General features: G+C 48.5%; 94 protein-coding genes and 5 tRNA genes (1 of these 99 cut by a window edge). 61 read left to right on the top strand and 38 right to left on the bottom strand.

The features are described 5' to 3' along the window. Positions 1-153: 153 nt before the first annotated feature. Together ACO6UY_RS01065 and ACO6UY_RS01060 are read right to left on the bottom strand one after the other, a co-directional pair. Positions 154-852: a hypothetical protein gene (locus ACO6UY_RS01065; protein ID WP_422488816.1), complete on the bottom strand. Its 699-nt coding sequence runs from the start codon at positions 850-852 to the stop codon at positions 154-156. Positions 853-1,277: 425 nt separating this feature from the next. Then, positions 1,278-1,976: a hypothetical protein gene (locus ACO6UY_RS01060; RefSeq protein ID WP_422488815.1), complete on the bottom strand. Its 699-nt coding sequence runs from the start codon at positions 1,974-1,976 to the stop codon at positions 1,278-1,280. A 163-nt stretch (positions 1,977-2,139) separates the two neighbouring features. Here ACO6UY_RS01060 and ACO6UY_RS01055 point away from each other — a divergent pair, with 163 nt between their 5' ends. Beyond that, entirely contained in the window at positions 2,140-2,433 is a 294-nt protein-coding gene (locus ACO6UY_RS01055; protein ID WP_422488813.1) for a hypothetical protein, read from the top strand. A 19-nt stretch (positions 2,434-2,452) separates the two neighbouring features. Here the strand turns inward: ACO6UY_RS01055 and ACO6UY_RS01050 are convergent, their stop codons facing one another. Then, complete coding sequence (locus ACO6UY_RS01050) at positions 2,453-3,172, bottom strand: hypothetical protein (protein ID WP_422488812.1); 720 nt, start codon at positions 3,170-3,172, stop codon at positions 2,453-2,455. Positions 3,173-3,350: 178 nt separating this feature from the next. Then, on the bottom strand, positions 3,351-4,154 hold the full coding sequence (locus ACO6UY_RS01045; RefSeq protein WP_422445130.1) for a 5'-3' exonuclease H3TH domain-containing protein: 804 nt from the start codon (positions 4,152-4,154) through the stop codon (positions 3,351-3,353). 154 nt (positions 4,155-4,308) lie between these two features. On the opposite strand from ACO6UY_RS01045, the gene ACO6UY_RS01040 reads away from it, so the two are divergent. Genes ACO6UY_RS01040 through ACO6UY_RS01025 form a run of 4 tightly spaced genes read left to right on the top strand, consistent with a single transcriptional unit; the run spans position 4,309 to position 9,507 of the window. Continuing rightward, on the top strand, positions 4,309-5,517 hold the full coding sequence (locus ACO6UY_RS01040; protein WP_422445128.1) for an O-succinylhomoserine sulfhydrylase: 1,209 nt from the start codon (positions 4,309-4,311) through the stop codon (positions 5,515-5,517). 57 nt (positions 5,518-5,574) lie between these two features. Further along, complete coding sequence (locus ACO6UY_RS01035; RefSeq protein ID WP_422460114.1) at positions 5,575-6,477, top strand: AAA family ATPase; 903 nt, start codon at positions 5,575-5,577, stop codon at positions 6,475-6,477. A gap of 11 nt (positions 6,478-6,488) precedes the next feature. After that, on the top strand, positions 6,489-7,481 hold the full coding sequence (locus ACO6UY_RS01030; protein ID WP_422460112.1) for a DUF58 domain-containing protein: 993 nt from the start codon (positions 6,489-6,491) through the stop codon (positions 7,479-7,481). Beyond that, positions 7,474-9,507 carry a transglutaminase TgpA family protein gene (locus tag ACO6UY_RS01025; protein ID WP_422445122.1) on the top strand — a complete coding sequence of 678 codons (2,034 nt, stop codon included), beginning with the start codon at positions 7,474-7,476 and terminating at the stop codon, positions 9,505-9,507. Before ACO6UY_RS01030 ends, ACO6UY_RS01025 begins: the two co-directional genes overlap by 8 nt. A gap of 1 nt (position 9,508) precedes the next feature. Here ACO6UY_RS01025 and ACO6UY_RS01020 read toward each other — a convergent pair whose 3' ends face one another. The 3 genes from ACO6UY_RS01020 to ppnN form a co-directional block, all read right to left on the bottom strand. Beyond that, entirely contained in the window at positions 9,509-9,997 is a 489-nt protein-coding gene (locus ACO6UY_RS01020; protein ID WP_422488810.1) for a YiiD C-terminal domain-containing protein, read from the bottom strand. A gap of 96 nt (positions 9,998-10,093) precedes the next feature. Further along, on the bottom strand, positions 10,094-12,685 hold the full coding sequence (acnB, locus tag ACO6UY_RS01015) for a bifunctional aconitate hydratase 2/2-methylisocitrate dehydratase (protein WP_422446135.1): 2,592 nt from the start codon (positions 12,683-12,685) through the stop codon (positions 10,094-10,096). A 265-nt stretch (positions 12,686-12,950) separates the two neighbouring features. Next, a complete protein-coding gene (gene ppnN, locus ACO6UY_RS01010) occupies positions 12,951-14,327 on the bottom strand; it encodes a nucleotide 5'-monophosphate nucleosidase PpnN (protein ID WP_422445118.1) in 1,377 nt (458 codons plus the stop codon). A 373-nt stretch (positions 14,328-14,700) separates the two neighbouring features. On the opposite strand from ppnN, the gene yfcD reads away from it, so the two are divergent. Both yfcD and ACO6UY_RS01000 read left to right on the top strand, forming a co-directional pair. After that, positions 14,701-15,228, top strand: a complete 528-nt coding sequence (gene yfcD, locus ACO6UY_RS01005; RefSeq protein ID WP_101748594.1) for an NUDIX hydrolase YfcD — start codon at positions 14,701-14,703, stop codon at positions 15,226-15,228. Between the two features lie 35 nt (positions 15,229-15,263). Further along, on the top strand, positions 15,264-15,878 hold the full coding sequence (locus ACO6UY_RS01000) for a riboflavin synthase subunit alpha (RefSeq protein WP_422445116.1): 615 nt from the start codon (positions 15,264-15,266) through the stop codon (positions 15,876-15,878). Between the two features lie 304 nt (positions 15,879-16,182). On the opposite strand, the gene lon is transcribed toward ACO6UY_RS01000, so the two are convergent. Then, positions 16,183-18,609, bottom strand: a complete 2,427-nt coding sequence (gene lon, locus ACO6UY_RS00995; RefSeq protein ID WP_422460106.1) for an endopeptidase La — start codon at positions 18,607-18,609, stop codon at positions 16,183-16,185. A gap of 488 nt (positions 18,610-19,097) precedes the next feature. Here lon and ACO6UY_RS00990 point away from each other — a divergent pair, with 488 nt between their 5' ends. The 3 genes from ACO6UY_RS00990 (at position 19,098) to rarD (ending at position 21,201) form a co-directional block, all read left to right on the top strand. Further along, the gene (locus ACO6UY_RS00990) at positions 19,098-19,703 is read left to right on the top strand and encodes a chalcone isomerase family protein (RefSeq protein WP_422445112.1); all 606 of its coding nucleotides are present in this window, start codon (positions 19,098-19,100) and stop codon (positions 19,701-19,703) included. Positions 19,704-19,855: 152 nt separating this feature from the next. Further along, on the top strand, positions 19,856-20,140 hold the full coding sequence (locus ACO6UY_RS00985; protein ID WP_269674461.1) for a ComEA family DNA-binding protein: 285 nt from the start codon (positions 19,856-19,858) through the stop codon (positions 20,138-20,140). A 146-nt stretch (positions 20,141-20,286) separates the two neighbouring features. Next, positions 20,287-21,201 (top strand): EamA family transporter RarD, encoded by a 915-nt coding sequence (rarD, locus tag ACO6UY_RS00980; RefSeq protein WP_422460104.1) that lies wholly within the window; start codon positions 20,287-20,289, stop codon positions 21,199-21,201. 7 nt (positions 21,202-21,208) lie between these two features. Here rarD and ACO6UY_RS00975 read toward each other — a convergent pair whose 3' ends face one another. Further along, positions 21,209-21,424 (bottom strand): hypothetical protein, encoded by a 216-nt coding sequence (locus ACO6UY_RS00975; RefSeq protein ID WP_146000056.1) that lies wholly within the window; start codon positions 21,422-21,424, stop codon positions 21,209-21,211. A gap of 479 nt (positions 21,425-21,903) precedes the next feature. Between ACO6UY_RS00975 and ACO6UY_RS00970 the strand changes: the two genes are divergently transcribed. Then, on the top strand, positions 21,904-23,994 hold the full coding sequence (locus tag ACO6UY_RS00970) for a Sip1-related alpha-galactosidase (protein ID WP_422460101.1): 2,091 nt from the start codon (positions 21,904-21,906) through the stop codon (positions 23,992-23,994). Between the two features lie 54 nt (positions 23,995-24,048). Here the strand turns inward: ACO6UY_RS00970 and folD are convergent, their stop codons facing one another. Beyond that, a complete protein-coding gene (gene folD / locus ACO6UY_RS00965) occupies positions 24,049-24,903 on the bottom strand; it encodes a bifunctional methylenetetrahydrofolate dehydrogenase/methenyltetrahydrofolate cyclohydrolase FolD (protein ID WP_422445105.1) in 855 nt (284 codons plus the stop codon). A gap of 340 nt (positions 24,904-25,243) precedes the next feature. Here folD and ACO6UY_RS00960 point away from each other — a divergent pair. The 7 genes from ACO6UY_RS00960 to clpX all read left to right on the top strand — a co-directional run bounded on the left by ACO6UY_RS00960 (position 25,244) and on the right by clpX (position 30,010). Continuing rightward, positions 25,244-25,320 (top strand) — tRNA-Pro (locus tag ACO6UY_RS00960). A gap of 17 nt (positions 25,321-25,337) precedes the next feature. After that, a tRNA-Arg gene (locus ACO6UY_RS00955) sits at positions 25,338-25,414 on the top strand. A gap of 76 nt (positions 25,415-25,490) precedes the next feature. Beyond that, a tRNA-His gene (locus ACO6UY_RS00950) sits at positions 25,491-25,566 on the top strand. A gap of 74 nt (positions 25,567-25,640) precedes the next feature. Further along, a tRNA-Leu gene (locus tag ACO6UY_RS00945) sits at positions 25,641-25,725 on the top strand. A 393-nt stretch (positions 25,726-26,118) separates the two neighbouring features. Beyond that, entirely contained in the window at positions 26,119-27,462 is a 1,344-nt protein-coding gene (tig, locus tag ACO6UY_RS00940) for a trigger factor (RefSeq protein ID WP_422445103.1), read from the top strand. 192 nt (positions 27,463-27,654) lie between these two features. Beyond that, positions 27,655-28,305 (top strand): ATP-dependent Clp endopeptidase proteolytic subunit ClpP, encoded by a 651-nt coding sequence (gene clpP, locus ACO6UY_RS00935; protein WP_101747729.1) that lies wholly within the window; start codon positions 27,655-27,657, stop codon positions 28,303-28,305. A gap of 406 nt (positions 28,306-28,711) precedes the next feature. Beyond that, a complete protein-coding gene (gene clpX / locus ACO6UY_RS00930) occupies positions 28,712-30,010 on the top strand; it encodes an ATP-dependent Clp protease ATP-binding subunit ClpX (protein ID WP_422445101.1) in 1,299 nt (432 codons plus the stop codon). 333 nt (positions 30,011-30,343) lie between these two features. Here clpX and ACO6UY_RS00925 read toward each other — a convergent pair. Then, a tRNA-Pro gene (locus ACO6UY_RS00925) sits at positions 30,344-30,420 on the bottom strand. Between the two features lie 245 nt (positions 30,421-30,665). On the opposite strand from ACO6UY_RS00925, the gene ACO6UY_RS00920 reads away from it, so the two are divergent. The 3 genes from ACO6UY_RS00920 to ACO6UY_RS00910 all read left to right on the top strand — a co-directional run bounded on the left by ACO6UY_RS00920 (position 30,666) and on the right by ACO6UY_RS00910 (position 33,782). Next, positions 30,666-31,274 (top strand): peptidylprolyl isomerase, encoded by a 609-nt coding sequence (locus ACO6UY_RS00920; RefSeq protein WP_422488809.1) that lies wholly within the window; start codon positions 30,666-30,668, stop codon positions 31,272-31,274. 5 nt (positions 31,275-31,279) lie between these two features. After that, entirely contained in the window at positions 31,280-33,466 is a 2,187-nt protein-coding gene (locus ACO6UY_RS00915) for a tRNA(Met) cytidine acetyltransferase TmcA (RefSeq protein WP_422467013.1), read from the top strand. Between the two features lie 73 nt (positions 33,467-33,539). Continuing rightward, positions 33,540-33,782 (top strand): GrxA family glutaredoxin, encoded by a 243-nt coding sequence (locus tag ACO6UY_RS00910; protein WP_422445095.1) that lies wholly within the window; start codon positions 33,540-33,542, stop codon positions 33,780-33,782. Between the two features lie 174 nt (positions 33,783-33,956). On the opposite strand, the gene ACO6UY_RS00905 is transcribed toward ACO6UY_RS00910, so the two are convergent. The 4 genes from ACO6UY_RS00905 to ACO6UY_RS00890 all read right to left on the bottom strand — a co-directional run bounded on the left by ACO6UY_RS00905 (position 33,957) and on the right by ACO6UY_RS00890 (position 37,678). Then, positions 33,957-34,853, bottom strand: a complete 897-nt coding sequence (locus ACO6UY_RS00905; protein WP_422460098.1) for a DNA replication terminus site-binding protein — start codon at positions 34,851-34,853, stop codon at positions 33,957-33,959. 28 nt (positions 34,854-34,881) lie between these two features. Next, positions 34,882-35,529, bottom strand: a complete 648-nt coding sequence (pdxH, locus tag ACO6UY_RS00900; RefSeq protein ID WP_101745930.1) for a pyridoxamine 5'-phosphate oxidase — start codon at positions 35,527-35,529, stop codon at positions 34,882-34,884. A 76-nt stretch (positions 35,530-35,605) separates the two neighbouring features. Further along, positions 35,606-36,163 (bottom strand): hypothetical protein, encoded by a 558-nt coding sequence (locus ACO6UY_RS00895; RefSeq protein WP_422460096.1) that lies wholly within the window; start codon positions 36,161-36,163, stop codon positions 35,606-35,608. 114 nt (positions 36,164-36,277) lie between these two features. Then, positions 36,278-37,678 (bottom strand): inosine/guanosine kinase, encoded by a 1,401-nt coding sequence (locus ACO6UY_RS00890; protein WP_422445089.1) that lies wholly within the window; start codon positions 37,676-37,678, stop codon positions 36,278-36,280. 330 nt (positions 37,679-38,008) lie between these two features. Here ACO6UY_RS00890 and ACO6UY_RS00885 point away from each other — a divergent pair, with 330 nt between their 5' ends. The 3 genes from ACO6UY_RS00885 to ACO6UY_RS00875 all read left to right on the top strand — a co-directional run bounded on the left by ACO6UY_RS00885 (position 38,009) and on the right by ACO6UY_RS00875 (position 46,474). After that, positions 38,009-40,828, top strand: a complete 2,820-nt coding sequence (locus ACO6UY_RS00885) for an insulinase family protein (RefSeq protein ID WP_422488807.1) — start codon at positions 38,009-38,011, stop codon at positions 40,826-40,828. 119 nt (positions 40,829-40,947) lie between these two features. Further along, on the top strand, positions 40,948-42,045 hold the full coding sequence (locus tag ACO6UY_RS00880; RefSeq protein ID WP_422445085.1) for an enoyl-CoA hydratase/isomerase family protein: 1,098 nt from the start codon (positions 40,948-40,950) through the stop codon (positions 42,043-42,045). A gap of 397 nt (positions 42,046-42,442) precedes the next feature. Then, positions 42,443-46,474, top strand: coding sequence for a PEP/pyruvate-binding domain-containing protein (locus tag ACO6UY_RS00875; RefSeq protein WP_422488806.1), 4,032 nt, complete (start codon positions 42,443-42,445; stop codon positions 46,472-46,474). Here ACO6UY_RS00875 and ACO6UY_RS00870 read toward each other — a convergent pair. Beyond that, entirely contained in the window at positions 46,356-47,024 is a 669-nt protein-coding gene (locus ACO6UY_RS00870) for a deoxynucleoside kinase (protein ID WP_422465902.1), read from the bottom strand. The genes ACO6UY_RS00875 and ACO6UY_RS00870 overlap by 119 nt on opposite strands. Positions 47,025-47,356: 332 nt before the next feature. Between ACO6UY_RS00870 and ACO6UY_RS00865 the strand changes: the two genes are divergently transcribed. Together ACO6UY_RS00865 and ACO6UY_RS00860 are read left to right on the top strand one after the other, a co-directional pair. Beyond that, the gene (locus ACO6UY_RS00865) at positions 47,357-48,223 is read left to right on the top strand and encodes a carbohydrate porin (protein WP_422488804.1); all 867 of its coding nucleotides are present in this window, start codon (positions 47,357-47,359) and stop codon (positions 48,221-48,223) included. Between the two features lie 1,074 nt (positions 48,224-49,297). After that, on the top strand, positions 49,298-50,269 hold the full coding sequence (locus tag ACO6UY_RS00860; protein ID WP_422459036.1) for a hypothetical protein: 972 nt from the start codon (positions 49,298-49,300) through the stop codon (positions 50,267-50,269). A 256-nt stretch (positions 50,270-50,525) separates the two neighbouring features. Here ACO6UY_RS00860 and ACO6UY_RS00855 read toward each other — a convergent pair whose 3' ends face one another. Beyond that, complete coding sequence (locus ACO6UY_RS00855) at positions 50,526-51,506, bottom strand: hypothetical protein (protein WP_422488802.1); 981 nt, start codon at positions 51,504-51,506, stop codon at positions 50,526-50,528. Between the two features lie 293 nt (positions 51,507-51,799). On the opposite strand from ACO6UY_RS00855, the gene ACO6UY_RS00850 reads away from it, so the two are divergent. From ACO6UY_RS00850 to ACO6UY_RS00840, 3 genes are all read left to right on the top strand, one after another. Then, positions 51,800-54,331 carry a DnaA ATPase domain-containing protein gene (locus ACO6UY_RS00850; protein ID WP_422488800.1) on the top strand — a complete coding sequence of 844 codons (2,532 nt, stop codon included), beginning with the start codon at positions 51,800-51,802 and terminating at the stop codon, positions 54,329-54,331. A gap of 157 nt (positions 54,332-54,488) precedes the next feature. Continuing rightward, positions 54,489-56,540, top strand: coding sequence for a hypothetical protein (locus ACO6UY_RS00845; protein ID WP_422488799.1), 2,052 nt, complete (start codon positions 54,489-54,491; stop codon positions 56,538-56,540). Positions 56,541-56,676: 136 nt separating this feature from the next. Then, complete coding sequence (locus ACO6UY_RS00840) at positions 56,677-58,071, top strand: NAD(P)/FAD-dependent oxidoreductase (protein WP_422488797.1); 1,395 nt, start codon at positions 56,677-56,679, stop codon at positions 58,069-58,071. A 148-nt stretch (positions 58,072-58,219) separates the two neighbouring features. On the opposite strand, the gene ACO6UY_RS00835 is transcribed toward ACO6UY_RS00840, so the two are convergent. Both ACO6UY_RS00835 and ACO6UY_RS00830 read right to left on the bottom strand, forming a co-directional pair. Then, positions 58,220-58,531, bottom strand: a complete 312-nt coding sequence (locus ACO6UY_RS00835) for a TusE/DsrC/DsvC family sulfur relay protein (protein WP_101745945.1) — start codon at positions 58,529-58,531, stop codon at positions 58,220-58,222. Between the two features lie 83 nt (positions 58,532-58,614). Next, on the bottom strand, positions 58,615-59,211 hold the full coding sequence (locus ACO6UY_RS00830; RefSeq protein ID WP_422459042.1) for an HNH endonuclease: 597 nt from the start codon (positions 59,209-59,211) through the stop codon (positions 58,615-58,617). Positions 59,212-59,641: 430 nt separating this feature from the next. On the opposite strand from ACO6UY_RS00830, the gene ACO6UY_RS00825 reads away from it, so the two are divergent. The 3 genes from ACO6UY_RS00825 (at position 59,642) to ACO6UY_RS00815 (ending at position 61,549) form a co-directional block, all read left to right on the top strand. Next, positions 59,642-60,097 carry a DUF3429 family protein gene (locus ACO6UY_RS00825; protein WP_422445067.1) on the top strand — a complete coding sequence of 152 codons (456 nt, stop codon included), beginning with the start codon at positions 59,642-59,644 and terminating at the stop codon, positions 60,095-60,097. A 34-nt stretch (positions 60,098-60,131) separates the two neighbouring features. Next, on the top strand, positions 60,132-60,386 hold the full coding sequence (locus tag ACO6UY_RS00820) for a DUF3081 family protein (RefSeq protein WP_163372621.1): 255 nt from the start codon (positions 60,132-60,134) through the stop codon (positions 60,384-60,386). Between the two features lie 110 nt (positions 60,387-60,496). Beyond that, on the top strand, positions 60,497-61,549 hold the full coding sequence (locus tag ACO6UY_RS00815; protein WP_422445065.1) for an aldo/keto reductase: 1,053 nt from the start codon (positions 60,497-60,499) through the stop codon (positions 61,547-61,549). Positions 61,550-62,165: 616 nt separating this feature from the next. On the opposite strand, the gene ACO6UY_RS00810 is transcribed toward ACO6UY_RS00815, so the two are convergent. The 5 genes from ACO6UY_RS00810 to ACO6UY_RS00790 form a co-directional block, all read right to left on the bottom strand. After that, complete coding sequence (locus ACO6UY_RS00810) at positions 62,166-63,188, bottom strand: ETS domain-containing protein (protein ID WP_422488795.1); 1,023 nt, start codon at positions 63,186-63,188, stop codon at positions 62,166-62,168. Between the two features lie 148 nt (positions 63,189-63,336). Further along, on the bottom strand, positions 63,337-64,008 hold the full coding sequence (locus tag ACO6UY_RS00805) for a hypothetical protein (protein WP_422465912.1): 672 nt from the start codon (positions 64,006-64,008) through the stop codon (positions 63,337-63,339). A gap of 346 nt (positions 64,009-64,354) precedes the next feature. Beyond that, positions 64,355-64,924, bottom strand: coding sequence for a hypothetical protein (locus ACO6UY_RS00800; protein WP_422445059.1), 570 nt, complete (start codon positions 64,922-64,924; stop codon positions 64,355-64,357). Positions 64,925-65,067: 143 nt separating this feature from the next. Continuing rightward, complete coding sequence (gene phnP / locus ACO6UY_RS00795; RefSeq protein WP_422445057.1) at positions 65,068-65,820, bottom strand: phosphonate metabolism protein PhnP; 753 nt, start codon at positions 65,818-65,820, stop codon at positions 65,068-65,070. 20 nt (positions 65,821-65,840) lie between these two features. Then, positions 65,841-66,383 (bottom strand): Lrp/AsnC family transcriptional regulator, encoded by a 543-nt coding sequence (locus tag ACO6UY_RS00790; protein ID WP_422459048.1) that lies wholly within the window; start codon positions 66,381-66,383, stop codon positions 65,841-65,843. A 257-nt stretch (positions 66,384-66,640) separates the two neighbouring features. Here ACO6UY_RS00790 and hppD point away from each other — a divergent pair, with 257 nt between their 5' ends. From hppD to ACO6UY_RS00765, 5 genes are all read left to right on the top strand, one after another. Then, positions 66,641-67,720, top strand: coding sequence for a 4-hydroxyphenylpyruvate dioxygenase (gene hppD / locus ACO6UY_RS00785; protein WP_422445053.1), 1,080 nt, complete (start codon positions 66,641-66,643; stop codon positions 67,718-67,720). 141 nt (positions 67,721-67,861) lie between these two features. Then, on the top strand, positions 67,862-68,662 hold the full coding sequence (gene phhA / locus ACO6UY_RS00780; RefSeq protein WP_422445051.1) for a phenylalanine 4-monooxygenase: 801 nt from the start codon (positions 67,862-67,864) through the stop codon (positions 68,660-68,662). Between the two features lie 518 nt (positions 68,663-69,180). After that, complete coding sequence (locus tag ACO6UY_RS00775) at positions 69,181-70,038, top strand: alpha/beta fold hydrolase (protein ID WP_422445049.1); 858 nt, start codon at positions 69,181-69,183, stop codon at positions 70,036-70,038. Between the two features lie 41 nt (positions 70,039-70,079). Further along, positions 70,080-70,997 (top strand): DUF4892 domain-containing protein, encoded by a 918-nt coding sequence (locus ACO6UY_RS00770; protein ID WP_422445047.1) that lies wholly within the window; start codon positions 70,080-70,082, stop codon positions 70,995-70,997. A 207-nt stretch (positions 70,998-71,204) separates the two neighbouring features. Next, positions 71,205-71,747 carry a hypothetical protein gene (locus tag ACO6UY_RS00765; protein WP_422459052.1) on the top strand — a complete coding sequence of 181 codons (543 nt, stop codon included), beginning with the start codon at positions 71,205-71,207 and terminating at the stop codon, positions 71,745-71,747. Positions 71,748-72,059: 312 nt separating this feature from the next. Here ACO6UY_RS00765 and ACO6UY_RS00760 read toward each other — a convergent pair whose 3' ends face one another. Next, on the bottom strand, positions 72,060-72,299 hold the full coding sequence (locus ACO6UY_RS00760; RefSeq protein WP_163372612.1) for a YecH family metal-binding protein: 240 nt from the start codon (positions 72,297-72,299) through the stop codon (positions 72,060-72,062). Positions 72,300-72,497: 198 nt separating this feature from the next. Between ACO6UY_RS00760 and ACO6UY_RS00755 the strand changes: the two genes are divergently transcribed. After that, positions 72,498-73,553: an ADP-ribosylglycohydrolase family protein gene (locus tag ACO6UY_RS00755; RefSeq protein ID WP_422445043.1), complete on the top strand. Its 1,056-nt coding sequence runs from the start codon at positions 72,498-72,500 to the stop codon at positions 73,551-73,553. Positions 73,554-73,674: 121 nt separating this feature from the next. On the opposite strand, the gene ACO6UY_RS00750 is transcribed toward ACO6UY_RS00755, so the two are convergent. Continuing rightward, complete coding sequence (locus ACO6UY_RS00750) at positions 73,675-74,340, bottom strand: potassium channel family protein (protein ID WP_422445041.1); 666 nt, start codon at positions 74,338-74,340, stop codon at positions 73,675-73,677. Positions 74,341-74,556: 216 nt separating this feature from the next. Here ACO6UY_RS00750 and ACO6UY_RS00745 point away from each other — a divergent pair, with 216 nt between their 5' ends. The 7 genes from ACO6UY_RS00745 (at position 74,557) to ACO6UY_RS00715 (ending at position 85,960) form a co-directional block, all read left to right on the top strand. Further along, positions 74,557-76,980 carry a DNA translocase FtsK gene (locus tag ACO6UY_RS00745; protein ID WP_422459054.1) on the top strand — a complete coding sequence of 808 codons (2,424 nt, stop codon included), beginning with the start codon at positions 74,557-74,559 and terminating at the stop codon, positions 76,978-76,980. Positions 76,981-77,003: 23 nt separating this feature from the next. Beyond that, entirely contained in the window at positions 77,004-77,723 is a 720-nt protein-coding gene (gene lolA, locus ACO6UY_RS00740; protein ID WP_422465916.1) for an outer membrane lipoprotein chaperone LolA, read from the top strand. After that, a complete protein-coding gene (locus tag ACO6UY_RS00735) occupies positions 77,720-79,045 on the top strand; it encodes a replication-associated recombination protein A (protein ID WP_422488793.1) in 1,326 nt (441 codons plus the stop codon). The genes lolA and ACO6UY_RS00735 overlap by 4 nt, the downstream gene beginning before the upstream one ends. Positions 79,046-79,206: 161 nt before the next feature. Beyond that, entirely contained in the window at positions 79,207-79,608 is a 402-nt protein-coding gene (gene crcB / locus ACO6UY_RS00730; protein WP_422445033.1) for a fluoride efflux transporter CrcB, read from the top strand. A 148-nt stretch (positions 79,609-79,756) separates the two neighbouring features. Further along, positions 79,757-81,043, top strand: coding sequence for a serine--tRNA ligase (gene serS / locus ACO6UY_RS00725; protein WP_422445031.1), 1,287 nt, complete (start codon positions 79,757-79,759; stop codon positions 81,041-81,043). 112 nt (positions 81,044-81,155) lie between these two features. Next, on the top strand, positions 81,156-83,603 hold the full coding sequence (locus tag ACO6UY_RS00720) for a hypothetical protein (protein ID WP_422465919.1): 2,448 nt from the start codon (positions 81,156-81,158) through the stop codon (positions 83,601-83,603). Between the two features lie 248 nt (positions 83,604-83,851). Next, positions 83,852-85,960, top strand: coding sequence for a hypothetical protein (locus ACO6UY_RS00715; RefSeq protein WP_422488791.1), 2,109 nt, complete (start codon positions 83,852-83,854; stop codon positions 85,958-85,960). 146 nt (positions 85,961-86,106) lie between these two features. On the opposite strand, the gene ACO6UY_RS00710 is transcribed toward ACO6UY_RS00715, so the two are convergent. Further along, entirely contained in the window at positions 86,107-87,486 is a 1,380-nt protein-coding gene (locus ACO6UY_RS00710; protein WP_422445025.1) for an MATE family efflux transporter, read from the bottom strand. Between the two features lie 396 nt (positions 87,487-87,882). Here ACO6UY_RS00710 and cysG point away from each other — a divergent pair, with 396 nt between their 5' ends. Continuing rightward, complete coding sequence (cysG, locus tag ACO6UY_RS00705) at positions 87,883-89,256, top strand: siroheme synthase CysG (RefSeq protein ID WP_422446133.1); 1,374 nt, start codon at positions 87,883-87,885, stop codon at positions 89,254-89,256. Here cysG and ACO6UY_RS00700 read toward each other — a convergent pair. Together ACO6UY_RS00700 and ACO6UY_RS00695 are read right to left on the bottom strand one after the other, a co-directional pair. After that, entirely contained in the window at positions 89,242-90,633 is a 1,392-nt protein-coding gene (locus tag ACO6UY_RS00700) for a hypothetical protein (protein WP_422445023.1), read from the bottom strand. The genes cysG and ACO6UY_RS00700 overlap by 15 nt on opposite strands. Positions 90,634-90,677: 44 nt before the next feature. Beyond that, on the bottom strand, positions 90,678-91,493 hold the full coding sequence (locus tag ACO6UY_RS00695; RefSeq protein ID WP_422459070.1) for a hypothetical protein: 816 nt from the start codon (positions 91,491-91,493) through the stop codon (positions 90,678-90,680). Between the two features lie 172 nt (positions 91,494-91,665). Between ACO6UY_RS00695 and nfuA the strand changes: the two genes are divergently transcribed. The 3 genes from nfuA to ACO6UY_RS00680 all read left to right on the top strand — a co-directional run bounded on the left by nfuA (position 91,666) and on the right by ACO6UY_RS00680 (position 93,380). Beyond that, positions 91,666-92,247 carry a Fe-S biogenesis protein NfuA gene (gene nfuA / locus ACO6UY_RS00690; protein WP_422459072.1) on the top strand — a complete coding sequence of 194 codons (582 nt, stop codon included), beginning with the start codon at positions 91,666-91,668 and terminating at the stop codon, positions 92,245-92,247. A gap of 90 nt (positions 92,248-92,337) precedes the next feature. Beyond that, positions 92,338-92,826 carry a transcription elongation factor GreB gene (greB, locus tag ACO6UY_RS00685; protein WP_101747351.1) on the top strand — a complete coding sequence of 163 codons (489 nt, stop codon included), beginning with the start codon at positions 92,338-92,340 and terminating at the stop codon, positions 92,824-92,826. Positions 92,827-92,984: 158 nt separating this feature from the next. Next, positions 92,985-93,380: a hypothetical protein gene (locus ACO6UY_RS00680; RefSeq protein ID WP_422445017.1), complete on the top strand. Its 396-nt coding sequence runs from the start codon at positions 92,985-92,987 to the stop codon at positions 93,378-93,380. Positions 93,381-93,396: 16 nt separating this feature from the next. Here ACO6UY_RS00680 and ACO6UY_RS00675 read toward each other — a convergent pair whose 3' ends face one another. Both ACO6UY_RS00675 and ACO6UY_RS00670 read right to left on the bottom strand, forming a co-directional pair. Continuing rightward, on the bottom strand, positions 93,397-94,467 hold the full coding sequence (locus ACO6UY_RS00675) for a 3-deoxy-7-phosphoheptulonate synthase (protein WP_422445015.1): 1,071 nt from the start codon (positions 94,465-94,467) through the stop codon (positions 93,397-93,399). Between the two features lie 208 nt (positions 94,468-94,675). Then, positions 94,676-95,446 carry a sulfite exporter TauE/SafE family protein gene (locus tag ACO6UY_RS00670; protein ID WP_422445013.1) on the bottom strand — a complete coding sequence of 257 codons (771 nt, stop codon included), beginning with the start codon at positions 95,444-95,446 and terminating at the stop codon, positions 94,676-94,678. Between the two features lie 213 nt (positions 95,447-95,659). Between ACO6UY_RS00670 and cysB the strand changes: the two genes are divergently transcribed. After that, positions 95,660-96,634 carry an HTH-type transcriptional regulator CysB gene (gene cysB, locus ACO6UY_RS00665; protein WP_101747347.1) on the top strand — a complete coding sequence of 325 codons (975 nt, stop codon included), beginning with the start codon at positions 95,660-95,662 and terminating at the stop codon, positions 96,632-96,634. A 21-nt stretch (positions 96,635-96,655) separates the two neighbouring features. Here the strand turns inward: cysB and ACO6UY_RS00660 are convergent, their stop codons facing one another. Continuing rightward, positions 96,656-96,964 (bottom strand): hypothetical protein, encoded by a 309-nt coding sequence (locus tag ACO6UY_RS00660; RefSeq protein ID WP_422488790.1) that lies wholly within the window; start codon positions 96,962-96,964, stop codon positions 96,656-96,658. A 138-nt stretch (positions 96,965-97,102) separates the two neighbouring features. Between ACO6UY_RS00660 and thrH the strand changes: the two genes are divergently transcribed. Beyond that, positions 97,103-97,705: a bifunctional phosphoserine phosphatase/homoserine phosphotransferase ThrH gene (gene thrH, locus ACO6UY_RS00655; protein ID WP_269674403.1), complete on the top strand. Its 603-nt coding sequence runs from the start codon at positions 97,103-97,105 to the stop codon at positions 97,703-97,705. Between the two features lie 63 nt (positions 97,706-97,768). Here the strand turns inward: thrH and ACO6UY_RS00650 are convergent, their stop codons facing one another. Next, the gene (locus ACO6UY_RS00650; RefSeq protein WP_422459076.1) at positions 97,769-97,978 is read right to left on the bottom strand and encodes a hypothetical protein; all 210 of its coding nucleotides are present in this window, start codon (positions 97,976-97,978) and stop codon (positions 97,769-97,771) included. Between the two features lie 85 nt (positions 97,979-98,063). On the opposite strand from ACO6UY_RS00650, the gene ACO6UY_RS00645 reads away from it, so the two are divergent. Further along, positions 98,064-98,222, top strand: a complete 159-nt coding sequence (locus ACO6UY_RS00645) for an IS66 family transposase (RefSeq protein WP_422446131.1) — start codon at positions 98,064-98,066, stop codon at positions 98,220-98,222. A gap of 75 nt (positions 98,223-98,297) precedes the next feature. Here the strand turns inward: ACO6UY_RS00645 and ACO6UY_RS00640 are convergent, their stop codons facing one another. After that, positions 98,298-99,833, bottom strand: a complete 1,536-nt coding sequence (locus ACO6UY_RS00640; RefSeq protein ID WP_422488789.1) for a hypothetical protein — start codon at positions 99,831-99,833, stop codon at positions 98,298-98,300. 550 nt (positions 99,834-100,383) lie between these two features. Between ACO6UY_RS00640 and ACO6UY_RS00635 the strand changes: the two genes are divergently transcribed. Continuing rightward, positions 100,384-102,408 (top strand): 3'-5' exonuclease, encoded by a 2,025-nt coding sequence (locus ACO6UY_RS00635; RefSeq protein ID WP_422445004.1) that lies wholly within the window; start codon positions 100,384-100,386, stop codon positions 102,406-102,408. Here the strand turns inward: ACO6UY_RS00635 and ACO6UY_RS00630 are convergent. Beyond that, positions 102,405-102,716: a hypothetical protein gene (locus tag ACO6UY_RS00630; protein ID WP_422445002.1), complete on the bottom strand. Its 312-nt coding sequence runs from the start codon at positions 102,714-102,716 to the stop codon at positions 102,405-102,407. The two genes, ACO6UY_RS00635 and ACO6UY_RS00630, sit on opposite strands and share 4 nt — an antisense overlap. Before the next feature lie 149 nt (positions 102,717-102,865). On the opposite strand from ACO6UY_RS00630, the gene ACO6UY_RS00625 reads away from it, so the two are divergent. The 3 genes from ACO6UY_RS00625 to tnpC are packed head-to-tail and all read left to right on the top strand — an operon-like array spanning position 102,866 to position 104,468. Beyond that, complete coding sequence (locus tag ACO6UY_RS00625) at positions 102,866-103,138, top strand: hypothetical protein (protein ID WP_422445000.1); 273 nt, start codon at positions 102,866-102,868, stop codon at positions 103,136-103,138. 16 nt (positions 103,139-103,154) lie between these two features. Next, the gene (locus tag ACO6UY_RS00620) at positions 103,155-103,523 is read left to right on the top strand and encodes a hypothetical protein (protein ID WP_422444998.1); all 369 of its coding nucleotides are present in this window, start codon (positions 103,155-103,157) and stop codon (positions 103,521-103,523) included. Between the two features lie 12 nt (positions 103,524-103,535). Continuing rightward, positions 103,536-104,468: an IS66 family transposase gene (tnpC, locus tag ACO6UY_RS00615; RefSeq protein WP_422446129.1), complete on the top strand. Its 933-nt coding sequence runs from the start codon at positions 103,536-103,538 to the stop codon at positions 104,466-104,468. 74 nt (positions 104,469-104,542) lie between these two features. On the opposite strand, the gene ACO6UY_RS00610 is transcribed toward tnpC, so the two are convergent. Beyond that, positions 104,543-104,731, bottom strand: coding sequence for a hypothetical protein (locus ACO6UY_RS00610; RefSeq protein ID WP_422444996.1), 189 nt, complete (start codon positions 104,729-104,731; stop codon positions 104,543-104,545). Between ACO6UY_RS00610 and ACO6UY_RS00605 the strand changes: the two genes are divergently transcribed. Beyond that, positions 104,726-105,553: a hypothetical protein gene (locus tag ACO6UY_RS00605; protein WP_422444994.1), complete on the top strand. Its 828-nt coding sequence runs from the start codon at positions 104,726-104,728 to the stop codon at positions 105,551-105,553. The genes ACO6UY_RS00610 and ACO6UY_RS00605 overlap by 6 nt on opposite strands. Positions 105,554-105,561: 8 nt before the next feature. On the opposite strand, the gene pabB is transcribed toward ACO6UY_RS00605, so the two are convergent. Beyond that, positions 105,562-106,962: an aminodeoxychorismate synthase component I gene (pabB, locus tag ACO6UY_RS00600; protein ID WP_422444992.1), complete on the bottom strand. Its 1,401-nt coding sequence runs from the start codon at positions 106,960-106,962 to the stop codon at positions 105,562-105,564. A 1,240-nt stretch (positions 106,963-108,202) separates the two neighbouring features. Between pabB and ACO6UY_RS00595 the strand changes: the two genes are divergently transcribed. The 4 genes from ACO6UY_RS00595 to prpF all read left to right on the top strand — a co-directional run bounded on the left by ACO6UY_RS00595 (position 108,203) and on the right by prpF (position 114,172). Next, positions 108,203-109,042 carry an isocitrate lyase/PEP mutase family protein gene (locus tag ACO6UY_RS00595; protein WP_422444988.1) on the top strand — a complete coding sequence of 280 codons (840 nt, stop codon included), beginning with the start codon at positions 108,203-108,205 and terminating at the stop codon, positions 109,040-109,042. A 28-nt stretch (positions 109,043-109,070) separates the two neighbouring features. Next, positions 109,071-110,237, top strand: coding sequence for a bifunctional 2-methylcitrate synthase/citrate synthase (gene prpC, locus ACO6UY_RS00590; RefSeq protein WP_422444986.1), 1,167 nt, complete (start codon positions 109,071-109,073; stop codon positions 110,235-110,237). Between the two features lie 95 nt (positions 110,238-110,332). Beyond that, positions 110,333-112,936, top strand: coding sequence for a Fe/S-dependent 2-methylisocitrate dehydratase AcnD (gene acnD / locus ACO6UY_RS00585; RefSeq protein ID WP_422459084.1), 2,604 nt, complete (start codon positions 110,333-110,335; stop codon positions 112,934-112,936). Between the two features lie 66 nt (positions 112,937-113,002). After that, positions 113,003-114,172 carry a 2-methylaconitate cis-trans isomerase PrpF gene (gene prpF, locus ACO6UY_RS00580; protein ID WP_422488787.1) on the top strand — a complete coding sequence of 390 codons (1,170 nt, stop codon included), beginning with the start codon at positions 113,003-113,005 and terminating at the stop codon, positions 114,170-114,172. A 205-nt stretch (positions 114,173-114,377) separates the two neighbouring features. Here the strand turns inward: prpF and ACO6UY_RS00575 are convergent, their stop codons facing one another. Continuing rightward, positions 114,378-115,343, bottom strand: partial view of a hypothetical protein gene (locus ACO6UY_RS00575; protein WP_422488785.1) — the final stretch only. 981 nt of this gene lie beyond the right edge of the window; only the last 966 of its 1,947 coding nucleotides appear in the window; the start codon falls outside the window, past its right edge — the gene reads right to left on this strand; it ends in the stop codon at positions 114,378-114,380.

The raw sequence follows: 115,343 nt of genomic DNA, 5'->3' as shown, positions 1-115,343 counted from the left end.
CGCTACGCTTCAGGCTTTTTCTCTTCGGTGATGCAATGTTCTTTACAGCTTATCGACATGAGGATGTTAATGTTTGCCTCTGATTTTTCGGTTGGAAACCGAACCCGCCGGATTCGGCACACTGGCTGCTTTGGCAACCAGGGCATACGGGTATTAGCGGATTCTATAAATGGCGTTGCCCGAACCAAGGTGTTGACAATAACGATCAGTTGAATCAAGTCTATTTAAAATATTATTGTAGCTATAGAATAATGGAGAATGATTGGTACATAGTTCTGATTTACCATTGTCGCAGCTAAGAGGTGTAATCTTACCGTTACTGACAATGTAGTCTCGTCCGAGAAACCCGGTCTTCCAATATGGGGTGGGTGCGTCACAACATATCGTTTTAATCCGGTGATTTTCTGAACAAGTAGCGTTTATTGCATAATAAGTGCAATCGTGCCTCCTGCAGAGGGCGTTCAATTTTTCCTCATCATATGATCTAAAAAAGCTCGGGGCTTGAGTGGTCGAGGTTTGAGTGGTCGAGGCTTGAGTGGTCGAGGTTTGAGTGGTCGAGGCTTGAGTGGTCGAGGCATTGGTGGCCAGGGCTTTGGCGGTTACATTTCGGGAAGACAACGCTGATGCAACAGGTGCTGCTGCGCCCAACAGGGTTAAGCCATAAATGCCAGCAGACGCAACCCCAACTACCCCAATGATTGCAGTTGCTGTCAGAAAAGGGTGACGGACAATCCATTTAAACGCCCGGGTCCCACAACTTCGATCATCCTGCCTTACACCCGATTCAGTATCGTTTTGTGGAGCTTGTGCGTAATTATGAAGCTCGAAATTTGAACAACTTGCTGGATCCATAATAACACTCCTGATTTAAAAATTTGGTAGATGGCGTCATGTGCATTTGTAGATCCGTGGTTCAGTAAAAAGTTCATGTAGAAGCGGCATTTGGCCGGGTACTGTTGGTAATCCTTCATCCAGCAAGAGGCTGTCCAAGAAAAGCGCCCGTAGCGAGGACGACAGAAAACTGAGGATAAAAATTCGATTTGTCAAGTGAATGGCGGAGCTATTTGCCGAACATAAAAAGATGCTGAGTCGAGCATCGGCCACTTGCTGCAGCCAGCGGGCTTTTCGTCTTTTGACCTGCGCACAGCAACAGTGGTGGCCTCCAGCACGGCCTGTCTTTTTTCTTTTCGCTGATGCACTGCCCTTTGCAGCACATCGACATGGGGGTGTTAATGTTTGCCTCTGATTTTTCGGCTGGCAACCAAGGCATACGGGTGTTAGGGGATTCTGTAAATAGCTTTACCCCACCCTTTGGATTGACAAAAGTCCTTCATTGAATGAAAGACACTGTTACCACCACTCAATAAAAAAGATTTATTGGTACATGCTTGTGATTTTGTTCTGCAATTGACGGGTTCTCCGTTTGGCCGACTCATCCAATATGAGGAGTTGAGGGATCCTAGACAACATGCCGGGTTAACCTGGGGATTTCCTGTGCATTCAGCGCTTTTTGCATTAAAAGTGCAGATAGCCTTGCATTCGTTCAAGAATTTCTCACCTTCTGATCTAAAGGTCGGGGCTTTGGTGGTCAGGGCTTCGGTGGTCGGGGCTTTGGTGGTCAGGGCTTCGGTGGTCAGGGCTTCGGTGGTCGGGGCTTTGGTGGTTGAGATATTGGTGGTTGAGATATTGGTGGTTGAGATATTGGTGGCCAGGGTTTCGGTGGTTACATTTCGGGAAGACAACGCCGTTGCAACAGGTGCTGCTGCACCCAACAGGGTTAAGCCATAAATGCCAGCAGACGCAGCCCCAAGCAACCCTATGGTTGCAGCTGCTGCCAGAAAAGGGTGACTGACAATCCATTTAAACGCCCTGGTCCCACAATTTCGACCATCCTGCTTTACACCCGATTCAGTATCGTTTGGTGGGGCTTGTGCGTAATTATGAAACTCAATATTTGAAAAACTTGCTCGATCCATAATAACACTCTTAATTTAAAACTTTGGTAGCTGGCATCACGCATATTTGTAGATCCGTGGACCAGTAAAAAGTTCACGTAGAAGCGACATATGGCCGTTTACTGTTGGTAATCCTTCATCTAAGTAGTGAAAATCATGAAAGCCCGCAGAACCATTAGGCTCAATGGCTATAAAAAAATACCCTTACAGAGCAAAATACAAATCCAGTGTTTTATATAAAAAAGATGCTGAGTCGGGCATCGGCCACTTGCTGCAGCCAGCGGGCTTTTCGTCTTTTGACGTGAGTACAGTGATGGTGGCCTCCAGCACGGGCCTGTCTTTTTTCTTTTCACTTTTAGCGGGTTCGGGGCAGCCTCGCCAAGGGCGTGTGGAAAAATCGAAGTTGGGGATGATAATTTTTACCTATGTTTTTGGCTGGAAAACGAACTTGCCGGATTCGGCACGGTGGTTGCCCTGACAATCAGGGCGTACGGGTATCAGGGGATTCTGTAAATAGCTTTACCCCATCCTTTGGATTGGCAAAGTTCATCTACTGAATTATAGGTAAATCCACTACCATTTTTGTAAACACGCTCTGCGCCAATGGCTAATGAAGAATTATTGGTACATTGTGATGATGATGAGGCGCATTTCAAATGTGTAACGGTAGGGTAATTCCAATCGACGGTTTCTCCGTTATTCCAGCTCGCCCAATATGGGTTGAATGTGTAACAACATATCGGTCTAACCCGGCGATTTTCTGTGCATTCAGCGCTTTTTGCATAAAAAGTGCAGTTGGGAGCCTTGCAAAGGGAGTTCAAGTCTTTCTCATCTTCTGATCCAAAGATCGGGGCTCCGGTGGTCGGGGCTTCGGTGGTCGAGGCTTCGGTGGTCGAGGCTTCGGTGGTCGAGGCTTCGGTTGTCGGGGTTTTGGTGGTCGAGGTATTGGTTGCCAGGTCTTTGGCGGTTACATTTCGGGCAGACAATGCCGTTGCCACAGGCGCTGCTGCACCCAACAGCGTTAAGCCATAAATGCCAGCAGACACGGCCCCAAGCAACCCTACGGTTGCAACTGCTGTCAGAAAAGGGTGACGGACAATCCATTTAAACGCCCTGGTCCCACAACTTCGATCATCCTGCCTCACAACCGATTCAGAATTGTTTTGTGGAGCCTGTCGGTAACTCCGAAGCTCAATGCATGAACCTGCTCGATCCATAATAACACTCCTGACTTTAAACTTTGGTAGATGCGACATGCTATAGATCAGCAGACTTGTAGATCGGTAAAAAGTTCATGTAGAAGCGATATTATGACCGGTTACTGCCGGTAACCCTTCGTCTCTCAAATTTCGTTTTTCCGGGCTTCGTGACAGCGTCGGGTCCCGGTGTGGTCGCCTAACCCTGAGTTGTCTCCTGGTATCGAAGGTCTTTTAAGCTCAACCCTAACGCCACATCATGCTGTAACGTTGCCAAACGTACCGATAGCTCGGCTTGTTCTCTTTGCTCCAATACCTTTTTCAGCGCACCTTTCACCTTTTCCCCATGTGCCACTTCAGGCTCGAATATCCCATGCAAACTGCCAAACCGGCTAAGTAGCTCAGTCGCGCCTTTCTTTCCTACGCCTTCAACACCGGGAACATCGCCAACACCCGCCATACCCCAGTAGTCCAGTAACTTTTCAGGGGGCATTCCATACTCTGTGCACACAGAGGCACTGTCAAAATTCACTTTCTGGAAATGATCCCGCTGTATGACCAGGGGCGAATGCAACAGCTGCCGGTATGTCTTATCCGTTGACAGAATCACCGTGTTGACATTGACGGCAATGGCCTTGTGGGTAATGGCACCAATCACGTCGTCAGCTTCTATGCCGTTACGACGAAATGTCATTAATCCCATCTCGCGGAAAGCACTATTAAATTCAACCAGTCTCTGTCGTAAGACTATCGGCATCGGCTTGCGCTGTGCTTTATATCCTGGCAGAAGCTGGTGTCGCCAGGTAGGAGGGTCGCCATCAAAGACCATCAGAATATGGGTTGGGTTACACTCTTTGATGGCTCTTTGCACGGATGCCAGTGTTGCAGATAATGCCCCATCCACCTGTTGGTTGTCATCGGCCCGGGGCTCCCTTGAGGGAATGGCCGCATGGATGCGACGTATCAGGTTCAGAGCATCAATCAGAAGCAGTGTTGGTGCCATATTGTCGGTTGATTCCAGCGGTGAGTATTTCCGTTTGACAATGATAACGGAAATTTGCTCAAAGCAGGCTGTGGATTTGTTCTGTGTTCTGGTATGTTAACGGACTGGCAAAGGTATAAATTACAAAAAAATACGCGGTAATTCAGGAAGTTCCATGAATGATCATGATTTGACTGAGACTTTGGCATTTGCAACTCAGTCCATCCGGGCAGGTTCGTTTCGCAGTGATCAGCGTGAGCACAGTGAAGCCATTTATCTGAGTTCAAGTTTTGTTTATGACAGTGCTGCCCATGCTCAGGCAGTTTTTGCCGGGGATGAACCGGGTAACGTCTATTCCCGTTATACCAACCCTTCAGTCCAGATGCTGGAAGCGCGCATGGCGGTGCTGGAAGGCAGTGAGATTAAAGACGACATTACCGCCTGTGCCACGGCTTCTGGTATGGCCGCTATCCTTGGCACCTGTATGTCGCTGCTGAAAAGTGGTGATCATGTCGTTTGTTCCCGCAATGTATTTGGCACAACATTCACTGTCTTTGCCCGGTATTTTGCTAAGTTCGGTGTGCAAACCACATTTGTTGATCTGGTGGACTATCAACGGTGGCAAGAGGCGATGACACCACAAACCCGTCTTCTATTTCTGGAAACCCCTTCTAATCCATTGAGTGATGTGGCTGATCTTGAACGGCTGGCGGATATTGCTCACAGTCACGACGCCTTGCTTATGGTGGATAACTGCTTCTGTACTCCGGCCCTGCAACGTCCACTCTCTTTTGGTGCGGATCTGGTGGTGCATTCGGCCACAAAATACATTGATGGTCAGGGACGTTGCCTTGGAGGCATGGTGGTTGGCAGAAAACAGCTCGTGGATGAAGTCCACTTATGGCAGCGGTCTGCGGGTGCAACCATGAGTCCGTTCAATGCCTGGGTGTTTTATAAAGGGTTGGAGACGCTCTCTGTGCGTATGGACGCGCACTGTCGAAACGCTTCGGAATTGGCACTCTGGCTTAGTCAGCATCCGGCTGTGGAACGCGTTCATTATTCCGGGTTGAACTCCCATCCGGGCCATGAGCTGGCGAAAAAACAGCAGCAGGGTTTTGGTGGCGTGTTGGCCTTTGAAGTGAGCGGTGGTCGGGAGTCCGCCTGGAAAGTGATTGACAGTGTTCAGATTATGTCCCGTACTGCCAATTTGGGGGATACCCGGACCACCATCACCCATCCGGCAACAACAACACATTGTCGTTTATCCGATGAAGACAAAATAAAGTCAGGCATTACAGAAAGTCTGGTTCGTATTGCCGTTGGTCTTGAGAATATTGATGACCTGAAAGCCGATCTGGAAAAGGGACTCAGGCAGTTGTTGTAAGCCCAGTGCTGCCCGGGGATGGCGCTTTTAATAAGAACAAAGCTGGAATCATGATTTATGAACTCAACGCTGCAGAACTCTCTGGACGCGCTGTCTGGTGTTATTCGGGGTAAAGACCGGGAACTTCGGTTGGCATTGTGCTGTATGTTAGCCCGGGGCCATCTGTTAATCGAAGATCTGCCTGGTATGGGGAAAACAGCACTGGCACTGTCACTCGCCCGATTGCTGGGGTTGGAATATCAACGAATCCAGTTTACCAGTGACCTGTTGCCGGCCGATATTCTGGGCGTTTCCATTTTTGATCGGGCATCATCTGAATTCCAGTTCAAGCCGGGTCCTGTGTTTTCCCAGCTGCTGCTGGCGGATGAAATTAACCGCGCTTCACCGCGAACCCAGAGTGCACTTCTGGAAGCCATGGAAGAACGACAGGTGACCATAGAAGGGCAGGGCAGATCGCTGCCTGAGCCGTTTGTGGTGATTGCCACCCAGAATCCGTTGACACAACAGGGAACATTTCCACTGCCAGAATCGCAGATGGACCGCTTTTTGATGTGTATTCCCATGGGATACCCGGATACCGACTCAGAAAAAGCCATTCTCCGGGGTGAGGCCGGGCGATTTCTGGTCAGCCAGCTGGGGCAGTCAGTGACACCAGAGGCGTTTCTGTTGATGCAGCAGGAAGTCGATAACGTCCACGCCAGTGATCTCTTGCTGGATTATGTGCTGCGATTACTGAAGGCCACCCGTGAAGAGGGTTATTTTGCCGTTGGTTTATCCCCAAGGGCGGGTTTGGCATTGTTACAGGCAGCCAGGGCCTGGGCCTATATAGACGGCAGGGACTACCTGATTCCGGAAGATATTCAGGCCGTGTTTGTCCCGGTTGCCACGCACCGGCTGACCATGCAGAAACAGGGTATATCGCCCGGTGAACTCCTTGCCCGTATTAATGCCATGGCTTGAGTGGTTCATCAATGAAAGACTCACTTGTTACTGCATCCCGGCGTCGGCTGAACCAGCGTTTTCAGCAGTGGGCTGATCAGCGCACACCCAGAGCAACTCGAATTCAGCTTAACCAGCGTCGTATTTATATTGTACCGACAGGCTCGGGATTTTTCTGGCTTTCCCTGGTGCTGGTGATTTTTCTGGTGGCGGTTAATTACCGTAATTCACTGGCTTATGGTCTCTGCTTCTTTATGCTGAGCCTGTTTTTATTAGCCATTATTCATACGTGGCGTAATCTGGCCGGCATTACCCTGGTGGCCAAGAGGGCAGAAGCCGGATTTGCCGGTGAGCGGATACCGGTTTCGATAGAATGTCTCAGTGAACGGCGGCCGCGTTATTCTATTGCTATTGGCTGGCCCGATACCGAATCCGTTGTCGTGAGTTTTGACAGCGATCGTGAGCAGGGCTTGCTTGCTCAGGCTGGATTGCGGGGATGGTTCCGGCCCGGGCGACTGCGTATAGAAAGTATTTACCCTTTGGAATTATGTCGGGCATGGAGCTGGGTTCGTCTGGATTTTCACTCGCTGGTTTATCCGGCTCCGGATGATCGATACCCGTTACCGGAGAATGAGACCACAGACGATGGTGAGCGGTCATTGACGACATCAGGTTCTGAAGAGTTTGCCGGATTCAGAACTTATCAGCAGACAGATACCCCTTCCCATGTCTTCTGGAAAGGCTATGCCCGAACAGAAGAGCTGTTGACCAAGCAGTTTGATCAGCCATCAGGCCGTGAACTCTGGTTTTCCCTGGATCAGGTGCCGGAAGGAGATCTTGAGCAAAAGCTTTCGGTTCTGACCGCCTGGTGTTTGCAGTGTGATAAGCAACAATATGCCTATGGTCTGGCACTGGCAGGGCAGCAACTGGCACCATCAACCGGTGAGGTACATTTAAAGCAGTGCCTGGAGATGCTGGCGTTGTATGAGCTGGATCAGGGTATGGCTGGAGGAATAAATGGATAGCCCGGCTGTTTCCCGTTATGCCACGCTCTGGCTTCTGGTGGCACAGGTTATGGTGGCATTGCCGGTGCTTGAGGTCCTGCCCATTGCGGTGCTTCCTCTACTGGTGCTTACCCTGATGTGGCGTGCACTGATCTGGTTTGGCAGGGGCTCCTGGCCATCAGATCTGTTAAGACGTCTTTTGGTTGCCCTTTCCCTGGTCATCATCATTACGTCCTCGGGTTGGCAGTTTTCACTGGAATTGGCTGTGACCTTCCTGGTGACGGGTTACGCGTTGAAAATGCTGGAGATGAAGATCCGCAGAGATGCGTTGGTGATCGCCTATATCGGCTTTTTTGTGGTGGGGGCCGGGGTGATTTATTCCCAGTCCCTGATGCAGGCGCTATACCAGTTATTGTGCCTGGGTGTGTTAGTCGCAGCGATTCATGCGATGTATTTGCCAACATCCAGTGCTTCCGCCAGTTTCTCCATAAAAGGCAGTCTTCGTTTTTCCGGCCTTATTCTGCTGCAAGCCCTGCCTTTAACGTTGGCTCTGTTTATTTTTGTTCCCCGTCTTGGTCCATTATGGGCAGTGCCCTGGCCTGAAGGAGAAGCTAAAACCGGGCTGTCTGACGCGATGCAGCCAGGTGATGTGGCAAGACTCAGCCAGTCTTATGAGTTGGCTTTTCGGGCTCAGTTTACGGGTTCTGTACCACCGGCCGGGGAACGTTATTGGAGAACGCTGGTTCTTGATCAGTACGATGGTGAGCGGTGGTGGCAAAGTGACCTGATACGTTTATTAAATCAGTTCCCGGGAGAAATCGATGATGAGCGAGACTGGCGGGGTAGATTGCCAGTGAATGATGGCTGGTGGCAGGTTCAGCCAGGGCAGTATAACTATGAGGTGTTATTGGAGCCCAATGGTCGACAGTGGCTTCCCGTTCTCGGGATGGCTGCAGTAGCGGTTCCGGAAACAACAGTTTTGAGAACCTTACGACTGGAAGCAGATAAGCCTGTTTTTGAACGACGCTTGTATCAGCCTGCGCAACAGAGCGTGGTTGCGAAGACGATGACTATGCCTTCCTGGTTACTGGCTCTTAATAAGTCTTTGCCTGACAATGGTAACGCCCAGAGTCGTATGTTGGCGCAACAGTTGTTTGCCCAGTCTGGCCGGGATCCGGTTACCATGGGACGACGGGTAATGGACTATTTCAATCAGGAGCCTTTTTACTACACACTGTCGCCACCGTTGATGGAGCAGAATGAGGTCGATCAATTCCTGTTTGTCCATCGCAGAGGGTTTTGCGAGCACTATGCCAGCAGCTTTGTGTTTATGATGCGCTCGGTGGGGATACCAGCACGCATCGTGACCGGTTATCTCGGAGGGGAGTACTTACCCGAAGAAAAGGTGGTCAGAGTACTTCAGCGAGATGCCCACGCCTGGGCGGAGATTTGGGTTGAAGGGCAGGGGTGGATTCGATTTGACCCCACCGCAGCGGTAGCACCGGAACGTATTGAGCTTGGCATTGATGACATGATTGATCAGGGTGGATTGTTGCAGGGGCAGATTCCTCTGGCTTATCGTTTGGGTCAAACCGGCTTTTTCAAGTCGGTTCGACAGGGTTGGGAGCGACTTGAGTACCGCTGGCAGAAGTCTGTGGTGCAGTACCAGCAGGAAAAGCAGCAGTCTTTTATGAAGGAGTTGTTTGGTACTTCGTCTTTTTACTGGCAGCAGGTCGGTGTGCTCGGTGCATTATTAGCGCTGTTTCTGCTGCTTTTTGGGGTCTTTGCTCTCTTTCAAAGGCCTGCGCTCAATCCTTATCAAAAGCTCTGGTTACGACTGGAACGCAAGCTGGTTGCCAGGGGTTTTGAACGCCAGACAGGGGAAGGGCCTAAAGATTTCGCATTGCGAGTAAACGCTGAAAATGACGCGTTGGGTGCGCAACTATTATCGATTGTGGATCTCTATATTCAGTCGGCCTACTCGGGACGGGTGAAATTGGATAAACCGTTGCTTGATCAGTTGAGCAAGATGATCAAGCAACTGTAAGTTACTCAGGCATCGCCACATAAATGCCTTTGTAGGTTGCGATGTTTATGGATGACTGCTCTTCTTTCTCTGTTGAATATAATTCAACCGTTAATTCCAGTTTGGCATTGCGGCGCTCATTCAAACGATCAAAAAACCTGTCGGGAACCACGGCACTGCAATGGGCTGATATGCGGCCTTTGCCGGGAGCATGGTAAGTCAGTTGGGAATCGGCAATAACGGCAGCGCAGTCCTTTACACGTGTTCTGGCGTGAAGGGTGGTAAACAGCCAGCCACAGATGGTGGCCAGCGCGGCAATACTACCACCAAAAGCGGTTCCTTTATCGTTGATATTGGGTGCCAGTGGGCAGCTGATTACTAATTCTCCATCCTTGAACTGATCAAAACTGACTTCCATATTATTCAGTAGCGGGATGTTGTCTTTTATCCACGCGATCAGTTCTGGTGTGAAATGGGATTCTGGTGTTGCCGTGTCCATATTGCAGGCCATCACTCATCTGGTATCTAAATAACTATGATAAAAATAAAAAGCCCCTGATAACAGGGGCTTTTGCGTCGATTAACGCAGCAATGTATCAGCTGGGTATCAGCTGGCTTTAGCGATGATATCGTCAGCAGCCTTCTGATAAGACTCTACCTGGTCAAAGTTGAGGTAGCGATAGACGTCACCCGCCATGGCATCCAGGTTGCTGGCGTATGCCATATACTCTGCCACGGTTGGTATTTTGCCAAGAATGGCACCGACAGATGCCAGCTCAGCAGAACAGAGGTATACATTAGCGCCATCCCCCAGACGGTTGGGGAAGTTACGGGTAGAGGTAGAGAGTACTGTTGCGCCTGGCTCTACACGTGCCTGGTTACCCATGCAGAGTGAGCAGCCGGGGATTTCGGTCCGCACACCGTTGTCGTTGTAAATGTTGTAATAGCCTTCTTCTTCCAGCTGTGCCTTGTCCATTTTGGTGGGAGGCGACATCCAGAAGCGGGTCTTCAGTGGATCATGGTTCTGTTCCAGCAGTTTTCCGGCAGCACGGAAGTGACCGATATTGGTCATACAGGAGCCCAGGAACACTTCATCGACCTTGTCACCGGCAACATCCGACAGTGTACGGGCATCGTCCGGGTCGTTTGGTGCACAGAGAATGGGTTCCTTGATGTCTGCCAGATCGATTTCGATTACCTCAGCGTATTCGGCATCGGCATCCGCACGCATCATGGTTGGGTTGGCCAGCCACTCTTCCATCTTACGGGCACGACGTTCCAGAGTGCGGGCATCGCCATAACCTTCACTGATCATCCAGCGCAGCATGGTGATGTTGGACTTCAGATATTCAGTGATGGACTCTTCAGACAGGGTGATGGTACAGCCGGCAGCAGAGCGCTCAGCAGAAGCATCGGAGAGCTCAAAAGCCTGTTCAACGGTGAGGTTTTCCAAGCCTTCAATTTCCAGTACGCGGCCGGAGAAGGCATTTTTCTTGCCTTTCTTCTCGACGGTCAAAAGGCCTTGCTTGATGCCATAGAGTGGAATGGCGTGCACCAGATCACGCAGGGTAATGCCCGGTTGCATTTCACCTTTGAAGCGAACCAGAACAGACTCAGGCATATCCAATGGCATAACACCGGTTGCCGCCGCAAATGCCACAAGGCCTGAACCTGCTGGGAAAGAGATGCCCAGCGGGAAACGGGTGTGGGAGTCACCACCGGTACCCACGGTATCTGGCAGCAACATGCGGTTCAGCCAGCTATGGATGATGCCGTCACCAGGGCGCAGGGCGACACCGCCCCGGTTCATAATGAAGTCCGGCAGAGTGTGATGAGTTTCCACGTCTACTGGTTTTGGATAGGCGGCAGTGTGGCAGAAAGACTGCATAACCAGGTCAGAAGAGAAGCCCAGACAGGCCAGGTCTTTCAATTCATCACGGGTCATTGGTCCGGTGGTGTCCTGGGAGCCGACAGTGGTCATTTTGGGCTCACAGTACTGGCCAGGGCGGACGCCGGGCACACCGCAGGCTTTGCCGACCATTTTCTGGGCCAGCGTGAAACCATGGGTTGATTCTTTAGGGGGCTGCGGGCGGCGGAATATGTCGGAATGGCCCAGATCCAGTGCCTCACGGGCTTTGTCCGTCAGTCCACGGCCAATGATCAGGTTGATACGGCCACCGGCCTGTACTTCGTCAAGAATAACGTCGGATTTGAAGGTGAACTCAGACAGAACTTCCCCGGACTCAGAGAGAATCTTGCCATCGTATGGGCGAATTTCGATAACATCACCCATGTTTAACTTATCCACCGGGGCTTCAAACACCAGGGCACCGGCATCTTCCATGGTGTTGAAGAAAATAGGGGCTACCTTGCTGCCTATACAGATACCGCCAGCACGCTTGTTGGGCACACCGGGGATATCATCACCAAAGAACCAGAGCACCGAGTTGGTGGCAGACTTACGGGAAGAGCCGGTACCGACAACGTCACCCACGAAAGCAACCGGCAGGCCTTTGCTCTTGATGGCTTCAATTTGCTCAAGCGGGCCGGTGACGCCATGCTCTTCAGGTTCCAGACCATCGCGGGTCATCTTGTAGGCAGCACGAGCGTGCAGTGGAATATCCGGGCGAGACCAGGCATCAGGGGCAGGGGACAGATCATCGGTATTGGTTTCACCGGTCACCTTGAATACCGCAACCTTGATGCTTTCAGGCACGGCATCACGCCCGGTGAACCATTCTGCTTCAGCCCAGGATTTCAGAACGGCCTGGGCATTGGCATTGCCATCTTTGGCTTTTTCTTCCACATCGTGGAAAGAGTCGAACACCAGCAGGGTTTTTTTCAGCTGCTCAGCGGCAAGTTCACCCAGCTCGGTGCTGTCCAGAAGGGCTATCAGGGTTTCGATATTGTAACCACCCAGCATCATGCCCAGCAGCTCAACGGCTTTCTTGCTGTCAACCAGTGGGGATTCAGCTTCGCCCTTGACGAGGGCGGAGAGGAATCCGGCTTTTACATAGGCAGCTTCGTCAACACCGGGGGGAATACGATTTTCAAGGAGGTCCAGAATATATTGTTCTTCACCGGCTGGTGGATTTTTCAGCAGTTCAATCAGGCCTGACACCTGTTCTGCATTCAGCGGCTTAGGTGGGACACCTTCTTGGCCACGCTCTTCGACGTGTTTTCTGTAGGCTTCTAACACGAGTTCTACCCTCATCATCTGTGGCAGGCTCTTGGGCGATCCTTCGACAAACCTTTATGATCTTATGGGTCCGTCAGACGTTCCAAGGAAATCTTTACCAGTAGCACTGGTGGCGCGGGCAGTATAGCGAAAGGTGCTTTTCAAGTTAAGTAAAGACCGTAATAGCCACTATTTTTTCTGTGAATGGCTGTTTCAGTATTTGTGATTTACGCAGGCAGCATCTGAAGAAGCCGAAGCGGCCTCTTCAGGTGGAATTGACAAAAAGTCAGGATTCAATGATTTCGTAGCAGGGTTGGTAGTGGCTTCCGGGCAGTTTCATCCGGTGCTGATCAACAAACGATTGCAGAAGGGTGTCCATCTGTTGCATCAGGCCCGGTTCACCACTGAGCTTATAAGGGCCATGCTCACGGATCAGGTTAACACCGTCTTCCTTGATATTCCCGGCAACAATGCCCGACATAACACGACGGAGGTTGGCTGCCAGCTGGTGGGCCGAGAGATTGCTGTGCAGTTCCTGGCTGGCCATGTTTTCATGGGTGGGCTCGAAAGGCTGCTGGAACTCCTGGTCAATCTTTAGCAGCCAGTTAAAGTAGTAGGCATCCCCATGTCGACGACGGAAGCGGGTTACTTTTTCCAGGCCACGGGCCATGATTGTGGCAACCCTGGCTGGATCATTGACGATGATCTGGTACTTTTCCTGCGCCTCTTTGCCCAGTGTATTGCCAATGAAGTTGTCAATCTGTTCAAAGTAAGCTTCTGACCCGGCGGGCCCTGTCAGGATCATGGTCAGGGGAATGTCTGTATTGTCCGGGTGCAGGAGAATACCGATCAGGTAAAGAATCTCTTCACAGGTTCCCGGTCCACCCGGAAATACAATGATGCCATGCCCCAGACGGACAAAGGCTTCCAGACGTTTTTCGATATCGGGCAGGATAACCAGCTCATTGACAATCGGGTTAGGAGACTCGGCAGCAATAATGCCAGGCTCGGTCAGCCCAATAAAACGACCATGACTGATCCGCTGCTTGGCATGGCCAATGTAGGCACCTTTCATCGGCCCTTTCATCGCACCGGGGCCGCAGCCGGTACAGATATTCATTCTTCTGAGGCCCAGTTGATAACCGACCAGTTTCGTGTATTCATATTCATCACGGCCAATGGAGTGTCCACCCCAGCAGACCACGATATTGGGCGTCTGTTTGGTGATAAAGGCGTTGGCATTTCTGAGCACCTCAAACACCAGGTGTGTGATGTCGGATGAACTTCCGTGATCGAAACGCTTGTCGCTGGTGATCAGGGACGAAACATAGAGAATATCCCTGAGTACGGAAAACAGGTTTTCCCTGACACCCCGGATCAGTTTTTTATCAACAAATGCAGACGCCGGTGCATTGATCAGTTCTAGTTTCAGTCCACGGTGTTCCTGAACAATGCGGATATCAAATTCGGAGTAGGTTTGTAACAGCTCTTCTGCGCTGTCACCTTCCATCTCATCACTTAACACAGCCAGGGCGCACTGGCGGAACAGGCGATGCAGGCCAGCTTTGGTATTATCCTGAAGAATATTGACTTCCCGGCTGGACAGTACTCGCATGGAGCCAACCGGGTTAACAATGGCGGAGACTACATTAGGTTTACTCATTATGCCCCCTTAAAGGATGGTGTTCGGTGTCAGACAGCATTTTTTAGGTGGTTATGGCAGTAATGGATGCTGGTCAGGACAAAATTATATTTAACTAACTATCGGATCCTGTGGGTTGAAATCGAGTGAAAATTACAGTTTTTACTGATTGGGAAAATTAAAATTCCTATTGCCCTAAGCAAATTATACCGGTTTTGGTCGCTAATGATCAGTCTTGACGAAATGATACCGCTTTGACAGATTGGCAGAGATGCCACAAACGCCTTTGCCTTTTTGTTGAATGTTGACTGGTATTTTCTGTTTTCGATTACCAATAGCTTGATATAAGATGTTGCCACAATAATAAATGAATGACAGATAAGAGGAGATCTCGATGCCTGGCCAGCAAGAGGTGGAAGCGTCTGTGGAAAGTGTGGTGGTGGTTGATGACCATAATTTTGTTCTCGGGTCCGTTCCCAGGGGGAAGATGCGAGAAGAAGCACTCTGCCACAGGGCAACCTATATTTTTGTCTTCAATTCAGCAGGGCAGCTGTATGTTCAGGAGAGGACCCTGAATAAGGATATTTATCCGGGCTACTTTGATCCCGCTACAGGGGGCGTGGTTACCGAAGGGGAAAGCTACGATCAGGCGGCTGAACGGGAGCTGGCTGAGGAGCTTGGTATCGAGAATGTGCCCATCACTTCGCATTTTCACTTTTTTTTCCATAATGATGATTGTCAGGTCTGGGGCAGGGTCTACAGCTGTTATTATGATGGTCCTTTGACCCTCCAGGAAGAAGAGGTTGCCAGTGTGGTGCTGGAATCACCGGACGAGGTGCTGGCGAACCACAACCACCGAAATTATACGCCAGACAGTCTGGTTGCTCTTGAGAGACTGGTTCACTGTCTCAAAACATTCTGATGTAGGCCAACGTGTTTGGCGACGATAGGTAGTGTATGTTTACAGGTATTGTGAAGGGATTTTTTCCGGTTGGTCGAATTGAAAAATTCAACGAACTGAATCGTATTACTGTGCTGTTGCCGTCCACATTGCTGGAAGGCTTGGAAACCGGAGCCAGTATTGCAGTGAATGGATGCTGTTTGACAGTTACTGCTTTTGACCGGGAAAGTGCCACTTTCGATGTGATGAAAGAGACCCTGAGGGTTACTAACCTGGGGGCGTTGGGAGAAGGTGATAAAGTCAATATTGAAAGAGCTGCACGCTTTGGTGACGAAATTGGCGGGCATCTTCTCTCTGGTCATATTCACGATACGGTTGAGATTTGTGACATTAAGCAGGAAGAAAACAATGTGACAGTATTCTTTCAATTTGCTTCTGAATGGCAAGACTATATTCTGCCTAAAGGCTATGTGTCTCTGAATGGCTGTAGTTTGACTATTGGTGAGAAGGTTGAGGGAGGGCGCTTTTGTATCCATCTTATTCCGGAAACCTTAAGAATGACGTCATTTGGTACAGCGGAAGTTGGCGATAGAGTTAACCTGGAAATAGACAGCCAGACTCAGGCGATTGTCACTACGGTGAAAAGTTATCTGGAATCAACCAGGTTATGATATGTGTGGTGATATAGTTCTCTGAACCTTTTTATGCTTTCGCAGGGTTGCAAATTCTTGAGCTACAACCCTGTGTCGTTCCGGTATCTGTTTCCTCATTGTTTTTCTGCTATTTTAAAAAACTTTAATATGCTTATTACGTCTTATATATCATTTGAAAAATTTTGCCGCACGGCCCACAATAAAAGTGCTCACTAGCGTGTCCAAACGGGATTAGATCCCGCTGCTATTGTAAGAGTGATTAAGAAAGCGCCACCTGATCGGGTGGCGTTTTTTATTTACAGCAGAGTACGGTTGGCTCTACTTACTTTTTTCCTTTGCTTTTGCTGACCGCTGGAAATGCAATTCTATAGACGTCCTCGTATTGGCTGGCAAAATGCACAGAGATGCCTTCACGGATGTAATCCGGTAGCTCATCAAAGTCTCTGCGGTTATCTTCCGGAAGAACCAGGTTCATAATTCCCTGCCGTCGGGCAGCAATTACCTTTTCTCTGATACCGCCCACAGCCAATACTTTGCCTGTCAGGGTCAGCTCTCCGGTCATCGCCAGATTTTTCAGGGGTTTAATGCCTTTGGCCAGAGAGATTAAAGCGGTTGTCATGGTGACACCGGCACTGGGGCCATCTTTCGGGGTGGCACCTTCCGGAACATGGAGGTGTATAAATGCAGTTTTCAGAAAGTCTTCCTGAATACCCAGCTTTTTGGCGTGACTGGTAGTATAGCTGTAGGAGATTTCAGCCGACTCTTTCATCACCTCACCCAGCTTGCCAGTCAGTTTAAAACCGGCTCTTTGCTGATGTATCAGGCAGGCTTCAACAGGGAGTGTGGCACCCCCCATTGCGGTCCAGGCAAGACCGGTAACTATGCCAAGACCTTCCATGGTTTTTTCTTTACGAAAGTAGGGGGCTCCGAGAAAGTCTTCCAGATTTTTAGCCGAAACCGTCAGCTTGTGTTCATCATTTTCCAGGAATTTGACGACAACTTTGCGAATGATTTTTTGCAATAATTTCTCAAAGTGACGAACCCCTGCTTCCCGGGCATAACCATCAATAATTTTACGGAAGGTTGTATCTGAGATTCTAAGCTGGCTCTTTTTCAGTCCTGCTTTGTTCAGTTGTTTGGGCCATAAGTGATTCTTGGCAATCGCTACCTTCTCTTCGGTGATATAGCCGGACAGCCTGATTACATCCATTCGATCAAGCAGTGGTCCCGGGATAGTATCCAACTGATTGGCTGTGCAAATGAACAGGACTTTTGACAGATCAATTCTCATGTCCAGATAGTGGTCAAGAAACTCGCTGTTCTGCTCAGGATCCAATACCTCCAGCAGTGCCGATGCGGGATCACCACGGAAGGACGCACCAATTTTATCAATCTCATCAAGCATGATGACCGGATTGGAGACTTCTACTTCCTTCAGTGCCTGAATCAGCTTTCCGGGCATCGCTCCAATATAAGTACGACGATGTCCTTTAATCTCAGCTTCATCTCTCATGCCGCCCAAACTGAAACGGTAAAATTTTCGGTCCAGAGCTTTGGCGACGGACTTGCCAATAGAGGTTTTGCCCACACCCGGAGGGCCTACCAGCAACATAATGGAGCCGGATACTTCTTTCCGGTAAGCACCCACTGCCAGAAACTCAACAATGCGCTCTTTAACATCCTCAAGACCATCATGGTCGGAACTGAGTACGTTTCTTGCGTGATGAAGATCGAGGTTATCTTCAGAGTACAGGCCAAAAGGGACAGATGTCGCCCAATCGAGATAATTTCTGCAAACAGCGTATTCCGGGGAGCCGGTTTCCAGAATAGACAGCTTTTTCAGCTCATCATCGATTTTGCTCCTGGCACTTTCAGGGACGATCAGCTTTGCCAGTCTCTGCTCGAACTGTTCAATCTCAGCAGTTCGGTCATCTTTCGATATGCCCAGCTCTTTTTGAATGACTTTAAGCTGTTCCTTCAAGAAGAACTCGCGCTGATGATTACTGATTTTCCGGTTAACTTCCGCATTGATTTCACTCTGAAGGCGGGCGACCTCCTGCTCTTTGCGAATCAACACCAGTACCTTTTCCATCCTGCGTTGAACAGGGATGGTTTCCAGTACTTCCTGCAGCTCCTGTCCGGGAGCGGTGGTAATAGCCGCTGCAAAATCTGCCAGGGGGGAGGGGTCTTTGGGACTGAAGCGGTTCAGATAATTTTTCAGCTCCTCGCTGTACAGAGGATTCAGCGGGATAAGCTCTTTGATCGCCTGGATCAGTGCCAGTGCATAGGCTTTTACTTCATCACTGTCGTCTTCAGGGGTATCGATATAGTCGACCTGAACCAGGTAAGGAGGCCGGCGACGTAACCATTGTCGTATTCTGAAACGTTGCATTCCCAGGGCAATAAACTGAACCTGGTCATTGTCTGACACAATATTATGGATTTTGACAACGCAACCTACCTGGGGAAAATCTTCCGGCGCAACGTCTATGCCGGGCATTCGGCCAACAAAGCTGAGACCAACCGCTTTATGAGGGCTCTGGCCAACACGTTGCAGTGTTTCTCCCCACTCCTCATTGCTGAATACTAACGGTTGTACCTGTGCAGGAAAGAAAGGGCGGTTCGAAACGGGGATTAGATAGAGTTTGTCTGGTAGTGACTGGTGTGGAAGTACAAGTCCGGTACTGGTTTTTTGACTGTCTTCGTCCCCATCGAGCACTTCGGGGTTGTTTGGATCCTGATCTGTCATAGTCTGTCTGCAAAAGCTGGTTTAACAGGAAAGTCTGGTTGATATTCTGTTGCAAAGGTATGGTGTAGCGGGCTTTAAGGAAGCTTGGGCTAACCCATTACTCAGTGCTTCAACCTTGTGTTCTGGATAGTCTATTTTGAGGCTTATCCAGTAATTTCAATAGTCAGTGCACTTAAGTATGGTTTAGATAGTCAGGATTGGTAACGGGAATATTGGGCTGCTGACCAGTGGTAATGGAGAGGGTTTTATCCACTGCTCATGAAAGTTATGGCTGATGAAATGGTGACAATTTAATGACGGCAATCAGCCTCTGGAGTGACAATACAGGTAAAGATCATGGCAGCTTAAACCCTGTGCATAGTATGATTGCCTGACCTGCTGCGCTGGCGGCCAGGCTATGAAATGTCGAAGTGGTTACAGCTCAGTAGGCTGGAAGCTGCCAATTAAGTGGGATAGTATTTCCTGACAATAATAATAAGGTGTGTAGTATGCAAAACTATGACTCTTTTTATCGTATTCCTCTTTTAACTGCCTTGCTTATGTTGCTGTCATTGCCTGTTAATGCACTTGTCATTAATAAGTACGACCTGCCAGACACTATTGCGGCGGAGGGTGATAAGCCAGAGCTTAAATTGCAGGGTGCGGCAGTCAGGTCATGGTATCTGATGGTTAAAGGGTATATCGGTGCTCTTTATCTGGAAGAGCCGACCAGTAGCCCTGAAGAGATTTATGCCTCTGACACGCATCAACGAATGGCATTTGTTATGCTGGTGTCAAAAATGAGCGCCCGACGGATAGCCAATGCCTTTTATGAATCCATCCAATTGAACAGCCCACCCGATGAGCAGGAAGCGGTGAAAGAGGACCTTGAGAAAATCTTTACACTGGTTGATGGCTCAATGAAAAAAGGTGAACAGGCTGTGTTTGAGTACCTTCCGGGTAAAGGGTTGCGGATTGAAATTGCCGGTGATGAGAAAGGTATCGTTCCTGCCAGTAAAGAGTTGTTCAATCTGTTCCTGCGAGTGTGGATTGGTGAGACACCACCCAGTAAGCCTTTTAAAGAGCAGGTTTTGGGGGTTGCTCCGGCTGCGTGATAATTTGATCCGCTTATCTGCCCGGGATTTTTTGTCTTGCAGTTATCCCAGGCATTGCCTTGAATGTTCTTAAGGATGGTTTATTCAACAAAGCTGTTTTATAGACAATCTATCAATAGCGGATTAGTTATCAATTTTAAGGAGTCATTGATATGGATATCAAAACCCTCGTCTTTTTAGGTGCATCTTTTTTCAGTATCTCTGTCTTTGGGGCTGACCAGAAAGCCCGGTCTGGTGATCAGAAAGTTAATGTGAATCAGGCAAACATGGAGCAGCTGGACAAAGGACTTCTCGGGGTTGGACCCCGCATCGCAATGGAAATTGTCAAGCATCGTGATCAGCATGGCCCTTATCAGAGCTTTGATGATTTGGATAAGGTTAAATATGTTGGCAGCAGAATGCTGGATAAAAATAAAAATCGTATAGTTTTTGACTGATCTGTCTCGCCAGGAGCCTGGATGAGTTCAGGCTTCTTCAGTTAATGTTTTATCTAGGGTTTCGTTGTTTCTACAATGCAAAATCTGAATGGGCTGTTATTTTTCCTGGCATCCCGAGGATGCTATGGGTCTGATGTGGGGGATTTGTGAGAGACGCAGGAGTACAGTCTGGCCTGACGTTTGCCGTCGGGGCATTTGCTTTGTGGGGGCTGATCCCCATCTATTTCAAGATTGTTGAACAGGTGTCTCCTTTGGAGGTGCTTGCTCATCGGGTTTTCTGGTCATCACTTTTGCTGGTTTGCTTTTTATCTTTTCGCCGTAAACTGAAAAGGATCCTTGAGATAATAAAGTCACCCCGGATACTGGGGTGGTTGGTTTTGTCGTCGCTGTTTATTGCTGGAAACTGGCTCTGTTTTATCTGGGGAGTGACCAATGACAGGATTCTGGAAACCAGCCTCGGTTATTACATCAACCCGCTGATCAGCGTTTTTTTTGGCTACTGTTTTCTGGGGGAACGTCTGACCCGATACCAGATGCTGGCGGTGTTTATAGCAGCAGCGGCGGTATCAATTCAGATGTTTTTGCTGGGTAAACTGCCCTGGGTCGCTTTTGTACTGGCCTTGTGTTTCGGGTTCTATGGCTTGATCCGGAAAAGGATTAATGTCGATGCGACCTCTGGACTGGCTATTGAGACATTGCTGTTGATGCCTCCCGCCGCTTTCTATTTCCTGTGGTTGATGGGTAATGATTTGCATGCTTTTCGCTTTTCTGATCCGGATACCAGTCTTCTCCTTGCCCTGTCCGGGTTTGTGACCACCATACCTCTGGTGTTGTTCAATATGGCGGCTCAAAAGTTGCCGTTGACTGTGTTGGGAATCATGCAGTATCTGGCACCATCCATTTCATTTCTGGTGGGTGTGACAATTTATAATGAGCCGCTGGGTGTGGTGCAGATGGCTACTTTCGCTTTGATATGGCTCGCACTGGTCATTTTTACGCTGGATGGCCTGTTTCGACATAAGCGACAGCGTGAACGATTGGAAGTCCCTCACGCTGAGTAGGTCTGGTTTACTGTCTGTCAGGGGTGTCTTTTTCTTTACTTTTCTTGATAGAGGTTTTTGAGCGGGCTTTCCTGACTGGGAGTGATAAAGCCTGCTCTCTGGGCAGCACCCGGTAAATCTGTCGGTAGTACTCTTTTTCAAGGTCGCCAGGGGTTTCGGGAAGGGGCACCATACCCATCTGTCTGAGATAGGCTTCCATGCTACTGAGTGATGGTTTGTTCATTGAAGAGTCCTGGATGATTCTGACAAAAGTAACGAAGACAAAAGATGTCGGCAGCAGGGCTTATTCCATTAAACCGGGTGCTGACATGGAACGCTAAATGGTATGCATACTGCATGCCATTTTTTTGACGGCGTGGTTTTCTACTTTGTTCCACATGCCTGATGTAGTGTACTTTCGCTGTTTGTGCTTCAGTTGTTCAGGGTTGAATGACTTAGGCGCTCTTCGCTCTAAAGCTCTGTTTGTGATTTTTGGCGTGTGTTGTTGGTAAAAGGTGTTACCTTTCCGTTGGTTTTCCTTGCGTGGGTAACATTTTCAGCGGTTTTCATCTTGCAAAATTTCCGTGCTAATCAGCTTATCGGGCTGTCGTTTTATATCACGGATAAGCAATTTATTAGATTTTCACTGCCGTATATCCGATTTTGAGAAATACTGTAGGCAAAGGATGACATTGTTCTTTCCAAGATGCAGTTGAGGCAGTTATGTATTCTCTTCGTGAAAAAGACCAGCTGGTAAATCTGTGTTATGACCAGGCAGCAGTATGTCAGGGGATCACTGTTTATGTCCGTTTGGATAATGGTGAGGAATATGCTCTGCCATGGTCAGAGCAGTCGGGGATATTTGTTCACGATGACTGGCTGTCTGTCAGGTTGTCTCTGGAGACCAAAGGAAGACAGCTGTTGTTATCTCTGAATGCTGAGATTAGCAAGGGAGTTAGTTGGCCGGGGCGCAGTTGGCATCCCCGTTGCGCCGTCAGAATCAATATCGCCTCTCTGGGTGATATTTCCGGTTTGTGTGCCCATTATCTTTATAACAGTTGGTGGACGCGGCCGCATTTTGATTGCGCCCTTAACAATCTGCCAGAGAAAACACAGTCTTTGCTGTACGGTCTGGGGGAAGAGTATCACCATCTGTTGGCCGTATGTGATGAGCAGGTTCGCTGTGAATTTCAGGGTGGGGACGTCGCTGGCATTGAGTTGGTGGCGGGTCCTTCAAAGTCGGGTGTTAGAGATTTTTCGGGCCTGATTGCCATTTATGGTGTCAGTACAGATCCATTTTCACTGATCAATAACAATGTGCAGTTGGGGCGTCACCATCTATCGTACTATTCCAGACCAAGAGAGCAGCGTACCTTGCCTGAGGTGTTTAACTATCTCGGCTGGTGCAGTTGGGATGCCTGTTATCTTGATGTGACTGAGGAGGCTGTTGCTGCAAAAGCTCAGGAGTTTTACTCCAAAAGGGTTCCGGTAAAATGGATGCTGGTGGATGATGGCTGGTCGGAAGAGAAAGATCGTCGGCTGTTGTCCTGGAAGGAAGATCGGAAGAAGTTTCCGGCTGGACTTACCGGTTTAAAGCAGACTCTTCAGGATGACTACGGTATTCCCTGGATGGGGGTGTGGCATGCTCTGACCGGGCAGTGGGAAGGGATCGATGCCGAAGCCAGCTTTCCTGTCCCTTTGGATGAACTGGATTCATCAAGAAGGTTACCCCCAACCTCAGAAGGGGATGCATTTCGCTTCTGGCACGGCTGGCACGACTATCTGGCCCGGCAGGGCGTTGATTTCATTAAAGTCGATGTTCAGAGCAATCTTGCCAACCACTATAGATACCGGGATTTTCCCGGAAGAGTATCCCGGGTAGCGCATCAGGCCCTTGAAGCGTCAACGGGGCTGCATTTTAACGGACAACTGATCAACTGCATGGGGATGGCCAGCGATCAGCTGTGGAACCGACCGTCATCAGCTCTTGCGCGTAATAGTGATGATTTTTTCCCAAAGAAAAGCGGTAATCTCCAGGAGCATGCACTGCAGAATGCCTATAACGCGGTGTTTCATGATGCCTTTTTTATAGGTGACTGGGATATGTGGTGGACCATTCACGAAGACTCTGATGCCCATGCGCTGCTCAGGGCGGTGAGTGGCGGACCCATTTATACCAGCGATCCGGTTGGGCAGACTGATGCAGAGCAACTGATGAAGCTGGTGTTTAATAATGGTCGGGTGGTTCGCTGTGACCAGCAGGGAAAGGTGGCTCGGGAACAGCTATTTGAAAACCCTCTCTATTCCGGGAAGTTACTCAAAGTGACCAATCGGATTGGGGCAGTGGGAGTCCTTGCCTTATTCAATATTGCCGAAGATCACCAACCGATTACTGAGCGTATCACTGCGTCACCCCTGGAAAATGACAGTGGTGAATGGTTGGTATACTGGCCGACCCGACGGCAATGTTTCAGCCATTCTGAGCTGCCGGAAATACGGCTTGGGCAGAATGGGGCAGATCTGCTGCTGTTTTATCCTGAAGAGTCATTGGTCTGTCTTGGGCTGGAAGATAAGATTCTGCCAGCCTGTGCCATAGTTGATCAGGTGGTGTGCTGGAAAGATAGCGGTGTTCGCCTTGAAAGCCGACTCAGGCAGGGAGGCAGGCTGTTAATTTACAGTGAGCACCCGATTCTGGAGGTTCGAATCAACGGGCAGGATTATGAGTGGGAGGAGTCGGGTAATATGTACCTTATTGATTGCTCTGAGTGGGAAGATGAAATCTTTCTGGAATGTCTGGCCAGTCTGAAGTCCTAAGATGGATCCGGCAGTGAAGCTGCCGGTCTTAATCTTGAACGCTCTTTTCTCGGCTCAGTAATGCAGATGATCTGCTGCATACAGTGTGTTTTCCAAGAGTGTCGCCACGGTCATCGGGCCAACACCGCCGGGAACCGGGGTAATCCATGAGGCTCTTTCTCTGGCAACATCAAACTCCACATCACCCACCAGTCGGCCATCATCCATACGGTTGATGCCAATATCAATCACCACGGCACCGGGCTTTACCCAGGCACCTTTAACCAGTCCGGGCTTGCCTGCGCCAACCACCAGAATGTCTGCCCGGGCTACTTCAGCGGCCAGGTCCTCGGTAAAGCGATGCGTGGTGGTTGTAGTGCAGCCGGCCAGTAACAGTTCCATGGTCATTGGTCGACCGACAATATTGGAGGCACCGACAATAACGGCGTTCTTGCCACGAATGGGCTGGCCTGTGCTTTCCAGCAGTGTCATCACACCTTTTGGTGTGCAGGGGCGCAACAGTGGAATGCGCTGAACCAGCCTGCCAATGTTGTAAGGATGAAAGCCATCGACGTCTTTATCCGGACGGATGCGTTCAATCACCAGTTCGCAGTTGATGTGTTCAGGCAGGGGTAATTGTACAAGAATACCATCAATGGCCGGATCATCATTGAGGCTGTCAATTAACTCCAGCAGATACTGTTCGCTGGTGGAGGCTGGCAGGTCGTGGGATATGGATTTGAAACCCACCCTTTCACAGTCCTGTCTTTTCTTGCCGACATAAACCTTGGAAGCCGGGTCATCACCAATCAGAATAACCGCCAGCCCCGGAGCCCTGAGACCCTGTGAAGTTCTTTTTTTCACCTGTTCGGCGATGGCGTCGGTCAGTTGCAGGGCAATGGCTTTGCCATCAATAATTTTTGCTGTCATATGTGCTGAAGCCTGTTGCTGACAATATTGGTTGATTGGCGAATATTGAAAATGACCGTTAGTTTAACAGTGCTCAGGCTCTGTTGACACAACAGCCTGCTGATAAAGCCACTGGTTCAACCTATATGAAGTCTGTTCGATATAAAGGGTGAGCATGGTGGTTTTTTTTTCAGACAGATTGGTATGGTCATTCAGACGAAGAAGTTTCCTGCATTATCTGAACTGCTATGTGGATCAAAAAATGCATATGGCAATTGACGAGCGCCATGCTTGTGAGTAGTATTCGTCGCCGTTGACCAGCGGAACTTTTCGGGATTTCCTGAAAGTAGCTGGAAAATTTCGGGGTATAGCGCAGTCTGGTAGCGCGCCTGCTTTGGGAGCAGGATGTCGGGAGTTCGAATCTCTCTACCCCGACCAGTCAGAAAGATGATTAAGCGCCCGTAGCTCAGTTGGATAGAGCATCCGCCTTCTAAGCGGATGGTCGCAGGTTCGAATCCTGCCGGGTGCGCCATTTTTCAGATGGCCATTTATCCTGCCTTATGCTTGATTCTTTGGTTCAATTTGAATAGTCTTTCGGTCAGTTACTGGTGGGCGTAGCTCAGTTGGCAGAGCTCCGGATTGTGATTCCGGCGGTCGAGGGTTCGAGCCCCTTCGCCCACCCCAGGTTAACGGTTGTCCGGGTGTTTTGGATGGCCTGAAAAATACAGTGTTTTGCGTGCTTCGTGGAAACATTGTGAGCGGAAGTGGTGAAATTGGTAGACACGCTGGATTTAGGTTCCAGTGCCGCAAGGTGTGAGAGTTCGAGTCTCTCCTTCCGCACCAGTCATTAACGGGGATAAGTATGCTTATCCCCGTTTTTGTATGTTTCATCCAAAGAAACTGCCCTGATGGGGGGTGTATGGACCCACTAGTCCTTAGCTTCGGGGAAACGTATATGAATAGTGCAGATAGGAAAAGCTGAGCCAGGGCTGCTGTGTTTTGGGTCTTTTAAATACGCTTTTCAGGTAAAGTCTGCTTTGTTCGTTGGTTTTTACCGTTGAGAAGTGAGAGTGGTGCAAATCCTGTAGGGAACGGGAATGTTTTAATAAAAAGTGTTCCTTTACCTTGCCCGGATCCAGTGTGACAGAACGTGTTTGTGCATTTTCCGGAAGCATTTGCTAGTCTATTCGCCTTTTGGCCCATTGTTTACACAGGTTTTGGTGTTGAGGAACAAAAATGCAAGTCTCCCTTGAAATGACTTCCGGTATTGAGCGCAAGCTGACTATCACTATCCCGTTTGCTGATATTGATGGTGAAGTGAATAAGCGTCTGCAGGACCTGTCCCGACGTGTTCGTCTGGATGGCTTCCGCCCCGGCAAGGTTCCAATGAAAGTGGTCAAGCGTCGTTACGGTGCCGGTGCCAGACAGGAAGTGCTCGGCGAGATGATGCAGTCTTCCTTCATTGAGGCTATTCAGGAGCAGGATCTGAACCCTGCCGGTGCACCATCTGTTGAAGCCCTGTCTGATAACGACGAAGGATTTACCTTTGTTGCTACCTTTGAAGTCTACCCTGAAATTGCTCTGAATGATTTCAGCGGCATTGTTGTTGAGCGTCCGATTGCTGAGGTTCAGGAGTCTGATGTAGACGAAATGATCGAAACCCTGCGCAAGCAGAGCACAACGTTTGCTGACGTTGAGCGTGCTGCTGAACTGGGCGACCGCATTACCTTTGACTATGTTGGCACCAAAGACGGAGAAGCTTTCGAAGGTGGCAGCGCAGAGAACTCAACTCTGGAGCTGGGCTCTGGCCGCATGATTCCGGGCTTTGAAGATGGCCTGGTGGGAGTGTCTGCCGGTGAAGAGAAAGTGCTGTCCCTGACTTTCCCTGAAGATTATCAGGCGAAAGATCTGGCAGGTCAGTCTGTTGAGTTTGCCTGCAAGGTCCACAAGGTGGCTGCACCCGCACTGCCTGAACTGAATGACGAGTTTTTTGCTCGCTTTGGCGTAAGCGAAGGTGGTCTGGAAGGTTTCCGTACGGAAGTGTCCAGAAATATGGAGCGTGAACTGCGTCAGGCAGTTAAAAACAAAGTCAAGAATCAGGTAATGGATGGCCTGTTGAAGATTCATGAGGTGGAAGTGCCTTCTGCCCTGACTTCTCAGGAAATCGACCGTATGCGCGAACAGGCGGTACAGCAGTTCGGCGGCATGAAAGGTGGTTTTGATCCAAAGCAGCTGCCAGCAGAGCTGTTTGAAGCTGATGCCAAAAAGCGTGTTGCCCTGGGTCTGTTGATTGGTGAAGTGGTTAAGCAGCGTGAAGTCAAGGTTGATGATGAGCGTGTGCGTGCCATGATTGAAGAGATGGCTTCCGCTTACCAGGAGCCTCAGCAGGTTATCGACTGGTACTACAGCAACGATGAGCAGCTGTCTCAGATCAAGTATGTTGTTCTGGAAGAGCAGGTAGTAGATACTATTCTGGAAGCGGCCCAGGTTTCAGAGCTGGCATGCAGCTATCAGGACGCGATCAAGCCTGCTGAGCGTGCAGCTGAAACTGAAGAGGCAGAGCAGGAAGAGTCCGCCTGATACCGCTTGTAGAAGAGCATTTTATGAAGAGCGAGGGGAGTTGCTGGCTGATTGGCCAGTTCCCCTGACAAGCAGCTAAGGTTTTACCGGCTCTGGTCGTTTTAATCTGGTATGCAAGCGACTAATCTTTCAGTTTATATGACTGACAGGTCAGTCGCTTTTCTTCGACTTGGCAAGGAGTTAAGACAGGATATGTCCAATCTGATAGACCCGCACGCCGTTGCGATCACCAACTCAGGACTGGTACCTATTGTTGTTGAACAATCAGCCAGAGGTGAGCGCTCTTACGATATCTATTCCCGCCTCCTTAAAGAGCGAGTGATCTTCCTGGTGGGCCAGGTTGAAGATCACATGGCAAATCTGGTGGTTGCTCAGCTGCTGTTCCTTGAATCGGAAAATCCGGACAAGGATATTCACCTGTACATCAATTCACCGGGCGGATCGGTAACTGCCGGGATGTCTATTTATGACACCATGCAGTTTATCAAGCCGGATGTTTCCACCATGTGTATTGGTCAGGCTGCGAGCATGGGCGCTTTGTTGCTGGCTGGTGGTGCTGCAGGTAAACGTTATTGTCTGCCACACTCCAGGGTAATGATTCACCAGCCGCTGGGAGGATTCCAGGGCCAGGCGTCAGATATCGAAATTCATGCCCGTGAGATTCTGAGCATCCGCAGTAAGCTGAACCATGTTCTGGCTCACCATACCGGCCAGCCTCTTGAAGTCATTGAGCGTGATACTGACCGTGATAACTTTATGAATGGCGATGAGGCAGTTGAGTATGGCCTGATCGACCAGGTCATGAATCGTCGTGGTGAAGACGGCAATAAAGACAAAAAATAAGCTGGGCGATTGAGCTGATGGCTCTTTTGTGAACTCCGGCGATATGCTCCGCAATCAATGAAAATAGCCTCTCTAAAGTGTGCTATTTTCATTATTTATAGCGCATGCAGGTTGATTTTTATCCAAAGTCGTTGAACACTAACTCATTGGATGGGTTCTCTTGGTATGGAGGGCTCTATCAGAATAGCTTTCCAGAAACATGCATGGTCCCGGATGGTCAGGGCATGAATTCTGGTATCAAGCGGATCAAGCACTTGAAAACATGCCCCGATGACTGCATCTTATCAGGCATGTAATTGTGAATCATGAAATGGGCTTTGATCAGTTTGACTGACAGGTCTTTTTTCATTGTCTATTTTCACTGGAGAGTGCAGGGCAGGCATTGTCCGTATAACAGGGTAATCGAATGACCGACGAAACAAGCGGCAAGGGTGAAGACAGCAAGTTGTTGTACTGCTCTTTCTGCGGAAAGAGTCAGCATGAAGTGCGCAAGCTGATTGCCGGCCCTTCCGTATTCATATGTGATGAATGTGTTGATCTATGCAACGACATCATCCGTGAAGAAATTCAGGACAGCAGTGGCGAAGAGTCTTCAGATAAGCTGCCAATCCCTCGCGAGATCAAGGAAACTCTCGACGAGTACGTAATTGGCCAGCCCCGGGCCAAGAAAGTCTTATCCGTAGCGGTGTACAACCACTATAAGCGTCTGCGTTTTGGCGATGCCAAGGGCGACAAAAAGAAAGATGAAGTCGAGCTGGGTAAAAGTAATATCCTGCTGATTGGTCCCACCGGAAGTGGCAAGACGCTGCTTGCTGAAACGCTGGCGCGTATGCTCAACGTACCATTCACCATTGCTGACGCCACGACCCTGACGGAAGCAGGTTATGTTGGCGAAGACGTTGAAAATATCATTCAGAAACTGCTGCAGAAGTGCGATTATGATGTAGAAAAAGCTCAGATGGGTATTGTCTACATTGATGAAATTGACAAGATTTCCCGTAAGTCTGATAACCCGTCCATTACCCGTGACGTTTCTGGTGAGGGTGTTCAGCAGGCGCTGCTCAAGTTGATTGAGGGTACGGTTGCATCGGTACCGCCTCAGGGTGGGCGCAAGCATCCGCAGCAGGAGTTTCTGCAGGTTGATACTTCCAATATTCTCTTTATCTGTGGCGGTGCTTTCGCCGGTTTGGATAAAGTAATTCGTGGTCGTACTGACAAGTCTGGTATTGGCTTCTCGGCGCAAGTCAGTAGCAAGGATGATAAAAAGGATCTGGGTGAAACCTTTAAGGAAGTTGAGCCGGAAGATCTGGTGAAATTCGGCCTTATCCCAGAGTTTGTTGGCCGTCTGCCTGTTATTGCAACGCTTGAAGAGCTGGATGAAGAGGCGCTGGTGCGTATCCTTGTTGAGCCCAAGAATGCACTGACCAAGCAGTACAGCAAGCTCTTCGATATGGAAGAGGTGGAAGTCGATTTCCGACAGGAAGCTCTGCGTGCGGTTGCCAAAAAAGCCATGGAGCGCAAAACCGGAGCTCGTGGCTTGCGCTCGATACTGGAGGCGGTTCTGCTTGACTCAATGTATGAAATTCCTTCCGACAAGAGCATTTCCAAGGTGGTGATTGATGCTTCGGTTATCAATGGTGACTCTGAGCCGCTGTTGATTTACGAAAATTCTGAAACACCGAAGGCAGCACTTTCCGATAAGTGATTTGCTATTGCTTGTAATAAAAAACCTTCCTGGCACAAATGCCACTCGTTGTTAGGCGAGTGGCATTACTCAAACTCTACCGCTTCTCTCTTCGATTGATTAAGCACGACCAATCCAAGTCTATTAAATCCTTTTATTCAAAGTGCAGCATGATCGATTGGGGTGTTCGTTTCATCCTTCAGGTTGATCCTGAAGATTTATTTGATGAAGAACTTTGATGGTATAGAAAGGGTAGAAACCGGATTTTCTGATTTAAGTTTGCTTGTTGGCTAATCGTGAAAACTGATGGAATAGGTTTTCAAAGAGGGTTAGAAAATTGAGGTAAAAAATGTCTGGTCGGAGCGAGAGGATTTGAACCTCCGACCCCCACAACCCCATTGTGGTGCGCTACCAGGCTGCGCTACGCTCCGACACAAGAAGGGTGAAATGCCCCTTCAGGCGCAGGGTATATTACCCTAAAAAACACTATTTGCAAGCCCTCGCGCATTTCTTTTGCTTTTTTCTCTGTCGAAAATACTATGATGCTGAATAGGCTTTTTTTCTTCCTTCAGAGTCTTTACTGTCTATCCGTTTGTATTGCATAAAGTGGTTTTAACTTTTTCTGCTTTGGAGAGAATAGATGCGTTTGATGCGAAACTGGCTGTTGGGAAGCACCATGCTTTTTCTGACTACCCTGGCGTATGGTGCAGCGACAGAGTCAGCTGAAGCCGCAGAGAAGAAGGTCGAAGCGTTTCAGGTGGTTCTGGAAACCAGCAAAGGAGATATTGTTTTGATGTTGGCACCCGAAGAGGCTCCTGTCACCGTCAACAACTTTATCGAGTATGTTGAAAGTGGCTTCTACAACGGCCTGGTATTCCACCGGGTGATTAATAACTTCATGATTCAGGGGGGAGGCTTTGCCGCAGATATGAGTCAGCGGGCCACCCGCGCTCCGATCAAAAATGAGTCTCTGCTGAATCAGCGTCTGGAAAACAGTCGTGGCTCTATTGCCATGGCCAGAACCCAGATCGCTGATAGTGCGACCTCCCAGTTTTTCATTAATCTCAAAGACAATGAATTTCTCAATGGTAAGCCTTATAAGCCGGGTTATGCCGTTTTTGGCCATGTCATCAAAGGCATGGATGTGGTAGACAGTATTGCCAGAGTGAAGACGGGTTATCGTGGCCCACACGGTGATGTACCCGTTGACTCCGTTATTATCAACAAAGCGTATGTTGTGAAAGAGGATGGCATGTCGGTGAAAACCGGGTCTGAGGCTTCCTGATATCCATGAGTAAACAGACCATTTCTACCGCTGGTGAACTTGTTCTATCACTAAAATCAGCCGCCAGGTTGTTCGGGCACCGGCGTTTGCTTGTATGTGCAGGCGATGCGGACTGGTGTAAGGATCAAGTGGTGGAGATGGTTCCAGCCCTGGCGGAGTCTGTTCTTCTGATTGGAGCAGGTTTCCCAGAGCTTGCAGCCTCAAATTCAGAAGTTATTGCGGCAAAACAGTGTCTGTCCCGGTTAGGCAGGGAGCATCAGAACATTATCTTTAATGCCCATGCAGGCTTTGATGTCGATGCGTTTGGTGCCATTAGTGGAACCTTAAGTGCCGGTGGCATTCTGGTACTGTTAATACCGCCATTGGACCGATGGCAATTTTTCCACGACCCTGAACATCGCCGGATGCAGGTTTACCCTCAACAATTTGAGGATATCTCCGGACGATATTTGCAGCGCTTGTCGCAAATGATTAAAGCCTCCAATCAGTTATCTCTCTTGACTCAGGGAGGGGGATTACGGATTCAGGAGGCTGAAAATCCTGATAAAAAAACACCGGGTGACAAGGACGAGACGGTCACCGCCCCCTGTAAAACCCGCTCACAAATGCGGGCGGTTCGGGGAATACACAAGGTGTTTCGTGGGCACCGCCGTCGCCCGCTGGTTCTGACGGCCGATCGGGGCAGAGGTAAAAGTGCAGCTCTGGGCATCGCAGCAGCACAGTTGTTGCTGGAAGGTGTTGAGCAGATAATCATAACCGCACCCTCAAGAGGTACCGCAGAGGTATTCTTTCACCATGCCGGGAAAGTGCTGGGTGAGGCTCATGCCGGTCTTTCAGGCAGACTTCAGTTTATCCCTCCGGACGATCTGGTTCAGACACTGCCCGCAACCCAGTTATTGCTGGTTGATGAGGCCGCTGCCATTCCCACGCCCTTGCTGGAAAAAATGCTGACTCACTACAGTCGGATTGTCTATGCTACAACCATTCACGGTTACGAAGGAACCGGACGGGGTTTTGCCATACGCTTCAGGAAAGTTCTGGATAGCAAAACACCACAGTGGCACGAGCTGAGAATGGCCGAGCCGATTCGCTGGCAGCTGGATGATCCCCTGGAAGAGTTTGTCTTCAGGGCGCTGCTGCTCAATGCAGTGCCCGCTGCCATTGATAAGCCGGACAGTATCCATTCGCAGCAGTGCACTTTCAGGCAAATATCATCTGAAGAATTACTGCTCAATGAAGACTTGTTAACTCAGCTGTTTGGTTTGCTGGTTCTCGCTCATTATCAGACCCGGCCATTTGACCTTCGCCATCTGCTGGATGGTGGGAACATGGAGGTCTACGGTCTTTTTGATCGACGGCAACGGTTGATCGCCGTGCTTCTGGCAGCCAGAGAAGGGGGGATTGACCCGGCACTGGCCGATGATATCTGGCTGGGCAGGCGCAGGGTTCGCGGGCATTTGCTGCCGCAATCGCTGAGTAATCACCTGGGCTTACCGGAAGCTATCTTCCTGAAAGGACTCCGGGTCATCAGAATAGCGGTTCATCCTGATTGCCAGAGAACAGGGCTGGGCAAAATGCTGCTGGATAAACTCCAACAGGATGCTGCAAACAAGCATATTGATTACCTGGGCACCCTGTTTGGTGCCACCGATGACCTTCTGAAGTTCTGGGGCGACTCTTGCTATGTGCCCGTGCGGGTTGGTTTGTCCAGAGACGCCGCCAGTGGTACCCATTCTGCCATGATGCTCAAGCCATTATCGCGCACAGCGCAACGCCTGGTTGATCAGGCCCATAAGAAATGCCTTGCTCAGCTGCGGTGGTTATTGATGGATGAACTTAAAGGGCTTGATTTTGAGGTGGTTGCCACCATCTTTGCCATGATGGCACCGATAATCAGGGGCAGTGATGAATATGCTTTGTCCGGCGATAATCAGCGTGAGCTGGTTTCCTTTACAGAGGGGCAGAGACAATATGAGAATTGCATTGATGTCATCAAAAGAGTGACCTTTCGAATACTTGGGGCGGGTGATATAGATGCTGCGGATGCAAGGCTGCTGGTCACTCGAGTGATCCAGAATCAACCTTGGCATCAGGTGGTTGCAGCCTGCAATTTTTCCGGAGAAAAGCAGGCTCGGCAACGTTTGAGAGAGGTGATTTCTGTGCACAGCAGGCTGCATTTATCAGCCGAATAGCATTTATAGTGCCTGCTTCAATACTTATCTGCACCAGCTGGTGCTTTCCTATGAACCTGATGGAGCATAAATAATGGATCGGTTTACTGTGTTTGGGCGTCCTGGCTGTGGATTCTGTGTACGAGCCAAACAGCTGCTGGAGATGAAAGGTTTGCCTTTCAAATACGTTGATATCTACGAAGAGGGGATCAGTAAGGCTGACCTGTCCAAGACCGTCGGCAAGGAAGTGGAAACGGTACCCCAGATTTTTCATGGTCAGGAGTACGTTGGCGGTTATACGGACCTGGAAGCTTATCTCAGGGAACAAGATGGCTAGGAGCCTGTCGGACTTAAGCGTCCGTCTAGGCGACCCCGTAGCGAGGATTGCGAGAAATTGAGGATAAAAATTTCTGCTTCTGAGGAGAATAGCGGGGCTATTTGACGAAGAAGCAGGAATTTTTAGACCAATTTATCGCAACCGCAGTAGGACAGTCTTAAGTCCGACAGGCTCCTAAGCATAACGGTAAATTCTTGAATGAGGATTGTCGTTAATTTTAACCAGACGGGCATCACTGCGTTGCAGTCTTTCCTGTCTGGCAGACGGGTCATAGGGGCGAATCCGGTTAAACTCTGGTAACGGCTCTCCCGGCTTCAGCTGAATGAACAGGGGGAGGGGCGAGTTAATCTGTGCCGGATACTGTTTTTTCAGTGCCGGATCCGCCTGCCTGAGCGCCTGAATATCCTTTGACCAGGTAATATTAGCCCTCAGGTGGGGAGCCAGTATACGCTTGATCACCACCACTTCTTTGGCGGGCATTTTTTCCAGTAGGCCAATGTCTTCATTAACGGCGACGGAGGCTATGTATTTCTTTCTGAAATGGACAATCGCTTCTTCGGCGGTCAGCCTGACCGTGCCACTGTGACTTGCAGCCCAACTGAAACCAACCCGCCTCGGGGCCTCTGGAAAGAGCTTGAGTTGCCGGTAACATTGCACAAAGTGCAGGTGTTTGACCTGCAGCCCTCCCAGTAAACCATCCCGCAAATCATCGGATGCCTGTTCAATGGCCTCGATGCTGTCGCCAAACAGCTTGCGAAAGTCGGCAATCGCCGTTTTAAACTGATCACGACAGAGGTTCAGTTCTTCGCCCAGTTGTAAGGTCTGCTCAGAAACGCCGACCAGTCCGGTTAAGCGGGCGGTCTCCTGCTTGTTCTGCTCTTCGATATAGGTCAGTCGGGTGGCAATACCCGCTGCCAGAGCACGCTGGTTTGTGGATTCGGACTCCGTCTCCATGGTCCAGATGGGTAAGCCATGGTCTGATTCAATGGCTTCCCGGAATAAGCGATTCAGTTCAACCAGTTGAATAAGCGCATCCCTTACGGCGATTCGTGCAGCGGTTTCTTTACTCATAACGTGCCCATAAAATACTGACGGAGGTTTAGGGAGAAAGGCGGTCGACTTGCCAGTCACAGCCCTTCTCTGCGGACAACCGGGTGTATTGAAAGCGATCGTGCAGGCGGTTTGGGCGACCTTGCCAGAATTCCATATTCTCAGGCACGACGCGATAGCCACCCCAGAAATCGGGCAGAGGCACTTTTCCTTCCCTGAATTTGCGTTTCATCTCTTCCAGTTTCAATTCCAGAACCTTACGTCCGGTAATGACCGAGCTTTGCTGTGATACCCAGGCACCGAGCTGACTGCCATGAGGGCGGCTGGTAAAGTAACGCAGTGATTCAGCCGTGGAAATTTTTTCTGCCTTGCCCTGGATGACCACCTGTCGTTCAAGGGCTACCCAGGGAAACATAATGGCAACGTGGGGATTGCTGGTAATATCCCTGGCTTTATTACTGCTGTAGTTGGTGAAAAAGACAAAGCCGGACTGGTCGAAATACTTGAGGAGTACCGTTCTCAGGGATGGCATGCCTGATGCGGAAACGGTGGCAAGGCTCATGGCATTGGGTTCGGCCAGCTGAGCGTGCTGAGCCTGCTTGAACCAGAGCTCAAACTGGTCAAAGGGGCTGGTTTTCAGGTTGTCCCGACTGAGCCCGGCCTGAGTGTACTCTTCTCTTAAATGGCTGATATCCATGGCGGCACTGTACTGTTAAATGATTTTTTATTTTAACCGCGTCACAGCATTCTTTACAGTGTTCCTGGATTCTCTGCTACTCCCCGGGGTTTATATTGAAATGCCGGTCACTGGCTTTTATGAATTCAAGTAACCGTTGCTCAAACCCGTCACTATATTTGCCAATCGTCAGGGAGTTCAGCGGATAGCCACACACGGTGGATGATATTCGGGTGTTTTCTGAAAAACAAAAGCACTTTTTACCCAGTGTCAGAGCGGTTGCCAGTTCGAAGCCCGCACCTGTGGAGGGGTAAGTCAAATCCCAGAGGCAGAATCGGGCGTTTCTCAAACTGTCCAGTCCCCAGTAGTAGCAGGCCAGCTCTTTATGCAGCTCATTGGGATCAGACGCACGAAAAGGGTATAGCTTATTGACCTGTTCTTCGGTACTGAGCTTGAGAAACTTTTCAGGGATATTGGTTATGGACGCTGCTGATCGACTGTGCAGCTTGTCATCCAGAACAACATCGGCATGGCAATGATAACCATAGTTTTTGAGCAACTCACAGATATGTATCGCACGGTCAATAATTTCCCGGGCCTGAGTTTTTGACCGACTGGTTACACTGGCACCATAAAAGACGACACAATCCTTCATTGCGGTTTCTCTGGCATAAGGTGATCGAACAACTATAGCAGCTGACAGTTGACAGCCGGGTAGAATAACGATGCCGTTGATCCTGGCATCGTTAAAAAGGGATGATATCGACGTTTATTGGTCCCAGTAACTGTCTTCCAGGCTCATCTCCCGTTCCGGCAATGCCCTGGACAGGCGGGGAGAGCTTTGTGCCAGCACTTCAAAACTGACCCGGTTGGCGTACTTGCAAACCTGGGCAAAGGATGAGTAGGTAACCCAGGGCTTATTGTGTTTGCTTGAGGTTGGTAATACCTGGCGGTGATAGTAGTTGGCAGCCATATCGTGAATAAGTGCTGCCAATGCACCGTCGCCTGCACCGTTGGTGTTTTTTATGTTTTTGGGGCCGCCAAGATAGGGGCTGATGTGTGAGTATACTTTCAGTGGTTCTTCACAGTGAGCGCGCAGCAGAGGGCGGCTGAACTCATACCTGTTAAAATCACTGATCGCTCCGGAACGGATAGGGTTGTCAGTTTCCCTGGCCAGCGCTTTTTCAGTATAACCACTTAAATAAAGACCTTCGGCACCAGCCGTCAGTAACACCATATCAACCCATTGCAGCATATGCGCAGAAGATGACAGCGGGTCCGGCTCTCCAGTCAATTCCTCGGCTTCTTCTTCGTTCATGGCGGCAATGGTGACATATTCGTTAAGAAACTCGATCAGTGGTTGCTTGATGGCATTGACCAGTCCACGGGTGCCCAGTGTCAAAATGACCGGAACTTGATGTTTTTTTGCCAGCTGTGCTGCTTTTACCATGGCGTGATAAATTGGCAGATCAGGATTTGCCAGCGTATAAGCGCTTAGCGCCAGGCCTGAAGATTCGGCGATGATTGTTTCATCGATAAACTCGGGGCTGAGCTGGTTCATAAAACCGGGACTGATACCGAAGGTACGCTCACCATCTTCCGTAATCAGCGCAAAGCAACGGCCAATAGGGCCATCAACCGGCTGAAGCCAGGTAAGATCGACTTTACTGCTGGTATTACAGAGGTAGCGATACGCGTAGTCACCCACCTGGATGTTCTTACTCATAACGCCAAATTGAACGGAGCGATCATCTGCCAGCACGGAATAATTATGAAGCGTGTTACCGATGGTGCCGCCGGCAAACTGGTCTTCAATAAGCTGCTGCTCGTTCAGAAAACAGTACAGACGATTGGCCTGGTCGTTATCTATCCATTGAGAGGCACCTTTATCGAGGCCATAATCCCGTAGTACTGAGTCATCGACTCGGGCAGTAATATCCACCAGGTTCTGATCAATACCACAGATATAGGTGTTGGCCTGGCCAAACACTGAGCTTTCCATATCAAAGCGATTGTGGGTATTGACCGGGAAGTAATGCTTGATCTTTCGTCGGCCGGGGAATTTCATGAAAGCAAAAAAATGAAGTATCAGGAAGGGATGCAGATTATTCATGAAAAACCGATGGAAAACCAGTGCATTGCTGTTGTAGTCCACACGAAGATGCGCCATGCTGACATTTAGTGCATTGATTCAGTGATGCTAGGAGCCTGTCGGACTTAAGACTGTCCTACTGCGGTTGCGATAAATTGGTCTAAAAATTCCTGCTTCTTCGTCAAATAGCCCCGCTATTCTCCTCAGAAGCAGAAATTTTTATCCTCAATTTCTCGCAATCCTCGCTACGGACGCTTAAGTCCGACAGGCTCCTGGAAAACGCAGGTGGCTGGTGATTTGCCAGCAAGCCGAATAAAACAGGATAGATCAAAAGATTGTATGATGTTCCGGACAGTGAAAGCTGATATGTTAAAAAAACTGGTGTCAATGGTTGCAGGAGTACTAACCATGGTTTCAATAGCAGGTTGTTCAATGACGACGGAGAGAGAAGCCCTTGTGACCCCGGGAGACGTAATAAAAAGCCCTGCTGATGACCGGCATTATCGCTATATCACTTTGGATAATGGTCTCAAGGTGCTGCTGATCTCAGACCCGGATACCGACAAGTCGGCAGCTGCGGTGGATGTGAATGTTGGTAGTTACCAGGACCCCGACGACCGTCTTGGGCTTGCCCACTTCCTCGAACACATGCTGTTTATGGGGACGGAAAAGTACCCGGACGTAGACAGTTACTCTGAATTTATCCGTGCCAATGGTGGCAGCAGTAATGCCTATACGACGGATGTACGAACCAATTACTACTTTGATATTAACAGCGACCAGCTGCAGCCAGCGCTGGATCGCCTTGCCCAGTTTTTTATCGCGCCCAGGCTGGATCCGAACTATGTAGAGCGGGAAAAAAATGCGGTCGATGCAGAGTATCGCCTGCACGCCAGAGAGGATGGCTGGCGTCTCTTTATGGCGCTCAATGCCACGTCAAACCCGGAGCACCCGAAGAGCCGGTTTAATATCGGCAGCCTTGAGACGCTGCATGATCGTGACGGGCAGCTCTGGCAGTCGTTAAAGGATTTTCATGACAGGTACTATGTTGCTGCCAATATGGGTGTGGTTGTTTATGGCAAAGAGCCACTGGACAGGCTTGAGCAGTGGGTGAATACCTCTTTTTCGATGGTTCCCCCGGGCGCAAAACCCGATTTGATTATTGGTAAACAGCCGTATACCCGGAATGAATTGCAGGCCCGTATCAATATTGTGCCATTAAAAGATACCCGGGTTCTGTCACTGGGTTTTCCCATGCCCAGTACACAGCCTTTTTACCATATCAAGCCTCTGGGCTATCTTGCCCGAATCATTGGTTACGAAGGCAAAGGCAGTTTGCACAGTTTGTTGAAAGAACGTGGCCTGATTGTTTCACTGGCAGCCTACAGCAGTGACCTGCCCAATGAGTACAGTGAGTTTACCGTTCGCATGGAGTTGACGCCTGAAGGGCTGGCCCGGGTGGATGAGATTACGGCCATGGTATTTGACTATCTTGATCTGATTCGCAGGGAAGGTCTTGAGCCATGGCTCTATGAGGAGAGCAAACAAATTGCAGAGCTGGCCTTTCGTTATCAGGAAGACCGTAACCCGCAGCAGACTGCCTCAGGGCTGGCGGCCAGAATGCACTATCTGCCACCGGAGCATCTGCTGGAAGCAAATTATCTTTATGACTCCTACGACCCTGAGCTGATCTCGGGTTATCTGGCCAGAATGACCCCGGAAAATCTACGTCAGGTGGTCATTGCCCAGAACCTGTCCACGGATCAGGTTGAGCCGTATTTTGAGACGCAATACAGCATTCAGCCCCTTGCCGATGAGCTGGTCACACGGCTGAAGACGCCCATTGCCCGACAGTCATTGACTATTCCTGAACCGAACCCGTTTATCGCCAGTACCTTTGAACTGCATGACAGCGGCCAGGTCACTGAACCATCGGTTATTCTTGAACAGCCGGGATTACGGGTATGGAGCCTGACCGATACCAGTTTCAATATGCCCCGTGGCAATGTACGGGTGATGATCTCTACACCGGCTGCTTCAGCGACACCTGACGATAATGTATTGATCCAGATATACAAGTCGCTGCTGTCAAGAAGCCTCAATGAATATGGCTATCCGGCCAGGGAGGCGGGTCTCAATTACAGCATCACGGCCGGACGACGAGGGCTGTTAATCAGCCTTGCCGGATATCAGGACAAACAGGCCGTACTGCTGGAAGACATTCTCAAGGCAGTCACAACCTTTAAGCCTGAGAAGAGCGCGTTTGAACAGGAACAGGCAGTGCTGGTCAGAGGTCTGAAAAACAAGAAGTTCCATGCCCCTTACCGACTGGGCATGGATGCGCTTAGCCAGGCAACCTATCCATCTTATCCTGAGGATGATGTTCTGTTGAATGCTGCTGAAAAGGTCACTTATGAGCAATTGATTAATTATGCCCATGACTTCTACCGGCAGATTCATATAGAAATGCTGGTTTATGGTAACCACAGTCAGCAGGAAGCACTAACACTGTCGTCAATGGTTGAGTCGGCATTACTGAATGACCATAACCGTCGGGACCGTTTTGATCTGCCCTTCCACCTTCTGGGCGACACCAACCGTGTTCTGAATATGGCTATTGAGCATGATGACTCGATGTTGATCAGTTATTACCAGATTCCCAAAACGGATAACCGGGAGCGCGCTCAATACGCATTGCTTGGTCGTCTGCTGGCAAATCCGTTTTTTAACAGCCTGCGGACGGAACAGCAGCTGGGGTACGTGGTGTTTGCCGGGCCTCGTCCCTTTGAGAAACACCCCGGTGTTATTTTTGTGGTGCAATCGCCCAAGCTGGACCCTATTGGCCTGGAAGGTCGTGTAGATCAGTTTTTGAACGATCAGAAAGCGGTGCTGGCAGGACTGACAGACCAGGAGCTGGAACAGTATCGCCAGGGGTTGATCGGTGACCTGCTGAAGAAAGACGACAATATGGATGAACGTAATGGTCGTTTCTGGCAGGGAATTGCCAGTGGCGAGCTGGATTTTGACAATCGAGTGAAAATTGCGGATGAAATTCGCAAACTCAAGCCCTCGGATATGCAGTCTGCCCTGGCCAGACTGGTGCAAAACAGGGGTAAGCTTGTTATTCGCTCGTTTGGTGAGCCCCACAAGAAGGCGTACCAAAAAGAGACTGACAGAATCGAATGCAACACCATTGACTGTCTGAAGGATCTGCCGGTCAGTAAATAGCTTTTATATCCGGGGCAGTTATCGCTGCCCCGATCTTCAATACCCTGTTTTGGTATTTTCATTGATAATCAAGACTCAGTTACCTATGCTTTTGCCAACGGATATGGAGAGGTACGAATATGGCCGCTGATGTTCTGTTTTCCGAACTGAATGCCCGGGATAATAAAAAGATTGGCCTGATCACGCTGAATGCTGAAAAAGCATTGAACGCATTGAATCAATCCATGATTGACCTGTTGCTTCAGCAATTTTCTGACTGGCGTGACAATGATGATGTTGTGGCCGTGTTTATGCAGGGCAGCGGTGAAAAGGCCTTTTGTGCTGGTGGTGATGTGCGGGCGCTGAGGCAGGCGGTTATTGATGGCAAGCCTGAGGTGCCCGGTCATTTTTTTGCCACAGAATACCGTGTTGATTACATGATTCACACCTATCCCAAGCCGGTTATCTGCTGGGGTAATGGCATTGTGATGGGCGGCGGTATTGGCCTGATGGCTGGGGCTGATTTCAGAATAGTGACGGATACCTCCATGCTGGCCATGCCGGAAATCAGTATTGGCCTCTATCCGGACGTTGCCGGCAGCTGGATCCTGAGCCATCTGCCCGCAAGGCTTGGCCTGTTTATGGCGTTGACCGGCTGTCGGCTTAATGCGGCTGATGCGATCTATGTTGGCCTGGCTAACCGTTTTATTGATCATGCATTTTGTGACAATGTTCTGGAGTCTTTGCAGCAAGCAGACTGGAACGCTTCAGAAGCCCACGCTGTCGTTTATTCTGTCCTGCAGAAATACCGGGAAAAAAGTGCCGGGTGGCTACCCTATTCAAAGGTGCGTGAGCACAGGGATTTAATTGCCGGACTGATGGATCAACCATCACTGGCCAATGTGATGACCGCCATTGATAGCCTTGAGACCGATGATGACTGGCTGCTGGCCGCCAGAAAAACCGCACTTCATGGTTCGCCACTGTCGGCAGCCATTGGCTATCGACAGTTACAGCGAGCACGGCACATGTCCCTTAAAGAGGCGCTTCAGAGTGAGTTGGCTCTGTCCGTCAATACGGTACTTAAGGGCGATTTCTGCGAAGGTGTCCGCTCCCGGCTGGTTGACAAGGATAAAAATCCCCAATGGAAATTTAACACCGTTGATCAGGTCGATGAACAATTGTTGAATGATCTGTTCAGTTCACCCTGGCCTGAGAATCCACTCCATGACCTCTAACTGATAGACACTGTCACCTGACACTCCCCGCCTGGGCGAAGGCTCTTAGATCGCTCCAGGAACGTTTCTGTTCCACCGTTCATTGCTCAGTGAACAGGTGGGTCCGCCCGGGCTTGGTTATCGCATAAAATTCCACATTGCGGAACGCTCCATGCCTGCGCTGCCCGGCCTTCCTGTCTTATATCTCCGCCCGATTTCGCGATGCTTTACGACGGGTTTGGTAAGTGTCTGTTTTTTTATGCCCTTTTAGAGAGCATGGACTTAATTTTTTACTGTGAACTTTATAACAATATCTTTGTCCAATTTAGGGTCATTTACAGATTCCTGGCTATATCATCATTCAAAAACTAAAACACTGGTCATAATTTCATGGATATTTATGTTAGAGGGATTCTAAATGTTTCATGTTAAAGCTCATTATTTGGGTTATCAAAACCCGGCAACGAATCCAAATATTGATACCAGGTCCCTCAATTTATCCGACGGGGGCAGCAGGCCAGCCAGAAGGTATATTAACGATTATGATCCCCGTGGCAATCCTGCCGTCAACAATCCATTAGCCAAGCGTCTGTGCAGTTCACATGTGTCATCACCATTCCATCAGGCGAACCATTCCCCGCCAAACCGGGAACAACTTGGGGGAAAGGGAATGTTTTTGCGACGCATGCAGGAAATAGGATTGTCTGTCCCACCGTTCCAATGTGTTACCGCTGAGGTAATGAATGCTCTTGAGCAACACCCTCTGGATACCCGTCTTTTAGCTCCCTATCTCTCTGGCATTACCAGTGAACCTTGGGTAGAGACCAGTCTGATGAACATCAGGAAATATCTCAATGCCTTGCCACCTTCAGAGCAAACCAAAAGGAATGACTGGCTGGCAGGTCTGGCAATATTTGTCGCCAGTAATGACTTTTACCAACAGGTTAAAGATTCTGAAGCGGCCAAACACATCAGGGCTCTGCGTGACCGAATATCCAGATCACAGCCGGTTATTGTCCGCAGTTCTGGCATCAACGAAGATAACTACAGCGATGCCCAGGCGGGCAAATACCTCTCTGAAGTTCAGGGAGAAGATGATGTTTTGCGCACCTGCCTTAAAGTCATGGCCTCAGGTTACCGGCCTGAATTATGTTCCGGGGGTATACCACAACCCATGGCACTGATTATCCAAAAGTGCATTAACTGCAAATATGGTGGTGTAGCCATGAGCTTTCAATCACTTCAGGGTGATAATACCGTCAGGGTTGAGTACACATCCGGTCAGCCCAGAGGCATAGTAGGAGGGCAGTCCGGTAACACGCCCCACCGCATCGACATTGTGCGCAAGGATTGCAAAGAAGGTGCTTACAACGCCCAATACATTCGCGGGACCATCTCAAGTCACTTCATCCTGGACAAAAACACAGATAATAACGGCTATTCGGAAACAGCGATTGATACTGATGCACAATCAGACGGTGATGGGTATCGACTCAGTGATGACCAGATTGAACAACTCATGCAAGCGGTGACCAAGCTGGAAGACCTGCTGCTCTGCCCCGTGGATGTGGAGTTTGCCATCGATCATCAGGGTCGCCTGTTCCTGTTGCAGGTGCGCCCTATTACCCGGCTTCCCGGGGGTATGGAGTTTGCCATGCCCATACCCAAAGAGACCCTGGCCAGTGGTGAGGGCGTCAGTGAAGGCTATTGCACCGGATCACTCTGGTTGGCCAATAAACAAGCCACAGACACTATGCCAGAGGGAGCCATTGTCGTTGCCCAACACGCTGAAGAGTGGATGCTTGAGCCTGAATTTCTGAAACGGGTAGGGGGTTTTGCCGTTGCCGCGGGAGGACGGAATGACCATGTGGGGATCTTCCTGAGACAGAAAAAAATACCCTTAATGGTGGCTGGTGGCCAGTACCCGGCAGTGGTCGCTCAGGTTGGCCAACAGGCCACGCTGGCCTGCGCCCGCTTTAACGGTAAGCCCGGTGCATTTGTTGTTACCGGTGACCTCAGCAGAAAACTGGTCAGTTACGGGAGTCTGTCCTCTGCTTTTTCTGATGTGCCGTTAGCAAGAGACATCCCGTCATGGGAAGATTTGTCCCTCCCACAAGGCACATTCTGTCAGGTCGCCAGCGGTTTTCACTGGCTCTCGGATCAAAATGCCCGCCTGCTGTCACTGTTTGCCCCTGGCGGTGGACTGGATTGTTTGGCACACCCGATCAAACTGAGTATGTCGCCACAACGAGCACATTTAGTGGCAGAGACCAGGGACAGTGTAAACCGGCTGATTCATGGAGCTGAAGCACTGTTGGACGGTTACCGCGCATTCTTGCTGCTGGCGGGTGACAGCAGTTCAGACCGGGTCAAGTCATTGCAGGCAGAATCACTGCTGCTGATCACCCGGTTCGAAACGCTGAAACAGACCATCACCTCAACGGTAAACACCATCATTCATCCACTGCATGCCGTTGAAACATCTCGGCCACCCGTGGGAAGGTTTCGTCAGTGGGTGTCAGCCTGTCATCAGCTACAATCCAGCCTTGAAGCACTCAATCCTTCGGAGGCTGAGCAGGTCCGGAGTGTCCATGAGTTAATTTTTGCCCTCCATAAACGCTTTGTTGAGGCGTTGGGACCGGTCACTGTGGATTCTGGTCAGGGCAGGCTTTCTAATGAACGGTGCATCACCTATGTTGATTGCACGACTCCGGGTGGCTCGGCTGTAAAGACACCGCTATTAAATCCGTCCTGCAAACAGCTCCTCAATGATATAGGAAAATCAGGGACTGTCGTCAGTATGGATGATGCCTTGATTGTTAATCTGGTGTTAGGAAGTCATGTGTGCGTTATCGAGCTACTTGAACACGCAGAGGGGGGAAAAGGACGCATCTTGCGTCTGAAAGTTTCTGACAGTTTTAAGAAACCTGATGGCAGTGATAAACCTGGCAAGTTGAAACGCATGTGGTTTTTGGCGCAGTTACTGAAAGCGGTTGAACTGGATAAGGATGCTGATGGCATCAAGCTGAGTTGCAATGCCGTAGCAGGAGAAATTATCGTCGAATGCCCCCGAATGAAATTAAGGTCAACCATGCAGGAGGCCTTTGAAAAACTGCTGTCTGTGTTATGTGGTATGAGTGATCTGGATCTTCACCTCAAAGACAGACCCATTGTTGAAGGAGATCAGTGGAACTTTAACTTTCTTGCACAACGCCTTAACAATGATTTTTCAGAAGAAGCCAATAGATTCGCCTTCAACCATTGTCTTTTCTCATCGGTCTATCATTCTTTATACAAAAGTTCCAGCTACTCTTCGTTATTAAGCAAATACCACCAACAATTTATTGATCATGTTCAAGAGTTAAGATGGTTGGTGAAATCGGATGACCAACTTCAGAAAATGTTTGCGAGTGATAAGATTGATCTGGACACCCGCAGGGAACTCTTACATCATCTTTTATTACCGTCAAATTGCAAAAACGCTACCCAACTGGTTGATCTTGTGTATGACGACTTGAAAGATCAATACTATATTATCGAACCATCTTGTTGGAGTTACCGCCTGGCGTTTAAGGTTCCACCGGGTCAGCCACTTCCGGGTCATAAAGAAAAGATCAGGAATATCCTGCTGGAGCAAGGGCTGCAGTATGCCAGCCGACGGGTTCGAAATGATAAAGACCTTGTATTACCAACCATTGCAAAACACCCAAATGACTTGCAATATGTTAGCCGACGACTGAAGAATGACAGAGATGTCGTCATGGCCGCAGTCACTCAACAAGGCGAACAGCTGGAATATGCAAGCCCGGATCTTCAGGATAATGTTGATGTTGTAAGGGCCGCTGTCGCACAGTGTTCGGATGCTATGCGTCATGCAAGTGAAAGAATCCGAAGCGATAAAAGCATTATTGAAACCTTAATTGCTGGTGATATTGGTGTCTTGTTTCATGTCAAGGAAGAACTATTGAAGGATCGCAATTATTTGCTGGGCTTAATCGGACATAATCCTTATGCTTTCGTGTCTGGTAGTCGTTGGCTTGGAGATGACCCTGCCTTTATCGCTTCAGCAATCGACGCAAACCCCGGAGTTTGGAAATACATACCCTCAACCATGAAAACAGAACTTGAATCTGCAAGATCACAACACAAAAGTCAGACTGAAAGTCTTCAGACTAAGGCTCCTGGTGTAAGATCCTCTGATTCTGATGTTTGTAGCTCTGTTAAGTCAAGAGCGTTCACCAATACTGGCTGCTTTTCGATTGTCAATCTTTTCGATCCTTTAATCATGACAGTCGCGCACTCTGTTCCTCCCCATGTTCTGAATGTTTCTCTCACAGATTATGGTTTTGTGCATCACAGACTGCCGGCTTCAGCGTGCCCGGTTGAATCGTTTCCAGCAGTTGTTTTGCCAGATTTTTTTCGCAGCCAAAATCATCCCAGTTCACAGTGATTAATGGTGTCCCCATTGAGCGGCAGATCTGTGGCAGGATGGCCTCATGATAGTTATGGATATCGCAGAGGTACGTCAGTGGAGTTCCATCCTCGGCACTTCTTGCCCGCTCAATCAGACGGCTATGGGCAATGTTCGGAGCGGTTCTGAGATAAATGACCGCGCTGATCACCGGATAATCCTTCAGTCTGCGCTGGATTTCACAATAATGCAGCATATAGCGTTCATCTGGTTTGACCATCCCCAGAAAGTTCGCCTGGGTGAAAATCAAATCAGAGTAAAGGGAGCGCTCAATCAGATAGTTGCGGTCAGTGGGCAACTGCTCAACAATGCTGGCCCGGCGATTGGTAATGTACTCCTGAAACTGAATACGCTTAACCGCATCATTTGGGTGGTCTGTGAACTCCTGAAGCAGTCGTGTAAATTCCGGGTCATTCACAGGCTCCTGAATGGCGTCCCAGCCCAGCTCTGCTGCCAGTTTGGGAAGAAGAGTTGACTTGCCCGCAGCAATGTTGGCTTCTACAGCGACGAAGTGATTGGTTTGCTTCATTAAGGACCCCGGTGACTGATGATATAACTCATGACATTTCCGTGCTGGTCATGAGAAGGGCAGGCACTTTATGAGGTTAGGCGTCCATGATCAATAAGTAATAGGCGGAAAGGAGGTAGGCTTGGCCGTGATATGGCTTTATTGGCCCTGGCAGACTAAATGGGTTGGATTGAGCCTTGTTGATATTCTCGGTGTGTTGTCAATGTCTAAAGACCCGAAAAGCGATGTAACTATTCTATAAGAGCAACTAAAAAATCAACAGTCCTTGTTGTTTGACTATTTTCTTATGAAACATTTGCAAGATGTTGAGCTGGGTCAACTTTTTGTAAGTAATGTTTGGCCGAAAAGACAGCTGGGCATTCCAGATTGGCCGTTACGAAGCCATGAATCTGTTCCCGCTGGGTAAAGACGTTGCGCTGTTTTATGCTGATGGCGCTGACAGCATTGGTAGCGGCATCTATTACTATATGGCGAAAGAGGGCCGTGGTCGTGGTGGTGATGCTGGTCAAGCTCGTATTATCGGCGAGATGGGCAACTGGACTGCCGAAGTTTCTACTGTTTACGGTGATACCGAAAGCGTACTCGAAAACAGCAGCGAGTATTTACAGGGTGTTGTTGACATTGATTCCAGCCATAACAGCTTCATGGTTCGTCCGGCAGTTAACTATCTGAGTGATGACGGCTTCTTTAGCATCAGTTTTGGTGGTGAATATGAAGTCAACGGTGACTATGTTACTGCAACAAATACAGTCACTAAGGAAAAATTTGAACTTTCTGACCGCTACGGTCTGGCAGCCACCACAACCCTGAACTTTGGTGAACTGGTGTGGAACAACAGCATCGCGATGCAGGATGCCAAAGACGCCTGGGAAGCGCGCACGTTCAACACCAACACGCTTAAAGTTAAACCAAAGGCTCCTTGCTCCGGCAAAGAGCCTTTTTTTACGACCGGACTTGTTCCCACAATCCCGAGAAAGTTGCGAAACCAGAAAGCAAGCCTTTCGCAGGCCAGCTCCTATAAGGAGCCGACACCCTACTCATTGAAACCATGTGCTAGCTTTCAGCAGTTCCGGTTGCAGACGGACCTGATACCGGAGCCGAGTGATTTCTTTCAACTCCCCGCAAAATACAAACATCTTCCTGCAATCGGATCTTATCCTGTCCAAGGCGCTCCCTGTAGTGGCTGTACCTGGTCTTGAGCAGGTCCTGGTAGAGTTCACTGACCGGGCGACTCTGGCGTTTGTCCAGATCTTCCGTAATGATGCGGTTAAAGATAAACATCCGCCTGGCAAGATCTTCCTGGTCTTTTGCCGGGACAGGAAACTTCTTCATCAATCGTTTGAAATCAGGAAGTTCTGTTGCAGCTTCCGGGGAGTCGATATCCCCCATACTGGCAATAACGTTGCTAATATCCTCCTTCTTCACGCCATATTCACCTTCTAACACAGCGCTGAACTCATTCATGCTTTTATTAAAGTTACTCTGGTGATCGTGGGTGTGAATACCTGCCCATAATAGCCAGAGTGACTTCCAGGAATCCTGGTATCTATTCGTCATATATTTGATAACCAAAAAGTCATCGCTGCTGTATTCATGGTCAGGCTGATCCAGCGGATGATTGAGCAGATAGGCTTCATCTTCCATGGCCTGCTCCAGTTCCTGGCTGGCATGCTCCAGTGGCGTCATGGGCCTGGCATTGGCGATGGCTCTCAATACGTTCAGTGTTGCACCCGCTGCTCCCGCTATGGCCACAGGTTTCCATGAGAACTCTCCAGTGGCTCTGGTAAGACCAACAAAGGTAACGCCAGCAATACCACCCAAAGCACCTGAAATACCACCTTTAGCGGCCATGCCTGCAAGATAGCCTGTTGATATATTGAGTTTTTTGACAGTATGCCGTCCTAATGCCGCCTGTTTGTCATCTGCGGTATATACATGCCCGTCCGGGCTCTTTATGCCAAATGCGGCATTTGATGCGCGAATTAAAGATCCGCCCAATTGCTGTTGCAAAGCTGCTGGTTCCATAAATTTTACCTTTGCTGCTGGAGTGAATAGTTATTTGAATTATCCAATATATTGCAACCGCCGCCGGACAGGTATAACAACTGGGTCAGTACCGATTGCAAGCACGTCATGAAATACTCACAGAGTCCTTCTATTTCTCTTTCAGCTGATTCTAGAGAATGATTTTCATTTTGTAATGTCGGAGAACTTAATTGAATACAGGGAGTCTGAAGATGTATTGAAACAATCAATAATAAGGGTCAGGCTGGATGAACTCTGAATTCCCGGCTCAATTAGAGGTTTCGGCTAAATTCAATGCCCTTTCCCTGGCAAGCCATTCACCGGATGCTTCTAAACCTTCTTCACCAGAGGCTCGTTTTGGGCCAAGGGGCGTCAGGCAAATACCCCCGGCTGAGTTAGATGCACATCGGCTGTGCCAAAGTAATCAGGACGATACGCTGCAAATAGGGATAGATGCAGAACCGGATGCAAGTTCGGTCTTACCTGTGCATTTGGCCGTTGCTGATTTGATCCGGCAACACGTAGAGCTTGAGTTGGCTAATGCCCCGATTTGCCCGGTATTTTTAGTGAATGGTCAAGATAGTTACAACTCTACTCGTTTCTGTTCGTCAGTAAAGGTGAAAATGCGTGAATATGGACTTTCCCGGGATGATATTGACCATGCATTGGGTCTGATGAGATGGAAGGATTCCGCCGTCACAGGAGGAATAGCGAAATGTTTTTTTGTGCAAAGCCGGAAGGTTAATGAGTGTCTGTACGAATTAAGTAAAAGAGATCAGATCCATATTGATACCGTGTTTGAGGCGTTGAGTCTTTTTTATGGCGGATGTTTTGAGGATGTTCCAGAATGGACGCCAATAAGCTTTAAATGTTTTGAAATTCCGGAACCTTTAATAATCGAAAGATACACTAAGCCAGCTGAATATGCTCATATTCCCTATCTGAAGATCGAAAGAGAAAAATATATCATTGACAGAAGCGCTGAAATTTTAACCGATACTCACAACATCTTTCACAAAACGATACACAGTGACAGGAGTGATAGTGAAAAGGTGGCATATCTGCGGAATATGTTAGGCCCAGCTCCATCAGCTGTTCCTGTTGAAAATGCATCAGATGCCAGCTCAACCGGGAGTGAGCAGCACGGTTTGTCAGCCCAGAAAATTCTTGCACGTATTGGTGAGGCTGTTTTTAAAAGATGTGCAGAAATTTCTGGATGAAAATGTTTGGGGGCAAAAGAACACCCTGGGAATTATTGACCGGCTAAAGCATATGTTTCCGGACTTTTCAGAAGAATGATTGTTTTTTTCATCGTGCATGAAATGATTCAATTTTCTCCTTTTTCTCTATTAAGTTCCTCTGGGATTTCCTTAATTATGCTTTGCCATCAACCTGAAGCTGCTCCAGCCTCAGCAGGATATTCATTACGACGTGCTCAAAATAGACCAATATGTCAGCAAAAAGTTGGAACGCCGATTACTGACGATAACTATCAAACCCATCTGCTTTTGTGGCGTATTCATTAATTGTTTTATTAAGATCCTCTGGAATCTCCTTCAATGGTGCTTCGGATGGTGTGAATTCATACAATGTGAATAATGCATCCAGAGTATCTCGGAAAACTTTTACGTCCCGGGTAAACAGAATAACGGTAGAGCAGAAGTTAGCTACCGTATTGGAAGAAGATTCCGGATAATACCCATTCTCCAGCTCCTCTTTTATAAATTTAATATCTATCTGGTCGGCATAGTACTTACGTCCATATTCAATATCTCTCTGGTGGGCATAGTTCTCATGAGCTGTTGCTTTGAGTAGCTTGTCACAAAATTCAGTGAGTGCCTTTTTTTGATGATCAGTAGGCCCCTCGGTTTTGCTGCATTGACCAGTACTCTCGAACAATCGATAGATCGCTTTGGAACACCGGCTGAAATCAGGCGGGGTCATTGTAACAAGCTTGAATAAATCGAGTGTGGCTTGTGGGAAATTAGGTCTGTAATCATAATGGTGAAAGAATCTTTTATTGAGCTGAGTGGCTATTCTGGTCAGGCCGTGAGCCTTGGCAGTAATTTCCTTTTGCTTTTTACTATCGATTATTTTCTCAAATTCAGATACTTCTTTGTTAAATCCCTCTACCAGTGTGTTTAAACCTTTTAACAAATCAGTATTTCCATCTGCTTGCATCAGTTGTCTGATTGGGGATAATCTTGTTGGGACACTCACACTGCGCTCAGATAAATGCGGGCCAGAACCAGTGCCAACTAATTCACTAATACTGATCTGATACTTATCTAGCAGGTGTTTAATAATTTCCTTCGCTTCTACACAGGCTATATCCCAGGGAAGAAAGTCTAAGGCGTTCAAAAAATCTTCTCTTGCAGCTCTCTGATATGGGGGTGGTGCTTCAGTGGCTCGTTCATTAAATATGGGTGGTGTGTTACCGCCAAATCTAATATCCAATTTTTAATCCTCGTCAATTATTTTTACCGTAAGCTTGAAGCTATTCCACCCTCAGCAGGCAATTCATTCGACGCAATTATTGTAGATCAATCTGTCAGAAAAAAATTGGAACTTTTTAACCAATTAATAATCAAACTTATTAATAGGCTCATTTATTAGAGTCAATCTGCTAATTATGATTTTGCAGGAATGATAATTAATGCTGCAGTGGTTGTTACACTTTGGCTATTAACTGTCTGAATTTAAACGCCAACTTTTAACGGATTAATATAAATTACAAAGGTCAATCAAGTATGGATACTACACCCACCACCAATCAATCAGGCGTTCGTCTTGAATCCCAAAATCAAGAATCCAGGGGGAGAGAAACGGCTACTCAAAATAGCCACCCTTCGACTTTTTGTGGTCATACCTTAAGTGGTGATCACCCCCTAACCCAAAAACAACCATGCCAGAACGGGAGCGCTGATGAAGGCCTGAAAAAAATTCCTGATTCTGATGGGCAGAAGCCTGTGGCAATAAGTAAGGAGATAAGTGATTTCAGAATTACCAAAGGTAATCCAGCCACCTGTTTACCAGGTACCAAAGCGTCTTTTCGTGAAGATAACAGTACTTTAAGAATTCATTTTCAGGCTGTAAGCATGATCACTCCTCCTCAGGAATATTTCCCGAAAAGTAACAGCAATGCGCCCCTGGATGAGCAATTAACCAATGAAACGATTCGCTGGCTCCAGCACAGCAATACACCTTACGATAAACGGGGTTCAGTCAAGACGAAGTATTACCCACCTGTGAAGGTAACAAGTGACAATCGAATGGGACCGATACCAAGAAGATTTAGACCGCCACCACTGGAGGTTAACAAAAGCCTTGGGATCTTTTACCCTGAGGACTATCAAGCCCGTGAGCTTAGAGATCTGATCAACGGTTCGTCTCTCGGTTTTCACTCACTACCGAAGTATTTTGACCCGAGGTACAAGTCCAGTTTTGTAGCAACCAGTGAAGGAGAAACACCAAGTGAGTGTCTGAGTGCTTTTTTTCATGGCCCCACCACTGCGGACTGTGCCACGACCTTACTGGCCTGTCAGTATCGAGCCATTGAAACCATTCTTGGCACTGATGAATTCAACCGCCTGTTTGGTTCACCGGTTTCGACATTCAGAATTGCCTGTTCGCTTTTCTGTAACAGTGAAACAATGGTTCAAGATGTGTGTGATGATATGTCACTTCCCTCTGGCGTTTTAAAGCCATTCGAGATGATCAACCCTTTCTCTGGCAGCTTGTTTAGCTTGTTTTCGGTCGGGGAGCCTATCTCGAATCCAACAGGTATTGAAGCGGGCGATTTGGATATCAAAAAGGGGGATATTGTCTATATCCAGGGCGTTAAAAACTACAGTGCAAAACACAAAACCGGCAGTGCCATCGGTTTTAATCTGATATGCACCGGACAAGACAGCAGTGCACAAAATCTCTATCTGGGATTTAGCCCAGATAAGTTTGCTGAACCGAAAACGTTCGAGCAAGTCAAAAAACTCCTGATTGATGGCTATAACCAACCACAGAGTACGGATACAATTGCTGCTATCGCAAAGGGGGAAACGGGTTATGCCGATTGGACCGATCATACCCTGAGCTATCAATCTCCCATTGTTGGTCTTACCTGTGGATTGCGCTTCAGACCTGAGCGCTGGACACAATTTTTTTCAAGTGATAAAGCCTGGCATCAGCAACCGCCGTTGCCTGTCACACCGGTTCTGAAACCAAAACCGGTGGATCATGGTGAACCGTTCCCCATTGAAAATCTTGCTGCCGACTTCGAGAATTTTGAAACCGGCTCATCACAGCAGGACCTGATGAAACAGACTGCCCTGAAGTTCACACACGCTGTGATTAATAACCTGGATGAAACTCTGCCCAAAAAACCTATGGGGCTATTTCTGAGTGGATCAGCGGGAATAGGAAAAACGCATCTTTGTGTAGCCGTTGCCAAAAAAGCAGCTCACTATGGCGTCAACACCCTCTATATAAGCGATGAAAGAGTAGGTTGCCTGTATCTGGACCTCGGCAGTGATGATAAACAATGGAATAGAAAGGTTGACGAAATGCTTGCCGGTAAGGATTTGGTGATAGTGGATGATGTTACCGAATGTCAGTTCGGCATCACCAAAATGTTTCTGGCGAAAACCATGAAACATGTGATGGCTGAAAACAAAGCCATCATGGTCAGTTCAAATTATCCTGTCCATATCGATAAAAAACATTTCGACATTATTGATCCCTTGACCGAAACTGCACATAACTTTTGTTACCTGAACGATCTACAGGGAGACAGTCGACGTTCCCGATGGTGGGATAGCCTTGAAGTCCAGACTGATGATGCATTATTGCAACTGGGTCATTATCAAGGGGACAAAGCGGCAGGCGTGATCACTGAGCAGGCGGAATCAATAAATGAGATTGCCATAAAACTCAGTATCCCGGTGGAGCAGATCCGTCAGGTGGGTCCCTGCTTTTTGCCCGGAGGCCAAAGGCTAATGCCTGATTTCTATTTAAGTGATTTATCCAATACAAGGCATCAGGCGGTTTTGCTGGAGTGCGATATGAGCGGCAGTAAATTGAGGAGCCGGATGAATATTGAGCAGTTCTTCAACGTTATTCAAAGAGTTCACGATGAAGGCTTGAAGCTGGTTGTGAAAACCAATGATCGCTTATTATTTATAGAAAAGGTAATGAATCATTATGAAGACGACTTTCTTGCTGAGCAACAGAAAAAGATTCGTACTACTGACCGGCTGAAGAATATGTTCCCAGATTTTTCGGAATGATTTCATTTGGTTAACTACTTATGGTTCAGAACACTCCTCATTTGGCAGTGAACTAAAACTTTCCCCTATGGTCAGAATTCCATGTTGGATGTGTCAGAAAATCATAATTGGCACATCTTCTAGAGATCACGTGTAATACTGTCATGAAGAATTGACCATGTTAACTACTATTGCCAGTCCCACCATTTCTCAACCAGAAATAGCAACATCCGCTAACTCATCAGAAGTAACTCCTTCCCCTGCAAATTGGCTAAGCCCAGTGCTGGATTGTGCTTATGGGACTGTCAGCGTTCTTCACAAGATTACGCGCAAGATCGTATCAGCTCCTGCTCAGACGTTTATTTTTCTGGCCCTGGCGAACAGATGTATAACAACGGTGAATGCCTCCCCTCATTCTCCATCCTCGGTCACTCCTTCAACAATGGGGCTGGGGCCTTCGGTTAATGTACCCTCTGCACCCCCTTATTTACCGCCACCACCTGAACCAGGGTGGATGGCTTCGCTGACAAGTAGTCGTCCTGCTTATCGGGACCATGAACGCCCCCGTACTGCAAACCGTGGCTCACCGGCAAGAAACGGCCGACCCGGTATGGACAGGGTCACTCCGCCCCGCCCTGAGAACCGGTGTGTTGAAAAGAACCTGTTCCCCTTCTATTCAGGACCACGGATCAGCCTTGCCTGTCCCGGAAAGATTTTGCCGTTGGATCAAAGCCGCAATGTACGACATGAGTACCTGCAGTGTGGCAGTGCCGAATCCTCCTGGACTCGCTTTCCGGATCCGTTGGATGAAGCCGCCTGGCATGCATTGAAAAAAACAGACCCTGATCAGGCTGTCAAATGGTTGCGCGACCTTCCGGCCCCGGAGTATGGGGGCATTTTGGACTACCCGATTGACGTTGTCTGGAAGTGGGAAGATTGCCGACTGATTAAGGATTCGGCTATCTGTGGGACTTACCGGGTATGTGATCAACAAACGCCCACCGGACAAAATCGACGTCAGTCCGATACCAGGAATTGCAGGGACGTTGCCCGAAGTTGCTACGCCGATGTTGCGCAAGTGGGACGCAGTCCCTGTGGCATGGGCAAATTGGTCTATAACGTGAAATTTGTGAAAAAAGACTCGCCTGACTGGAGTCCTGGCCGACCCGGGGTTATCACGCGTCTGGCCAATGGTTATGACCTGTTACCTGGTGAAAAAGAGCAGCTGTCGGTCAGCCTTTTTTGCCCGGCCACTGGTTATGACCTGATACGTGGTGAAGAAGGGCAGCTGTCGGTCAGTAATTTACGCTCGCCTTCGGTTCGGCTGAAACCAACGCTGAATATTAATGACCCAAAGAATGCCTACCAAATTCACACACGCAATAATAATCTGTGGCAGCCTGCCTCCCTGCAATGTCGCCTGAACGGTTTTGACAATGTCAGTTTTGAGGTGCTCACCGATCGGCGAATTCTATCCAGTCCACCCAATACTCTCTGGTTCCCTGATGGCGATATGTCGTCAGCCATTGTGTGGGGGGGCGCATTTGATCTGAACGGGGACTATCAATCCAGGGGCTATCCTTGTGGATTAATCGTCGAAGACACGGCAAGTTACACCTTCAAAGATCTGTCGTTATCAACCATGTCTGCCGAAACATCACCACTGATCAGGGTGCAGCTTTACCAATCCACCTGGCTGGGAGAGCGGCTGAAATCCACTACCTATTTTGATGAACATATCCAGCTGCTGGTGGACCCCGCGCCAGATAGCGGGGCCAGTGATACCCTCAGAACTTCGACACGCTACCAGCTCAGTTTCGATTATGGAGCCGGGGCAGCAATTTACCGGACTTATTTACCCGGGCTCATCTATTATCCGGGGCGACTGTTATTCTCCCCTGATGCGTTGAGCTTCGAAGATTATCTGGCTCCTGATAGCCGATACACGTTCAAGGTAACTATGAATCTGAAAAATATGCCGTTCTACTTCCAGCCCTGTGCATCAGAGCCTGCGGCTCCGGATTGCCAATGGTATGCATTATGGGGGTTGTTCAGCCCGGGGCGATATGAATCACGCAGTTTCTCCCTCAAAAGCCTGGATATTACCGTCACAACTCCACCGCAAGTTGAACTGAGAAGCTGGCAGCCGACATTCTGGGAGTTTGTACGGTACGCTCAGTTTGTCGCTCCGCTTTATGGAGCCTGCAAAGTAGTAATGGCGGGGCATTAATGCTGATACCTATCAGGGGGGCGGAGTGTTGACTGCAGCTAAATAAATGCCCGTCGATGGAACCTTTTGCTGGACGGATTGTCCAATTAAAAAAACTAACTTTTAACTATATTAATTTCCGTTTCATGGAGGAAATATGACCGTATTCTCTCTAGTACTCACATCGATATTTGTCTTCTTCAGTGGTCAGCTCCAGGCCGGGGGTACAACAACCGCTGAAAAGCACTACGCCGTTGTTGTTATTGGCGGTGGGCTGATGGGTAGCGCCGCTGCCTGGCAGCTGGCCAGGGACGGCAAAGAGGTTATCCTGCTGGAAAAACAGGATCGTGAATACAGTCAGGGTTCCAGCAAAGGGCTGACACGTATTGCCAGAAGCAACAACCTGGGCAGCGATCTGTGGTCTTACCTCCACAACCGTTCGGTTCAGGAAACCGCAACGCTGGTCAACTATCTCGGTAATCAGGGCGACGATATCTCGATGTCTGCTGTCTACCAGACAACACCCGTCAATTATATGAGGCCGCTGAAAGCGGCTGATGCCATTATTGCTTCCTCTGAACGACAAAAGGTGGACTACAAATTAGCTCTAACGCCGGAGGAGGGAATGGAGATGTTTGGTGTCCAGCTGCCGGAGGGGGTTTTTCTGCATCGTGAATTCAATGAGCACTCAGGCACCCTTAATCCTGAAGCACTGATTTCACTGTTGCACAAGGCCATTAAACTGAAAGGGGGCACAATTGTTTACAATGCTTCCGTTAGCGATATCCAACGGCAGGGTAACCACTACCTTATTGCCAGCAAAGATTCGCAAGGTTCCGAAAGGGAATTGACAGCCAGCCAGATCGTCAGCGCTGCGGGCCCTTACACCGGCCCATTGCTAACTGAGCTGGCCCCCTACATGGATAAACTGATCACGCCAAAGCGGGTATTTCTTGCGTTCCTGCAGATCAGTCCGGCGAAGTATCATCAACTTGATGATCATGCCCGCAGTCAGCTGAGACGAGCCTATCCGGTGATTAACAGCTCCGCTGGCACCCGGGAGGGTAGTTTTTATTCCATGTTTGAATCTTCTGATGCAGATGGAAATTCGGTCATCAAGATTGGCGGCCATTTCCAGCGCAGCGACATCAACAAGCTGGACGATGTCTGGCACCAGGCGTTGTCCGAAGAGGAGATTCGCTGGAGCATTGAGAACACCGGTCGGTATTTACGCATGCATGGGGTGCCGGTGAACGATGAGGATCTACAACTGGTTGACGATGTTTCCTGTGTCTACAGCCTGACCAGTACCGAAGTACCCATTGTTTCCCAGCTGGTCGCGCCGTCCGGTGAAATGGACAGCAACTTCGTGGTGATGGCCGGAATGTCCGGCGTCGGTGCCAAAGGTGCCATGACCTACGGAAGAATTGCCGCCAACCTGCTTCAGGGCAAGAGCGAAAGTGATCCCGGTTATCTGGAGGCTGTGGAAGCCGTTGGCTTTACCAGACTCAAAGAGGATGTTGATCAACTGCAGGTAAGCCCGGAAAAATAAGGCATTGAGAACCGACCGTGTTCTGTTGAGCAGTGGCTGGTGTCACTGTCATCAATCAGCAGGACTTTGTTGTGGTTTGGTTTCCATCTGCCCATATTACAGATGTGAGTATGCCTTCTATTTCCCGGCAGAGTAGCTTCTTTGACGGTCAGAAGCAGTTGGTAGGACGGGGCAGTCCGGCAATTCGGGCAGCAACTCTGGCCGGGCTTTCAGGAAAAAGCGTCATTAGATAGAGGCTGTTCCCTTTGTCTTTGCCAAGGGTATTGGCAATATGCTTAACAAAAGGTCGCTGGTTTGGGGCCAGTTCATATTGTTGATAGAACGCCCGCAGCGCGTAAATCACTTCCCAGTGCGCTTCAGTGAGCACTATACCCTCAAGCGCCGCCAGCTCTGTGGCAGCTTCTGTATTCCATTCGTCAAGGTTGGCCAGGTAGCCATCGTTGTCGAGATTCAGGGGCATTGCTGATTCCAATACAAAAAAATGAACAGGGCGGGGAGTTTACACCGGAGCCCTGTACATAGACAGGGGCTTCAGCTGACGATTTAAATGGGTTGCAATATGCTGGATGATGTATTGCGATTACGGCTTTTCCAGCGACAGTTTTTGGAAAACTGGGTTCTGAGATAGTCAGCCTGATCCGGCAGGATTCGCTGGCTGTTGACCAGGGCAAGATATTCGGCAGCATTGGGTCGATAGGGCAGGGCAATCAGTGACATCTCGGTGTTTTCCAGCAGCTTGTCTCCTTTAAACTGATTACAGCGTCGGCAAGCAGCAACAACGTTCATCCAGTCATCAGCGCCTCCCTTGGATTTTGGCACAATATGATCCCGGGTAAGCTCCCTTGTTTTGAAGAAACGGCCACAATACAGGCATTGATGATTGTCTCTTTCAAACAGTGAGAAATTGGTAAGGGTTGGATTGTTTCGGCAGGGAAAAAGCCGTTTACCGCCACAGGCAACGATACTGGGGAGTTCGATAATCGTTCGATCTCCATGCCACCGGTTATAGCCGCCATGGATCCGGTAAATAATATCTCCCAGGCTCCAGCGAACCAACTCTCTTGAGTAGAGGCATACTGTTTCCTGCCAGGTAAGCCACTCAACAGGCTGGCCAGCAGTATTCAACCGCAGAATATACACGACAGAGGCTCCCGTTTATCAGTCCCTGATAAAGGTCAACCTGACGGGCCATTGCCACTCACGATCAACGCATCCGCTGAGCAGAGTTCTCTTTAACCGGGCAGGCCGCTGCGACCTTAAAGGTCGTTTGGTTAATCATTTTATCGGCTCTATTATTCTGATTCGTATCCATTTCAGGCTAACACATTCATTCAGCATTAATAAACCCGGAGCAATGATATGGCATGATCCATTCGATCTGACCATTCGTACAGATAGGGCGTAGCTCACCTTTACTGGCAAAAGCTGAGTGAAAATATGTATGAAAGCTCCCTTTTTTTATGATGTGGCTCGCCACATCTGGCTGAGAATCCTTGCTCGCTGGCAGAATAAGCCCTATACCTGTGAGGTTGAATGTTTAGACATCACTGTGAGACCAAAGGAGAACCGAGTGGATCGCTTTCAACGACTCATGTACTGGCTTGCCTGGCTTGGGATAATGCCTTTTATTATTACGCTGTCTCTATCCATCAGGGACCAGTCTCTGTTTGATAATACAGGGGAGCAACTGTTCATTATTTATTCCATCATTATCAGTAGCTTTATGGCCGGTTCTTTATGGGGGCAGGCCGTCTACAGTGAGAATCAATCCAGAAGCATTTTTAAAGTACTGGCCAGTAATGCCATTGCACTCTCGGTATTCGGAGGGCTTCTGGCAGGGCTGGCGAATCATCAGATGCTGGTGTTACTTGCCATCGGTTATCTGGCAACACTGATTATTGAGTGCGTTCATACGGAGCCTTTGGCCGATGGTCGGGTAAAGTCTTACCTTTCCATGAGAGCAACTGTCACTCTTGTGGTGTTTATCTTGCACTGTTTTCTCTATGCCTCCCTGAAAATTACGTAAGCGGGGAGCCTTGCTTTTCTGAAGGAGTCAGTCAGTGGATCAACATATCGATATTCAAAAGTGTCTTTTGGCATTTGCGCGCATTCTGGACAAGGGTGAACAGGTGGCCGGGGGCTACTTCCTGGAAGGTGTTACCGCAAAGTCAATGGATGATGGCTATACCGTTATGCTGGGCAATAGGGATTGTCAGCTGTCCATCTATTTTCATAATAAATTCGGGATTGAGTCCCCCAGCCAGAAAAGTACAGACGCTTTTATTAAGCTGCTTTATCGCATTGCCGAGCAATAGTTTGCTGTTCACCAGGACCAGTCAGCAGTGTTGATTTGATTATTCTCCTGATTGTGTTTTTCTATTACTGTAATATGCATTAACCCTTAAAAATACCGGGGAGTCGGTCAGTGAAAAAAATTAAACTGGGATGCAGTGAACTGCAGGTGACAGAGGTCTGCCTGGGATCCATGACCTGGGGACAGCAGAACTCTCTGAATGAGGCGTTAGAGCAGATTGACTTCGCGCTGGACCAGGGAATTAACTTTATCGATACGGCCGAGATGTATCCGGTTCCCCCTGATGAGCAGACCAGCGGTGAAACTGAGCGCTGCATTGGTGAATGGATCCGGGCCAATCCGGGCAAGCGTGATGAGGTTGTCATTGCCACGAAAATTGTCGGTGTGGGACTACCGTGGATACGTAATGGCAGCCCAATCAGTGGTCAGCGTATTAAAGAAGCGGTGGAAGGTTCTCTGAAACGCCTGAATACAGACTGTATTGATCTTTACCAGCTGCACTGGCCAAACCGGGTCTCTCCCCATTTTGCCAGACACTGGCCAGGGATGGTTCCCCATACCCAGGTGGATCGAGCGCGGCAGGAAGCGGAAATGGTGGATATTCTTCAAGGGCTGGATGATTGTATTAAAGCGGGGAAGATTCGTTATTGCGGCCTTTCAGATGATACGCCCTGGGGCATTGGTGAGTATGTGCGGCTGAGTGAGAAGTATGATTTGCCCAGGATGGTATCTATCCAGAACGAGTTCAGCTTAATACATGCCAAGGACTCACCCTATGTATTGGAATCCTGTGTATTAAATGATGTCGCTTATCTGCCCTGGTCGCCACTTGGCGGTGGAGTGCTGTCTGGCAAGTACCGAAATGGACAGATTCCGTCGGGTTCCCGTTGGTCTTTTCAGCAGAGAAATGGTCTCTTCCGCAATACCCCAATGACTCACAAGGCGATTGAAGGCTATCATGGGGTAGCTAAGCGCCATGGGTTCTCCCTGGCACAGATGGCACTGGCCTGGGTATATCAAACAGAGGGTGTAACATCGACGATTATCGGAGCCAGTTCACTGACGCAGCTTAAGGAAAATATTGATGCCTGCCAGCTGAAATTATCAAAAGAGGTGCTGGGCGAGATCAATGCTGTATTCCGTCAATACCCGGTACCTTTTTAAAGCAATCGGTCGCTGAGGGTGTTTCTCCCAGCCAACAATGTTCAGATACAGATAAATGCCAGGTCAACTTCATCGGTTTACTCCTTTTCCATTATTTCCATCTGCAGGGAAAGGGTTTCAACCTGATCAAGTTCCTCTGAAGACAATGGGCGATAAAAACGTGGATACTCCCAGCCAAATCCCCCAGCGGAACGGTGTGGGCCATAATGGACTGCCGCCAAACCGAACTCCGGCATACATTACAGCGCCAATCCGGGGATGGCCCGCTTCTCTGAGACACTGTCGCAATGTCTGGTCTGAATGTAATCGGCCTTCTTCGGTGCCGCCCTGGCAGTAAGTAAAATCATGACTAACACAGCAGTGCAACCATTGATCAGGCTGGGATAATGTGCCATTCGGAAACAGGCTGCAGCCATCACTGACAAAGGGTTTTAACTCACTTTGATAATAATTGTTGTTATTTTCATAAATTCGTCTTTGTGGGGTTATAACTCAAGCACTCCAGTGTTGCCGTCACTGGTGGTCAGTGTCAAGGATTCATGGTTTGTCAGGGCAGTTCCATTCCCGGTGAGGCCGTGAGCAAGCCTACGAGTGGGGGCTCCTGGTTTGACTTTACTCAACGCATGAGTCCTATGGTTTTAAAATAATCAGCAACAACAGGATTCGATAGATTAAAGCGATAATGCAGTCTTGGCAGGTGGGTGCCATACTGATCAAATTTAGTAATTATGCCTGCGGTATAATAATTCCTGATTGATCTTGCAATATTTTCAAAGACGACGGGGGTTGTTCTTTGTCTGTGAGTGGTCCATTGCTCTGAAAATTTGTCGAGATCTTTAAATTCAAAGATACCTTGTCTAATATTTACCCAGGCAGTGGAGTTATCTCGATTATGAATAATATTATGTAATATAAATTTCCAGAGAGAATTTACTTTACACAAATTTTTATTTATTTGATCAGATTTTGGCTCACTTAATTGATGCTGATTGCAGAAGGCATATCTTTCCACCGGGGAGTAACCAACTTTCGGGCTATAGTGAGTGTAGGGATAGGGGAGAAGACTCTTTTCCTTTTCAGTGTATTTTGCTCTGGCACCTGAATTTGTAACCACCTGACTCTCCGGATTTTTTTCAGTACCTGTAAAATTATTCGTCATAGCTCCACTTTGCATGAATGAATTTAAAAAAGTATCTGATGAATCAGGATCTGTTTTTGTATAGGTAAACTGAGTATTTCTACTATTAGTTGACATAGAGTTATGTGCCAATTTATCAGATTCTTCATAAAACTGTGGTTGCCTTATTATGCCAGCTTCAGAAAAATAGAGGTGCATAGTTTTAGAGATGTTACTTTTTATCCTTGGGTTGTCATTAGAAGTGTTTTGTAAGCCACAAGGAACACTTAAATGGTTAAAACGTTGATAATTAATCTCCATCTGTCTTTGTGATAAGTTGGTTTGATGTTGTCTTGAGTTGAAGTGGTCGTTTGTAAATATTTGACGTGTGGTGGTATAAGGGGTGTATCTCAGGTGTTTTTCTTTATTCCGTACCGTTGTGGAATATCTTCGGTGAAGTTGATCATCGTTAGGGTTAGCTATTTTATTTAATGTCTTGTTAGCAGATATCGGGTTGCTCATAAAAAATTGACCCTGTATTTTATTGGTCTTTCTCTTTGTCAATGTTATATGGCTAAAAGTTCCATCTTTGAGTCATCTTTTTTGTCAGGTGGAACCACTTTTCAATGTGTTGATACATATTCATTGTCGCTATGTTCAAAAGATAACATTATGATAGTGTTTCCTTCTTGCGCGCCTGATTGCGTTGCCTCTGATACTCCCTTTGGATCTTCCTTCGATACTCTGCATAATCGGGATTATTCTTGTAGCGTTCTCTCTGGTAATTTCTGAAGCGCTCCCTTTGTTTCTCTGCGTAAGCGGGATCTTTGCAGCGCTCCCTGTAGCGTTCCCTTGCGAGTGCCAGGTAAGCAGGATTTCTTTTCCGCGCCCTCTGTTGTTGTGCGTAATTGGGGTCATTCTTGTAGTACTCTTTTTGACGCTCTCTTTTGCGCTGCGCGAACTCGGGATCATTCCGGTAACGCTCCCTCTGGCGCGCCCTTTTACGCTCCTTTTGACGTTCTGCCTCAGCAGGATCTTTACAACATTTCCTGTTGCGCTTCACTGTCAGGGTGGAACTTGCATCCGGGACCTTATCTCTTGACCGGGCTGAATCACCTGATGAACCAATACCTAAAATAGACTGGATCGAAAAACGTTCATTAGCGGGAATATATTTTGGTGCATGATTATGCTTCTTCAGCCCCATTCTGACTGGCAAGTGATGTTCAGGGTTATAAACGATGACTATCGATCTTTTTTCAAACCGGGGATCCTCAAGTGGATTATGAAAATGCACCGTTGGCTGCTGAAGGTAGTTCTCAGGAGTTTCATTAGTGGACACAGCGCATGGAACAGTAGCTGTTTCTGCAACATCACGGGAGAAGGCCTGACAAAATCTGCCCGATTCAGAAAAAGCGGTATCTTGAAAATAAGAGACGTGGTACGAAACTGTATATATTGGCTCGGAAACAGTAGCTATATCCATTGAATTATTGAATTATGGAACTCTAGCTTTCTGACCACTCTTTTTACATAAAGTTCCCCACCTGACACAACTCATTTGAAATCTTTGTTATGGATTGTCTGAATACCCATATGTCATGTCAGGGACTGCGGTGAAGGCAGTCGCTACTGAAGGCAGGATGATTGACGGGGTGATTATGTGTGGGTATTAACGCTTCTCTGCACTATTCGAGATTCTCTTCCCAGTCATCAATCAACCAGTCACCGGCCATCCAGTACTGGTCAATATCCATGCTACGCACTGGGTCATCACCTCGATCAAACATGTCCTTGCCTTCTTTAAAGGCTTCTAAACACTCGTCTGCCAGTACCTGCCCATGAATGTTCAAGCCAGTGGAGAATTCATCCGGAAAGTGCTTGAGGCTTTCAGCCAGTCCCTGGCTTGGGTCAGATGGCCACAATTTTTTCAGCACAGCGCGGGAAGCGCCGTAGGTGATCTCATCAATATGAGTTCCCTGACAGTGAGCCCGGTAGATCGCCATCAGGCTCAGGTCATCGGGCTCAGCAGTGGTGATCATTATCAAGGGCTGTTTCTGCTGGCAGTCAAACTCACTGGCTAACAGGTGAAGCGCCAGCCCTTCCGCAGAATAAAGGGGGCTGATATGGCAGGCATTGCAGGCAGTAATCAGTATCTGTCCAGAGGCATCAAGAATACAGGCTGTATAGGGCGATGCAGGGTTTGCATTGACGCCAAGCTCCAGCAGCTCACCCATCAACTCGGTGTAATCAGACATGTTGATAACTCCAGATCACCGTGATCCCAACAGGCGGTCAAGACTCACAGTCATCGATATTGAGGCATGCTTAAACATAGTTGATGGCCAGCGTTTTGTCTGCCCATAGTCCTAACCCGGATATTTCATAAACATGCTCCTGCCTAAAGGGTGATTACCAACCCATCATGGCCAGCTTCAATATTTTTTGGTAACGGATTGGTATTCATCCAGTTATCAAGCTCATGGCCAATATGGGTAAGAATCGTGCGTGATGGTTGTATCCTCTGGTGCAACTCCATAACATCATTCAGGCTGTTGTGAGCTCCGGGAGACGCTGACATGTCCGGAGGGTAACTACAGTCAATAATCATGACATTGACCGGATTGCTGGTAAAAAAGGTGAGGGTCTCCTCTGGCAGTCCCAGGGTATCCGTCAGGTAGACCAGTGTCCTGCCATTACGGTGAAAAACATAGCCCATGGTTGGGCGTGAGTGACTGAGGGGAACAGGGGTTATCCTGACACCATTGACAGTAAAGGGAGCGAAGGGCGTCACTGTCTGACTGAAATCCAGAATGCCGGAATGTTTCAACAGCTCTTCCGGGGCATCCGAGGTGTCTGGCCCGGTCACGGATATTTTCAGGCCACTTCCCCAGCGCAGGCTGAATAAACCGGCAATATGATCCATATGGTAATGGGTCAGAATAATCTGTTTCAGGGAGCCTGCTGGAAAACGATCTTCAATATCCGTAAGCCCTGCATCAATAAGCATCATTTCATTGTCGGACTCCAGGATGGCGGAAGCCGGGCGGCGAGCGAGAAAAGGGTCCATGATGGCTTTAATGCAGGCGGGGCAGTCACAACCATAAACCGGGCATCCTTTCACGCTGCCTGTGCCGGTCAGGGTAAACTTCATCGGGAACTCCATAAAAGACTCTATAAGCTGAGGGGCAGTACCGTGGTGGATTTAATGGCAGAGAGAGCCAGGGCCGTTTTGATCTGGCTGATACCGGGAATTTTCATCAGTTCTTCCATCAGGAAAAAAGAGAGTGCGTGCTGATTTTTGGCCACCACCTTTAACAGGTAATCGCCATCACTGCCAGTGATGGCATGACACTCCATAACCGGAGACATGTCCAGAATGGCCTCTTTGAAATGGGTTGCAGAGTCCGGGGTATGGTTATCCAGGGAAACCGTGATAAAGGCTTCAACATCCAGGCCAACCGCCTGCGGGTTCAGTAAAGTCACCTGTTTCTGTATATAGCCTTTTGCCTTCAGCCGACTGATACGGCGGGAGCATTGTGATGCAGAGAGGCTGACCAGCTCTGCAAGACATTGCAGGGATAGCGCATCATTCTTCTGGAGTGCAGACAAAAGTCTGATGTCGTAGGTATCCAATACATTTCTGCTCGCCATCCGATCCCTCGCTGTGTTGTTGGCCACACTTCTGATCAATGCAGACAGACCCGGATTAAGCATCTTCTCTAACCGGAATAATGCACTTCTTTCATTAACAACCTCCGGCAATCAGGGCTGCTGCCGAATTTATTGGCAGGATCCCGACATAACTGGCTGCTTTCAGGTAGTGTAAGCCCGGTTTGATGGCTCCGCCAATTCATCTGATGCAAACCTTTTGTATCATCTTGCGTAATGAGGCTGCATATCGCAAGGCTTTTGCATCAGGGCGATCGTATACTTTTTCTATACTGTGGCTGGACTGTAAAAGAGGACGAAGCATGACAACGAACAAAATGTCAAAGATTACCAGCACAAACCCGATGGGAACCGACGGGTTTGAATTTGTCGAATACGCAGCGCCGGATGCGCTGGCACTGGAAAGCCTCTTCAAACAGTTTGGATTTGTTGCGGTAGCGCGCCACCGATCCAAAGAGGTGACACTCTATCGCCAGGGGGGAATTAACTTTATCGTTAACAGCGAGCCTGACTCATTTGCCCAGAAGTTTGCCCGGGAGCATGGCCCTTGTGCCTGTGCATTTGCCATTCGGGTAGAAGATGCGGCGTTTGCCTATGAGAGGGCGCTCAAACTGGGCTGTCAACCCGGGCCAACCCAGAGTGGTTCCATGGAGCTGAATATCCCATCCATTGTGGGCATCGGTGGCTGCCTGATTTATCTGGTTGACCGATATGGCGACAAAGGGTCGATTTATGATGTGGACTTCGTTCCTGTTGAGGGCGTTGATCAGGAACCTGAAGGTGTCGGCCTGACCTTTATCGATCATCTTACCCACAATGTCCAGCGGGGCAATATGGATAAGTGGGCATCTTACTACGAGGATATTTTTAACTTCCGTGAGATTCGATATTTTGATATTGAAGGCAAGTTGACCGGGTTGAAATCCAGGGCAATGACCAGTCCCTGTGGGAAGATCAGAATTCCCATCAATGAATCTTCTGATGACAAGAGCCAGATTGAAGAGTATCTGCACCAATATAATGGCGAGGGTATCCAGCATATCGCGCTGTACTCCAAAGATATCTATCAATCGGTACCGGCGATGCGGGGCAACGGTGCCGCCTTTCTGACCCCGCCACCGGACACCTATTACGAGATGCTCTCTGAAAGGCTGCCCTGGCACCAGGAAGATGTTGATAAGTTGAAAGCCAGTGCCATCCTTATGGACGGTGCACCTACTGAGGAGGGTGGATTGCTGTTACAGATTTTCACTGAAACCGCCATTGGCCCGATTTTCTTTGAGATCATCCAGCGCAAAGGGGATGAAGGGTTTGGTGAGGGTAACTTTACCGCGCTGTTTGAAAGCATGGAAAGGGATCAGATGAGAAGAGGGGTGTTGTAGCTTTTTCTCTGATCTGACTGATCACCAATCCGTCGGGTTTTCTTATGGAACAGGTTCTATTACAGGGCTTTTCAGGGGAATGAACCATCAATCCGGTGGGGTAGTGATTCACTACCTTGCTGCAAGGCCGGGGAGAGTTTTATGAAGTCATCCAAATATCAGGCCAGAAAGCCTGACGAGTCAGGCTTTATTGAATATACAGATGAGGAGCATGAAACCTGGAGTATTCTGTATCACCGACAGATTGAGTTATTGCAAGGTCGGGCATGTGATGAATACATGGACGGCATCGAAGAACTGGCCATGCCGTCAGAGCGCATTCCACAACTGGATGAAATAAACCGTGTGCTTAACGGTAAAACCGGCTGGGGGGTTGCCAGGGTGCCGGCGCTGATCTCCTTTGATCGTTTTTTTAAGCTTTTAGCCGACAAACAATTCCCGGTTGCCACCTTTATCCGCGTCAGAGATGAGCTGGATTATCTGCAGGAACCGGATATTTTTCATGAAATATTTGGTCACTGCCCTCTGCTGACCAATCAGGATTTTGCTGACTTTACGGAAACCTATGGCAGGCTCGGTCTGGCTGCCAGCAAAGAAGAGCGGGTTTACCTTGCCAGGCTTTATTGGATGACGGTTGAGTTTGGCTTATTGAATACCTCCCGGGGGTTGCGTATTTATGGCGGTGGAATTCTCTCCAGCTTCGGTGAAACGGCCTATGCCCTGGAGAGTGATATTCCCGTCAGAACCGCCTTTGACCCACTGACAGCACTGAGAACGCCCTACCGGATCGATATTTTGCAGCCATTGTATTATGTACTGGACGATATTGCGGTCCTTCATCGCCTTGGTGACATGGATATTATGGCGCTGGTCCATCAGGCGATGGCGATGCCTTTGCTTCCCCCAATGTTTGAGCCCAAGTCTGAAGAGGGTGCTGCGTGAGTCAGCATCCTGTAACTTATTGGTTTTATATTATCCAATCATAACTGTTATGCTCATTAAGGTCATAAAGAACTGAAAGTAACGGGATGCTTGGAGACATCAGACGTCAAGGCGAAGGACTGAGAGCCTGTTCGTGCAATAATCACGGTTGTGCTTTAAGCGACAATGTTCTTATTTTTTGATCTGGATCAATAAAGTGTGTGCGGGAAATACGTATTCTGTAGTCACTCCTGTAGCGGGTTGCCGAAGTCAGCAGGTCGCAGCAAAAACAAAAAAGGCGGGACCGGATTCCCTGCCGCTAAAGGAAAAAGAATATATACCACTCCAATAACAATTAAAATCGCTCTGTGCTGTCTGACAGTAGTTCCGCCCCGTTTTTACGGGGTTTCTGTTTTTGTTGCTTCCCTGTGTTAACATTCACGATTTCTCTGATAGATTGGCTGTGATTGCAATGGTCAGCCATTCGGCCTTACTTCTTTCCTAAATAAGTCAATACTTTGAATTGCAAGGAGTCTACGATGTATCCAAGGGAGCTGAACATTCAAACACCGCATTTAACATTTGCTGCGTTGGAGTGGGGGGACCCTGAGGGTGTTCCGGTGATCGCACTTCATGGGTGGCTGGATAATGCGGCCAGTTTCACTCCCATGGCCCCAAAGTTAGAGGGCATCAGGCTGATAGCTGTGGACCAGGCGGGCCATGGTCTTTCTCAACATCGTCCCGCGTGGTTCAGTTATGATGTTTGGCACTACGTTGAAGATCTGGTTTATATCGCTGAGTCATTGCAACTTGAACGGTTTGGTTTGCTTGGGCATTCCATGGGCGGTGTGGTCAGTGCGATGGCAGCGGGCTCCGTGCTGAAAGATCAGGTTGCCGGGTTGGTAGCTATTGACGGGCTTTTCCCCTGGCCAAGAAACCCTGAAGATGCTCCTCAAGCACTGGCGAACTATATCAATCAACGCAGAACACCGGTTGATCAGCTGCCAGTGACCCGCTATCGATCGAAGGAGCTGGCCGTTCGGGCCAGGGCCATGGGCCAGTTCAAAGTTTCCAGGCAATCGTCAGAACTGCTGGTGGATCGATCTATTATTCAGGATGGAGATGACTGGATCTGGACGGCAGATCCCCGTTTAAAGCTGGGATCTCCCACCCGTTTTTCCCTTGAGCAGACCCTGGCATTTCCCCGGCAGATAACCTGTAATGCTCATATGGTCTATGTTGACATTGGTCCGATCAGTGACGCTATTAACCAGTATCATCATAAGCTGCCAAATATTCATTTTCACCCGATGAGTGGCAACCATCATCTTCACATGGACGATCAGGTGGAAGCGATTGCCAATATAGTTAACTCTGTTTTAGGCAGTAAATTATGATAGTCTGAAACGTCGTTGGGGGAAGACTTGGATGGTGTTTCATGAATAAAGTGATTGTGGATATCCCGGGTCTACTGAAGACTCTTAAATCTGGCTCTTTAACCATTGCCTGCAAAATAATCAGTACCCTGCTTTGCCTGGTAATTGGCGCTTCAACCTATGCGTCGGGACTTCCAGCGTATCCTAATGCCCGCATAGAGCTTGCCATCGATGAGAACCGACAGAACCACCCGATCATTACCAATCGGATGAAGCGGGTCAACGGCGTTGTTACCTCGGATGGCGCTCAGTGGCTTGACGGGCACCTGATCAGGGACCTCTACTTTCTGCCGCCCGGGCACAGCAGCAATCAGGGCTATGAATTTTATGTCAGCCTGTTGCAAGGGGAGGGTGTTGAGACGCTGTTTGAATGCCGCAGTTTTTCCTGTGGTGCCAGTAATTTCTGGGCTAACGATGTCTTCGATATTTCCACGCTCTATGGTCAGGATAAGGAACAAGCGTTTTATATTGGGAAAAAGCTGAATGCTTTCTATACGGTCTACGCGGTGCGTCGGGGCAATGGACGCATTTATACATTGGTGGATATCTTTAAGCCCCATGACTATGAGATGGAACGTACAATCGAACAGGATGCTGGCAACAATGTCTTCAGGCTGGAACCCGGTAAATCCGGGATTGAAAAAAGTTCTGATCTGGCCTCATTTGTTACAAATATGAACATTGACTCATCAATGAATGCTCTGCTTATCATTCACAGCACGGTACCCGAGACCCTGGCAGAGCTGGATACCTGGCAGAACAAAATGGAAGTACTGCAAGAGAATATTGTTCAGCATTTAAATGAGCAGGGGATCAGCGAGTCACGACTACGCTTCAATATTTCCATTGGCACTGAAGATAATTCGCTGGACCCGGGAACAACGCCATCTTTCGGGCTTGAAATTGTGCCTTTAAATTAAAGGTCGAGTGCCATTTTCTTCAAATTGGGCTTATGTTCACGGACTTATCCGCACCTGATGATCTTTATCCGGAACTATGAGTGATTTTACAGGTCGATTTTACAGGTCGAATGTGTTCAAGCAGTGAAATAGCTGCTGATAATCAGCGATTTTAAAAGAACTCGATTTTAAAATAACTATCGTTAACTACTTTCAGATTGATCCAAAATGCAAAGCTTGCCTGCTACACCGTCAGGAGCGAATGGTTACATTAATAATCCTGGCTGTACTTTAGAAAATGATAATTGCCGTTCATCATGCCTCGGCCTGACCTGGGCCGGTGCAACTTCTACCGGTGCGGTGATTGGTTCGTGCTTACCCTTAGAAGGCACCATGGTGGCTAAAGTGTGTTTCGGTGCTCTTGCTGGTTCGGGTGTCGGTATTTTCGCAATCCTTGGAATAGGTGCCTATTTCGATGCTAAATATGGTGGCTGCTGCGGTATAATGTCTCGGGAGGCTGCTCCTGTTCACACTGATCTTTCAATTAGCAGAACAGCCCCGCAACCAGGGAGAGAGTCCATCGTGGCGGTTCAGCCCTTGCCTATGCACAACGATTCAAAGCAGACGGGATCAGACCAGGCATTGACGGTTATCAGCCTGGAGTCTAATCATTTGTTGCCAGAGCCACCTCCATCTTACGTGACGGTTATAAGCTCGCAGTTAGAGCTTCAGCCGCCACCTCCATCTTACAGAGAGATTTTTCCCAGCTAAACCATGAAGCATTAACTCGATAAAAAGTGGAGTTTACCCTGAAGCAATCAGGAGTTTATGCGATGGATGATGTAATATTGATTCAGGTCAATATGTCAGAAAAAACAATACGTATTATGGCTTACGCCTGAAGGGGAAAGAGATGGGGGGATTTCTCCAGAAAAGGCCTTTACGTCGCGGGGGAGGTGACACAAAGGCCACAAAGATGAGACAGGCAACAACAATAAAATTTTGAAACCGGTTCTTGTGACCGGTTTTTTGTTTTCTGCTCAGAAAAACTCAGATTAAAAAAAGCCCGTAAACGGGCTTTTTTTAATGACAATGGCAGTTGCAACCAATGTATTGAATGCCTTCACTGGTTTCAATCAACTTACCTTTCCCAACAAACTGATCAACCAGTTCTGCTGCTGTCAGTTCCTGTGCGGAGCAGGTGTGGTATCGGGCTTCTTCACCAAACTCTGCTGACATTGCTGTGAGGAGCGCCTCTTTACTCAGCGCAGCTTCCTGCTCTCTGATCATATTCAGTACATTGTGACCGTGTACGGATTCCATGGGCTTATTCTCATATAAATAGTGTGGACTTCAGGCAACAATACGCCGACTAATGCAATTAAATAGTCGTATATATTCGTATTAGTTTGGTATCACCATTCTGAATGCCCCTGTGTGAAATGGCAGCGAATACACTGCGGTGGTCGCTAAATTCAGCTATGTTCATGGGGTGTATACGGTTTGCAATGTGGGCTTGCTATGACTTCGACATCGACCATCAGATCATACCCTTCAAACATTGATAAACTGAGCCGGATAAAGGGTGGGGTGGCTGGCCTGCTCATTGGTGATGCCCTGGGCGTCGGCACCCACTGGTATTATGACCTGGATCAACTGGCTCAGGATTATGGCCCCTGGATTGATACTTATCAGGACCCGGCAGTTAATGGCTGCCATGGTTTTGCCAATATCAGTCATTTCCGTTATCAGCAGGGTGTCAGGGCAGGCGACGTTTCCCAGACGGGCCAGGTGATCGTATTGCTGCTTGAGTCTCTGGCCCATTGTGATGGCTTTGTACTGACAGATTTCCTTGCCCGGCTTGATGATTTCTTTGCGCCATTGTCCGGTGAGTCCTTTTCCGGGCGCTATACTGATGAATTGATGGTGGACCTGATCAGGGCACGCCGCACGGGGTTACATTGGGGGGATTCCGGGATTGCTTCGGGTTGTGACACAACCGAGGGAGCACAGTTTGTATCCCTGCTGGCCCTGGCGATTGATGACCCGGTTGAGCTGGTAGACGCTGCTGGTCAACTGCTGCAGACATTCTATCGGGAGCCTTTTATACGGCAGAATACACTGGTATTTGCCCTGGTTGTTCAGGCCATGGTCAACAGCGTTCCGCTGACCAAATTACCGGCCTGTTTAGCGGCTATGGCAAAATGCTCAGATGTGATGTCGGCAATACAGCGTTACGACCATCTACTGACTCCCGGGAATGGACAGGTGGCCTGGCAACCAGAGACCGTTCGTATAGAACCGGCCCTGCATATCAGTCAGGTTTATGGCATGGATTGCCAGCTTGTTCACCTGCTTCCCTGTGCTTACTACCTGATGCACCGCTACCCTGACCAGTTTGAGCAGGGTGTTTTGTCTGCCATTAATGGAGGCGGCAACAATATGGCCAGGGCTGCCTTAACGGGTGTGCTTCTGGGAGCGATGAATGGGCTGGAGGCGGTACCGGAGCGTTTGCTGAATGGGCTCCATAACAGTGACCGCTATTTACAGCTGGCAGACATGATGAGAGCACAGTGATGTTTCGGCAGCTATGTAGAGAATGTTTGCCGGTGAGTTTCCAGCAGAGTCTCATTGAATTTTCCCTCGTATAAGCCCTGTCGATGGCAGTTTATCCGCTGCCACCGAAACCAGGTATGCCTTATTTCCCAACAAACCGGGCAATCATTACTGTCGGACTCAATACACCCACAATCGCTTCGAGAGATACCAGGCCCTGTGCCAGAGGGCTGAGGGGCAGAATGTCACCATAACCCAGCGTAGTCAGGGTGACAAAACTGAAGTAGAGATAATCCGGCCAGCTGGAAATACCCTGATTGGCAAGATCAAATGCCCCGGGGGTAATCAGGTTCACCAGTAAATAAAGATAACTGAACGTGATGCCCGTCAGTAAATAGAAGTTAATCGCCGCTAATAGTTTCTCGGCCTGTGGCTTAATGCTGAACAGGTGCCCGATAAGCATCAGCATCATGCCCAGGTGGAACAGCATGCTGGCTATTAAGGTGAAGAAGGGGAGCCAGTTTGGCGGGTTTGGGAACTCAACCACCGCCCTGAGTATCACGATAGTGGTGCCGGTGATCTCTAACCAGAGACGGATTTTTGGACTGTTTTCCGTCAGCGATCCGAGGGTCAGAACCAGGCTGGCAATCATCAGGCAGGAAAACAGGGTGACCCCAATGGATTGGTACTCCATGACAATAGGGGAGAACAGGATGCTGCAGGTCAGGGTGATCAACAATAGACCCATTGAAACAGCCGGGTTGCGGCTCATTCGCTGTGAGAAGTCAAGAAAGGATGGTCGAAACATGGGGGATTGGCCTTGAAGGGCGCTGCCTGAAAAGAAACAGCGCTCTAAAATACCCTGCAAGCAGATCCGGGGCTACAAAAACTGTTCATTTTTACCTCATTGGTCGATGTTTGTTCTTTGTATAAGAATGGATGCAGGATTGTCCGCAGTTAAGGGCTCGTGTTATCTTCTCGGGTTAAACTACTGTGTTTATAATCAGTTATCTCAGGGAGCCGAATGGCAGGGTCCGTAAGCAAAAAGAGTCATCAGCCGGATAAGAGTCATCAACCGGATAGTGATCAATCACAAGAGCCTGTTTCCATACGACGGTGCAAGCGTACAATCCGGGGCGCAGCAGCGGCGGAAACGCTCTCATCACGAGTGCGTGAAGGCATTATGTTTGGCTGGCTGGTACTGGCCGCTTTTCTGGCATTGGCACTGGCCAGTTATGATAAGGTCGATCCCGGCTGGTCTCATGTTGGCCCGGTCAGGGATATTGCTAACAGTGCCGGCAGATTCGGGGCATGGTCAGCGGATTTGCTGCTAACCCTGTTTGGGTTTCTGGCTTGGATGGTGCCGGTTATCCTGGTGATCAAGGCGATCCGGGTTTTTCGCTACCGGCATGAAGCGGATGAATGGAATTCCTGGTTACTGCTGATTCGCAGTATGGGTTTTATTCTGTCCATTGCTTCAGGGGCTGCCCTGGCTTCACTCCATTATCATGGGTTGAGTGAACTGTTTCCCTCGTCCAGCGGCGGGATTATTGGTGAGCTGCTTATTCATCTGTTCCTGCCAGCCTTTAATGTCACCGGCAGTACACTGCTGCTGATGGCGCTGTTTCTCCTCGGCGTGACACTTTATACCGATCTTTCCTGGTTTCGTTTGATGGACAGTGTCGGCTATTGGAGCCTGCGCTTCGCCGTTTACTGCAAAGAAAAGTTGATTGCGCTGTATTTTGACTTGCAGGATAAGCTGGCCGCCAGAAAGCAGCGTGAGCCTGAGCCTGAGCAAAGCGAGCTGTCACCGGTGCAGGAGCCTGCATTAAAGCTGCAGGAAGACTCTATGCCACCGGCTCCACCGGTGGTTGAGAAGAGAGCCGAAAAGCCAAAGCCGGTAATAGTCCCTCCTCCAGCGAGGGAGAAAACGCCACCTCTGGTGGAACATACCCCGCAGGGAAGTTTACCAACCGTTTCGTTGCTCGATGAAGCCCGCCCCTCCGGCAAGGCCATGAGTCCAGAGTCTCTGGATGCCATGTCCCGGTTGCTGGAACTGAAGTTGAAAGACTTCAGTGTCGATGTCCAAGTGGTTGCTGTCCATCCAGGGCCGGTTATCACCCGTTTTGAGATTCAACCGGCACCCGGTACCAAGGCCAGTAAAATTACCAACCTGGCCAGCGACCTGGCCCGTTCTCTGGCAGTGGTCAGTGTCCGGGTGGTGGAAGTGATTCCCGGAAAGTCAGTAATGGGGATTGAGATTCCCAATGATGACCGAGAAACCGTTTTCTATAGCGAAATTATTTCATCCAGGGCTTTTGATGACGCCCAGTCTCCGGTCAGCCTTGCCCTGGGACATGATATTTCCGGTCAGCCGGTGATTGTTGACCTGGCTAAAATGCCGCACCTTCTGGTGGCCGGTACCACGGGTTCCGGTAAGTCCGTCGGTATCAATGCCATGATCCTGTCCATGCTGTTCAAGTCCAGCCCGGAAGATGTGCGGTTGATCATGATTGACCCGAAAATGCTGGAGTTGTCCATCTATGATGGCATTCCGCATCTTCTGGCACCGGTAGTGACGGACATGAAAGAGGCAGCCAATGCCCTGCGCTGGTGTGTTGCCGAGATGGAGCGTCGTTACAAGCTGATGGCACATCTGGGGGTTCGTAACATTGCCGGTTATAACCGCAAGGTGAAAGATGCCCTGGAAAGAGGGGAGCCGCACCGGGATCCCTTCTATCAGCCGGTATCAGCGGAAGATGTGGCACCAGAGTTAGGCACGCTGCCCTTTATCGTGGTCGTGGTTGATGAATTTGCCGACATGATGATGATTGTTGGTAAAAAGGTTGAAGAGCTGATTGCCCGTATTGCCCAAAAGGCTCGGGCAGCGGGTATTCATCTGATTCTGGCCACGCAGCGCCCATCCGTGGATGTGATTACCGGTCTGATTAAGGCCAACGTTCCTACTCGCATCAGTTTCCAGGTGTCCAGCAAGATTGACTCCCGAACCATTATCGACCAGGGTGGCGCTGAGCAGTTACTGGGCCACGGTGACATGCTCTATCTACCCCCGGGAACCAGTGTTCCTGTCCGAATTCACGGGGCTTTTGTTGCTGACGATGAAGTGCATCGGGTGGTGGCTGACTGGCAGCTGCGGGGAACGCCGGATTTTGTGGAAGAGATTCTCAATGGTGTCAGTGAGAGTTCGGAAGGCAGTGCATTTTCGGGCGGGCTGGATAACAATGAGCAGGATCCTCTTTACGATGAAGCCGTGGCTTTTGTTACCGAGTCACGCAGGGCGTCCATTTCTTCGGTTCAAAGGCAGCTGAAGGTAGGTTATAACCGGGCGGCCCGAATGATTGAAGCCATGGAGGCGGCAGGTGTTGTCAGCCCGGCATTGACTAACGGCAATCGTGAAGTGATTGCTTCACCACCGCCCAAGCATTAATTATCCAGATTAAGTTCCTGTTTATGATCAAGAAAACGCCGTTATTGACTGTTTTACCACTGGTTTTTGCCATCAGCATGCCAGTCTGGTCTGCTGAGCAGGCGTCAACTCATTCATCCATGCTGGCCAGGGCACAGAGCAGTACGCCGGCCAGTATAAAACATGATCAGAAAGCCGCTGATGCGCTGGCTCAAAAGCTGCAGGCCATGAATACGGTCAGTGCCAATTTTTCTCAAAGTACCATTGATAAAAGCGGACGCTCCAAAGTTGAGAAGGGGAGTATGCAACTTAAGCGGCCAAATCAGTTCCGCTGGCATATCACTTCACCGTTTAACCAGGAGATTATTGCTAAAGATGGCAAGCTCTGGATGCTTGATCCTGACTTTAAGCAGGTGGTGATTAAAAAGATGGACAATCAGTCAGGACCGACCGCCGTGCAGCTACTGAGTGGCGATGCCAGTGAGTTTCTGATGGAGTACGCGGTGACTCGAATGAACTATGGCCCGGAGGTGGTTTATACCTTGAAACCCGGTAAAGCGTCCGATCTTTTTGAAAAGCTGGAGATCCATTTTTCCAGGGAGGAGATTTCAGCCATCACGATTGTGGACTCTCTCGGTGGTAAGCGGCGAATTGATTTTACCCGGGTGAAACTCAATCAACCGGTGGACAATACACTGTTTGAACCTGACCTGCAGACATTAGAGAAGGCCGGTTTTGATATTATTGATGAGAGCAGGGTATGACCTCACTCTTTGATGCCCCTGCTTCCGGTCGCTATGAACCCCTGGCGGCAAGGATGCGCCCCGGAGTCCTCGATGAATACCTGGGCCAGGAACATATTCTTGCCAGAGGCAAGCCCCTGCGGGAAGCGCTGGAGCAGGGTATGCTCCATTCCATGATTTTCTGGGGGCCGCCCGGCGTTGGCAAGACGACGCTGGCAAGGTTGATTGCGACAAAAACCGATGCCCATTTTGAAACCCTCTCTGCCGTACTTTCCGGGGTTAAAGACATAAGGGAAGCAGTAGCAAGGGCTAAGGATGAACAGCGTTTTTACCAGCGGAAAACAGTGCTGTTTGTGGATGAGGTTCACCGGTTTAACAAGTCGCAACAGGATGCATTCCTGCCTCATATAGAAGACGGTACCGTTATTTTTATCGGGGCCACCACCGAAAACCCATCGTTTGAACTTAACAATGCATTGCTCTCAAGGGCCAGGGTCTACGTACTTAAGCCGCTGGGGGAAGAGGCCATTGGCCAACTGGTTGACCAGGCTTTGACCAATGAAGAGCGAGGTCTGGGCGGCAAGGGTATTCAGCTGGAGCAAAGCGCCAGGGATATTCTGATTCGCTATTCTGACGGCGATGGTCGCAAGGCGCTCAATACTCTGGAGGTTGCATCGGATCTGGCTGAGAACGGCATTATCACGTCTGAGGCGGTTCAGGCCATTCTTGCCGATACCGGGCGACGTTTCGACAAAGGCGGTGACGCGTTTTACGATACCATTTCAGCTTTTCATAAGTCCGTTCGCGGCTCCAATCCCGATGCCGCACTCTACTGGGCCGCTCGAATTGTTGATGGGGGAGGGGATCCTCTCTACGTGATTCGTCGGCTGGTGGCTATTGCCAGTGAGGATATTGGCAATGCTGACCCGAGAGCACTGGAGATTGTTATTAATGCCTGGCAGGCATTTGAGCGGTTGGGTGCGCCGGAAGGACTGTTGGCCATGGCCCATGCAACGGTCTATTGCGCCTGTGCACCAAAAAGTAATGCCGTTTATAAAGCCTGGAAAGCGGCATGGGACGATGTAAAAAGTCATCCATCCTATGAGGTGCCTCATCACCTGCGGAATGCACCGACTCAATTAATGGGCAGCCTTGGCTATGGTGCTGGTTATCGCTATGCCCATGATGAGTCCAATGCCTATGCGGCAGGGGAACGCTATTTTCCCGAAGAGATGGATGTGCCGGACTATTATCAGCCGAATGAGCGCGGGTTGGAAATTAAGATCAAGGAAAAGCTGGCCTGGCTGAAACGGCTTGATGAAGAGAGTACAGTAAAGCGATAGTTTTTATATTATCCAATCATATATTTATAATTTCAAATGGCCCACACAACCTGAATTACTTAACTTGTTGATTTTAGGTTGCCTGGCCTTTTGATATGGTTAGAACCGTTTCATGGCGATGACTTCAAAATTCTCTATCCCTCATCTGAAAGGAAGCTCTGATGCAATACCCGTACTTGCTGAACTACCTTGCTGTAGCAGCCGGTGGAGCCCTTGGGGCACTGGCGCGTTCTCTGGTTTATGAGTGGTATGCAAAATCCGGAAATGATCAGTTGTTTCCACTACCGACCTTAACGGTAAATATTATTGGTTCGTTGCTTATCGGGATTGGCTGGTACTGCCTGGTAGAGAAAAGCCTGCTTCCTGCGATCTGGAAAGATTTTGCCACCGTAGGCTTTCTGGGGGCATTAACCACCTTTTCTACGTTCTCACTGGATATTTTCCGGCTTTTTCAAGCTGATCGGTTGGTTGAGGCAATCGTTTATATGCTGGCCAGTGTGACTCTGTGTCTGGTTGGTACCTGGTTGGGTTATCAGGGCATACGGGTGATCCTGAACGGTTAACGGTCCTGACTTCCTGTTTATTATCTTTATCGAATGTCGCAGAGTCATGGTGTATTATCAGCAGGCTATCCGTGACAAGAATGGTAAACGTTTAAAGCGTCTGCCCGGATAAGAAAACCATCGTCCAATCAGTTAATTTGGTAGGAATATGCTAGACCCCAAAATCGTTCGCAGCAATCCTGAAGCTGTGGCGGAACAGCTGTTGAAGAAGCACTACAAACTGGATATTGAGCGTCTGGTTTCTCTGGAGGAGCGTCGCAAGTCGCTTCAGGTTAAAACTGAGCAGCTGCAGAGCGAACGTAAGTCGGGTTCCAGGGAATTTGGCAAGATCAAGGCCCAGGGCGGTGATGTTTCCGCGCTTAAAGAGCGCATGGATCAGGTGAATGCCGAACTCAAGGAAAATGAGCAGGCCCTGACCGAACTGCAGGAAGCATTGAATAACCTGCTGCTGGAAGTGCCTAACCTGCCAGACAGCTCTGTACCAGAAGGTAAAGACGAAAACGACAACGTACTGGTTCGTACCTGGGGTGAGCCACGACAGTTTGAGTTTGATGTCAAAGATCACGTTGATCTGGGTGAAGTTCTTGGCCTGGATTTCGAAGCGGCTGCTCATATTTCCGGCTCCCGATTTGCCATGCTGCGTGGCAAAATTGCCCGCCTGCACCGGGCTCTGTCTCAGTTTATGCTGGATGTTCAGACCACTGAGCACGGCTATGAAGAAGTTATTACCCCGCTGCTGGTTCATGATAAAGCCCTGTATGGCACTGGCCAGCTGCCCAAATTCGGGGAAGATCTGTTCAAAACCGCCTGTGATGATGATTCCGGTGCTGACCAGAAGCAGTTTTTCCTGATTCCTACGGCAGAAGTTACCCTGACCAACCTGGTGCGTGAACAGATTGTTGAAGCTGATCAACTGCCCATTCGTCTGACGGCTCACACGTCCTGTTTCCGAAGCGAAGCGGGCAGTTATGGTCGTGATACCCGTGGCCTGATCCGTCAACACCAGTTTGAAAAGGTTGAGATGGTGCAGATCGTCCATCCTGACAAGTCCTATGAAGCGCTGGAAGAGATGACAGGGCATGCAGAAGCCATTCTCCAGAAGCTGGGGCTGCCTTATCGCGTTGTGGCACTGTGCGGTGGCGATATGGGCTTTGGGGCTGCCAAGACCTACGACCTTGAAGTCTGGCTGCCCGCCCAGAATCAGTACCGTGAAATCTCTTCCGTCAGTAACTGTGTTGATTTCCAGGCACGTCGAATGATAGCGCGTTTCCGCAACGAATCAGGCAAGCCTGAGCTGGTTCATACGCTGAATGGTTCAGGTCTTGCCGTGGGTCGTACTCTGGTGGCGGTACTGGAGAATTACCAGGATAAGGATGGGCGTATCCATATTCCTGAAGCACTTCAGAGCTATATGGGAGGAATTAGTATTCTCTAGGAGATCAGCAGGGTGGAACGTTTGATTTCACCCTCTTAATTTACATCTAAAGTATTATCATCGATCAACTTTGTTCAAAAATTACGGTAGTCATGAACAAAAGGAGAGCGTGGTGAATAATCTTTCCGCGAGGGATCCTGTAGAGACAACTATTGATTTGGGCAGCGATGATGAATCTGATGTTTATAATGCCCATGCGGCGGCTGTTTCGAGATATCAGTCATACCTTGTAAGGCCAATTGCCAGTACATCAGGCAATTATTTATCGGGTAACCCGCAGCCTGTTGCTAATACTGATTCCTCTGGTCATGAATATGACCTTCCTTCAGGTTTTCAGAGTCACCAGAATCAGGCGGGGAGTTCTTATCAATTTATCATTAATGGCCAGACTAAAACATTTAAGTCGCTACGGTTACTGCTCCAGATTCAGCCTTTTATGGATAACTTCAGGGCGAGTACCGGAAGATATCTTTCTGATGTCCATATCCCCCCTGAGGATAGCGCACTCAAAACATTGATTCTTGAGAATGCTCGTGTTCAGCAAGTATTCTTGTTGGTGAATGACATAGAAACATTAAATGTATTCACACCAGCGGATCAAACACATGTGACGGAACAGGCAGCAGCCAGTGGATACAGGTCAGATGACTATCGTTTACCGGCAACACACAGTGGCTTGCAGCGAATGGTTGCCCGTGAAAACAGGCGGTTAAATTCAATCAGTGGTCAGATAACACCAGTACAGTATTGCCAGCCTGCTCTATCTTCGGAAAGCTCAAATCCTGCTGCTGACGTTAACAGCACTACCCGGTATTTCGGCCATATTAATGGAGAAGATAAACAATTTGATTCGATTGCTGCGTTATTATCGGAGCGGAAACTGTTACGAAACTTTCGTGATAGTGCTGAGTTATACAATGTAGGTTCAGATATTCCTATTAACCATACTGAACTGAAACACTTTATTATCAATAGACAGGATCGGTTCAATGCGTTTCTGTTAATTAATGATATTACCGCGATACCAACCACTAATACTGGTTATGGTGCTGATCATGCCGCAGCCCCTGATGCGGGGCTGGTTTCTACAATCTTTAACCCATATATGGTAAACAGTAACGATCGCAGAAACTCTATCGTTCTGCATGGTGCAGTCAGACAAATGAGATTTATACGTGATTTTCCTGCTGGCAATAAGAGTGCTTTTAAAATATCAGATGCTGGATTTTATTTATCACTGCTGGAAAAAAGGCTGTTATGTTTTACCTGTGGAGGTTCAATTAAAGAGTGGCAACAGGAGTGGGGAGTGCGCTCCCTTGATGAGGTTCATGCAAGACTTTACCCTGAGTGCTCTTTTTTGCGGGAAAAAAAAGGTGAAGGGTTTATCGAAGCCTGTCAACAACAATTAACACAAGAGCAACAACGTGTGTTAGCCCGACCTTTGGAAAGTCATCCCCATTTGTATCGCTCACCTTTGGATGTGTATCAATGGCAGCAAGAGCAGGTAGAAGTGGATTATTATAAATTTCTATCCGACTGGCGTGAAGGACGAGCACGATTGGACGGAATGACGTTACATGAATTGGTACGGGCGCAAAATCAAGCTGGCCAAAACAGTAGTAACAGACAGAGTCAGGCAGATGCCACTTCTTCTATCAAACGCAATGTTCAAAGATGTCTGCAGGCATTTCACCGTAGCTTTCTTCCTGGGTCAGCTCTTCACAATGCAATGGACAGGTTGCATGAGAAAGTTAATGCTGCTCAGAACCAAAGCTACGTGCTTAAATTAAAATTATTGCAAATCCTGCAGAATCTACTGGCACTTCGAGAAGATCAGTCGGAAGATGTAGGTGCTGAAATTGCTTCGATTATTGACGCTGCTTACGACCGGGATTGTCAGGATCATACAACAGAAATCATTGATCAAATCCAGACTCGAATGGCTTTGATTGATATCAATCGGGAGCTGGAGTTTGAGTCTGATGTTGTCCACATATTCAACCTGCTGAAGAAATTAAAATTATTTTACAACGAGTCAGTACTGTACAGTGTATTGTCTACTACAAGAGGGTTAACTGGTACTCTACTTATTGCGGGCAGTGAATCCACTGAAACAAGAGGTTACATTAAGAATCTGTTTTCCCAAAGTATCTGCCAATTCCCTGAGAATCAAATTCCACAATGTTACGGCACTGTTGGCAGGCCGCCAGCAATTGTGATGGCGGAAATTAAAAGAAAATTCACCAGCGGTATTATGAATCTGGCCGATTTTCAAAATTATATTATGGACATGTTTAACACGGATCCGGCATTACTTAATCTTTTAATAACGAAAAATGCTGAGTTTTCAGTTTGGCATGGCAAGACAGAGAGTAGCGCTGAGTTATTGATGGAACAGTACAGTCCCGATACACCAGGGCTCTCTGAGCAGGAGATTATTGAAGGTGCCGCTAACGTTGCAGATGCTCGTGCAAGGTTCATGCGTGAAGATCTTTACCAATTCATCAGCGAGAAGCTGGACATGTTCTGGGATAAGATTATTCGAGAAACATCCCGATAGTGAGATACTTCAACAGTGCATTGTCAGCACCCGGTAAAGCAGCAAAATCGCTTTAGACACTTCCTCCATCAGAGCGCAGAACAACACCCAGGCTGGCCATGTTCAAGGTGTCATCCTGAAATTTTTCGGACATCATTAAAATGGTTAGTCAATCTAACCATTTTGATAGCCACATTTGAAATCTAAAACACTATTATTAATTAATTTTGTTCAAATATTTAACGGTCATAATGAACTCAAGGAGAATCATGATGGATCATATCACACCCGGGGAGCTTACACAGAGAACTGTTCATGGGAATGAGGCGATTAATAGTAACCGTCCAGATACTGATGGTTCGAGTTATCGTCTATACGGTGTAAGGTCGATTGCCAGCCCGAACAACTATTTATTATCTGATCAGGGGGCTGTTGGTGGTGCTGATCTCCCTGAGCGCTCATTTCCACGGGATGCAGGTTTTCAGAGTCATCAACACCAGCCGGTAAGAACTTATGCATTTACTATTCATGGCCATGCTCATACATTAACTTCGCTAAGGGCATTGCTCCAAATACAGTCTTTTATGGATAACTTCAGGGGTAGCGCCGAAGTGTATCTTCCTGGTATCGATATTCCCCCTGAGGATGCTGAACTCAGGAAATTGATCCATGTGAATGAATGTATTCAGCAAGTATTTTTGTTGGCTAATGAAATAGAGACATTAAATGTAGCCGCATCATCTGATCAAACGCAATTGGTCGAACAAGCATCAGGCAGCGACTATCATTTACTGGCACCATCAGGTAGCCGACAGCGAACTGTTTCCATTGATAACCATCAAATTAATAATATTGGAACGGTGCCCTCTGACGTGGAGCCGGTTGCTACGATTTATAACCAACGTATGGCATGTGCGACAGAGCGAATGTACTCTTTCGCTAAGCACTATGCATCGAGGTGTGTAGAATTCCTGGATGATTTTCCTCATGGTAATAGAAATGCCCTTAGACTATCCGATGCAGGATTTTATTTGTCACTGGATGAAAAAAAAATATTCTGTTTCTCCTGCGGAGGCTCCATTGGAGAGTGGCAACAGGAGTGGGGAGTTAGTACCATCGATGAGGTTCATGCCAGACTTTACCCGAAATGCTCTTTTTTGCAGGAACACAAGGGCGAACATTTTATTCAAGATTGCCAGCAACAGTTACGACCCGAACAGCAACACCGGTTGGCCCAACCTTTGGAAAGTCATCCGCATTTGTATTCTTTACCCGTGAGTGATCATCAATGGCAACAAGAAGAGGCTGCAAGATCCGAGCGGGAAGCTGTGTTTAACTTGTATAATGGACAAACACTAGTGGATGGAATGACTGTACCTGAAATTCTGCGTCAAAACAGGGTTCATACTCAACGTGCCCAACAGAGTTGGGGCAGGCAAAGTCACTATCAGCCTGGTGCCACCTCTGCGATCGAAAGCAATATTCAAAGATGCCAGCAGGAATTACACAGTAGCTTTCCCGTTGATTCTGAACTTCACCACGCAATAGACAGGCTGCATGGAAAAGTGAATGCAGCCAGAGACCGAAACAATCAGCTTAAATTGAGCTTATTACAAATCCTGGAACATCTGATAACACTCCCGGAAGATCTGCGGGCAGATACCGGTGCTGAAATCACTGAGATGATTGACGCTGCTTATGACCATGATTGTCAGGATCATACTTCGGAAATCATCGATCAAATCAAAACGAGAATGGCTTTCATTAATATCAGGCGGGAGCTGGAGGCAGGGCATGATATTGTTCAGATATTCGACTTGTTGAAGAAGTTAAAATTATTTTTTAATGAGTCAGTACTCTACAAAGCCATGTCTACTACAAGCAAGAGTGATGGAACTCTTCTTGTAGAAGCCAGTGAATCCACTGAGATAAGAGGGCGTATCAAGAATCAATTTTCCCGAAGTATTTGTCAATTCCCGGAGAATCATGTTTTTCAGCGTTTTGGAGAAATTGGTAAACTGAAGCCGGAAGTGATGGATGAACTTGAAATAAAATTCATCAGAGGCATCAGGAATAAAGCCGATTTTCAGAATTATATTGTTGACATGTTTAAAACTGAGCCTCAATTACTTGATCTTTTAAGAAAGGGAAACGCTGAATTTTCAGTTTGGCATGGTAAGACAGAGAGCAACACCGAGTTATTGTTGGAACAGTACAGTCCGGATAACCAGGGACTCTCTGAACAGGAGATTATTGAAGGCGCTGCTGGCGTTGCAGATTCTCGCAGAAGGTTCATGAATGAGGATCTTGAACAATTCATCAGCGAGAAGGTGGACTCTTTTTGGGCGGAGATTCTTCAGAAAACATCCAGACCATGAGCAAGTCGCCCTGGTGCAGAAAAGCGTTAATACCCGTACACCCCGTTCATCCTGAGCTTGTCGAAGGATGGTGCCACCGTACTTCGACAAGCCTCAGACGAATGGTATGGGTAACAACGCTTAGCCTCCTAGCCAGGGCGATTGGTTTAGCATTCAACTGTGAGATTCTTCAACCAGTATTTTGCCAGCACCCGGTAAAGGACCAGAATTGCTTTAGTCACTTCTTCCATCAGAGCGCAGATAAACACCAGATGCAGTGGCCAATGCCAGATATTCACCGCTGCCCAGGTCAGCGGTACACCGACAAACCACATACCAATAATATTGATGGCTGCCGTGGCTTTCACATCGCCGCCGCTGCGCAGTACACCAACAATCCCGGTCAGATTGATGACCCGGATGCATAGGGCAAATCCGGCAATAATGAGCACCTCACTGGCCATTTTCAAGGTGTCACCCTGAAATTTGCCGAACATTCCGACGATCTGCTCATTGAAAATCAGGGTAACAACGCCGATTACCAGGGCGGTGGCCGGGGCGACCAGCATAAAATAACGGCTCTGTTTCCAGGCCAGCTCAAATTCTCCAGCGCCGAGCTCCTTCCCGAGTATGATTGAGGTAGCGATAGCGAACCCGATAAACAGGGAAATCAGCACGCCTTCAACGGAAGAGATGGCGCTCATCACCGCCAGCTCAACAACCCCCATCTGGGCAAACATCAGGTTGTAAAGCACCAGGCCAAATGACCAGAGGCCGTCCTGAATCAGCATGGGAACACAGATGCCGATGTATTTCATCCAGTGTTTACGACTCTTGCATTGCAACAGGTCAGCTTTTACCGGTTTGAGCCCCGGGCGAACCTCAAGGATGTAATAGATAAGCAAGCCCACCTGAATCAACCGGGAAATGGTTGTCCCCCATGCCGAACCGGCAACCCCAAGGGCTGGAAAGCCAAAATGGCCATAGATCAGCATATAATTAAACAGCACATTCATAAGAATGGTGATAAAACCGATGCGTGTCGGTGTTTTTGCGTCGTTATTGGTTCTCAGCAGGGCTTCCAGCGGGATGGTGACCGCTATGCAGAGAAAGGAGGGCGCTGTGATGAATAAATAGCTGCTGCCCAGAGCCTTCAGCGTGAGGTCTTCACTGATCAGGCCCATGATCTGTTCTGGAAAGAGCAGGTAGACAATGGCAAATGGGGTGGTGATGGCCAGTGTGGCAATGATCGTCTGAACCAGCGTCCTACGCAAACCATCCATATTTCGGGCACCGATATACTGCGCCGCCAGAATGCTCATGCCACTGCCCAGGGCAGCGATCAGAATCAGGTTAAAGAAGAAAATCCGGTTGCCCATGCCGACCGCAGCAACTTCTGTTTCACCCAGCATGGAGACCATGAAGATATCGATCAATCCAAGCATTGAGAACATCATGGATTGCAGGGAGATAGGCAGTGCCAATTGCCAGAGATTGCGCAGGAAGTCCCTGTTTGGGGCTGGGTTTTCAATAGTTTGACTGGTCATAAAGCGACTAACAATGATAGGGGCCTGAAGCGCGTTTCAATCCGTGAAAGAGGGGGGTAGTCTCATTCGGATATAAACAGCCATGAACTGTATAGCATTCTCTTTATGGTTATGTCGGAGTGATGCAATAACAGTATAAAAAGCTATATCGTCATATTTACTATCAACTGTACTATTATAGTCGTATAAGTGAGAAGTCAGATTTTTCCCTATCCTCCGTTCAGCTTCCGGCTTTTTATAACTTTTAATAATAAAAGATAAGAAAATATTGTTATCTTTATTCTGTCGTAGGCTGGTAAACTCGGCCCATAGATGGTTCGGCCAGCGAACCGCAGGCTTACATCATTTGTGCCTGCAACCTTATGTCAACAGAGCTATATCAATAACGAGAAAAACATGGACTATCTGCCATTATTTCTACAGGTACGTAACCAGCGTTGTCTGGTGGTGGGTGGTGGCGATATCGCCCTGCGTAAAATCAGGCTTCTCAACGCCTCTGGTGCCAATATTCGAGTGGTGGCCAGAGAGATATCGGCAGAAATTCGTGAGTTTCTTGCCAGCGGTGAGCACCAATTGCTGGAAAAGCCCTTTGAAAACCATGACCTGAACGATGTCTGTCTGGTCATTGCGGCAACGGATGATGAGGGTGTTAACCGCCAGGTAGCCAGGATGGCACAGCAGCGACAGCTGTTTGTTAATGTGGTGGATGACGCACAAGCCGGTAATGCGGTAATGCCGGCGATTGTTGATCGCTCTCCGGTGGTGGTTGCCTTTTCCACCGGTGGTAAAGCACCGGTTCTGGCCCGTCTGCTGCGGCAGAAACTGGAGACGCTGTTGCCCCGGGGATATGGCCGTCTGGCGGCACTGGCAGGTGAGTGTCGCGATATGGTCAAGGCCCGGTTCAGTGAGATCAATGACCGCCGGTATTTCTGGGAGAATGTGTTGGCAGGTCCTGCTGCGGAAAAGGCGCTGACAGGTGATCTGCAGGGAGCCCGGAGTTTGATTGAACAGACCCTGGCCAACACATCGGAGCAGAAAACCGGCGAAGTGTATCTGGTGGGCGGAGGCCCGGGTGATCCAGATCTGCTGACATTTAAAGCACTGCGGTTAATGCAGCAGGCGGATGTTGTGCTGCATGATCGGCTGGTGTCTGAAGATGTTCTGGCACTTTGTCGTCGGGATGCAGATTATATCTACGTTGGTAAAAAGCGGGATCGACACACACGACCCCAGGAAGAGATCAATGCCCTGCTGGTCGCATTGGCCAAAGAGGGCAAGCGGGTTTTGCGGTTGAAGGGTGGCGACCCCTTTATCTTTGGTCGTGGTGGTGAAGAGATTGAAACGCTGGCCAGTGAGGGTATTCCTTTCCAGGTGGTGCCTGGTATTACTGCCGCTTCCGGCTGTGCCAGTTATGCCGGTATTCCCCTGACCCACCGGGATCACGCCCAGTCTGTCCGCTTTGTCACCGGGCATCTGAAAGATGGCAGCTACGCCTTGAACTGGCAGGAAATGCTGGACCCCGGTCAAACGCTGGTGTTCTACATGGGGTTGCTGGGGCTTCCCCGCATCAGCCGGGAGTTAATGGATCATGGAAGGAATCCGCAGACGCCCATAGCCTTGATTCAACAGGGTACTACTAGGAATCAACGGGTCTTTACCGGAACTCTGGCCACCATTAATAAAATTATTGAGTCCGAAAAGGTAAAGGCTCCGACAATAATCATTATTGGCAGTGTGGTTAGCCTTAGAGACAAATTAAGATGGTGTTAGCCTGTTTTTTGAAAGCTTGTATTGAACATGAAATACAGGTGATGAAAAATCCCTGCAAAGTTCATATGGTCGAGCTGATGGCCTGATTAGATAATTGATTCCATCTATGGTTGTGAAGAATTTATAGTTGCTTTGGCAGATCTCCTCCTGGTTCTCTGGTTTACAATTGCTATCCCGGAACTCCCTATTGGTTGCAAAACGATTTCTGGCAGCATAACGATAAATTGGCAGATACAACTTGTCAGAATCAGGATTTACTTCAATGAAATCATGCTTGATATATTCAGGCTGTAACTTAGCTGACATTGGCCGTGGTGTCATCTTATAACCACTGATTTCATCACGGTTAAAAGGCACGTGTAGCTTTGTTAGCAAGCTGTAATCATAAGGGGTAACTTTTCTGATTATTTCTGGCGACTTAATCAATGTATAACCATATCGGGTTTCTGCTGCGGGCATGATATAAAGGCAGTTTTCTATATGGCATTTGTCATGTCTTATATCTTTCATTATTGTTTTCTTAAACATTGGATATTGGTGGTCCAGAAAACAGGAAAATGGACTGTCATTTTCCAGAGACAGGATATTTATATCTGGTTTAATGAATATGGCCAGTATGGTGACTGGGTTTCCTTTATTATAACCTTTATGGAGGTAACCCCTGGCGGCAGCGATGCTTGGCGTACTGTATAAGCCAATACCATAGGCCTGACCCTGTTGATTGATAGTTTTAGGGTCAAAAATTTTCTCTTTCAGGATAGAATTTCTGCTGCGGCCCATTTCGTCATTGACACAAGTGAATTTGCCTGCCCGGAAAAAAATATTCGTACCTGCTGTTTTTGGGCAATATTCACTATGTACAAAACTTTTTATTGCCATTTCGGTGGTTATATTAAATTCCGTAAATAATGAGATTGTCCGTAAGTCCTCATTAATATTTCTGAATAACGTATTCTCAAACTTGCGTAGTAGATAATTCGACCTCACTTTAAAGCGTTCAAAAATAAAATTGGATATATCTTCCTGGCTGAGAAGATATATTTTATGGCCTCTCAGGGTTTGGCATTCAATATTTATAATATCGAGCAGGATATTTGCTGCCTGTTCACTTGCCTCAGGTTTAAGAAAAGACCGTATTTGCGACAGTATTATACTGCGTTGCGACAGGTTGCTGCAAAATGGAGTTTCTCTGGTGTCCAGATTCATTGCAGGTTCATTGGAACCTGAACCAGGAATAACATGGCGGTTGCCAAAACATGAACTTTGATCAACGGTTTTGGTGTTGCTGGTTCTGAAGGAAGTGGGCGCTGGGTCAGGATCTAAGGAAAAGGGGTTCATTGGCTTACACTCATCTAAATGGTTTTTGGTATATTCCATCCGCTCAAGGAATATACCATGCCAATTAAATATCCGAAGTAGATCTAGTCAGACAATGCTGTTAATGGATCTGGATAAACAAACTGATAGTTCAGCGCTTTCTTCAATTTATCGCAATTCACCAGGCGATAGGGCATGGGTTTGTCAATAAAAACGGGCGGCTCAATGCCCATGATTTCGCAGGACCGGGTATAGAGTTGACGACGGGTAGGGTGCTCATCCGCTGAGGCGTTAAAGACTTCCCCAAACAGATTTTTAGCAATAATCTGCCCGATGATTTGCAAACAGTCTTCCCGGTGTATCATATTCACCGGATCATCAGCGCCGCCCAGCTCTCTGCCGGAAAAGTAGCGCCCTGGCTGATATTCACCGCCAATAAGGCCTGAGAAGCGAAGCACCGTGGTTTTCAGGTCGTCATGGTCCGTGAACAGCTGCTCAATATCCAGCCAGGCAGTATCAGAGAAGGGGGACTCAATGCGAACGGCATCGTCTTCCGTTACTTCAACGTTATTTTGCGGGTAAACGGAGGTGGCACTGATCAGAATAATTTTTTTAACCCGGGACTGCTCAATACGGCTAAGCAGTGCCTTCATCTGGCGAAGGTAAAAGTGGGGTTGGCCATCGCCTTTTCCGGGTGGAATATTGATAAAGAGAATATCGGTATCCAGAAACGAGTCAATATCACCCTCAGGCTCTGGTGAAAGACCGATAATATAAGGCTTCATGCCAACCGCAGAAATAGCTCCCAGCTTTTCCTCCCGGGTGGTTGATCCCTTGACTGGATAGCCATCTTTTACCAGTCGTTCGCCCAATGGCATGCCCAGCCAGCCACAACCCAGAATGCTGATGGTTTCTTTCATTATCGGTCTCTTGCTTGTCGAGGAAAAGGACGATGAATTGCAAATGCGAACTATTCTCCCCGATTGTTCCCATAAATGAAACCGTTTTGAATAACCGAGTTGCCAGGTAGGGATTCTCTGAAGCGCCCCAATGACATAGAATAGCCCTGAAGTTAATAGAGGAAGTGTTGCGTTGAACATTACATTCACTGAAGCCGCACAGAAGTATCTTGCCCAATTATTAGAAAAACAGGGGGTTGAGGGGATTGGTGTACGCCTGTTTGTCAGCAACCCCGGCACGCCCCATGCGGAAACCTGCCTGGCCTATTGCAAGCCAGGGGAAGAGAAAGAGGGTGATCTGACGCTGGAGCTTGAGTATTTCAACTGCCATGTTGAAAGCACCAGTGAGCCATTTCTTGAAGAAGCGGTGGTTGATTTTGCTGAAGACAAGCTGGGTGGTCAGCTGACCATCAAGGCACCCAACGCCAAGATGCCCAACGTTAATGAAGACAGCCCTCTGGATATGAAGATCAACTACTTCCTGCAAATGGAAGTGAATCCCGGGCTGGCTTCCCACGGTGGCGTGGTATCCCTGGTGGAACTGGATGATGGCATTGCTGTTCTGCAGTTTGGCGGTGGTTGCCAGGGCTGCGCTGCGGTCGATATGACCCTCAAGGATGGTGTTGAAAAAACACTGATGGAGCGTATTCCGGAGCTGAAAGGCGTTCGTGATGTGACGGATCACAGTAATACTGAGAATGCTTTTTACAAATAAGGCAGATCAATAGAGGGAGGTGGCATCCACTTCCTTTCTCCGTTTTTTCAATGTTGTTTCAATTTTACCGTTGGTGTTCGGTGCCACCTTATGAAGTCTCCCCTTATTACCCGTGCCGGGAAAGAAAATCTTGAGCAGGAGCTTCAGTATCTGTGGCGAATTAAGCGCCCTGAAGTCACGCAGGCTGTTTCTGAGGCTGCTGCGCTTGGGGATCGCAGTGAGAATGCGGAATATAAAGAGGGCAAGCGACAGCTTCGGGAAATTGACCGACGCATACGCTACCTGACCAAGCGGCTTGAAATCCTGAAGGTTGTCGATTATTCGCCAGAGCAGGAAGGCAAGGCTTTTTTCGGTGCCTGGGTTGAGCTGGAAAGCGAAGAAGGTGAAATACTCCATTGTCGTATAGTGGGTGCCGATGAGATAGATGTGAAAAACAACCACATTACCATCGATTCCCCCATGGCCAGGGCAATGGTTGGGCGTCAGGTAGACGATGAAGTGGTGGTCAATGCACCGGGTGGACGCAAGATCTGGTTGATCAATAAAATACAATATCAGCCTTTTTCTGATGTTGAATAGGGAAAGCTATGGTTTTTCACGTTTTATTAATGGTATTTTTACCCTCTATTGAAAAAAAGGGTAAAGATACCGGTATAACTCTCTGAAATAATGGTGTATCTTCTCCCGCCTTTTTGAAATCCCAAGCTCATTTACTCACCCGGTAGTCCGACGGAACAGTGAAGCGTTATAAACAGGCCATTTTATCCAATTTTTTTGTCACCGAAGACGGCAGTGCTGTTCGCCATCTGGTTGAGGCAAATCTGGATATTGAGTCAAGAAGTGACCGTACGCTTTGTACCGAAGTCCTGAACAGTGACTGTCGCTACGAGGTGCTGGTTAATGGCCATCTATCCACGGTCTGCATGATCTGCTCAGCGATTCTTGATCGAAGAATCAGTAATATGCCGGTGGAACGTAAAGTCAGTTATGGCAAAAAGCAGACGATGGAGATCTTTACACCACCGGATACCCAGTTATCGCTTCCGGGTGTGGTTGAGCCTGTTCAGGTTGAAGAGGATAACAAGATCAACTCAATAGACGAACAGCCCGAGCAAATCGAGCTGTTTATGTGAGAAAAATCAGGTCTGACTAGCGACGACCCGGCAGAACATCCTTCAATTTATCCCTGATGCTGCGCAGCGTCTTCTCTGTGGTTTTCCAGTCAATACAGGCATCAGTAATAGAAACACCGTATTGCAGGTCGTTCAGGTTGTCAGTCATTTTCTGATTGCCCCAGCCAATATTGCTTTCCACCATCAGACCGACAATGGATTGATTGCCTTCAATGATCTGGTTGGTCACATTCTCCATAACCAGCGGTTGCAGGGCAGGGTCCTTATTGGAGTTGGCGTGGGAACAATCCACCATGATATTTGGCTTGATGCCGGCTTTTTCAAGCGCCTTTTCACACAGTGCAACACTGACAGAATCGTAGTTTGGCTTGCCGTTACCGCCACGCAGAACAATGTGGCCGTAGGGGTTGCCTTTGGTATGGGTAACAGCCACTTGCCCCTGGCCATTCAGCCCGAGAAACCGGTGTGGACTGGAAACAGACTGCAGGGCATTGATCGCGACTTCCAATCCGCCATCGGTGCCATTTTTAAAGCCAACGGCCGAGGACAGGCCGCTGGCCATTTCGCGGTGAGTCTGCGACTCAGTGGTTCTGGCTCCTATTGCAGACCAGGCAACCAGGTCCTGAAGATATTGAGGCGAAATCGGGTCCAGTGCTTCTGTAGAGGCAGGAATGCCCATTTCGGCAACATCCATTAACAGGCGACGACCGATATGCAGGCCTTCTTCAATTTTAAATGAGTCATTCAAATGCGGGTCATTGATCAGGCCTTTCCAGCCCACCGTGGTTCTTGGCTTTTCAAAATAGACACGCATCACCAGATACAATGTGTCTTTCAGCTCTTCACTGAGGGCTTTCAGCCGTTGGGCATAATCTTTCGCCGCAGCAACATCGTGGATTGAGCAGGGGCCTATGACGACAAACAGGCGATGGTCTTTGCCATCGAGAATATCCCTGATTACTTCACGGCTTTCAGAAACCGTTTTTGCTGCTGCCTCAGTCATCGGAATCACAGCCTTAAGGCGTTCCGGACTCAACAGAACTTCCTGAGATTGAATATTAAGGTCTTCAATGGGTAATACAGCCATGTGCGCGGTCCCGTTTTTTTAATAAGACTGGTTTAAAATCTCCTGATCAGTGGCCTGAGCCCCTGATGCCAGATGAAAATATGGCACCCATACTGACAGATAGTCACCTCACCCTGTATAAAGCCCTGGTAATTATGGGTTTTCCATTGGCCTGGTGAGGGTTTTCCACTTTATTCAAACTGACACAGGGCTGCAACCCTGGATAGGGTTAAAAAAGGTATTTCAGGCCCAGTCCGAGCAAAATAATGGCCAATATGATGCGCATGAAGGTATCCGGTAGCTTCATGCCGACACGGGTTCCTACATAGATAGCAGGGATAGAGCCAATCAACAGGCTGCCTAACAGCACAAAATCGACATTACCCAGCCAGATATGGCCAAAGCCTGCCAGCAACGTTAACGGTACTGCGTGAGCCAGGTCGCTACCCACTACCTTGACGGGTTTCAGCAGCGGATAGAGCAGGACAATAGCGGCAGTGCCCAGTGCTCCGGCCCCCACCGATGAAAGTGTGACCAGAACCCCGAGGAATATACCGGCAATAAATGTTAAAGGTGTCTGATATTTCTGTGGAATCATCGAGACACCTGAGAGCTGTCTTCTTTTCAAAAAAGGACTCATAAATAGCGACAGCGCAGTGAGGGTTAACATTATCCCAAGGCATAGTGTAAGGATCGGGCTATAATCAGCGCTTCTGTCAAAAAAAAACTTGAGCAGCACAATTGTCAGGACTGTGGCAGGAAGACTGCCAGCACAGAGCGTTTTGACCAGTGTCCAGTCAATACTTTTCTGACGATGATGGACAATGACTCCGGTTGACTTGGTAATGGCTGCATACATCAGATCCGTTCCAATGGCGATATGAGCCGGAAAGCCAAACATTAACAGCAGTGGTGTCATCAATGAACCACCGCCGATACCTGTCAGGCCAACCGCAAAACCAACGCCGGCACCGGTGGCAATATATGTTAGAAAATCCATAAGCATCCCAAAATCTATGGTCTAAAGTTATAACTAGCCAAGGCGATGTTTGAAAATATTGACTAAAAATTGATGATTCGCTGGTAACTATATTGACTGGCTTGTATTCTGGAAAAGAATTTAATGTCATTCTTTTATGCTTTATAGAACTAACGGATCCTGTTTCAATCTATTCATTTTTGTCAGCACAACCTGCCCGACCGGAGGCCATCAATGAAGCTGCAACAACTGCGCTATATCTGGGAGGTCGCCCACCACGATCTCAACGTATCAGCTACAGCGCAGAGTCTATACACTTCTCAGCCCGGTATAAGCAAACAAATCCGGCTTTTGGAAGATGAACTTGGCGTTGAGGTTTTTGCCCGAAGTGGCAAGCATCTCACCCGCATTACCCCGGCCGGTGAGAAAATCATTGATACAGCCGGTGAGATCCTTAGAAAAGTTGAGTCGATCAAGCAGGTTGCCCAGGAATTCAGTGACGAGCGAAAGGGCAGTCTGTCCATTGCCACAACCCACACGCAGGCTCGCTATGCCCTGCCGGGCATTATCCGGCAGTTTATTGGCCAGTATCCCGATGTTGCCCTTCATATGCATCAGGGCACTCCCATCCAAATTGCCGAAATGGCAGCAGACGGTTCCGTTGACTTTGCTATCGCAACGGAAGCGCTGGATCTGTTCAATGATCTGGTGATGATGCCATGCTATCGCTGGAATCGCTGTGTTCTTGTACCCAGGGATCATCCTCTAACCCAGGTATCTGAATTGAGCCTGAAAGATATTGCCCGTTATGCCCTGGTCACCTACGTTTTCGGATTTACGGGTCGCTCCAAGCTGGATGAAGCCTTTATGAATGAAGGGTTATCACCCAGGGTAGTGTTTACTGCCACTGACGCTGACGTGATCAAAACCTATGTGCGCCTTGGGCTGGGCGTCGGGATCATTGCCAAAATGGCTTATGACCCTGAACTGGATTCTGACCTTGTACCCCTGAATGCTGATCACCTGTTTGAGCCAAGCATTACCAAGATCGGGTTCCGGCGTGGTACTTTCCTGCGTGGATTTATGTACGACTTTATTGAAGAGTTTGCCCCTCACCTGACCAAAGATGTGGTTCAGGAAGCAATCCTTCGTCATAACAAGGCGGAAGTGGATGAACTCTTTTCACATGTTCAGCTACCAAACCAGTAACTACCTTATAAGCGGCTTGGTTCAAGCCGCTTTTTCCAGTACTTCCTTTACCAGCTTAAAATAGATAGTGTAAATCGCTGGCTCGCAGCCTTCTTCTTCAACAATGAAAAAAGGTGCTTTGTCTACCTGGTATAAATTTGCCAGTAAAGTACCTGTGCTGTCCGGGTCGCCATCAACGGCGGTGACGAATTGATCAATGCGATTGATATGACCTGAACTCTCCAGTCTTTCCTGCACTTCCTGGCATTTTTTGCAGAGGTTGCCATCGGCCATTATCTTTTTGACCATGGTGATTTTCATAATCCAGTTCTCCCGGGGGACGGTTTTCATTTGCCGGTGGTGGTTTATTGTAGCAGCGGCTATTTAGTCGATAATAGAATCAATATCTATATTTATAGGTGTTTATGCTATATTCTCATCCAGCCTGTCAGGCCGCAATAAGTCTAACCATCAAAGAGAGAATAACCAATGGATGTCGTCTGTCTTGACCTTGAAGGTGTACTGATTCCGGAAATCTGGATTGAATTTGCTACCCATACCGGTATTGACGAACTCAGGGCAACGACACGTGATATTCCCGATTACGATGAGCTGATGACCATGCGCTTATCCATACTGGATAAACATAAACTCGGGTTGAATGAAATTCAGGCAGTGATTTCCGGAATGAAGCCGCTGGAAGGCGCTGTGGATTTTGTCAACTGGCTGCGCAGTGAATTCCAGTTAATTATCCTGTCGGATACTTTTTATGAGTTTGCCGATCCATTTATGGTTCAGCTGGGTCGTCCGACACTGTTCTGCCATCGCCTGGAGGTAGCAGAATCAGGGAAGGTAACCGGCTATAAGTTAAGGCAGAAAGACCCGAAACGCGCATCGGTAAAAGCACTGAAAAGCCTCAATTACCGGGTTCTTGCTGCAGGTGACTCCTACAATGACACCACCATGCTCTCTGAAGCAGATGCCGGTTTTCTGTTCAAGGCACCCGATAACGTGATTGCGGAGTTTTCTCAATATCCCTCCATCACCAACTACGATGATCTGCGCACAGCTTTGCTTGCGGCACGGGGTTGAGGAATAGTGCGCACTTGATCAGGGACTGCTCAACGGGCCTCGGCCTGCAAAACCACAATCTGTTTAAAAAAACCATCCACCTCCTGACTCCAGCTCAGCAATTTCATGGCTAATGGTTTTCTGATCACAGCCCAGCACCTGAGATATATAACCAATACCGCCATGACCGAGCTTAATAGCTTCAATAGTGGCATAATGCCGACGATCCCTTTCATTGAGTGATCGATAGAAAGTTCTCATGCGTTTTTTTACTAATGAGGGGTATGTAGCCATAGTCACCTCCAGCAATGGTTCAAAGTATTGACCATTGTCTGAGAGGCGCAAATCAGGAAGTTATTTTTAGACTATTCCTTAGCCACTGCTTGATGACCTGCACCAGTGGCTACAGAAAAACGTCACCCGGCTGATACCGGATACTCTTACCCATAAGGCCATGAGCTATGCCCTGAACCAGTGGTCAAAACTGGTGGTTTACTGTGAAGACGGACACCTCAACAATAGGCCTGTGCCCATCTGAACCAAACTCTGACTGTCCATATGACTCTGGCGAGATTTCTTCATACATCAGATATAGCCTTGTGTAATTTCATATTCACCGTTCATCCCACTCCAAATCTTCTGCATAACCAAAATCAGGACTGGCATCAGATAGGTGGTCGTAATATTCCTGGTCACAATGATCGAACTCTGGCCCGAAATATATTGGCCCTGGGTCAAAGTATTCCTCTGCGAGAGTTTCATTTTCTGTATCTGAGCGCTGCGGGTCAGTCTTGTAGTCGGCCCCCTTACTGACGACTGGTGTAGTATTTAAGTCGGACTTGTTACTATCGCTAACTCTACAGAAGCAAGCTCCACATTCACAGATCAGGCCATTGCACTTACTGCACTTAGCATGAGAGTTTGAACTCAATGAAGTCTTGCACGCATAACAGTGCGTTTGACGATGCTTGTTAGATCTTGTTTGCAAGGTACTCTTGAAGCTGCTGCTCACCAGCCCTGCTGGAGTATGGTCGGAGCCATTGTAGTAACTGCTGCCAGTTCGGGTATGCACCTGTTTAGTTCTTGTCTTACTGAGTGAGATTTCCTTTCTGTTATCACGGCTGCTAAAAGATGCTGATATACTGACACTGGTTTTCTTTTTCTGATTTTCTGGCAGGTACCTGTTCTTCGGATCAAACAGGTATTTCAGTTTATTACCAGAAATATCATTTCCCAGTACCATGAATAATTTGTCCTCAATGGACGGAGCCAGCATTATTCTGGTAATCAAACCATCAGCGTGAAAAATATCGGTATTGTGGGTACAGGTTTTTGAAGCGTACAAAACTTCATACAAAGGAGAAGCATTTTCTCTGGTTCTAACCGACTGCAGTTTCCCTGCCCCAAGAGTATCATGATAAACAGCAACCATACCGACAGTCAGCATACTGACAGGAAAATCATTGCCGATATTTTTCAACAACTCTGATTTATAAACAGATGCTTTTGAAACAACAGAAGCAGCCTGTTTGCTTTCTTTTTGACTTGCTTTCTTTGTTGATGGTTTCTCTGATTCAGCTCCATATTCCGAGTTATAAGAGCTTGCAGTCTGCTTTGTCTGATTGGTGGATGTGACTTTTTCAACCTGAGACAAATTCTTATATTTTTCTTTCAGGTATTGGCTGCGAGCCCGACTTTCACGAACGCAACCGGGTATCGAGTCGCTTTCAATATTTACAGGTTTTGCGACTGTCTCAACTGATTCAGGCGCTGCAGTTTTGATTGAGATGCCATCTTTCTCAAGCTCAGTGCTGCTACCTTCAACCATAGTTACAGCTAACGAGTCAAGCTGACCTGCTGTGGCAATCGACTTCTTTTTATAAATATCTTTGTATTTTTCTTTTAGGTATTGGCTACGGGTACGACTTTCCCGAACACAGTCAGGTACAGATTCATCTTCAAAAGACGCAGTTTTTTGTACCGATACCCTCGGTTCAGGTATCACTACCCTGTTTGAAGGAGAACTTTTTCTGGTGACTGATGTTGCTGGTACAGCATCTTTGCTTTTCTGAGCTTCTTTTTTTTGGGGGGGGGACTGTCGATGCTGATTTTTTCTGCTTGCGAATCCTCTCAAAAATGATGCCGGCACAGAAAACAGCAGTGAAAATTAGAATCTCAAACACTCTGGCAATTACTCCGGATAAAGACCCAACAACCTAGGCCAAAGTGAACAACTTGACGTTTTACACTCATTTTCACTTTTGGCGGGCTTTAATAAAAAAAGAAGAAATCTGACAAAATCACTGCTATTTGTAAGTAAGTATAACGCCTTAATTTACGGAGTTCTGAGTAACCTGTTCATTGTTGGAAAGCAGGGATTTCATCATGGGTAAGTAACAAGGCATTAGTCAAGGTAAGTCTTACGGACTGACACAAGTAATGCTTACTTCTCACATCACTTGCAGCCGTAAATTCCACCATTTTCTTTAAAAGTCGTATGTCGTACAGTACCTGTCTCTATCATGCCCGAGTGTTTTCCCGTCATGGCCTGGCCTATTCTTTTCAATGAACAATACCATCACGATCTGAAAAAAATTCCACCCTCTGAACAGCATAAGGCTCAGCGCCACCTTGATACGATCTGCGCAAACCCATTTGCAAAGAACAATAACCTGAAGACTCTGACAGGTCGAAATGGCATGCACAGGGTTCGTCTGGGCGATTATCGTCTGCCATTCTTCATAAACCAAAAAGACAAAAACATTGTCTTACTGGCCTTCTTTAAGCGTACTGAAAACAGCTATCGAGTACTGGACAGTGTCTCAACTGTACCCGTCGGTGAACTGCCAAAAGAGCAGAAAGACGCAGTTCAACAGCCTCTTCCTGAAGGCCTATCTGTTCCACAGAAACCGCGCAAGAAGGTTTACACCGTTAAGAAGAGTAAGGTACTTCCTCAAACTCAGGTCTCTGAAAAAACACCAGAGGTTGATGATTTCTTCGAGATAGAAAAGTTCGAACTGGATTTGATCCATATTCCGGATGAATACCATCAAATCATTTTGGAAAATTCACGCCATAGTCTCTTTGCATCCGACAAGTTACCGGAAGATATCAATGCTCGGTTGCAGGACTATATAACCGCGCCGCAGCTCAATCATATAGGTAAGCTCTACAGTCTGGGGGCTACCCAGACTCTCAAGGATATAGCCCTACAGCCACTTGAGAACTTTCTTTTAAAACTTGATCGCAGGCAGCAGGAGATCATTGATAAGCCTCTCAATAGTGGATCTTTCAAAGTCACTGGAGGTCCGGGAACAGGAAAAACGCTGATTGCCTTGTATCGAATGAAGAAGCTGGTTGAGGAGCGAGCCACAGAGTTCTTATGGAGTACCGGCCAGAACATAGGGTTTATAACGTATACGCATTCGCTGGTTAAAACGAACAAGTTACTGTTTGATGCTATTCACCCAGGCAATATGGAAGGTATTAATTTATCGTTCACGACCTTTGATCGTAATATTTATGTACTTTTTCAAAGCCTATGTGCCATCAGAAAAGTACGGGAACCTGTTATTCCAAACGGTTTGGTTCATTTTTTTAAAAATAAAATATCTGTCTGTTTTTCTCAAGACCCTAGTCTGGATGTTGCTGTCGTCACCAGCCTGGATGAAACCAAAGGACTGGACTTTGTTTATGACGAAATTGAAGGAGTAATTGAAGCAAACAACCTAAAGACAGAAGCAGAGTATCTGGCTTTTAAGCGCGTGGGCAGGAAAACACCGTTACTCCGATCTGCCAGAGCCAAAATATGGCAGGTTTATGCAGTGTATGAAGAACTACTAAAACAATATAACTACACCTCTTTCAGTCGTAAAAGGCTTGAAGTTCTCAGAGCGTTTGAAGAAGGGCTCAACATTATGCCTGAGAGGTTCAATGCATTATTTATTGATGAAGCGCAGGATCTTTCTGTTGTCAGCTTGCGAATTCTGATGCATATGTTGGATGATCCAGGTTTTGTGATGCTTTGCCTCGATGGGGGGCAATCCATTTATAGCAAATCTCCGGTAGGGACAAATGTGCATAAGAATTTTCGATTCAATAGAGCTAATAGTCACACACTGAAAAACTCTTATCGTATGACTCGCCAGATCCTGACTGCGTTGGCACCGCTGAGAAATGAAACCATGAGTCGCCCAGAGGACAGAACGGGCTTGTCTGACGCAGTTGTTGAAGGTGACAAACCGAGCTTGATCAAGCGACCATTGGAGGAACACCCTGAAGTTGTTGTTGAAATTGTGATGGACCAAGTCACTTCCGGCGTTAACGCCAACCAGATTGGCATTATCACGAAAGACTGGGACTCGGCAGCAAAATACTGCCGACTGTTAAATGCGGAAGGCCTTCAGGCTGAAGTGTTTAATAAACAACAGGGGCTGGTTCTGAGAGATGGATGCGTAAACATTATTACAGCGCACTCTGCCAAAGGGCTTGAGTTTCCCTTTGTCATTGTTCCGGATATTTCAAGTCACAGCTACCCGGACATCCGTAAAATCGATAATGCCAAAGATAAGGGCGACGAAGAAGAAGTACGTTTAATGGAGCAGCGGTTACTCTATGTGGCATTATCCAGAGCCTGCCGAAAGCTCTGGGTCATTGAAGACACTGATAATCCTTGTGAGTTTCTTGCCAGTACACATTCACAGCACTGGCAGGTTGGTGATTAGGTGTTTTTTAATCGGTTGGCCAGAACAGCTAACTGGTCATGCTGTTCTTTAATGCCATAAAGAGCCGATGATCTTATGATCTGGTTTAAGGCTTTCAGTTCTTCCATGATTTTGATGGTGCAGGCTTCAACCTCTGCACCATAGCGTGCAGCACACTCTTTCAACTGCCTGTTTTGAGCTTCCAGCCTTTCATAAGTGATTACCGTTGAGTCATCTGGCTCAGAAATATTGCTCAGGTGATTTTCCCAAGCTTCAGCATCACTGGGACAAACACCCATGGCGTCCATGTAATCAGTTAGATCTGACATAATTTACAACTTCTACGTAACCATTCGCTAAATCAATTATTCAAGCATAAATAGCCCTGCTCAGCTATCCTTGATAGGTTCTTGAAATCATTAAGCCTGAATGCACTTCAGAACAATCCTGTACTCCTTTCAGCCTTGTTCAAGTCACTTTGACTAGGCAGGAGTTCATTGAACTCAAATGGCAGGTCAACCACTACCGGGGTCTGTGGAAACGGACCCGGGTTCGTGAGCAGGAATTACTGGACACCATTGCCTTGATGAAAAAGGATAATAAGGCTGAAGTCGATCAACTCAAGGCGACCATCAAAGAACGCGATTCTCAGCTGAGTCATATGAAACACATGGTCTTTGGCCGTTCTACTGAAAAGAAAAATCGCTCAAAACCCAGTCAGGAAAAGCAAAGCAAAAATACCACACGATAACCGACGACTCGTAAGCGTGGCCAGCAACCTGGTTCCCCAAGCCATGGTCGGAGAAAACATGAGAACGCCGGTGGTTGATCAGGGCGTTGACCTACCCGATAACGAGAAGTGTTGTGCCATCTGTCGCTTGCCCTTCGACCCGTTTCCTGGCTGTGATCATTGTGATGTTGTAGAAATTGAGGTCAGGCCACACAAGAGGCGTTACCATCGCAAGCGATATCGCAAGACTTGCCAATGTCCTGAAACACCCGCAATTATCACCGCCCCATCTCCAGCACGTTTGATTAACAGAGGAACATTGGGAGTTTCTGTCTGGGTTGATTTAATTATCAACAAATATGCTTTTGTTATTCCGGTTAACAGACAGCTTCAGTCGTACAAATAGCATGGGCTCGATCTGGCTGCAGGAACCACTACTTCGGGAATACAAACACTGCCTGCTCTCATAGAACCGGTCGTGGAAGCTTGCAGAGAGCGGGTTTGCCACAGTGATCGAATGCATGCCGATGAAACCCGATGGTTGCAGTGGTGTGATGATTCAGAGGGCAGCCAGAAACATTGGCTCTGGGTATTTGTTTCCGATGAGGCAGCCTACTTCAGCATCAGTAATAGTCGCGCTGTCTCTGTCCCTGAATCAGTTATTGGAGATAGCGAGGGAACCCTTGTCTGCGACCGGTATTCTGCCTACAAGAAACTGGCCAAAGACCATCCATTGATTGTTCTGGCCTTCTGCTGGGCTCATGTCAGGCGAGACTTTATTGCTGCCAGTCGTGGTGACCCGGATTTGGAAAAATGGAGCATTGCCTGGGTAGATAGAATTGCTCGTTTATATTATTTAAACGAGCAACGACTTCTTGTACGGGAAGACCCAAAGCAGTGGCCGACCCGCCAGTTGAGACTGGAAAAACATGTTGAACGCATAGCCTCTCAGCGAGATAAAGAACTGGTACGACCACGGCTGGCTGAAAAAGCGCAAAAGATACTTGAGAGCCTTGTGAACCATTGGGAAGGGCTCTGCCGGTTTATTCAAAATCCGGAAATTCCGATGGATAACAATATTGCTGAACAGACGTTGCGAGGTCTCGTGGTTGGCCGGAAAAACTACTACGGCAGCGGGAGCGACTGGAGTATGGAGCTGGCGGCCTGGTTCTTTACGGTGCTGACAAGCCTGAAGATCTGGAAGATCAATCAGAAGCTGTGGTTGAAGGGCTATCTTGAGGCTTGCATTGCTAATGACCGGAAGCCACCAGAAGATTTAAGCCAGTGGCTACCTTGGCAGATGGATGAAAGTCGTCTCAAAGAATTGCGAATCCATGACCCACCTGGCTGAAAAAAGCTCATCCAAATCCGTAGCCCTTATAAGGCAGGTATTCCTTACCAGTCTGGTAAGCTGGTTTGGTGGGTTCACTGAATAGTTACCGTAAAATTTTGCAGGCTGGGGGCCTCAACGGTGGCACCGTCCAGCATAATTTGGTCAACGGAACCATCGTTGATAACGTTACCACCGTCGGTGGCACCTTCATTCAGCTGAATGGTGTCGTTGATCTCACAACCCACCGTATTATGAATATCCCTATCTGATATTGAATGCATGAAACAAACTTAAGAAATATCGTTTCCGTTCTCGTAGCCTGTTTGATTTTTGGCTGTGAGACTCGCCAGCAAATTCCTGAAGTCAGCCCGGATGCGTTTCGCCAGGGGTTGATTGCCACCATTTATGATCAGTTCTATTGGCCGGTTTACACCCTGGCTCCGTCACAGCCGTTGAGCGACACATTACGCATCTATATTGAAGGGGATGGCCGGGCATGGTTGAGATCTAACCGTCCATCCTTGGATCCTACGCCGACGAATCGACTGGTTCATCACTTGATGCTGAAAGATGCATCACCGGATATTGCTTATCTCGGACAACCTTGCCAGTACAAGATGAATGGCCACTGCAATAGCAGGGTATGGACGTTTGGGCGTTACAGCAAAAAGGTGGTTGAGACTATGAACTCTGTGGTGTCATCCCTTAAAGAAAACGGCGGTTACCGTCAGCTTGAACTGATCGGTTACTCCGGAGGCGGAAGCATTGCTCTACTGCTGGCCGCTAACAGGAACGATGTGATTTCTGTCAGAACCGTAGCGGGTAATCTTGCTCCCCGCTACCTTAATCACTATCACGGTGTTTCAGACATGCCGACAGCTCTGAATCCTGAGTCTTTTAGCAGTCATTTATCCGATATCCCCCAAATTCATTTTGTCGGGTCCAGAGATGATATTGTTCCTGTTGAGGTCAGTCAGCATTATGCCCGGACATTGGCAGATCAATCCTGCATTAATATCCTTCAGATAGAAGCGGATCATCTGATCGGCTGGATCAGGCAGTGGCCAGAACTTTTAAGCACACCGCCTGAGTGTATCCGCTAAGAACTCTGTTACAGAAACCTTTCCAGAGTACTCATCAGATTTTTTACTTTAGTTATGGACTCCTGGTATTCCGATTCACAGTCAGAGTCAGCAACAATCGCCCCACCTCCCCAGCAGTGTAATTCGCCATCTTTGGCCAGAATCGTCCGTATGGTGATACTGGTATCCATATTGCCATCACAGCTGATATAGCCGATGGAGCCACAGTAAACAGTGCGGGCTACCGGTTCCAGCTCCCTGATAATCTCCATGGATCGTATTTTTGGCGCTCCGGTAATCGAACCGCCGGGGAATGTGCTTCCCAGCAGGTCAAATGCATCATAATCGTCCATCAGTTGGCCTTTCACTGTACTGACCAGGTGATGCACGTTGGCATAACTTTCCAAGGCAAATAATCGGGGTACTGACACGGTACCTGTCTTGCAGACCTTACCAAGATCGTTTCTCAGCAGATCGACAATCATCAGGTTTTCCGATTGATCCTTCTGGCTATGTTGTAGCTCCTCAGCAATGGCACGGTCTTCTTCAGGAGAGTGGCCCCTGGGACGGGTACCCTTGATGGGCTTGGTGGCAACATGACCGTTTTTCAGCCGGATAAACTGCTCCGGAGAATGGCTGAGAATGCTCAGGTCAGGACGCGAAATAAACGCAGAGTAGGGCGCTTTGGTGATGGTTCTGAGCTTTTTAAATGCTTCCCAGGAATCGCCGCTATAGGGCGCAGTAAAACGCTGGGTAAGATTCACCTCATAGCAATCTCCCGCCACAATATAGTCCTGAATTTGCTGAAATGCACACTGGTATTCAGCCGGGGTTTGTGTCGGGGTGAACCTGTCGAGCAGTTTGAATGGTGAACGGTCTGACTTCCTGACTTTATGGTCAATAGCTTGCAGAATTTCAGTTTTCAATGATTCGGGTATATCAGGATGAAACACCAGACAGGCCCGTCGTTCCTTATGATCACAGATCAGCGCCCACTGATAGAGCCCGACGGACATCAGCGGTGTTGAACTGTCTCGATGGGCTATTCGGTCCGGCTCAAGGTGTTCACACAGTTCATATCCCCAGTAACCAACCATGCCACCAACAAAAGGCAAGCCGGCATTGTCGACTTTGCTCATGGCATTAAGCCGTTTTGGCAATGGCGAAAAAGGTTCAGCTCCAGAAACAGTTTCTGTTTTTTGTTGAATAAGATCTTCAATCATCAAATCACCTTCCGGGGTGAAGGTGAAGTGCATTTCTGGAGCTGCAGTCATAATGTCATAACGGCTGGAATGATCTTTATAGACTGCCTGCTTTCCATCGAATACCGAGCTATCCAGAAAACAGGGATAAGGGAGGTGAATAAAATGTTCAAAGTAGAGACTGGTATCGTCTTTATATTCCAGTTCCAGAATTGTCAGCGTCTTCATACAGGTGTCCGAACAAAACAGTCGGCATTTTAACTGGAGCCGGGGCACTATGCCATCGTCTACAATCCACGAACCAGCCATCAAGTGCTAATTATCATCAGATATTGCGATCGCGATGGTTAGCTGTATAACTTCCCTGAGAACAATTGCACTTAAAACCGTAGATAGTATCTCAACTGATAAAGTAACCATCAACCCCGGCAGCCTTGATGTAGTAGCAGTAACATCAAAGCCGATGGGGACATCATCTCATCTCTCAGTCGGGAGTGTTTGAAGATGTAGAATTAGGATTAGAAGATGTTGGCACTATAGTAGTTGATGGAGATAGCGAGAGAGATTGTTTAGTACTTGCCAAGGGTTTATGGGGGATTGTTGTGCTGGCGGAAGGCTGCTGGGGGGCGTTGTTGGAAGTTGTAGGTGGTGTTGTTCCCTGAGGATAAGTGCGTGCTGGCGACGTAGCTGTTTGAGGTGCCCAGGGAGTGCTTGGAGTAGTTACTTCGGTATTAGGGGGGCATGATATGCATCTGGTTATAAATGACTCGGGGGTGCTGCTGACAGTTCTAGTTGGAGCCCCACGGGTATCGAAACCCTGAGTATTTCCAAGTCCAGACACGGACGTACTGGCACTTAATTGCTTACCGCCCGTCAATCGAAGCCCTAGCCCTAATGCCACGCCTCCGATAATGACCACACCGAGACCAATAACGCAACACCTTCCATTGCTGGTATTAACAGATCCTTCTGTATTTTCACTTGATGCTTTTTGATCCTCGTTTAGAGGTTGCATAGGTATTGATGCATAAGATGCATTTTTTATCGTTGTATCCAAGATATGACTCCTTAGCGTTAATTAGAGTTAATTAGAGTTAACTTCAGTTCCGTGCGATCAACAAGGAACACTCAAACAGTTTTCAGTCTGACTCTTCTCGCCGTTACCGGCCATCAAGAGCAGAGTGTGTTGAAACTCTCCTGCGGCGCAAGAATAGCCTTTTATTTCAACACAATGCAGCTTTTCTGAGATGTTTTTTGAATAAGCGATTGTGATCTATATGTCACTGATTTAGTTATATGTTGTTTTCAATGCAGGTAGAAGTGCTGAGTAAAGTTCGGTATAAATATCTCGGTTTAAAATATTGTCAAACATGTTCTTTGGTGTCTATGACGTCGACAGGGTCCGCAACATAGATAATGCTGTTGTTAACACTCTTTATATCAAGAATTAAGAATCAGAGGTAACGCCATGAATCAAAAGAATAATGCCTTGAGTCGATTGATCGCTGAGCAGGGCATTGTCACCGCTCCCGGTGTTTACGATGGTATTTCGGCCCGGCTCGGTGAAGAAGCCGGTTTCTCAGCGTTATACGCCAGTGGTGGTGCCATTGCCCGCAGCACCGGTGTGCCTGATATTGGTCTGCTGACACTGACGGAAGTGGTTGACCGGGTTCGTCAGATCGTGGCAGCCACCTCTCTGCCAGTCATTGCGGATGCGGATACCGGTTTTGGCAATGAGGTGAATGTCAAACGCACTGTGGAGCTTTTTGCCAATGCGGGCGTCAGTGCTTTTCATCTGGAAGACCAGGAGTTTCCCAAGCGCTGCGGGCATCTGGACGGCAAGTCTCTGGTATCTGTTGACGAGATGTGTAAGAAAGTCTCGGTGGCCAGAAAGTATGCCGACGATGTCACCGTGATTGCCCGTACTGATGCTATTGCCGTTACCGGTTTTGACGATGCTTTGGATCGTGCCAGGGCTTATGTCGAAGCAGGGGCGGATATGCTGTTTGTTGAGGCACCACAGACCATTGGGCAGATTGAAGCCATTGCCAAACAGGCTCCCGGTCCCAAGCTGATTAATATGTTCTACAGCGGTAAAACACCACTGGTACCTACTGAAGACCTGAAAGCGATGGGCTATCAGCTGATCATTATTCCTTCTGACCTGCAGCGGGCTGCAGTGACCGCGATGCGGGAAGTATTGGAGGTGATCAGGCGTGACGGTAACAGTGGCGCTATCGCCGATGGCATGATGACCTTCCAGGAGCGTGAACAGCTGGTGAGAACCAAAGAGTTCCTTAACCCATAAAACGAAATAAAAAAAACGGAGAAGTATTATGTCGACGAACTCTGGGACAGAAAAAAAATCGAACTCTGGGGCTGAAAAAAAAATAAGTGGTGCTGGTCTGCGTGGTCAGTCAGCCGGTGAAACCGCGCTCTGTACCGTTGGCAAAACCGGTTCGGGCCTCACTTACCGTGGTTACGATATCAAAGAGCTGGCCGACAATGCCCAGTTTGAAGAAGTCGCGTATCTTCTGCTTTATGGCAAACTGCCAAACCAGGCTGAACTGGACGCCTACAAAACCAGACTGAAAGGCCTTCGCTCTCTGCCCGATGCTCTGAAAACGGTACTCGAACAGATTCCTGCGGAAGCTCACCCAATGGATGTAATGCGTACCGGTTGTTCAATGCTGGGTAACCTGGAAACCGAACAGGATTTCTCACAGCAGAACGATCATATTGACCGCATGCTGGCCATTTTCCCCGGCATGATCAACTACTGGTACAACTTCAGCCACAACGGTGTTCGGGTCGATGTTGATACCGATGCTGACTCCATCGCCGAGCAGTTTCTCTGGACTCTGCACAACAAAAAGCCTGAGCCACTCCATGTTCAGGTGATGCACGCTTCCCTGGTGCTTTATGCCGAGCATGAGTTCAATGCTTCAACCTTTACCGGTCGTGTTTGTGCTTCCACCCTTTCTGATATTCACAGCTGTGTGACCGGTGCCATCGGTTCATTGCGTGGCCCGCTCCACGGCGGCGCTAACGAAGCGGCTATGGCAATGATCGAGAACTGGCGCTCCCCAGAGGAGGCCGAAGAGAAGATCATGGGCATGCTGGCCCGCAAGGATAAGATTATGGGCTTTGGCCATGCCATTTATCGTGAGTCTGATCCCCGTAATGCCATCATCAAACAGTGGTCGCGGAAGTTGTCTGAGCAGGTGGGCGATCAGTATCTTTATGCCGTTTCCGAGCGTGTTGAGGCGGTCATGTGGCGGGAGAAAAAGTTGTTCTGTAATGCCGACTTCTTCCACGCTTCGGCCTACAACTTTATGGGTATTCCTACCAGGTTGTTTACCCCGATCTTTGTTTGTTCGCGGGTGGCTGGCTGGACCGCTCACGTTATGGAGCAGCGTGCTAACAACCGCATTATCCGACCATCTGCCGACTACACCGGACCGGAAAGCGCAGAATGGGTGGCTATTGAAGATCGCGATTAACCACAAAGACCACCAGAGAAAAAAGCTGTCTTTGTGTTCTTTGTGGTCTGCGTAGTTTATAAAAACAAATTATTTGCCCGGTGGACGTTCGACGTATGAACACTGATTTTCGTAAACCCTTACCCGGCACCCAGCTGGACTATTATGATACCCGTGCAGCCGTGGAAGCGATTCAGCCGGGCACCTATAACACCTTACCCTATACCGCCAGAGTGCTGGCCGAGCAGCTGGTTCGCCGCTGTGACCCGGCTACTCTGACTGACTCCCTGAAGCAGATCATTGAGCGTAAGCGTGACCTGGATTTCCCCTGGTATCCGGCCCGTGTTGTCTGCCATGACATTCTTGGCCAGACCGCCCTGGTGGATCTTGCCGGATTGCGAGACGCTATTGCCGGGCAGGGCGGTGATCCTGCCAGGGTTAACCCGGTTGTGCCAACCCAGTTGATTGTTGACCACTCTCTGGCCGTTGAATATGGCGGTTTTGATCCGGAGGCATTGGCAAAGAACCGGGCTATTGAAGATCGTCGCAATGAAGACCGTTTCCACTTTATCGAGTGGAGCAAAACCGCCTTTGAGAATGTTGATGTGATTCCTGCGGGTAATGGCATCATGCATCAGATCAACCTGGAGAAAATGTCTCCGGTTATCCAGGCCCGCGATGGTGTCGCCTATCCTGATACCTGTGTCGGTACCGACAGCCATACGCCCCATGTCGATGCCCTTGGCGTTATCGCAATTGGTGTTGGTGGCCTGGAAGCGGAAACGGTGATGCTGGGCCGTCCTTCCATGATGCGCCTTCCTGATATCGTCGGTGTTGAGCTGACAGGGCAGCGTCAGCCGGGCATTACCGCCACCGACATCGTGTTGGCCCTGACTGAATTCCTGAGAAATGAGCGTGTGGTTTCATCTTATTTGGAGTTCTTTGGCGAGGGGGCTGCCAATCTTACCATTGGTGATCGTGCCACCATTGCCAATATGACCCCGGAGTTTGGTGCTTCCGCCGGGATGTTCTATATCGATGAACAGACCATTGATTATCTTAAGTTGACCGGTCGGGAACCTGAGCAGGTGGCCCTGGTGGAGAATTACGCCAAAACCACCGGGCTATGGGCTGATGATCTGAAAACCGCTGACTATGAGCGAGTGCTGACCTTTGATCTCTCTGCGGTTTGCCGAAATATGGCAGGGCCATCCAACCCACACCGTCGTTTGCCGACCTCTGAGCTGGCAAGTCGTGGCGTTGCAGGGCCTTATAAAAAAGAAGATGAGCAAGAAGGCTTAATGCCTGATGGTGCCATCATCATTGCGGCTATCACCAGCTGTACCAATACCAGTAATCCCCGTAACGTGGTTGCCGCCGGTCTGGTGGCCCGAAAGGCTAATGAGCTGGGGCTTGTCCGGAAACCCTGGGTGAAGTCATCTTTCGCACCAGGTTCCAAAGTCGCCAGGCTCTATCTTGAGGAAGCAGGTCTTCTTTCTGAAATGGAGAAACTGGGCTTTGGCATTGTCGCCTACGCCTGTACCACCTGTAACGGTATGAGTGGGGCTCTTGATCCGGAAATTCAACAGGAAGTCATAGATCGGGATCTTTATGCAACGGCCGTTCTCTCTGGCAACCGTAACTTTGATGGACGGATTCATCCCTACGCCAGGCAGGCCTTCCTCGCCTCGCCACCGTTGGTGGTGGCTTATGCTATTGCCGGTACGGTGCGCTTTGATATTGAAAAGGATGCATTGGGTACTGATCAGGATGGCAACCCCATCACCTTGAAAGACATCTGGCCCAGCGATGAAGAGATTGATGCCATTGTTGCTGAATCCGTAAAACCAGAGCAGTTTAACCAGGTTTATATTCCCATGTTTGATCTGGGCAAGGCGGAGCAGGCCGAAAGTCCTCTCTACCACTGGCGCTCCATGAGTACCTACATTCGCCGTCCTCCCTATTGGGAAGGGGCTCTGGCTGGTGAGCGCACCCTGAAAGGCATGCGCCCTCTGGCGATTCTGGGCGATAACATCACCACCGATCACCTGTCGCCTTCCAATGCGATTCTGGCCAGCAGTGCGGCGGGGGAATATCTGGCGAAAATGGGGCTGCCGGAAGAAGACTTTAACTCCTATGCCACCCACCGTGGTGACCATCTGACCGCGCAACGGGCCACCTTTGCCAACCCAAAGCTGCTCAATGAGATGTGTCTGGATGCTAATGGCGAAGTCAGGCAGGGCTCTTTGGCCAGAATTGAGCCCGAAGGCAAAGAAACACGGATGTGGGAAGCCATTGAGACCTATATGGAGCGTCGCCAGCCGCTGATTATTGTAGCCGGTGCGGATTATGGGCAGGGATCATCCCGTGACTGGGCTGCCAAAGGGGTTCGGCTTGCCGGTGTGGAGGCCATTGTGGCAGAAGGGTTCGAGCGTATTCACCGGACTAACCTGGTGGGTATGGGTGTGCTGCCTCTGGAATTCAAGGCTGGCACAACCCGCAAGACACTGGGTCTTGATGGCAGCGAAACCTACGATGTTATCGGTGAGCGGACGCCCGGAGCAACACTGAGCCTGTTGATTCACCGTACCAGCGGAGAAGCTGTTGAGGTCCCGGTAACCTGTCGCCTGGATACCGCTGAAGAAGTATCCGTATACGATGCCGGTGGTGTACTGCAACGTTTTGCCAGGGACTTCCTGGAATCCGAAGCAGCTGCCTGACGGCTCTCACGCTGGCCCTTGATCAGGGCCAGCACAACAATCCTATAACAGAAGGAGCTGTTCTCCATGGCTCATCCTCCACAAATCAAGGTTCCTGCTACTTATATGCGAGGCGGAACCAGCAAGGGCGTTTTTTTTAATCTCACCGATCTTCCGCCAGCTGCACAGGTTCCGGGTAAGGCCCGTGATGCTCTGCTTCTTCGAGTGATTGGCAGTCCGGACCCCTATGGTAAGCAAATTGATGGTATGGGTGGTGCCACGTCCAGTACCAGCAAAACGGTGATCCTGTTGCAAAGCAGCCAGCCAGACCATGATGTCGATTATCTTTTTGGTCAGGTAGCCATTGATCAACCTGTCGTGGACTGGAGTGGTAACTGCGGCAACCTGACTGCAGCTGTCGGGGCCTTTGCCATCAGCAGCGGTCTGGTTGATAAGCAACGGATACCCGACAATGGCATCGCAACGGTAAGGATCTGGCAGGCCAATATCAAAAAAACCATTATTGCCCATGTGCCAATGACCAATGGTGCGGTTCAGGAAACGGGTGATTTTGTCCTGGACGGTGTGACTTTCCCGGCGGCCGAGGTTCAGGTTGAGTTTCTTGATCCTGCTGATGGTGAAGGTGCCATGTTCCCGACAGGCCACCTGGTGGATGATCTTGAAGTACCCGGCGTTGGGACGTTAAAGGCAACCCTGATCAATGCCGGCATTCCCACCATTTTTATCAATGCAGCAGACATTGGTTACCAGGGGACTGAACTACAGGAAGTGATCAACGGCGATAAGCAGGCACTGGCCATGTTTGAGAACATTCGGGCTTATGGCGCACTGCAGATGGGGTTGATCAGCAGCCTGGAAGAAGCCGCAACCCGACAGCATACGCCGAAAGTTGCTTTTGTTGCTGAACCGAAAAGTTACCTCTCATCCAGCGGCAAGGAGGTCTCTGAAGATGAGATCGATCTGCTGGTCAGGGCACTCTCCATGGGAAAACTGCATCATGCCATGATGGGCACCGCTGCCGTGGCCATTGGTACAGCGGCTGCCATTCCGGGCACCCTGGTTAACCTGGCTGCCGGTGGTGAACGAAACCCGGTCCGTTTTGGCCACCCCTCGGGTACCTTGAAAGTGGGGGCAGAAGCAGTGCTGAATAATGGGCAATGGTCAGTGACCAAAGCCATTATGAGCCGCAGTGCCAGGGTTTTGATGGAGGGTTGGGTTTGCTTGCCCGTCGAATGAAACTGCGGGGAAATCAGTTCTAGTGCATGGTTTCAATGAGTTTGAAGTGTACAATCTCCGTTCACCCTGAGCGGAGTCGAAGGGTGCTTGGCACGATCTATCAGAGTCCGGAGTTTCCGCCCTTCGACAGGCTCAGGACGAACGGAGTGCGGAGACACGACAACCCGTCAAACTCATTGAAACCATGTACTAGCGCAGAAAAGCGTTAACATTGGTCCGGGACGATCCTCCAGAAAGAAAAAAAACTTTGTATTCTGACACCATTGCCACCGCGATCACTTTCGATCTGTATGCTGCGGCTGCACGGGCTAAAACAAAATGCATGAATTCTGTGTTCTGATGGCAACCGGTCCTTTTCCTGCCAGATCCCGTCTGCGTTCACCCCCAGCAAAATCAGGTGGTCGGTTTCGGTTTCAAGGGGTGGTACAACGGCAAGCAGGCAGCTCTCATTATTAAAACACCCATCCCTGATGGAAAATTCGATACGTTGACTGATCCACTCACCAGAAGGTTGGCGTTGGTGGATATCGGTATGGGCTGACGGTTCATTACAGACAATGGTGCCACCGTCAGGACTGACTCTGGTCAGAGATCCAGCCGAAAATGTTTGGGCTTTGCCCCAGGTTCCGGACACCGCCTTGCGCCAGACTGATATTTTACGCCCGTTTATGCTGATAAATTCATCCGGGTGCACAGAAAAATGAACACTGCCTTTACCGCCATGGGGCTGCTCCTGAGCAGCGGGAAGCCATTGATCCTCACTGTTTAATTCCCAGATTTCAACACCGTCATCGGTGGCGATAATCAGATGCCGACCATCGGGACCAAAAGCAGGTTCCAGGGGGTAATACGTTGTCGGAGGCTCACAGGTTTTGACAATTCTCTGCTTTTCACGCCATTTTCCGTCCGGACCAAGGGACGCGATGACGACAAAGAAATTATCTCGATGAACATCAACGCCAGCAATATCAAACCATGTGACAAAATGCTGATTATCCGGGCTGAATAGTACTTCAAGTTCAAACTCATCATCCGACTCACTACCAGCACCGGTTATAAAGTTCATGTCAATATCAGTGTCTGTAACAATGATTTTACCGGTTTCTGACCAGGCCCCATCGTCTGACTTGCCCATTAGCGTGAGGCATGAACCATACCAAAGCGCGACATG

Source organism: Endozoicomonas sp. ALE010 (genome assembly GCF_049310165.1).
In the GTDB taxonomy this organism is placed as follows: domain Bacteria; phylum Pseudomonadota; class Gammaproteobacteria; order Pseudomonadales; family Endozoicomonadaceae; genus Endozoicomonas.
This window is presented reverse-complemented; position numbering and strand designations above follow the sequence as displayed.

Coding starts and splice junctions, on each gene's coding strand:
- ACO6UY_RS01065 (WP_422488816.1), bottom strand. CDS start 852: ATGGATCCAGCAAGTTGTTCAAATTTCGAGCTTCATAATTACGCACAA.
- ACO6UY_RS01060 (WP_422488815.1), bottom strand. CDS start 1,976: ATGGATCGAGCAAGTTTTTCAAATATTGAGTTTCATAATTACGCACAA.
- ACO6UY_RS01055 (WP_422488813.1), top strand. CDS start 2,140: ATGGCTATAAAAAAATACCCTTACAGAGCAAAATACAAATCCAGTGTT.
- ACO6UY_RS01050 (WP_422488812.1), bottom strand. CDS start 3,172: ATGGATCGAGCAGGTTCATGCATTGAGCTTCGGAGTTACCGACAGGCT.
- ACO6UY_RS01045 (WP_422445130.1), bottom strand. CDS start 4,154: ATGGCACCAACACTGCTTCTGATTGATGCTCTGAACCTGATACGTCGC.
- ACO6UY_RS01040 (WP_422445128.1), top strand. CDS start 4,309: ATGAATGATCATGATTTGACTGAGACTTTGGCATTTGCAACTCAGTCC.
- ACO6UY_RS01035 (WP_422460114.1), top strand. CDS start 5,575: ATGAACTCAACGCTGCAGAACTCTCTGGACGCGCTGTCTGGTGTTATT.
- ACO6UY_RS01030 (WP_422460112.1), top strand. CDS start 6,489: ATGAAAGACTCACTTGTTACTGCATCCCGGCGTCGGCTGAACCAGCGT.
- ACO6UY_RS01025 (WP_422445122.1), top strand. CDS start 7,474: ATGGATAGCCCGGCTGTTTCCCGTTATGCCACGCTCTGGCTTCTGGTG.
- ACO6UY_RS01020 (WP_422488810.1), bottom strand. CDS start 9,997: ATGGCCTGCAATATGGACACGGCAACACCAGAATCCCATTTCACACCA.
- ppnN (WP_422445118.1), bottom strand. CDS start 14,327: ATGAGTAAACCTAATGTAGTCTCCGCCATTGTTAACCCGGTTGGCTCC.
- yfcD (WP_101748594.1), top strand. CDS start 14,701: ATGCCTGGCCAGCAAGAGGTGGAAGCGTCTGTGGAAAGTGTGGTGGTG.
- ACO6UY_RS01000 (WP_422445116.1), top strand. CDS start 15,264: ATGTTTACAGGTATTGTGAAGGGATTTTTTCCGGTTGGTCGAATTGAA.
- lon (WP_422460106.1), bottom strand. CDS start 18,609: ATGACAGATCAGGATCCAAACAACCCCGAAGTGCTCGATGGGGACGAA.
- ACO6UY_RS00990 (WP_422445112.1), top strand. CDS start 19,098: ATGCAAAACTATGACTCTTTTTATCGTATTCCTCTTTTAACTGCCTTG.
- ACO6UY_RS00985 (WP_269674461.1), top strand. CDS start 19,856: ATGGATATCAAAACCCTCGTCTTTTTAGGTGCATCTTTTTTCAGTATC.
- ACO6UY_RS00975 (WP_146000056.1), bottom strand. CDS start 21,424: ATGAACAAACCATCACTCAGTAGCATGGAAGCCTATCTCAGACAGATG.
- ACO6UY_RS00970 (WP_422460101.1), top strand. CDS start 21,904: ATGTATTCTCTTCGTGAAAAAGACCAGCTGGTAAATCTGTGTTATGAC.
- folD (WP_422445105.1), bottom strand. CDS start 24,903: ATGACAGCAAAAATTATTGATGGCAAAGCCATTGCCCTGCAACTGACC.
- tig (WP_422445103.1), top strand. CDS start 26,119: ATGCAAGTCTCCCTTGAAATGACTTCCGGTATTGAGCGCAAGCTGACT.
- clpP (WP_101747729.1), top strand. CDS start 27,655: ATGTCCAATCTGATAGACCCGCACGCCGTTGCGATCACCAACTCAGGA.
- clpX (WP_422445101.1), top strand. CDS start 28,712: ATGACCGACGAAACAAGCGGCAAGGGTGAAGACAGCAAGTTGTTGTAC.
- ACO6UY_RS00920 (WP_422488809.1), top strand. CDS start 30,666: ATGCTTTTTCTGACTACCCTGGCGTATGGTGCAGCGACAGAGTCAGCT.
- ACO6UY_RS00915 (WP_422467013.1), top strand. CDS start 31,280: ATGAGTAAACAGACCATTTCTACCGCTGGTGAACTTGTTCTATCACTA.
- ACO6UY_RS00910 (WP_422445095.1), top strand. CDS start 33,540: ATGGATCGGTTTACTGTGTTTGGGCGTCCTGGCTGTGGATTCTGTGTA.
- ACO6UY_RS00905 (WP_422460098.1), bottom strand. CDS start 34,853: ATGAGTAAAGAAACCGCTGCACGAATCGCCGTAAGGGATGCGCTTATT.
- pdxH (WP_101745930.1), bottom strand. CDS start 35,529: ATGGATATCAGCCATTTAAGAGAAGAGTACACTCAGGCCGGGCTCAGT.
- ACO6UY_RS00895 (WP_422460096.1), bottom strand. CDS start 36,163: ATGAAGGATTGTGTCGTCTTTTATGGTGCCAGTGTAACCAGTCGGTCA.
- ACO6UY_RS00890 (WP_422445089.1), bottom strand. CDS start 37,678: ATGGCGCATCTTCGTGTGGACTACAACAGCAATGCACTGGTTTTCCAT.
- ACO6UY_RS00885 (WP_422488807.1), top strand. CDS start 38,009: ATGGTTTCAATAGCAGGTTGTTCAATGACGACGGAGAGAGAAGCCCTT.
- ACO6UY_RS00880 (WP_422445085.1), top strand. CDS start 40,948: ATGGCCGCTGATGTTCTGTTTTCCGAACTGAATGCCCGGGATAATAAA.
- ACO6UY_RS00875 (WP_422488806.1), top strand. CDS start 42,443: ATGTTTCATGTTAAAGCTCATTATTTGGGTTATCAAAACCCGGCAACG.
- ACO6UY_RS00870 (WP_422465902.1), bottom strand. CDS start 47,024: ATGAAGCAAACCAATCACTTCGTCGCTGTAGAAGCCAACATTGCTGCG.
- ACO6UY_RS00865 (WP_422488804.1), top strand. CDS start 47,357: ATGTTTGGCCGAAAAGACAGCTGGGCATTCCAGATTGGCCGTTACGAA.
- ACO6UY_RS00860 (WP_422459036.1), top strand. CDS start 49,298: ATGAACTCTGAATTCCCGGCTCAATTAGAGGTTTCGGCTAAATTCAAT.
- ACO6UY_RS00850 (WP_422488800.1), top strand. CDS start 51,800: ATGGATACTACACCCACCACCAATCAATCAGGCGTTCGTCTTGAATCC.
- ACO6UY_RS00845 (WP_422488799.1), top strand. CDS start 54,489: ATGTTAACTACTATTGCCAGTCCCACCATTTCTCAACCAGAAATAGCA.
- ACO6UY_RS00840 (WP_422488797.1), top strand. CDS start 56,677: ATGACCGTATTCTCTCTAGTACTCACATCGATATTTGTCTTCTTCAGT.
- ACO6UY_RS00835 (WP_101745945.1), bottom strand. CDS start 58,531: ATGCCCCTGAATCTCGACAACGATGGCTACCTGGCCAACCTTGACGAA.
- ACO6UY_RS00810 (WP_422488795.1), bottom strand. CDS start 63,188: ATGAGCAACCCGATATCTGCTAACAAGACATTAAATAAAATAGCTAAC.
- ACO6UY_RS00800 (WP_422445059.1), bottom strand. CDS start 64,924: ATGTCTGATTACACCGAGTTGATGGGTGAGCTGCTGGAGCTTGGCGTC.
- phnP (WP_422445057.1), bottom strand. CDS start 65,820: ATGAAGTTTACCCTGACCGGCACAGGCAGCGTGAAAGGATGCCCGGTT.
- ACO6UY_RS00790 (WP_422459048.1), bottom strand. CDS start 66,383: ATGCTTAATCCGGGTCTGTCTGCATTGATCAGAAGTGTGGCCAACAAC.
- hppD (WP_422445053.1), top strand. CDS start 66,641: ATGACAACGAACAAAATGTCAAAGATTACCAGCACAAACCCGATGGGA.
- phhA (WP_422445051.1), top strand. CDS start 67,862: ATGAAGTCATCCAAATATCAGGCCAGAAAGCCTGACGAGTCAGGCTTT.
- ACO6UY_RS00775 (WP_422445049.1), top strand. CDS start 69,181: ATGTATCCAAGGGAGCTGAACATTCAAACACCGCATTTAACATTTGCT.
- ACO6UY_RS00770 (WP_422445047.1), top strand. CDS start 70,080: ATGAATAAAGTGATTGTGGATATCCCGGGTCTACTGAAGACTCTTAAA.
- ACO6UY_RS00765 (WP_422459052.1), top strand. CDS start 71,205: ATGCAAAGCTTGCCTGCTACACCGTCAGGAGCGAATGGTTACATTAAT.
- ACO6UY_RS00760 (WP_163372612.1), bottom strand. CDS start 72,299: ATGGAATCCGTACACGGTCACAATGTACTGAATATGATCAGAGAGCAG.
- ACO6UY_RS00755 (WP_422445043.1), top strand. CDS start 72,498: ATGACTTCGACATCGACCATCAGATCATACCCTTCAAACATTGATAAA.
- ACO6UY_RS00750 (WP_422445041.1), bottom strand. CDS start 74,340: ATGTTTCGACCATCCTTTCTTGACTTCTCACAGCGAATGAGCCGCAAC.
- ACO6UY_RS00745 (WP_422459054.1), top strand. CDS start 74,557: ATGGCAGGGTCCGTAAGCAAAAAGAGTCATCAGCCGGATAAGAGTCAT.
- lolA (WP_422465916.1), top strand. CDS start 77,004: ATGATCAAGAAAACGCCGTTATTGACTGTTTTACCACTGGTTTTTGCC.
- ACO6UY_RS00735 (WP_422488793.1), top strand. CDS start 77,720: ATGACCTCACTCTTTGATGCCCCTGCTTCCGGTCGCTATGAACCCCTG.
- crcB (WP_422445033.1), top strand. CDS start 79,207: ATGCAATACCCGTACTTGCTGAACTACCTTGCTGTAGCAGCCGGTGGA.
- serS (WP_422445031.1), top strand. CDS start 79,757: ATGCTAGACCCCAAAATCGTTCGCAGCAATCCTGAAGCTGTGGCGGAA.
- ACO6UY_RS00715 (WP_422488791.1), top strand. CDS start 83,852: ATGATGGATCATATCACACCCGGGGAGCTTACACAGAGAACTGTTCAT.
- ACO6UY_RS00710 (WP_422445025.1), bottom strand. CDS start 87,486: ATGACCAGTCAAACTATTGAAAACCCAGCCCCAAACAGGGACTTCCTG.
- cysG (WP_422446133.1), top strand. CDS start 87,883: ATGGACTATCTGCCATTATTTCTACAGGTACGTAACCAGCGTTGTCTG.
- ACO6UY_RS00700 (WP_422445023.1), bottom strand. CDS start 90,633: ATGGAATATACCAAAAACCATTTAGATGAGTGTAAGCCAATGAACCCC.
- ACO6UY_RS00695 (WP_422459070.1), bottom strand. CDS start 91,493: ATGAAAGAAACCATCAGCATTCTGGGTTGTGGCTGGCTGGGCATGCCA.
- greB (WP_101747351.1), top strand. CDS start 92,338: ATGAAGTCTCCCCTTATTACCCGTGCCGGGAAAGAAAATCTTGAGCAG.
- ACO6UY_RS00675 (WP_422445015.1), bottom strand. CDS start 94,467: ATGGCTGTATTACCCATTGAAGACCTTAATATTCAATCTCAGGAAGTT.
- ACO6UY_RS00670 (WP_422445013.1), bottom strand. CDS start 95,446: ATGGATTTTCTAACATATATTGCCACCGGTGCCGGCGTTGGTTTTGCG.
- cysB (WP_101747347.1), top strand. CDS start 95,660: ATGAAGCTGCAACAACTGCGCTATATCTGGGAGGTCGCCCACCACGAT.
- ACO6UY_RS00660 (WP_422488790.1), bottom strand. CDS start 96,964: ATGAAAACCGTCCCCCGGGAGAACTGGATTATGAAAATCACCATGGTC.
- thrH (WP_269674403.1), top strand. CDS start 97,103: ATGGATGTCGTCTGTCTTGACCTTGAAGGTGTACTGATTCCGGAAATC.
- ACO6UY_RS00650 (WP_422459076.1), bottom strand. CDS start 97,978: ATGGCTACATACCCCTCATTAGTAAAAAAACGCATGAGAACTTTCTAT.
- ACO6UY_RS00635 (WP_422445004.1), top strand. CDS start 100,384: ATGCACAGGGTTCGTCTGGGCGATTATCGTCTGCCATTCTTCATAAAC.
- ACO6UY_RS00630 (WP_422445002.1), bottom strand. CDS start 102,716: ATGTCAGATCTAACTGATTACATGGACGCCATGGGTGTTTGTCCCAGT.
- ACO6UY_RS00605 (WP_422444994.1), top strand. CDS start 104,726: ATGCATGAAACAAACTTAAGAAATATCGTTTCCGTTCTCGTAGCCTGT.
- ACO6UY_RS00610 (WP_422444996.1), bottom strand. CDS start 104,731: ATGCATTCAATATCAGATAGGGATATTCATAATACGGTGGGTTGTGAG.
- pabB (WP_422444992.1), bottom strand. CDS start 106,962: ATGAAGACGCTGACAATTCTGGAACTGGAATATAAAGACGATACCAGT.
- ACO6UY_RS00595 (WP_422444988.1), top strand. CDS start 108,203: ATGAATCAAAAGAATAATGCCTTGAGTCGATTGATCGCTGAGCAGGGC.
- prpC (WP_422444986.1), top strand. CDS start 109,071: ATGTCGACGAACTCTGGGACAGAAAAAAAATCGAACTCTGGGGCTGAA.
- acnD (WP_422459084.1), top strand. CDS start 110,333: ATGAACACTGATTTTCGTAAACCCTTACCCGGCACCCAGCTGGACTAT.
- prpF (WP_422488787.1), top strand. CDS start 113,003: ATGGCTCATCCTCCACAAATCAAGGTTCCTGCTACTTATATGCGAGGC.